The sequence below is a fragment of the Paraburkholderia diazotrophica genome (genome assembly GCF_038900755.1).
GTDB classification, from domain to species: Bacteria; Pseudomonadota; Gammaproteobacteria; order Burkholderiales; family Burkholderiaceae; genus Paraburkholderia; species Paraburkholderia diazotrophica_A.
Map to the genome: position 1 here is coordinate 1 of NZ_JBBPEN010000004.1, position 114,654 is coordinate 114,654.

The 114,654-nt window shown below is 62.1% G+C and carries 106 protein-coding genes and 2 pseudogenes (1 of these 108 only partly in view); 72 read left to right on the forward strand and 36 right to left on the reverse strand.

Annotation, left to right across the window (positions count from 1 at the left end):
- On the reverse strand, positions 1-238 hold a 238-nt coding region (locus tag AABE10_RS14005), incomplete at its 3' end, for an aminopeptidase P family N-terminal domain-containing protein (RefSeq protein WP_342933877.1).
- A gap of 406 nt (positions 239-644) precedes the next feature.
- Between AABE10_RS14005 and ehuA the strand changes: the two genes are divergently transcribed.
- The 5 genes from ehuA to eutA all read left to right on the forward strand — a co-directional run bounded on the left by ehuA (position 645) and on the right by eutA (position 4,654).
- Entirely contained in the window at positions 645-1,547 is a 903-nt protein-coding gene (gene ehuA / locus AABE10_RS14010; protein WP_342933878.1) for an ectoine/hydroxyectoine ABC transporter ATP-binding protein EhuA, read from the forward strand.
- A gap of 72 nt (positions 1,548-1,619) precedes the next feature.
- The gene (gene ehuB / locus AABE10_RS14015) at positions 1,620-2,462 is read left to right on the forward strand and encodes an ectoine/hydroxyectoine ABC transporter substrate-binding protein EhuB (protein ID WP_342933879.1); all 843 of its coding nucleotides are present in this window, start codon (positions 1,620-1,622) and stop codon (positions 2,460-2,462) included.
- A gap of 73 nt (positions 2,463-2,535) precedes the next feature.
- A complete protein-coding gene (gene ehuC / locus AABE10_RS14020; protein ID WP_342933880.1) occupies positions 2,536-3,195 on the forward strand; it encodes an ectoine/hydroxyectoine ABC transporter permease subunit EhuC in 660 nt (219 codons plus the stop codon).
- Positions 3,196-3,199: 4 nt separating this feature from the next.
- Positions 3,200-3,859 (forward strand): ectoine/hydroxyectoine ABC transporter permease subunit EhuD, encoded by a 660-nt coding sequence (ehuD, locus tag AABE10_RS14025; protein WP_342933881.1) that lies wholly within the window; start codon positions 3,200-3,202, stop codon positions 3,857-3,859.
- 3 nt (positions 3,860-3,862) lie between these two features.
- Complete coding sequence (gene eutA, locus AABE10_RS14030) at positions 3,863-4,654, forward strand: ectoine utilization protein EutA (RefSeq protein WP_342933882.1); 792 nt, start codon at positions 3,863-3,865, stop codon at positions 4,652-4,654.
- Positions 4,655-4,870: 216 nt separating this feature from the next.
- On the opposite strand, the gene AABE10_RS14035 is transcribed toward eutA, so the two are convergent.
- A complete protein-coding gene (locus tag AABE10_RS14035) occupies positions 4,871-5,437 on the reverse strand; it encodes a VOC family protein (protein WP_342933883.1) in 567 nt (188 codons plus the stop codon).
- An 824-nt stretch (positions 5,438-6,261) separates the two neighbouring features.
- On the opposite strand from AABE10_RS14035, the gene AABE10_RS14040 reads away from it, so the two are divergent.
- From AABE10_RS14040 to AABE10_RS14060, 5 genes are all read left to right on the forward strand, one after another.
- The gene (locus tag AABE10_RS14040) at positions 6,262-7,395 is read left to right on the forward strand and encodes a porin (protein WP_342933884.1); all 1,134 of its coding nucleotides are present in this window, start codon (positions 6,262-6,264) and stop codon (positions 7,393-7,395) included.
- A 14-nt stretch (positions 7,396-7,409) separates the two neighbouring features.
- Positions 7,410-8,687 (forward strand): MFS transporter, encoded by a 1,278-nt coding sequence (locus AABE10_RS14045; protein WP_342933885.1) that lies wholly within the window; start codon positions 7,410-7,412, stop codon positions 8,685-8,687.
- A gap of 239 nt (positions 8,688-8,926) precedes the next feature.
- Positions 8,927-10,240 carry an MFS transporter gene (locus tag AABE10_RS14050; protein WP_342933886.1) on the forward strand — a complete coding sequence of 438 codons (1,314 nt, stop codon included), beginning with the start codon at positions 8,927-8,929 and terminating at the stop codon, positions 10,238-10,240.
- Between the two features lie 99 nt (positions 10,241-10,339).
- Positions 10,340-11,572, forward strand: a complete 1,233-nt coding sequence (locus AABE10_RS14055; RefSeq protein WP_342933887.1) for a CoA transferase — start codon at positions 10,340-10,342, stop codon at positions 11,570-11,572.
- A gap of 11 nt (positions 11,573-11,583) precedes the next feature.
- On the forward strand, positions 11,584-12,246 hold the full coding sequence (locus tag AABE10_RS14060) for a TetR/AcrR family transcriptional regulator (RefSeq protein ID WP_342933888.1): 663 nt from the start codon (positions 11,584-11,586) through the stop codon (positions 12,244-12,246).
- A 101-nt stretch (positions 12,247-12,347) separates the two neighbouring features.
- Here AABE10_RS14060 and AABE10_RS14065 read toward each other — a convergent pair whose 3' ends face one another.
- The gene (locus tag AABE10_RS14065) at positions 12,348-13,511 is read right to left on the reverse strand and encodes an acyl-CoA dehydrogenase family protein (protein WP_342933889.1); all 1,164 of its coding nucleotides are present in this window, start codon (positions 13,509-13,511) and stop codon (positions 12,348-12,350) included.
- Between the two features lie 206 nt (positions 13,512-13,717).
- Here AABE10_RS14065 and AABE10_RS14070 point away from each other — a divergent pair, with 206 nt between their 5' ends.
- The 6 genes from AABE10_RS14070 (at position 13,718) to AABE10_RS14095 (ending at position 19,754) form a co-directional block, all read left to right on the forward strand.
- On the forward strand, positions 13,718-15,193 hold the full coding sequence (locus AABE10_RS14070; RefSeq protein WP_428983318.1) for a benzaldehyde dehydrogenase: 1,476 nt from the start codon (positions 13,718-13,720) through the stop codon (positions 15,191-15,193).
- Between the two features lie 144 nt (positions 15,194-15,337).
- Positions 15,338-16,510 carry a mandelate racemase/muconate lactonizing enzyme family protein gene (locus AABE10_RS14075; RefSeq protein WP_342933891.1) on the forward strand — a complete coding sequence of 391 codons (1,173 nt, stop codon included), beginning with the start codon at positions 15,338-15,340 and terminating at the stop codon, positions 16,508-16,510.
- Positions 16,510-17,682 (forward strand): CaiB/BaiF CoA-transferase family protein, encoded by a 1,173-nt coding sequence (locus tag AABE10_RS14080; RefSeq protein ID WP_342933892.1) that lies wholly within the window; start codon positions 16,510-16,512, stop codon positions 17,680-17,682. Before AABE10_RS14075 ends, AABE10_RS14080 begins: the two co-directional genes overlap by 1 nt.
- A 12-nt stretch (positions 17,683-17,694) precedes the next feature.
- On the forward strand, positions 17,695-18,444 hold the full coding sequence (locus AABE10_RS14085) for an electron transfer flavoprotein subunit beta/FixA family protein (protein WP_342933893.1): 750 nt from the start codon (positions 17,695-17,697) through the stop codon (positions 18,442-18,444).
- A gap of 26 nt (positions 18,445-18,470) precedes the next feature.
- Positions 18,471-19,406, forward strand: a complete 936-nt coding sequence (locus AABE10_RS14090; protein WP_342933894.1) for an electron transfer flavoprotein subunit alpha/FixB family protein — start codon at positions 18,471-18,473, stop codon at positions 19,404-19,406.
- A gap of 24 nt (positions 19,407-19,430) precedes the next feature.
- Positions 19,431-19,754: a transposase gene (locus AABE10_RS14095; RefSeq protein WP_342933895.1), complete on the forward strand. Its 324-nt coding sequence runs from the start codon at positions 19,431-19,433 to the stop codon at positions 19,752-19,754.
- Positions 19,755-19,794: 40 nt separating this feature from the next.
- On the opposite strand, the gene AABE10_RS14100 is transcribed toward AABE10_RS14095, so the two are convergent.
- The gene (locus AABE10_RS14100) at positions 19,795-20,217 is read right to left on the reverse strand and encodes a universal stress protein (RefSeq protein ID WP_342934416.1); all 423 of its coding nucleotides are present in this window, start codon (positions 20,215-20,217) and stop codon (positions 19,795-19,797) included.
- A gap of 302 nt (positions 20,218-20,519) precedes the next feature.
- Positions 20,520-21,710 carry a selenoneine synthase SenA gene (gene senA, locus AABE10_RS14105; protein ID WP_342933896.1) on the reverse strand — a complete coding sequence of 397 codons (1,191 nt, stop codon included), beginning with the start codon at positions 21,708-21,710 and terminating at the stop codon, positions 20,520-20,522.
- Between the two features lie 19 nt (positions 21,711-21,729).
- On the opposite strand from senA, the gene senB reads away from it, so the two are divergent.
- Positions 21,730-22,755: a selenoneine biosynthesis selenosugar synthase SenB gene (gene senB, locus AABE10_RS14110; RefSeq protein ID WP_342933897.1), complete on the forward strand. Its 1,026-nt coding sequence runs from the start codon at positions 21,730-21,732 to the stop codon at positions 22,753-22,755.
- Between the two features lie 47 nt (positions 22,756-22,802).
- Here senB and AABE10_RS14115 read toward each other — a convergent pair whose 3' ends face one another.
- Positions 22,803-24,551 (reverse strand): FAD-dependent oxidoreductase, encoded by a 1,749-nt coding sequence (locus tag AABE10_RS14115; RefSeq protein ID WP_342933898.1) that lies wholly within the window; start codon positions 24,549-24,551, stop codon positions 22,803-22,805.
- Positions 24,552-25,010: 459 nt separating this feature from the next.
- Between AABE10_RS14115 and AABE10_RS14120 the strand changes: the two genes are divergently transcribed.
- From AABE10_RS14120 to AABE10_RS14140, 5 genes are all read left to right on the forward strand, one after another.
- Positions 25,011-25,478, forward strand: a complete 468-nt coding sequence (locus tag AABE10_RS14120) for a hypothetical protein (RefSeq protein WP_342933899.1) — start codon at positions 25,011-25,013, stop codon at positions 25,476-25,478.
- Positions 25,479-25,603: 125 nt separating this feature from the next.
- A complete protein-coding gene (locus tag AABE10_RS14125; protein WP_342933900.1) occupies positions 25,604-26,314 on the forward strand; it encodes a hypothetical protein in 711 nt (236 codons plus the stop codon).
- Between the two features lie 238 nt (positions 26,315-26,552).
- The gene (locus AABE10_RS14130) at positions 26,553-27,206 is read left to right on the forward strand and encodes a peroxiredoxin (protein WP_342933901.1); all 654 of its coding nucleotides are present in this window, start codon (positions 26,553-26,555) and stop codon (positions 27,204-27,206) included.
- A gap of 145 nt (positions 27,207-27,351) precedes the next feature.
- On the forward strand, positions 27,352-28,422 hold the full coding sequence (locus tag AABE10_RS14135; RefSeq protein WP_342934417.1) for an MBL fold metallo-hydrolase: 1,071 nt from the start codon (positions 27,352-27,354) through the stop codon (positions 28,420-28,422).
- Between the two features lie 260 nt (positions 28,423-28,682).
- Positions 28,683-29,873, forward strand: a complete 1,191-nt coding sequence (locus AABE10_RS14140) for a glycosyltransferase family 4 protein (RefSeq protein ID WP_342933902.1) — start codon at positions 28,683-28,685, stop codon at positions 29,871-29,873.
- 22 nt (positions 29,874-29,895) lie between these two features.
- Here the strand turns inward: AABE10_RS14140 and AABE10_RS14145 are convergent, their stop codons facing one another.
- Positions 29,896-31,341 carry a PLP-dependent aminotransferase family protein gene (locus AABE10_RS14145; protein WP_342933903.1) on the reverse strand — a complete coding sequence of 482 codons (1,446 nt, stop codon included), beginning with the start codon at positions 31,339-31,341 and terminating at the stop codon, positions 29,896-29,898.
- Positions 31,342-31,599: 258 nt separating this feature from the next.
- Between AABE10_RS14145 and AABE10_RS14150 the strand changes: the two genes are divergently transcribed.
- The 3 genes from AABE10_RS14150 to AABE10_RS14160 all read left to right on the forward strand — a co-directional run bounded on the left by AABE10_RS14150 (position 31,600) and on the right by AABE10_RS14160 (position 35,530).
- Complete coding sequence (locus AABE10_RS14150; protein WP_342933904.1) at positions 31,600-33,048, forward strand: amino acid permease; 1,449 nt, start codon at positions 31,600-31,602, stop codon at positions 33,046-33,048.
- Positions 33,048-34,280 carry an FAD-binding oxidoreductase gene (locus AABE10_RS14155; RefSeq protein WP_342933905.1) on the forward strand — a complete coding sequence of 411 codons (1,233 nt, stop codon included), beginning with the start codon at positions 33,048-33,050 and terminating at the stop codon, positions 34,278-34,280. The genes AABE10_RS14150 and AABE10_RS14155 overlap by 1 nt, the downstream gene beginning before the upstream one ends.
- 89 nt (positions 34,281-34,369) lie before the next feature.
- Positions 34,370-35,530: a branched-chain amino acid ABC transporter substrate-binding protein gene (locus tag AABE10_RS14160; protein ID WP_342933906.1), complete on the forward strand. Its 1,161-nt coding sequence runs from the start codon at positions 34,370-34,372 to the stop codon at positions 35,528-35,530.
- Positions 35,531-35,628: 98 nt separating this feature from the next.
- On the opposite strand, the gene AABE10_RS14165 is transcribed toward AABE10_RS14160, so the two are convergent.
- From AABE10_RS14165 to AABE10_RS14175, 3 genes are all read right to left on the reverse strand, one after another.
- Positions 35,629-36,093 carry a GNAT family N-acetyltransferase gene (locus AABE10_RS14165; RefSeq protein ID WP_342933907.1) on the reverse strand — a complete coding sequence of 155 codons (465 nt, stop codon included), beginning with the start codon at positions 36,091-36,093 and terminating at the stop codon, positions 35,629-35,631.
- 176 nt (positions 36,094-36,269) lie between these two features.
- Positions 36,270-37,025, reverse strand: coding sequence for an alpha/beta hydrolase (locus AABE10_RS14170; protein ID WP_342933908.1), 756 nt, complete (start codon positions 37,023-37,025; stop codon positions 36,270-36,272).
- Positions 37,022-37,834, reverse strand: a complete 813-nt coding sequence (locus AABE10_RS14175; RefSeq protein ID WP_342934418.1) for a DinB family protein — start codon at positions 37,832-37,834, stop codon at positions 37,022-37,024. The genes AABE10_RS14170 and AABE10_RS14175 overlap by 4 nt, the downstream gene beginning before the upstream one ends.
- 530 nt (positions 37,835-38,364) lie before the next feature.
- On the opposite strand from AABE10_RS14175, the gene AABE10_RS14180 reads away from it, so the two are divergent.
- On the forward strand, positions 38,365-39,054 hold the full coding sequence (locus AABE10_RS14180; RefSeq protein WP_342933909.1) for an HAD family hydrolase: 690 nt from the start codon (positions 38,365-38,367) through the stop codon (positions 39,052-39,054).
- A gap of 59 nt (positions 39,055-39,113) precedes the next feature.
- On the opposite strand, the gene AABE10_RS14185 is transcribed toward AABE10_RS14180, so the two are convergent.
- A complete protein-coding gene (locus AABE10_RS14185; RefSeq protein ID WP_152763439.1) occupies positions 39,114-39,974 on the reverse strand; it encodes a LysR family transcriptional regulator in 861 nt (286 codons plus the stop codon).
- A 233-nt stretch (positions 39,975-40,207) separates the two neighbouring features.
- Between AABE10_RS14185 and mdtD the strand changes: the two genes are divergently transcribed.
- Positions 40,208-41,602 (forward strand): multidrug transporter subunit MdtD, encoded by a 1,395-nt coding sequence (gene mdtD, locus AABE10_RS14190; RefSeq protein ID WP_342933910.1) that lies wholly within the window; start codon positions 40,208-40,210, stop codon positions 41,600-41,602.
- A gap of 16 nt (positions 41,603-41,618) precedes the next feature.
- Here mdtD and AABE10_RS14195 read toward each other — a convergent pair whose 3' ends face one another.
- Positions 41,619-42,536 carry a LysR family transcriptional regulator gene (locus AABE10_RS14195; protein ID WP_342933911.1) on the reverse strand — a complete coding sequence of 306 codons (918 nt, stop codon included), beginning with the start codon at positions 42,534-42,536 and terminating at the stop codon, positions 41,619-41,621.
- Positions 42,537-42,672: 136 nt separating this feature from the next.
- On the opposite strand from AABE10_RS14195, the gene AABE10_RS14200 reads away from it, so the two are divergent.
- The 3 genes from AABE10_RS14200 (at position 42,673) to AABE10_RS14210 (ending at position 46,379) form a co-directional block, all read left to right on the forward strand.
- Positions 42,673-43,632: a hydroxymethylglutaryl-CoA lyase gene (locus tag AABE10_RS14200; protein ID WP_342933912.1), complete on the forward strand. Its 960-nt coding sequence runs from the start codon at positions 42,673-42,675 to the stop codon at positions 43,630-43,632.
- An 8-nt stretch (positions 43,633-43,640) separates the two neighbouring features.
- Positions 43,641-44,792 carry a CaiB/BaiF CoA-transferase family protein gene (locus AABE10_RS14205; RefSeq protein ID WP_342933913.1) on the forward strand — a complete coding sequence of 384 codons (1,152 nt, stop codon included), beginning with the start codon at positions 43,641-43,643 and terminating at the stop codon, positions 44,790-44,792.
- A 141-nt stretch (positions 44,793-44,933) separates the two neighbouring features.
- Positions 44,934-46,379 (forward strand): MFS transporter, encoded by a 1,446-nt coding sequence (locus tag AABE10_RS14210; protein ID WP_342933914.1) that lies wholly within the window; start codon positions 44,934-44,936, stop codon positions 46,377-46,379.
- A gap of 95 nt (positions 46,380-46,474) precedes the next feature.
- On the opposite strand, the gene AABE10_RS14215 is transcribed toward AABE10_RS14210, so the two are convergent.
- Together AABE10_RS14215 and AABE10_RS14220 are read right to left on the reverse strand one after the other, a co-directional pair.
- Complete coding sequence (locus tag AABE10_RS14215; RefSeq protein WP_342933915.1) at positions 46,475-48,652, reverse strand: malate synthase G; 2,178 nt, start codon at positions 48,650-48,652, stop codon at positions 46,475-46,477.
- Positions 48,653-48,699: 47 nt separating this feature from the next.
- Positions 48,700-49,116 carry a heme-binding protein gene (locus AABE10_RS14220; RefSeq protein WP_342933916.1) on the reverse strand — a complete coding sequence of 139 codons (417 nt, stop codon included), beginning with the start codon at positions 49,114-49,116 and terminating at the stop codon, positions 48,700-48,702.
- A 346-nt stretch (positions 49,117-49,462) separates the two neighbouring features.
- Between AABE10_RS14220 and AABE10_RS14225 the strand changes: the two genes are divergently transcribed.
- The 8 genes from AABE10_RS14225 to AABE10_RS14260 all read left to right on the forward strand — a co-directional run bounded on the left by AABE10_RS14225 (position 49,463) and on the right by AABE10_RS14260 (position 56,163).
- Complete coding sequence (locus AABE10_RS14225) at positions 49,463-50,227, forward strand: fumarylacetoacetate hydrolase family protein (protein WP_342933917.1); 765 nt, start codon at positions 49,463-49,465, stop codon at positions 50,225-50,227.
- Positions 50,224-50,982 (forward strand): fumarylacetoacetate hydrolase family protein, encoded by a 759-nt coding sequence (locus tag AABE10_RS14230; protein ID WP_342933918.1) that lies wholly within the window; start codon positions 50,224-50,226, stop codon positions 50,980-50,982. Before AABE10_RS14225 ends, AABE10_RS14230 begins: the two co-directional genes overlap by 4 nt.
- A gap of 17 nt (positions 50,983-50,999) precedes the next feature.
- Positions 51,000-52,457: a 5-carboxymethyl-2-hydroxymuconate semialdehyde dehydrogenase gene (gene hpaE / locus AABE10_RS14235; protein ID WP_342933919.1), complete on the forward strand. Its 1,458-nt coding sequence runs from the start codon at positions 51,000-51,002 to the stop codon at positions 52,455-52,457.
- Positions 52,458-52,528: 71 nt separating this feature from the next.
- Complete coding sequence (gene hpaD, locus AABE10_RS14240) at positions 52,529-53,392, forward strand: 3,4-dihydroxyphenylacetate 2,3-dioxygenase (RefSeq protein WP_342933920.1); 864 nt, start codon at positions 52,529-52,531, stop codon at positions 53,390-53,392.
- Positions 53,393-53,412: 20 nt separating this feature from the next.
- Entirely contained in the window at positions 53,413-53,811 is a 399-nt protein-coding gene (locus AABE10_RS14245; protein ID WP_342933921.1) for a 5-carboxymethyl-2-hydroxymuconate Delta-isomerase, read from the forward strand.
- Positions 53,812-53,893: 82 nt separating this feature from the next.
- The gene (hpaH, locus tag AABE10_RS14250; RefSeq protein WP_342933922.1) at positions 53,894-54,697 is read left to right on the forward strand and encodes a 2-oxo-hept-4-ene-1,7-dioate hydratase; all 804 of its coding nucleotides are present in this window, start codon (positions 53,894-53,896) and stop codon (positions 54,695-54,697) included.
- 9 nt (positions 54,698-54,706) lie between these two features.
- Positions 54,707-55,513, forward strand: coding sequence for a 4-hydroxy-2-oxoheptanedioate aldolase (gene hpaI / locus AABE10_RS14255; RefSeq protein ID WP_342933923.1), 807 nt, complete (start codon positions 54,707-54,709; stop codon positions 55,511-55,513).
- A 35-nt stretch (positions 55,514-55,548) separates the two neighbouring features.
- The gene (locus tag AABE10_RS14260) at positions 55,549-56,163 is read left to right on the forward strand and encodes an HAD family phosphatase (RefSeq protein ID WP_342933924.1); all 615 of its coding nucleotides are present in this window, start codon (positions 55,549-55,551) and stop codon (positions 56,161-56,163) included.
- Positions 56,164-56,170: 7 nt separating this feature from the next.
- Here the strand turns inward: AABE10_RS14260 and AABE10_RS14265 are convergent, their stop codons facing one another.
- The gene (locus tag AABE10_RS14265; protein ID WP_342933925.1) at positions 56,171-57,151 is read right to left on the reverse strand and encodes a helix-turn-helix domain-containing GNAT family N-acetyltransferase; all 981 of its coding nucleotides are present in this window, start codon (positions 57,149-57,151) and stop codon (positions 56,171-56,173) included.
- 243 nt (positions 57,152-57,394) lie between these two features.
- Here AABE10_RS14265 and AABE10_RS14270 point away from each other — a divergent pair, with 243 nt between their 5' ends.
- Positions 57,395-57,811, forward strand: coding sequence for a cupin domain-containing protein (locus AABE10_RS14270; RefSeq protein ID WP_342933926.1), 417 nt, complete (start codon positions 57,395-57,397; stop codon positions 57,809-57,811).
- A 118-nt stretch (positions 57,812-57,929) separates the two neighbouring features.
- Positions 57,930-58,781 carry an alpha/beta hydrolase gene (locus AABE10_RS14275; RefSeq protein WP_342933927.1) on the forward strand — a complete coding sequence of 284 codons (852 nt, stop codon included), beginning with the start codon at positions 57,930-57,932 and terminating at the stop codon, positions 58,779-58,781.
- 18 nt (positions 58,782-58,799) lie between these two features.
- Here the strand turns inward: AABE10_RS14275 and AABE10_RS14280 are convergent, their stop codons facing one another.
- Positions 58,800-59,315 (reverse strand): GNAT family N-acetyltransferase, encoded by a 516-nt coding sequence (locus AABE10_RS14280; protein ID WP_342933928.1) that lies wholly within the window; start codon positions 59,313-59,315, stop codon positions 58,800-58,802.
- Between the two features lie 310 nt (positions 59,316-59,625).
- Between AABE10_RS14280 and AABE10_RS14285 the strand changes: the two genes are divergently transcribed.
- Entirely contained in the window at positions 59,626-61,005 is a 1,380-nt protein-coding gene (locus AABE10_RS14285; protein ID WP_342933929.1) for an MFS transporter, read from the forward strand.
- Between the two features lie 97 nt (positions 61,006-61,102).
- Here the strand turns inward: AABE10_RS14285 and AABE10_RS14290 are convergent, their stop codons facing one another.
- Together AABE10_RS14290 and AABE10_RS14295 are read right to left on the reverse strand one after the other, a co-directional pair.
- Positions 61,103-62,071, reverse strand: coding sequence for a LysR family transcriptional regulator (locus AABE10_RS14290; protein WP_342933930.1), 969 nt, complete (start codon positions 62,069-62,071; stop codon positions 61,103-61,105).
- Between the two features lie 165 nt (positions 62,072-62,236).
- Positions 62,237-63,316 carry a tartrate dehydrogenase gene (locus AABE10_RS14295; protein ID WP_342933931.1) on the reverse strand — a complete coding sequence of 360 codons (1,080 nt, stop codon included), beginning with the start codon at positions 63,314-63,316 and terminating at the stop codon, positions 62,237-62,239.
- Positions 63,317-63,491: 175 nt separating this feature from the next.
- On the opposite strand from AABE10_RS14295, the gene AABE10_RS14300 reads away from it, so the two are divergent.
- The 3 genes from AABE10_RS14300 to AABE10_RS14310 all read left to right on the forward strand — a co-directional run bounded on the left by AABE10_RS14300 (position 63,492) and on the right by AABE10_RS14310 (position 64,889).
- On the forward strand, positions 63,492-63,677 hold the full coding sequence (locus AABE10_RS14300; RefSeq protein ID WP_342933932.1) for a hypothetical protein: 186 nt from the start codon (positions 63,492-63,494) through the stop codon (positions 63,675-63,677).
- Positions 63,678-63,815: 138 nt separating this feature from the next.
- Positions 63,816-64,301, forward strand: coding sequence for a universal stress protein (locus AABE10_RS14305; RefSeq protein ID WP_342933933.1), 486 nt, complete (start codon positions 63,816-63,818; stop codon positions 64,299-64,301).
- A 279-nt stretch (positions 64,302-64,580) separates the two neighbouring features.
- On the forward strand, positions 64,581-64,889 hold the full coding sequence (locus AABE10_RS14310) for a DUF1840 domain-containing protein (RefSeq protein ID WP_342934419.1): 309 nt from the start codon (positions 64,581-64,583) through the stop codon (positions 64,887-64,889).
- Between the two features lie 25 nt (positions 64,890-64,914).
- Here the strand turns inward: AABE10_RS14310 and AABE10_RS14315 are convergent, their stop codons facing one another.
- Positions 64,915-65,361: a universal stress protein gene (locus AABE10_RS14315; RefSeq protein WP_342933934.1), complete on the reverse strand. Its 447-nt coding sequence runs from the start codon at positions 65,359-65,361 to the stop codon at positions 64,915-64,917.
- Positions 65,362-65,757: 396 nt separating this feature from the next.
- Here AABE10_RS14315 and AABE10_RS14320 point away from each other — a divergent pair, with 396 nt between their 5' ends.
- The 4 genes from AABE10_RS14320 (at position 65,758) to AABE10_RS14335 (ending at position 69,736) form a co-directional block, all read left to right on the forward strand.
- Positions 65,758-66,276: a Phasin protein gene (locus tag AABE10_RS14320; RefSeq protein ID WP_342933935.1), complete on the forward strand. Its 519-nt coding sequence runs from the start codon at positions 65,758-65,760 to the stop codon at positions 66,274-66,276.
- Between the two features lie 359 nt (positions 66,277-66,635).
- Entirely contained in the window at positions 66,636-67,379 is a 744-nt protein-coding gene (gene phbB, locus AABE10_RS14325) for an acetoacetyl-CoA reductase (RefSeq protein WP_342933936.1), read from the forward strand.
- A 302-nt stretch (positions 67,380-67,681) separates the two neighbouring features.
- On the forward strand, positions 67,682-67,840 hold the full coding sequence (locus AABE10_RS14330; protein ID WP_342933937.1) for a hypothetical protein: 159 nt from the start codon (positions 67,682-67,684) through the stop codon (positions 67,838-67,840).
- Positions 67,841-68,077: 237 nt separating this feature from the next.
- Positions 68,078-69,736, forward strand: a complete 1,659-nt coding sequence (locus tag AABE10_RS14335; RefSeq protein WP_342933938.1) for an alkaline phosphatase family protein — start codon at positions 68,078-68,080, stop codon at positions 69,734-69,736.
- Between the two features lie 125 nt (positions 69,737-69,861).
- Here the strand turns inward: AABE10_RS14335 and AABE10_RS14340 are convergent, their stop codons facing one another.
- Together AABE10_RS14340 and AABE10_RS14345 are read right to left on the reverse strand one after the other, a co-directional pair.
- A complete protein-coding gene (locus AABE10_RS14340) occupies positions 69,862-71,001 on the reverse strand; it encodes a hypothetical protein (RefSeq protein ID WP_342933939.1) in 1,140 nt (379 codons plus the stop codon).
- Between the two features lie 962 nt (positions 71,002-71,963).
- Positions 71,964-72,182: pseudogene (locus tag AABE10_RS14345) on the reverse strand (LuxR family transcriptional regulator); the annotation flags it as partial.
- Between the two features lie 203 nt (positions 72,183-72,385).
- Between AABE10_RS14345 and AABE10_RS14350 the strand changes: the two are divergent.
- A pseudogene (locus tag AABE10_RS14350) lies at positions 72,386-72,640 on the forward strand (type III secretion system export apparatus subunit SctV); the annotation flags it as partial.
- Between the two features lie 39 nt (positions 72,641-72,679).
- On the opposite strand, the gene AABE10_RS14355 reads toward AABE10_RS14350, so the two are convergent.
- Complete coding sequence (locus tag AABE10_RS14355) at positions 72,680-74,383, reverse strand: metallophosphoesterase family protein (RefSeq protein ID WP_342933940.1); 1,704 nt, start codon at positions 74,381-74,383, stop codon at positions 72,680-72,682.
- Positions 74,384-74,862: 479 nt separating this feature from the next.
- Here AABE10_RS14355 and AABE10_RS14360 point away from each other — a divergent pair, with 479 nt between their 5' ends.
- Positions 74,863-75,168 carry a hypothetical protein gene (locus AABE10_RS14360; RefSeq protein ID WP_342933941.1) on the forward strand — a complete coding sequence of 102 codons (306 nt, stop codon included), beginning with the start codon at positions 74,863-74,865 and terminating at the stop codon, positions 75,166-75,168.
- Between the two features lie 20 nt (positions 75,169-75,188).
- On the opposite strand, the gene glnA is transcribed toward AABE10_RS14360, so the two are convergent.
- Both glnA and AABE10_RS14370 read right to left on the reverse strand, forming a co-directional pair.
- On the reverse strand, positions 75,189-76,694 hold the full coding sequence (gene glnA, locus AABE10_RS14365; protein WP_342933942.1) for a type I glutamate--ammonia ligase: 1,506 nt from the start codon (positions 76,692-76,694) through the stop codon (positions 75,189-75,191).
- Between the two features lie 62 nt (positions 76,695-76,756).
- A complete protein-coding gene (locus AABE10_RS14370) occupies positions 76,757-76,972 on the reverse strand; it encodes a hypothetical protein (RefSeq protein ID WP_342933943.1) in 216 nt (71 codons plus the stop codon).
- Between the two features lie 256 nt (positions 76,973-77,228).
- Here AABE10_RS14370 and AABE10_RS14375 point away from each other — a divergent pair, with 256 nt between their 5' ends.
- Positions 77,229-77,960: a ParA family protein gene (locus AABE10_RS14375; RefSeq protein ID WP_342933944.1), complete on the forward strand. Its 732-nt coding sequence runs from the start codon at positions 77,229-77,231 to the stop codon at positions 77,958-77,960.
- Between the two features lie 60 nt (positions 77,961-78,020).
- On the opposite strand, the gene AABE10_RS14380 is transcribed toward AABE10_RS14375, so the two are convergent.
- The 3 genes from AABE10_RS14380 to AABE10_RS14390 all read right to left on the reverse strand — a co-directional run bounded on the left by AABE10_RS14380 (position 78,021) and on the right by AABE10_RS14390 (position 81,617).
- Entirely contained in the window at positions 78,021-78,452 is a 432-nt protein-coding gene (locus tag AABE10_RS14380; protein ID WP_342933945.1) for a hypothetical protein, read from the reverse strand.
- 433 nt (positions 78,453-78,885) lie between these two features.
- On the reverse strand, positions 78,886-79,782 hold the full coding sequence (locus AABE10_RS14385) for an adenylate/guanylate cyclase domain-containing protein (protein ID WP_342933946.1): 897 nt from the start codon (positions 79,780-79,782) through the stop codon (positions 78,886-78,888).
- A 287-nt stretch (positions 79,783-80,069) separates the two neighbouring features.
- Positions 80,070-81,617, reverse strand: coding sequence for a rhomboid family intramembrane serine protease (locus AABE10_RS14390; protein ID WP_342933947.1), 1,548 nt, complete (start codon positions 81,615-81,617; stop codon positions 80,070-80,072).
- 426 nt (positions 81,618-82,043) lie between these two features.
- On the opposite strand from AABE10_RS14390, the gene AABE10_RS14395 reads away from it, so the two are divergent.
- Positions 82,044-83,039: a ferritin-like domain-containing protein gene (locus tag AABE10_RS14395; protein ID WP_342933948.1), complete on the forward strand. Its 996-nt coding sequence runs from the start codon at positions 82,044-82,046 to the stop codon at positions 83,037-83,039.
- Entirely contained in the window at positions 83,036-84,868 is a 1,833-nt protein-coding gene (locus AABE10_RS14400) for a beta-galactosidase (RefSeq protein ID WP_342933949.1), read from the forward strand. Before AABE10_RS14395 ends, AABE10_RS14400 begins: the two co-directional genes overlap by 4 nt.
- Here AABE10_RS14400 and AABE10_RS14405 read toward each other — a convergent pair.
- The 4 genes from AABE10_RS14405 to AABE10_RS14420 all read right to left on the reverse strand — a co-directional run bounded on the left by AABE10_RS14405 (position 84,855) and on the right by AABE10_RS14420 (position 88,479).
- Positions 84,855-86,819, reverse strand: coding sequence for an enterotoxin (locus AABE10_RS14405; RefSeq protein WP_342933950.1), 1,965 nt, complete (start codon positions 86,817-86,819; stop codon positions 84,855-84,857). The two genes, AABE10_RS14400 and AABE10_RS14405, sit on opposite strands and share 14 nt — an antisense overlap.
- Before the next feature lie 12 nt (positions 86,820-86,831).
- The gene (locus AABE10_RS14410; RefSeq protein WP_342933951.1) at positions 86,832-87,146 is read right to left on the reverse strand and encodes an antibiotic biosynthesis monooxygenase; all 315 of its coding nucleotides are present in this window, start codon (positions 87,144-87,146) and stop codon (positions 86,832-86,834) included.
- A gap of 227 nt (positions 87,147-87,373) precedes the next feature.
- The gene (gene petA / locus AABE10_RS14415) at positions 87,374-87,994 is read right to left on the reverse strand and encodes a ubiquinol-cytochrome c reductase iron-sulfur subunit (protein WP_342933952.1); all 621 of its coding nucleotides are present in this window, start codon (positions 87,992-87,994) and stop codon (positions 87,374-87,376) included.
- Entirely contained in the window at positions 87,991-88,479 is a 489-nt protein-coding gene (locus AABE10_RS14420; protein ID WP_342933953.1) for a carboxypeptidase regulatory-like domain-containing protein, read from the reverse strand. Before AABE10_RS14420 ends, petA begins: the two co-directional genes overlap by 4 nt.
- Before the next feature lie 371 nt (positions 88,480-88,850).
- On the opposite strand from AABE10_RS14420, the gene AABE10_RS14425 reads away from it, so the two are divergent.
- From AABE10_RS14425 to AABE10_RS14490, 14 genes are all read left to right on the forward strand, one after another.
- Complete coding sequence (locus AABE10_RS14425; RefSeq protein ID WP_342933954.1) at positions 88,851-89,090, forward strand: hypothetical protein; 240 nt, start codon at positions 88,851-88,853, stop codon at positions 89,088-89,090.
- A gap of 53 nt (positions 89,091-89,143) precedes the next feature.
- Entirely contained in the window at positions 89,144-90,349 is a 1,206-nt protein-coding gene (locus tag AABE10_RS14430; RefSeq protein WP_342933955.1) for an MFS transporter, read from the forward strand.
- Between the two features lie 107 nt (positions 90,350-90,456).
- The gene (locus AABE10_RS14435) at positions 90,457-91,143 is read left to right on the forward strand and encodes a GntR family transcriptional regulator (RefSeq protein WP_342933956.1); all 687 of its coding nucleotides are present in this window, start codon (positions 90,457-90,459) and stop codon (positions 91,141-91,143) included.
- Positions 91,144-91,422: 279 nt separating this feature from the next.
- Positions 91,423-92,010 carry an amino acid synthesis family protein gene (locus AABE10_RS14440; protein ID WP_342933957.1) on the forward strand — a complete coding sequence of 196 codons (588 nt, stop codon included), beginning with the start codon at positions 91,423-91,425 and terminating at the stop codon, positions 92,008-92,010.
- On the forward strand, positions 92,000-92,908 hold the full coding sequence (locus tag AABE10_RS14445; protein ID WP_342933958.1) for an alpha/beta fold hydrolase: 909 nt from the start codon (positions 92,000-92,002) through the stop codon (positions 92,906-92,908). The genes AABE10_RS14440 and AABE10_RS14445 overlap by 11 nt, the downstream gene beginning before the upstream one ends.
- Positions 92,901-93,905 (forward strand): flavin reductase family protein, encoded by a 1,005-nt coding sequence (locus AABE10_RS14450; RefSeq protein ID WP_342933959.1) that lies wholly within the window; start codon positions 92,901-92,903, stop codon positions 93,903-93,905. The genes AABE10_RS14445 and AABE10_RS14450 overlap by 8 nt, the downstream gene beginning before the upstream one ends.
- Positions 93,906-93,924: 19 nt before the next feature.
- Positions 93,925-94,968: an LLM class flavin-dependent oxidoreductase gene (locus AABE10_RS14455; protein ID WP_342933960.1), complete on the forward strand. Its 1,044-nt coding sequence runs from the start codon at positions 93,925-93,927 to the stop codon at positions 94,966-94,968.
- Between the two features lie 27 nt (positions 94,969-94,995).
- Positions 94,996-96,468, forward strand: coding sequence for an aldehyde dehydrogenase (locus AABE10_RS14460; RefSeq protein WP_342933961.1), 1,473 nt, complete (start codon positions 94,996-94,998; stop codon positions 96,466-96,468).
- Positions 96,469-96,510: 42 nt separating this feature from the next.
- Positions 96,511-96,825, forward strand: coding sequence for an NIPSNAP family protein (locus AABE10_RS14465; protein ID WP_342933962.1), 315 nt, complete (start codon positions 96,511-96,513; stop codon positions 96,823-96,825).
- Positions 96,826-96,898: 73 nt separating this feature from the next.
- Entirely contained in the window at positions 96,899-97,930 is a 1,032-nt protein-coding gene (locus AABE10_RS14470) for an ABC transporter substrate-binding protein (protein WP_342933963.1), read from the forward strand.
- Positions 97,931-97,965: 35 nt separating this feature from the next.
- The gene (locus tag AABE10_RS14475) at positions 97,966-98,850 is read left to right on the forward strand and encodes an ABC transporter permease (protein WP_342933964.1); all 885 of its coding nucleotides are present in this window, start codon (positions 97,966-97,968) and stop codon (positions 98,848-98,850) included.
- Positions 98,851-99,006: 156 nt separating this feature from the next.
- Entirely contained in the window at positions 99,007-99,801 is a 795-nt protein-coding gene (locus AABE10_RS14480) for an ABC transporter permease (protein ID WP_342933965.1), read from the forward strand.
- Positions 99,802-99,829: 28 nt separating this feature from the next.
- The gene (locus AABE10_RS14485) at positions 99,830-100,927 is read left to right on the forward strand and encodes an ABC transporter ATP-binding protein (RefSeq protein WP_342933966.1); all 1,098 of its coding nucleotides are present in this window, start codon (positions 99,830-99,832) and stop codon (positions 100,925-100,927) included.
- A gap of 8 nt (positions 100,928-100,935) precedes the next feature.
- A complete protein-coding gene (locus AABE10_RS14490) occupies positions 100,936-101,643 on the forward strand; it encodes a GntR family transcriptional regulator (RefSeq protein ID WP_342933967.1) in 708 nt (235 codons plus the stop codon).
- A 37-nt stretch (positions 101,644-101,680) separates the two neighbouring features.
- Here the strand turns inward: AABE10_RS14490 and AABE10_RS14495 are convergent, their stop codons facing one another.
- A complete protein-coding gene (locus AABE10_RS14495; RefSeq protein ID WP_342933968.1) occupies positions 101,681-103,246 on the reverse strand; it encodes a methyl-accepting chemotaxis protein in 1,566 nt (521 codons plus the stop codon).
- A 243-nt stretch (positions 103,247-103,489) separates the two neighbouring features.
- Here AABE10_RS14495 and AABE10_RS14500 point away from each other — a divergent pair, with 243 nt between their 5' ends.
- Positions 103,490-103,966, forward strand: coding sequence for a RidA family protein (locus AABE10_RS14500; protein ID WP_342934420.1), 477 nt, complete (start codon positions 103,490-103,492; stop codon positions 103,964-103,966).
- 629 nt (positions 103,967-104,595) lie between these two features.
- On the opposite strand, the gene AABE10_RS14505 is transcribed toward AABE10_RS14500, so the two are convergent.
- Together AABE10_RS14505 and AABE10_RS14510 are read right to left on the reverse strand one after the other, a co-directional pair.
- Positions 104,596-105,411 carry a 4'-phosphopantetheinyl transferase family protein gene (locus AABE10_RS14505; protein WP_342933969.1) on the reverse strand — a complete coding sequence of 272 codons (816 nt, stop codon included), beginning with the start codon at positions 105,409-105,411 and terminating at the stop codon, positions 104,596-104,598.
- Between the two features lie 17 nt (positions 105,412-105,428).
- Positions 105,429-108,527: an acetoacetate--CoA ligase gene (locus tag AABE10_RS14510; protein WP_342933970.1), complete on the reverse strand. Its 3,099-nt coding sequence runs from the start codon at positions 108,525-108,527 to the stop codon at positions 105,429-105,431.
- 330 nt (positions 108,528-108,857) lie between these two features.
- Here AABE10_RS14510 and AABE10_RS36435 point away from each other — a divergent pair, with 330 nt between their 5' ends.
- The gene (locus AABE10_RS36435; protein WP_428983338.1) at positions 108,858-109,190 is read left to right on the forward strand and encodes a hypothetical protein; all 333 of its coding nucleotides are present in this window, start codon (positions 108,858-108,860) and stop codon (positions 109,188-109,190) included.
- Here the strand turns inward: AABE10_RS36435 and AABE10_RS14520 are convergent.
- Complete coding sequence (locus AABE10_RS14520) at positions 109,131-110,030, reverse strand: LysR family transcriptional regulator (protein WP_342933971.1); 900 nt, start codon at positions 110,028-110,030, stop codon at positions 109,131-109,133. The genes AABE10_RS36435 and AABE10_RS14520 overlap by 60 nt on opposite strands.
- Before the next feature lie 181 nt (positions 110,031-110,211).
- On the opposite strand from AABE10_RS14520, the gene AABE10_RS14525 reads away from it, so the two are divergent.
- Positions 110,212-111,378, forward strand: coding sequence for a mandelate racemase/muconate lactonizing enzyme family protein (locus tag AABE10_RS14525; RefSeq protein ID WP_342933972.1), 1,167 nt, complete (start codon positions 110,212-110,214; stop codon positions 111,376-111,378).
- Between the two features lie 64 nt (positions 111,379-111,442).
- Here the strand turns inward: AABE10_RS14525 and AABE10_RS14530 are convergent, their stop codons facing one another.
- Positions 111,443-112,336 carry an aldo/keto reductase family oxidoreductase gene (locus AABE10_RS14530; protein WP_342933973.1) on the reverse strand — a complete coding sequence of 298 codons (894 nt, stop codon included), beginning with the start codon at positions 112,334-112,336 and terminating at the stop codon, positions 111,443-111,445.
- A gap of 99 nt (positions 112,337-112,435) precedes the next feature.
- On the opposite strand from AABE10_RS14530, the gene AABE10_RS14535 reads away from it, so the two are divergent.
- Both AABE10_RS14535 and AABE10_RS14540 read left to right on the forward strand, forming a co-directional pair.
- On the forward strand, positions 112,436-113,353 hold the full coding sequence (locus AABE10_RS14535) for a LysR family transcriptional regulator (protein ID WP_342933974.1): 918 nt from the start codon (positions 112,436-112,438) through the stop codon (positions 113,351-113,353).
- Between the two features lie 110 nt (positions 113,354-113,463).
- Positions 113,464-114,654, forward strand: partial view of a dihydroxyacetone kinase family protein gene (locus AABE10_RS14540; protein ID WP_342933975.1) — the 5' portion only. Its footprint extends 528 nt past the window's final position; 1,191 of the gene's 1,719 nt are visible here — the first part of the coding sequence; its start codon is at positions 113,464-113,466; its stop codon lies off the right edge, out of view.

Below are 114,654 nucleotides of genomic sequence, written 5' to 3' on the forward strand. Positions count from 1 at the left end.
ACCAGACGGGCTCGCCGTCGAGCGCGAGCAGCACGCATTGATGCACGTAGAACGACCAGCCGTCGTAGCCCGTGAGCCACGCCATGTTGGTCGGGTCGGTGACGATCAGCAGATCGATCTGCGCCTTTTCCATCGCCTTGCGTGTCTTCGCGATGCGTGCGTCGTATTCGGCGCGATCGAAAGGCAGGCGTACCGATGGTCCCTTGGCAGGCGGGTCCTGTTTCGTTGTATCTGACATCGTTCTTGTCTCCATGCACGAACTCGTCGCAGAAGTGGCGCCCCATGCACCTAAATGAGGCACCAGCAGGTATTGCTCGCCGCAGTCTAATGCTGCGAAAAATAGGCTCCGAATGTGCTAGTTCAATCTTCGTCGATACATCAAACCCGGGCGCGAAGGCTCGTTGTATCGAGTGTGAATTGTCTTGCGATGCGCTCATAGGTATTGTCCCTGATGCGAGTACGCGCTATTCCTCGCAGCCCTTTACGTCACGGCGTGTCGGGCTTTTTATGGCGTGGAAAGAATTGTTCTAGAGCAATCGGATCGCGAATATGGCTTTGTATGCTGGTTCGCATAGCCGCTCTTCCTGCACTGCCGCAACACGCACTCACCCCACGCAGGCGTGATGAACGGAACACGGACCAACATGAAAACCGCGCGAGTGACCCCAATGCCAAGCGCTTCAGGAATTGCCCAGGAGACTCTTTCGCCGGATGCGCAGGCCGCCGCTGGTGACGCCTCTTCCATTCGCGAGAAGACGCCGACCACCAGGCCGCTGATCAAGATCGATCGGATCACGAAACGCTATGGCGCGCTTACCGTGCTCGACGAGCTTTCGCTCAATGTGATGCCGGGCGAAAAGCTAGCGTTGATCGGCCCATCGGGATCAGGGAAGACCACTATTCTTCGTATCCTGATGACACTCGAAACGATCGATGGCGGCCATATCGAAGTGGATGGCGAACAGCTTTTCCATATGCAACGCGGCGACCAGATGGTTCCTGCGAACGAGCGTCATTTGCAGAAGATGCGCGAGAAGATCGGAATGGTCTTTCAGCACTTCAATCTGTTTCCGCATAAGAGCGTGCTCGACAACGTGACGCTCGCGCCTATCCTGACGAAAGGCGAGAGCCGCGAATCGGCTGAAAAGCGCGCGCTCGAATTGCTCGACATGGTCGGCATGGCCGACAAGGCGAAGAGCAGGCCCGCGCAACTTTCCGGCGGACAGAAGCAACGTGTCGCGATTGCGCGGGCGCTTGCGCTCGCGCCGAAGATCATGCTTTTCGATGAAGTCACGTCGGCGCTCGACCCGGAACTCGTCGAAGAAGTACTCAATGTGATGCAGAGGCTCGCCAAAGAAACCGATATGACGATGCTGCTCGTCACGCACGAAATGGGCTTCGCACACGATTTCGCTGACCGCGTGCTGTTTTTCGATCGCGGCAGGATCGTCGAGGAAGGCAAGCCCGAGGACATCTTCAGGCATCCGGAACACGAGCGGACTCAGGCGTTCCTGCGCAAGATCATCGCCGCCGGTCACAGGATCTGATCGGCACGCATCGCTTATCGCAAGACCACGACGCACATCACGCACACCACCAGGCCTTAGGAGCCAAAAACCATGAAACTGAAGGCGATTCTGATCACGGGGACGTTGTCGGTACTCACTCTGGCCTGTTCCGCAGCCAATGCAGAGGACAAGCTGACGCAGCTCAAGGAGCAAGGCTTTGCGCGCATCGCGATTGCCAACGAACCGCCGTTCACGGCAGTCGGCGCCGACGGCAAGGTGACGGGCGCTGCGCCCGACGTCGCGCGCGCGGTCTTCAAGAAGCTCGGTGTCAACGATATCGTCGCGTCGGTTTCCGAGTATGGCGCGATGATTCCGGGCCTCGCCGTGGGACGGCATGACGCGATTGCGGCCGGCCTCTTCATGACGCCGCAGCGATGCGCGGCCGTCGCGTACTCGGAGCCGGTGCTCTGCGCGGTGGAGGCGTTCGCCGTCAAGAAGGGCAACACCAAGAGCATCAAGACCTACGAAGAAATCGCCAAAGACCCGAAGGCGGTGATCGGCGTCGAGGGGGGCACGACCGAACAGAAACTGGCGACGGCCGCTCATATTCCGACCGACCGCATCGTCATCGTGCCCGACGGACAGAGCGGTCTGAAGATGCTCCAGGACGGCCGCATCGACGCGTTCGCGCTGCCGTTGCTTTCGATCAGCGATCTGCTCTCGAAGGCGAAGGACGCCGGTCTTGAGTCGATCGCGCCCGTGCAAGGCACCCCCGTGCAATGCGACGGCGTGGCGTTCCGCAAGCAGGACACGGCGCTGCGCGATGCGTTCGACGTCGAGCTGAAGAAGATGAAGGCATCCGGCGAGTTCGCGAAGATCGTCGAGCCTTACGGCTTTTCGGCAAAGGCGGCAATGTCGACGAGCCGCGACAAACTGTGTTCGGCATCGAACTGAAACTGCTCGAACTGGCTAGTGCGCGATTCGTTCGCGCGCTAGTCAGCTGCTTAGCTGCCTTCGAGGTGCGCTTATGAACCACTGGTCCGGCTATCTGACGCTGATCATGAAGGGCGCCGTTGCGACCGTCGAACTCACGGTGATGGGCGCGGTGCTTGCGCTCGTGATGGCGTTCGTCGCAGGCCTCGGCCGCCTGTCGCCATTCTCTGCGGTGCGCGCGCTCGCTACTACGTATATCGAGTTCTTTCGCGGCACGTCGGTATTTGTCCAGCTGTTCTGGGCGTATTTCGTCTTGCCGATGATCGGGCTCACGCTCACGCCGCTACAGGCGGGCGTGCTCGCGCTCGGCCTCAACGTTGGCGCGTACGGCGCGGAAGTGGTGCGCGGCGCGATCGTCGCGGTCGGGCAGGAACAGCGCAGCGCGTGCATTGCGTTGAATCTGTCCGTCTACCAGCGCATGCGTCATGTGATCCTGCCGCAAGCATTGCCGTTGATGCTGCCCACTTTTGGCAACAACGCAATCGAATTGCTCAAGGGCACGGCAGTCGTATCGTTGATCTCGCTCGGCGACATGACATTCCAGGCGCAGGTGGTGCGCTCGCAAACGGGCAATACGCTGATACCCTTCGCGACGATTCTCGCGCTCTATTTCGCAATGGCGTGCCTGATTTCGTTCGCCATGCGCAAGCTCGAACGCCGGATGACATTCGGTCTCGACGGCATGAGGAGATAACGGCATGGAATGGGACTGGAGTTTCGCATTCGGGATTCTGCCGACCCTTTTGCGCGGGCTGGAGATCACCGTGCTCGCGACCTTGCTCGGCGCGATCGCGGCAGCCGTGATCGGCATGGTGTTCGCGATCCTGCGGCTCGCGCCGAACCGGGCGGTGTCGCGCACGACGACGGCCGTGGTGAGCTTCATTCGCGGCACGCCGTTGCTCGTGCAACTGTATTTCGTGTTCTACGTGCTGCCGGATATCGGCATCCGCATGCCCGCGCTGGCGGCGGGCGTGCTCGTGCTCGGTGTGCACTACGCGACTTACGCGGCGGAGGTGTATCGGACGGGCATCGAAAACGTGCCGCGTGGGCAGTGGGAAGCCGCGAAGGCATGCAACCTGAACGCGCAGCAGATGTGGCAACACGTGATCCTGCCCGAAGCGGTTCCGCCGATGTTGCCCGCGCTCGCGAACTATCTGATCTCGATGTTCAAGGAGACGCCGTTGCTGTCGGCGATCACCGTGCTCGAATTGATGAACGAAGCGAAGATCATCGCGAACACGGACTACCGCTACCTTGAGCCGATGACGCTGGTCGGCGTGCTTTTTCTGTGCATCAGTCTTGTGGCCGTGGTCGGCGTGAGACTGCTCGAAAAACGCTTTCCCGCTCTGGGGCACTGACCGATGGCCATCGTCATTCATCCGCTGGATGCGGTCGTTCAACTGGACGCCCGCGCTATCGACAAGCGCATCGGCCTTGTAATCCTCGCAACCGATCACACCACGGAGCCCGATTTTGCACGGCTCGTCGCGAACGAGCGGATCGGCATCTACACGAATCGCGTGCCATACGCGAACCCGGTGACGCCCGACAACCTGCGCGCGATGCAGCCTTCGCTGACGGCGGGCGCAGCGCTGATCCTGCCTGACGAAGCGCTCGACGTGGTGATGTACTCGTGCACGTCGGCGTCCGTGATGATCGGCGACGAAGAGATCGAGCAGGCGATTCGCGCGGCGAAACCCGACGCACATATCGTCACGCCGACGATGGCCGCCGTGACCGCGCTACGAACGATCGGCGCGCGACACATCAGCGTGCTGACGCCTTATACCGTCGAGACCAGCCAGCCGATGGCCGCGTATTTCGCCGCCAAGGGCTTCGTGATCGATCGCTTCACTTGCATCGGGCTCACCGACGACCGTGAGATGGCGCGGATTTCGCACGACGATATCGTTGCGTTCGCGCGCAATGCGATGGCGCCGGAGTCGGATGCGCTCTTCATTTCGTGCACGGCGGTGCGTGCGGCGGCTGTGATCGGGCGAATCGAGGCGTTGCTCGACAAGCCTGTCGTGAGCAGCAATCTCGCGACTGCATGGATGTGTCTGCGTCTTTGCGGCGACAACGAACCCAAACCACGCCTGGGGCAACTGATGATGTGGCCGCTACCTTCTCCGGACGCGCTACTGGAGGCATGACATCACGACGAAGCGTCGGTCTGCGATAAAGTTCGCGCCGGTATAACAGGCCAACCAATCCAGGACCGACCGTCGATGTCGAGCATCGCCAGACTCCTGTCCATCTTCGAGTCGTTTTCCGTTCGTCGAAACCGTGAAGGAAGCGGCGCGCGTACGTCTTCGCGCGCGCAGTTCGTTTTCGAAGAGTGACGGCAGGTCTGTTCTGCGTGCCGCGTTTCAACTGATCCCCATCCGCTTTGCCATTTCCGCTTCCCACTCGTCGCGCGGCCTGAATCCGGGCAACGTGCGCGCGTGCCGTTCGACGGCTGCGAGAAGCTTGTCGTCCGGCAGCGACAAATCGACGGGCACGCGCATCGGCTGGTCCACATACCACGGCGTGTCGATAAAGATCTCCAAACGATTTCCTTCAGGATCTCGCGCGTAGCACGAGATCGCATTGCCGTGCGTGACGGGGGCGATCTCCTCCAGTTCTTCGTCGATGAAGCGCTGGTGAAAACGCCTGAGCGTGTCGAGACTGTCCGCTTCGAAAGAGATCTGATGGATCGGATTGAATGCGAGTGTCTCGGGTCGTCCGCCCGCCAGTACGATCTGATGATGCACAGCGGGGTCACGGCTCAGGAATACGAGCTGGACCTTGCCGTTCGGCGTCGGAAGGCTGCCGCGATCCGTCACCGTGAATTCCAGAACGCGCGAATAGAAGTCCTCGCATCGCGCGAGATCGTGAACGTAGAAGCCCATATGGCTGAGCGAGAGCCCGCGTCGCCTCGCTGTCGACGATGTCATGATGTCTCCGGTGGTGGTGATAAAACCCAGGATAAACGAACGAAATGACTCGCGTGCGTGACCGCATGCAACGCCGAAGATGGCGACAGCCTGCTCGACACATACGAATCCGAACGCTCGCCGCATGCGCGCGAGCTCATCGAAACGGCCGTGAAGCCCGGCGCCGTTGAAGTAGCGAGCACGACGAATGATGCCTTGCGGCCCGTGTTTCGCAACTTCGTCACGCGTCAACCAAAACTTGGGCCGGAATGCCGCCGATCTGCACACATTGCTTGCAGATGCCTTTCCACGGATGCAGGCCATGAGTGCTTGAACGCTACCAGCTTCCAGAGCACGCGCAAACGTCGGAATCCTCGGCGCCGGTTTTCACACTTCAACCGTATAGTTGAAATACGCCGGCTGCGCAAGTCGCCTGAATCGACGTTAAACGCCCAGAGAATGTCCGCTGTGCCCTTATTTGGCGCGGGTCGAGGTGCGTATCAAGGTAAACACGTAGACCGCAGTCGTTGACTCCTCATGGCGTCGTGTCAATAATTCAACTCATGAGTTGAGATTTTGCACCGGAACGCGCGGACGGAGAATCCGCCGTTTCGGCCATGAAGCGATTTTCGTGCGGACGTGGCCTGGTTACGGAACGTACGGATGCGGTTCGATCCCTCGACGCCCGGCTTCCCCGCGCGTGCCGCCTCGATGTAGCGCGCCGCATGGGGACGCATACGTTCTAACGACGCATGGCAGATGTAAGCTTCGGTACCGATCGCGAGCCTCACGACTAGTAGTACTAATTAGAAGAGAACCGGCGGAGCTGGTTTCAGGAGACAGACATGAAGCATCGGGTGGTGGCTGCCACTTTTGCTGCGTTGTTCGCAGGCGCGGCGCATGCGCAAAGCAGTGTCACGCTGTACGGCATCATCGACGACGGCATCAGTTACATCAGCAACCAGGGCGGTCACAGCACGGTGAAGATGGACAGCGGAATCGCGCAGTCGAGCCGCTGGGGATTGAAGGGCACGGAAGACCTGGGAGGCGGCCTGCGTGCTGTTTTCACGCTGGAAAACGGCTTCGATCTGAACACGGGCATCGCGGGACAGGGCGGGTCGCTGTTCGGCCGGCGCGCATTCGTCGGCTTGTCGAGCGACACGTTCGGTACGCTGATCGCCGGTAACGACTATGACTTCATCTACGACTACGTGACGTACTACACGAACGTCACGCAGTTCGCGCCGTCGTACTCGTTCCACCTCGGCAACGACATCGACCGTCTAGCCGGCGAACAGGTGCACAACATGGTGCGCTACGAGACGCCGACCGTACATGGCTTCGGCGCCGGCGTGATGTATGGCTTCAGCAATGCAGCGGGAGCGTTCGGCGGCTCGCCGTCATCGGCGCGTGTGTTGAGCGTCGGGCTCAAATACAGCCCGACGGGGAGCTTCAACGCACCCTATTCGTTCGGCGCGGCGTTCACGAAGACCGATGGCGGCAACGGCGCGCCGGGCACGGGCGGCACGATCGCGCAGGTCGCGCTGGGCGCAAAATCGATCTATACCGCGGCCTTCGGCGGGCTGGTGAAACTCGGCGACTTCGGCATCAACGGCGTGTACACCTATACGAACGCATCCGACAGCCCGCTTGGCACCATAACCGCGAACGCATATGAAGCCGGCCTCACCTGGCAGGCGACGCCTTATTTCCAGCTGGGAGCGGGCTTCGCGTATATCGATGAGCGCAAGCTCGGCAAATTCGACATTGCGAGCGCGGGTCTCGACTATCGCCTGTCGAAACGCACCGACGTGTTCACGTTCGCGACGTATCAGCACGCGTTCGCTGGTGCGAGCGTCGCGGGCAACTTCCTCGCGGTGACGCCGTATTCGATGTCTCCCAAGCTGCCGAACGGCGTGGGCGCGTCGTCGTCGCGTAACCAGACGGCCGTGCAACTCGGCATCCGTCATCTGTTCTGAAAGGAGAGCGCGTCATGAGCCGTCCTGTGAGCACGAAAGCGTTGCCCGCGCTCGATGCATCGTCGAAAGAGAATACGGCCGCAAGCGTGTGGGTCGTATGTGGTGCTGCGATCGGGTTGATGTTCGGATTCGGTCCATTGTTTTTTAGTGTCATCGGCATTTTCCTGAAGCCGATGACGGCGACGTTCGGCTGGGGACGCTCCGACGTCGCGATGCTGCCGATGCTCGCGATGGCCGGCACAGCGCTGGGCGCGCCTGTCGCCGGCTATCTTGCGGACCGGATCGGCTGGAGCAAGGTCATCGCGGGCGCGATTGCGCTGTTTTCGATGTCGCTCGGCGCGCTCGCCCTGGCGCCCGCCAATCATGCGTATGTCGCCGTCGTCGGTTTCCTGATCGGCTTTCTCGGCGCGGCGACGACGGCGGCGGGCTATCTGGCCGTATTGCCACGTGTCTTCGACAGGCGGCTCGGCATGGCCCTCGGATTCGCGATGATCGGCACGGGGCTCGGCGGATTCTTCGCGCCCATCGCCGCCAACCGGCTCGGCGTAATGATGGACTGGCGTCATTCGTTCGCTGTGTGCGCGCTGGCTGCGTTGGTGTTCGGCTTCGTCGCTCATCGGCTGTTGTTTCGAAACATGCGCATCGAGAAAAGCGCCGGCGCGAGCGTGCAGACCACGTCGCTCGAAGCGGGACTCACGCTCGGAGAAGCCGTGCGCGGCTATCGTTTCTGGCTCCTCGCCGTCGTGATGTTCGTGATATCGAGCGCGATTCTCGGTGGCTTCGTACACCTTGCCGCGTTCGTCAGCGATCGCGGTCTTGGCCGCGATGTCGGCGCGCAGGCGGCGGGCGTTGTCGGGGTGGGTCTTGCGATTGCGCGCGTCGGGCTCGGCGCGCTGCTCGATCGCGTATTCGCTCCGTTCGTGGCGCTCGTCAGCTTCGGCATCGGCGCGGTGGGCTTTGCGATCTTCCTCACCGACGCGGCGCAGACGCCCGCGATGATCGTTCTGGCGGCGTTGCTGCTCGGTATCTCGACGGGCTCGGAAGGCGATCTGATTCCGTTCCTCGCGCGCAAGTATTTCGGCAAGCGCTCGTTCGGCTCGATTTACGGCTGCCTGTTCGGCGCGGCGACGCTCGGCGGCGCGATCGGTCCGTTCGTGTATGGCATGGCGTTCGACCGCTTCGGGTCATATACCGTCGTGCATGAAGTGTCGTGTGCCGCGTGCATCGTCGGCGCGGTGGCGATCCTGCTGCTCGGGCGCTATCCGGCGGCGCCAGCAGGAGACGAGCAGTGAAACCCCCGATGCCGCCGCCGCGCGATCGCGCACTTCGATGATCGCGGTTGGCGGCGGTCTGACAGGGTTGAAGTTTTTTTCGGCTTGCAAGCGCTGTCGGTGCGCGATCCAAAGCGACGTCTGCTGATTTTCGGCGTGCCGCTCGCATTCAATGCGCGCACCGTCGACGCGATGCCCGCGCCTTCGGCATGGGGTCTTCCGGTGCGCCCCTATTCAGACAGAGACGTGGGAGACAAAGGATGGCCAAGTCCATTACGACGGCAGCATCGCCGCAAGGGGGCGACGAGCCGCAAGCCGTGAGCACGCGTAACAAGGGGTGGATCGTGTTCGGCGCTGCGCTGGGCCTGGCCTGCGGCTTCGGGCCGTTTTTCTTCAGCGTTGCCGGCGTCTTCCTCAAGCCCCTTGCAGCGTCGTTTCACTGGGGACGTGCCGACGTCGCGCTGTTGCCGATGCTCGCGATGTTCGGCAACGCGGTCGGTGCGCCGATCGTCGGCTACATGGCGGACCGCCGCGGCTGGGCGAAGGTGATCGGTTGGGCCATTGTGCTGTTTTCGCTGGGGCTTCTGCTGCTCGCGCTCATGCCGCCGAATCGTCTGCTGTTCGGCATGGTCGGCGTATTCATCGGCGTGTGCGGAGCGGCGACGAGTGCCGTAGGCTACGTCGCCATCCTGCCGGGCGCGTTCAACAAGCGGCTTGGCATGGCGCTCGGCATCGCGATGCTCGGCACGGGCATCGGCGGCTTTGCGATGCCGATGATCGCCGTGACGCTTCTGCACCATGTCGACTGGCGGCAGGCGTATAGGGTCCTCGCCGCGGGTTCGCTCGTGCTTGGCCTTGTCGCTCACCGGATCATCTTCCGCAATTACCAGGTGGTCAACGCGCGTTCAGAGGCACGCGCCGAACGACTGCTCGGAGCGGAAACGGACGACGGCATCGAGCTGACGCTAAGGCAGGCACTCCGCAGCTTTCGCTTCTGGCTGATCGCGTTCGTGTTCTTTCTCGTGTCGTGCTCGGTGCTGGGCGGATTCGTGCATCTTGCGCCGTTCGTGTCCGACCGCGGACTAGGACGCGACGTCGCGGCGCAGGCGGCGGCCGTAGTCGGCATCGGACTTGCTGTTGCACGCGTCGGCATCGGCGCCGTGCTCGATCGAGCGTTCGCGCCGCTGGTTGCGTCGGTCGCCTGTCTTGCAGGCGCTGCCGTTTTCCTGATGCTCACGACCGACTTCATCCGTCTGCCGGGCATGGTCATGCTCAGCGCGTTGGTGCTCGGTCTCGCGACGGGCAGCGAAGGCGACCTGATTCCGTACCTCGCGCGCCGTTATTTCGGCAAGCGTCATCTGGGCGCGATCTACGGCGCGCTGTTCGGCGTCTCGACGCTAGGCGGCGCAATCGGCCCATTCGTCTACGGGACGGTGTTCGATCACTTCAAGTCGTATGCGCCGATTCATGAAGTATCGAGTGTGCTGTGCCTGTTTTGCGCAGGCGCGATCCTGATGCTCGGCCGTTACCCCGAGCGGTCCGTATCGATGCTGGCGCCCGGCGCGGCGCAGTGACCACGTAGCCTTCGACTGCAAAAAGCTATACATCGGCCCGTCTGCTGGGCGATAATCACTCAACGATTCAACCAACCAGTTGATTGACTGGAGGAGCACATGACGAATTCCCTGAGCGGCGCCTTGCGAGGCGTACGCGTTCTCGACTTGACACATGCTTTGGCGGGTCCTTTCTGCTCGCAGGTTCTCGGCGATCACGGCGCCGATGTGATCAAGGTCGAACCGCTGGAAGGCGACTTCTTCCGCCGCATCGGCCCCTTTCGCGACGACGACCAGGAGCGCCACTACGGCGGGCTGTTCCAGTCATGCAACCGGAACAAGCGGTCTATCGCGCTGAACCTGAAGAGCGCCGACGGTCTGGAGACATTCCGCACGCTGGTGCGCACCGCTGACGTGCTGGTCGAAAACTACCGCGCTGGCGTGCTGACGAAGCTCGGCATCGGCTACGAGCAACTGAAGGAAATCAATCCGCGTCTCGTCTACACGTCGGTGCGTGGTTTCGGCGACAGGCCAGGCGGCGCGAGCCCTTACATGGACTGGCCGGCCTTCGACATCGTTGCACAGGCAATGGGCGGCTGGATGGGCATCACGGGCGAAGACGAACAGCATCCCGTGAAGGTCGGCGGCGGCCCCGGCGATACGGTGCCGGGCCTGCACGCAGCCTTCGGCACGATGGCCGCGCTGTGGCACGCAAAGGCGACGGGGCAGGGCCAGTACGTCGATGTTGCGATGACCGATTCGATTCTCTCGATGTCGGAGCTGCTCGTCAGCCAGTATTCGTATCGCGGCGTTTCGCAGAAGCCGGTGGGCAACAATCTGCCGGGCCTCGCGCCGCAAGGCACGGTGCGCGCGAAGGACGGCATGATCGCGATCGCGGCGCCGCATGATCCGCAATGGCTTCAGCTGTGCAGGCTGATGGGCCGCGACGATCTGGCGAAGGACGCGCGATTCGGCTCCGAAACGCTGCGCTGGGAAAACAATGACGCACTGACCAGCGAGATCGAGGCGTTCACCACGCGCTACACCAAGACGGAACTGCGCGAAATGTTCGGCGGGAAGGTGCCGTTCAGCCCGATCTATACTGCGGAAGAGATTTTCGACGATCCGCATTTTGCCGCTCGCAACATGCTGCCGAAGGTCGAGCATCCGGGACTGAAAGACGAGGTTTCGGTGCCGGGCGTGCCCGCGAAGCTGTCCGTTACGCCCGGCGCCGTGCGTCATCGCGCGCCGAAACTCGGCGAGCACACGCGCGAAATCCTGCGCGAAGCAAACTTTGCTGACGCTCAAGTTGAGCGCTTGATCGCGGAAGGCGCGATCGGCGCGCCAGTGTAAAATCGAGCCCTATGTCCACACGCCCCGACGAAGCCGCGCTGCCGGCTACCATCGAACGTCCGGCCGGGCGCCGCCGCAAGGCGCCGCCCGTCGTCCGTCACGAAGACAAGCGCCTTGCGATCCTGCGTATCGCTGCGCAGCTTTTCGCGCAGAACGGGTACGAAGCCACGTCGCTCGACATGATCGCCGACCAGATCGGCATGCATAAGGCGACGCTGTACCACTACATCAAGAACAAGGAAGAGGTGCTGTACTTCTGCCTCGTAAAGTCGTTCGAGAATCTCGACGAAGTGGTGGAAAAAGTGCGGGATCGCAGCGAGCCGCCGTTGCAGCGGCTGCGCTACTTCGCGCAGAGCCTCGCGCATGCGCAGAACAGCGACTTCGGCCGCTGTCTCGTGGTCGTGGGTCTGCGTCCGCTGACGACGGAAGCGAGCCTCGATATCCGCCGATTCCAGCGCCGGCTCGATACGACCGTGCGCGACCTGATCACGGAAGGCATCGCTGCGGGAGACATCAAGCCGTGCGTGCCGGCGCTGCTGTCCGCGATGCTGTTCGGCATGCTGAACTGGGTGCCGCAGTGGTATCAGGAGGACGGGAAGTACAGCATCGATGAAGTCGTCGAGACGTTCATGAACATGCTGATACAAGGCATCGCGGCCAGGCCGCAGCGCTAGGCGCAGCATCAGGAAGCAAGAAAGGCGGGCACGTTCCCGCCTATTTTTTTTGAAGTACCCCGGAACGCTCGCGGCCGCCACTTCAGGCGGCCGCGCTTTGTTTACAGCTTGCGGGCGATCAGTTCTTTCAGGATTTCGTTGGAGCCGCCATAGAGCCGCTGAATGCGCGCATCCATCATGAACTGACAGATCGGGTATTCGGCCATGTAGCCATAACCGCCGAACAGCTGCACGCATTCGTCGATCACCTTCCACTGCACTTCCGAGCACCACACCTTCGCCATCGCGGCTTCTTCCGCCGACGGCGGGTTCACGCCTTCCACCAGACGCTGGATCAGGCTGTCGATGAACACGCGGCCGATGCGCACCTGGCTCACGCACTCGGCGAGCTTGAACTTCGTATTCTGGAAGTCCCACAGCGTCTGATTGAACATCTTGCGCTGCTTGACGTGATCAAGCGTCAGTTCGATCGCGCGCTCGGTGCTGGCGATGGCGGTCACGGCGATCGTCAGGCGCTCCTTCACGAAGCTGTCCATCATCTTGCCGAAGCCGTTGCCTTCCACGCCACCGAGCAGGTTCTCTGCCGGCACGCGCACGTCGTCGAGAAAGATTTCGCAGGTGTCGAGGCCGTGCTGGCCCATCTTCTCGAGAATCTTGTTGACCTTGAAGCCGCTCACCTTGTCCTTCTCGACCATGAAGAGCGAAATGCCCTTCGCGCCGGGGCCGTTCGTGCGCGCCGCGACGATGGCGAGGTCGGAGCGCGAGCCGTGCGTGATGAACATCTTCGAGCCGTTGAGCACGTACTCGTCGCCCTCGCGACGCGCCGTCGTGCGAAGCGTCTTGATGTCGGTGCCGCAATCCGGCTCGGTGGCCGCGAACGCCAGCAGCTTTTCGCCGCGGATGATGGGCGGCAGCCACCTGTCGATCTGCTTGGGCGTGCCTGTCAGGATCAGCGTGGTCGGCGCGCCGATCACGCCTGGCACGTAGCCCCAGGCGGTGTCGCAGGCGCGCGCCTGCTCTTCCATGATCACGACGTCGTGCGCGTAATTGCCGCCGTGACCGCCGTATTCCTCCGGATAGCTGACGCCGATCAAGCCCAGCTCGCCCGCCTTCAGCCACACCGATTTGTCGATGTAGTGCTGCTTGCGCCACTTCTCCTGGTGCGGCGTGACTTCCTTTTCGAAGAAGCGGCGCGCCGTCGTGCGCAGCATGTCCAGTTCTTCCGTCATCCACGGCGAACGATAGTTACCGAACAGAGATTCCACGGTGTCTCCTTGATTCTCGTCTGAATATATCAACCCATTGGTTGGTTAATTTGCAAAAGGCAAATGGGCTGCGTGCGCAATGGCCTTTCAGACAGTATTACCGATCGACGTACAAAAAGTCAACCTACTAGTTGGTTGACTTTTGTGGCGACGACTTCTATAGTCGATTCCACGCCAGCGAAATACCTCAGAAGACAGGGCGAATCATGGAGACAGATATGGCGGACAACCTACTGAATGCCGTTGACTGGTCGGGCTGCGGACTGCTCGGCCACTGGACATCACTTGCCGGCGGGCGCATCGACGTCGTGGAGCCCGCCACCGGCCTGCAACTGGCGACGACGGGCAAGGCCAGCGCAGAGGACGTGCGCGCAGCGTGCGCGCTGGCAGCCCGATCGCAAGCCGCATGGGCGGCGATGCCCTATCCGTCGCGCGCGGCGATCTTTCGCAAGGCCGCCGCGCTGCTGGAAGCGAACCGCGCTCAATACGCCGAGTGGATCGTGCGGGAAACGGGCGCGATCGGACCCAAGGCCGGTTTTGAAATCGAGTCCGTCCTGCATCTGCTGCATGAGGCCGCCGCGATGCTGTCGCAGCCGCCGGGCCTCGTGCTGCCGAGCCAGCCGGGCGTCGTCAGCATGGCACGGCGCGTGCCGCATGGCGTCGTCGGCGTGATTTCGCCGTTCAATTTTCCTTTCCTGCTGACGTCCCGCGCGACGCTGCCTGCGCTCGCAACCGGCAACGCGGTCGTTCTGAAACCCGATCCGCGCACGCCCGTGTCGGGCGGCGTGCTGATCGCGCTCCTGCTTCAGCAGGCCGGCTTGCCCGAAGGCGTGTTTAGCATGCTGCCTGGCGAAGCCGATGCAGGCGAGGCGCTCGTCACCGACCCGGATGTCGCGATGATTTCGTTCACGGGATCGACGGCCGTCGGCCGCCGTATCGGAGAACTTGCGGGCAAGCATCTGAAGAAGGTCGCGCTCGAACTGGGTGGCAAGAACTCGCTCATCATTTGCGACGACGCGGACTTCGATCTCGCCGTATCGGGCGGCAGCTGGGCTTCATGGTTGCATCAAGGGCAGATCTGCATGAGCGCGGGCCGTCATCTCGTCCACGAATCGATCGTCGACGCGTACGCCCAGCGCATGGCCGACAAGGCGAAGCAACTGCCCGTCGGCAACCCGCATACGGAGAACGTCGCGCTCGGCCCGATCATCACGCGCAAGCAGGTCGAGCGCGTGCAGCAGATCGTCGACGAATCGGTTCGGATGGGCGCGAAGCTGCTCGCGGGCGGCAGCGGCGAAGGTCGGTTCTATCAGCCGACCGTGCTTGCGGGCGTCACGCCCGAGATGCCCGCATTCCGCGACGAGATTTTCGGGCCGGTCGTGTGCATCACATCATTTGCTTCGGATGACGAAGCGATTGCGCACGCGAACGACAGCGAATACGGCTTGTCTGCGGGCATCTACACGCGCGACGTGGGCCGTGGAATGGCCATCGCCGACCGGCTCAGGACGGGCCTCGTGCACGTCAACGATCAGACCGTAAACGACGACGGCACGATGCCGATGGGCGGACGCGGCGCGTCCGGCAACGGCTCGCGTCACGGCGGCCCTGCCAACTGGGACGAGTTCACCCAATGGCGATGGATCACGGTGCGTCAGACGCCGCCGCAATATCCGCTCTGACGCAGCGACGGCGGCCGTACAACGCCACTTCTTCCTTGCATCAGGACACATAGCCAACGCTGCCCGACCGCGCTTCTCGCACGCCAGCCACCGAGCGCGGCAGGGCTTCACTACCTCTGCCTACTGGAATCAACTGGAACCATCATGAAGATCGTCAAAGTCGAAGTCATTCCCGTCTCCACCCCGATGAAAAAGCCGATGATCATGCCGAACACGCGCATCGAGGCGATCGACAGCGTCGTCCTGAAGCTCACGTGCGATGACGGCACCGTGGGCTTCTCGGATTCGGGCGACACGTCGTCGTGGTACATGGGCGAGATGCAGGGCTCGATCATGTCGATGATCTGCGACGTCATCGCGCCGCGCGTTTTGCTCGGCGAAGATCCGCGCAACATCGAGAAGCTCGTCGGCAAGATGGACCTGCTGGTGCGCGACAACAACCAGGCGAAGGCAACCGTCGACTTCGCGCTGCACGATCTCAAAGGCAAGCTCTTCAACGTGCCCGTGTACGAGTTGCTCGGCGGGCGCACGATCGCGGGTGCGGCGATGGGCTGGGTGCTGTCGGCGGGCACGCCTGAGCAGGTCGCGGCCGAGGCGATCGTCGCGCACAAGCAGGGCTTCCAGTTGCTGAAGATGAAGACGGGCTTCGGCAGCGTCGAAGACGATATCCGGATGGTGTACGCGGTGCGCGAGACAGTGGGCAACGACATTCGCCTCACGGTCGATGCGAACGGCTTCTGGAATTACGAAACGGCGCTGCGCACGGTCCGCCGCCTGGACGACGCGAATCTGGAGCTGATCGAGCAGCCGTTGCCGCATTGGGATATCGAAGGGATGGCGCGCCTGCGCGCCCAGGTGCGCACGCCGATCTACGCCGACGAGGCGGCCAAGGAACTGCATCACATCAAGGACATCATCGACCGGCGCGCGGCCGATGGCCTCTTCATCAAGTTGCAGAAGGCAGGCGGGCTGCTGAAGTCGCAGCGCTGGCTGACGCTCGCGCGACTGTCCGGGCTGCCTGTGATGTGCGGCTGCATGATCGGCTCGGGTCTGGAGCACAGCCCGTCCGCGCATCTGTGGACGAGCAACCAGTGGGCATCGCAATTCCTGAACGAGTCGACGGGGCCGCTGACGATTCACGGCGTGTGGGACAGCAAGGACATCGCGCCGGGCACCGACATCGCGCTGAACGTGCCGCGCTTCGAAAACGGCTATACGTATCCGAACGAAGGGCCGGGTCTGGGCATCGAGCTGAACGAAGCGTTCCTGGTGCGCAACCTCACGAAGGGTAAGGAAGCGCGTGTGGTGGCGCTGTGATGATGGAGCGCAAGGGACCCTTGACGGGGATTACCGTCATCGAGTTCGCGGGGCTCGGTCCCGCGCCGTTCGCGGGCATGATGCTGTCGGATCATGGCGCGCGCGTGATCCGCATCGATCGCGCGACGAAGCGTACCCCCGTTCGCGACCGCGGCGCGGGCGCGCTGACCGCGCGTAGCAGCGACGTGCTCGCGCGCGGACGCGAATCGATTGCGCTCGATCTGAAGCGTCCGGAGGCAACGGAAATCGCGCTGTCTCTGATCGAGCGCGCGGACATCGTGCTCGAAGGCTTTCGTCCGGGCGTGATGGAATCGCTCGGGCTCGGTCCGGACGTGTGCCTCGCGCGTAAACCGTCGCTCGTGTATGGGCGCGTGACGGGATGGGGGCAAACGGGTCCGCTTGCGCAGGCCGCGGGGCACGACATCAACTACATCGCGCTGGCGGGTGCGCTTCATTCGACGGCGCGTCGAGGCGGGCCGCCCGTTCCCGCGCCCGGCATGATCGGCGATTTCGGCGGCGGCGGCATGCTGCTGGCGTTCGGCGTGCTGTCGGCGCTACATCAGGCGAAGCTGAGCGGGCAAGGCCAGGTGGTCGACGCGTCGATCTGCGAAGGCGCGGCGCTGCTTGCGTCGCTGATGTACGGCTGGCGCTCGGCGGGCATCTGGCACGCCGAGGCGGGCACGAACAACGGCGATGGCGGCGCGCATTTCTACGATGCGTATGCGTGCGCCGATGGCAAGTACATCTCCATCGGCTCGATCGAGCCGCAGTTCTACAAGCTGTTGCGCGAGCGCGTCGGACTGGATGATGCGGCGTTCGATCAGCAGTGGGACGAATCGCAATGGCCGGCGCTCAAGGAGCGCGTCGCCGAGGCGTTCAGGCAGAAGACGCGAGCCGAATGGTGCGAACTGCTCGAAGGCACGGATGTCTGCTTTGCTCCCGTGTTGTCGCTCGACGAGGCGCCGCGCCATCCGCATTACGAGGCGCGAGGCACGTTCGCGACCGTCGACGGTATCACGCAGCCGGGCCCCGCACCGCGCTTCAGCGCGACGCCGGCAGCGCCATGCCATCCCGTCGGGGCCGTGGGCGACTCCACGCGCGTGCTGCTCGCGGAACTCGGCTACTCATCGGATGACGTCGCGCGCCTGCTCGATGGCGTCGCGCAAGGATAGGTGGAGACAAAGATGAAAATCCTGGTGCCAGTCAAGAGAGTGGTTGACTACAACGTGAAGGTCCGCGTGAAGTCGGACAACACGGGCGTCGACATTGCCAATGTGAAGATGTCGATGAATCCGTTCGATGAGATCGCCGTCGAGGAAGGGGTGCGTTTGAAGGAAGCGGGCATGGCTAGTGAAGTCATTGCCGTTTCATGCGGCGTCGCGCAGTGCCAGGAAACGCTGCGCACGGCGCTGGCGATCGGTGCGGATCGCGCGATCCTGATCGAATCGAATGAAGACCTGCAGCCGCTGGCTGTGGCGAAGCTGCTGAAGGCGCTGGTCGACAAGGAACAGCCTCAACTGGTGATCCTCGGCAAGCAGGCCATCGACGACGATTCCAATCAGACGGGCCAGATGTTGGCCGCGCTGGCGGGTCTGCCGCAGGCGACGTTTGCATCGAAGGTCGTCGTGGCGGATGGCAAGGCAACGGTGTCGCGTGAAGTGGATGGCGGCGCGGAAACGCTATCTCTCACGCTCCCCGCTGTCGTCACTACTGATCTGCGCCTCAACGAGCCGCGTTACGTGACGCTGCCCAACATCATGAAGGCGAAGAAGAAGCCGCTCGAAACCGTGAAGCCCGAAGACCTGGGCGTCGATGTGACGCCGCGTCTGAAGACGCTGAAGGTCAGCGAGCCGCCGAAGCGTTCCGCTGGCGTCAAGGTGCCGGACGTGAAGACGCTGGTCGAGAAGCTCAAGACCGAAGCCAAAGTGCTTTGATCTCAGGACACGCGGAGACGAATGAAATGACGATTCTGGTAATTGCTGAACACGACAACGCGTCGATCAAGGCTGCAACGCTGAACACGGTGGCCGCCGCGCAGAAGATCGGTGGCGATATTCATGTGCTGATCGCGGGTCACAGCGCACAGGCGGCTGCGGACGCGGCTGCGAAGATCGCAGGCGTCGCGAAGGTGCTGCTCGCGGATGCGCCGCAACTCGAAGCGGGCCTCGCGGAAAACGTCGAGGCGACGGTGCTCAACATCGCGAAGGACTATTCGCACATCCTCGCGCCCGCGACCGCTTACGGCAAGAACATCGCGCCGCGCATCGCCGCGAAGCTCGACGTCGCGCAGATCAGCGACATCACGGCAGTCGATTCAGCCGATACGTTCGAGCGCCCCATTTACGCAGGCAACGCGATTGCAATCGTGCAATCGGCTGATGCCGTCAAGGTCATCACGGTTCGCGCAACGGGCTTCGACCCGGTGGCGGCGGAAGGCGGCAGCGCGTCTGTCGAGAAGATCGAAGCCGCAGCCGATGCAGGCATCTCGCAGTTCGTGAGCCGCGAAGTGACGAAGCTGGACCGTCCGGAACTGACGAGCGCGAACATCATCGTGTCGGGCGGCCGTGGATTGGGCAGTGGCGCGAACTACACGAAGGTTCTGGAACCGCTCGCCGACAAACTGGGCGCTGCAATGGGCGCCTCGCGCGCAGCCGTGGATGCGGGCTACGTGCCGAACGACTATCAGGTCGGCCAGACGGGCAAGATCGTCGCGCCGCAGCTCTACATCGCCGTGGGCATCTCGGGCGCGATCCAGCACCTTGCAGGCATGAAGGACTCGAAGGTGATCGTCGCGATCAACAAGGACAAAGAGGCGCCGATTTTCAGCATCGCGGACTACGGTCTGGTCGGCGACCTGTTCATGGCCGTGCCGGAACTCTGTACGAGTCTCGCGTAGGCCGATCGACGGGCGGGGCAGGCGATGAACTTCGAACCGTTGTCCGATCAGGATTGGGACAAGGTCGCGCACCTGTTCCCCGGCGACAGGACGCGCCGATACGGTCGCCTGCCACGCGACCCGCGCGAACTCCTGAACGCGATCCTATGGGTGCTGACGCAAAACGAGCGTTGGCATCATCTGCCGCGTGACGGACCGCCTGCGCAGACGTGCTACATGAAATATCGTCAGTGGTGCAGAGACGGCATACTCGCCGAAGTCGCAGACGCGCTCGGCATTGCGCTTCCGTTATCCCCGGCTACGGCAAAGAACAAAGAACAAGAACAAGAACAAAGAGCAAGGCGATAGCGAATAGGAGGAGGCCCCGTGGAATCGGAGTACAACGACTTCAGCGAAAGACGAGGACAGGAATCGTACTGTGGCTGAGGACTTTCTGCGTTTCGCTGCCCAGCAGAAGGCTGCTGACCCGGTTCCGGCCATCCGACGCCATGAAGATCACGTCACATTCCAGCTCCATTGCCTTGGCGATGATCCCAAGATAGGGCGATGATGCGGCCGACGTCGCGCCGATGCAGTGCACGCCATTTTGGGCGGCGGCTTCCTCGATCTTCGCGTGTTCTGCGCGGGCCTCGTCCTGCACGCGTGATGCGTATTCCGGCCACAGTTCGTTGTCGGTCGGAATCCACTGGTCTTGTACGCAGGTATAGGGTGTAAGGCGCGCGCCGCTGATCCGGGCAAACTCGATAGCACTTGAAACGGCCCTGCGCGATACGTCGGAACCGTCGATGGGAAGAAGAATGTGTTTGAACATGGATAGTGAGTCGCGCATCGCGCGGCAGTGACAGAGACAACCAGACCGACACGTGACCAGTATCCCGCTTCCCGTCGCACGGGTATTGACGATGATCATCCGGCCATTTTCCGTCCCGGGCGGCAGAACGCCACAGCACGTTGACAGCCTTGTCTGAAGGCGCGAAAGTCCACGGCGATGCTCACAGCGGTATGCGTCGTGAGCGCCCGGCACAGCCGACTATCGCGACCGTATGCGCCGATGCCGCGCGCCTGGCACAGGATGCGCGCGAAGCGATGAAGCGATGAAGCGAGGAAGCGCGCTCAACGGCAGGTACGAAACCCCACGAAGATGTCGCTACGGTGCGGCAGATAAAAGTTTCGATAGCGAGGATTGCGCATCCGGTCGCGAGTGACGAACGACGCGCCGCGCACGCTCCGATGCGTATGAAACCAAGGCGCCGAATAGTCCTCGTAAGGGTCGGCGGAAAAGCCCGCATACGGCTCGAACGGATCGGCTATCCATTCCCACACGGACTCGCCCCATTCGATCAGTTCGTTGCACGCGGCGTATTCCCATTCGGCTTCAGTCGGCAGGCGCCGGCCATGCCAGCGGCAAAACGCTTCCGCTTCATACGCATTGACGTGGCAGACCGGCTGCGACAGCGGAAGCGGTTGCCATTGCCCGAACCAGCGATGCTCCCAGCGCGCGGAGCCATTGCCTGCCCCCGCGGTTTCGCGCCACCGCTTCGGCGCTTTGAGGCCGGTGCGTTTCAGCCACGCGATTCCATCGTCCGACCACCAGCGTTCGTTCTCATAGCCGTTCGCCGCGACGAATTCCATGAACTGCGCGTTGCTTACGCATTGGCGGTCGATCTGCGCCGGCCCGACAGACGCCGCGTGTCGCCATTTTTCGTTGTCGAACACGAAGCCTTCGTCCCGTGATCCGCCCATCTCGAACGTCTCGCTGCCGATCGCGACCTCGCTCGTCTCCGCGAGGTGCTCGACGGGCCGCATCGCAAGCGGCGCATGCGGTGGATAATCCAGCGTCTGCCGCATGTAGGTCAGCGCCTCGGCATGCATGTCTTCGTGGTACAACGCGAGACGGAAATAATAGAGGTCGTCGTCCGATTCCGTCGATGCAGCGAGCTTCGCGCGAACCTGTTCCAGCACGGCGTCCGCGTAGTCGATAATCTCTGCACGCGGGGGCAGGTCCAGATGCCAGCGATCGTCGTGCGCAATGCGTCCCGAGTCGAACCATCGGTCAGCGCTTGCGAGCAGCGAAGGGCGCGTGGGAGCGAATCGGCCTTGCGGATTTCGTTGCGGATCGCGCAGTGTCCAGTGCTCGGTGAACCACGCGACATGCGCGTATTCCCACAGCGGCGGATTGATGCCGGGGTCGCAGGGAACCTGCATCTGTGCGGGCGTCAGATCTTCGAGGATCGCCCATGTCTGCCGGTGAGCATCGACGAATGCCGCATCCAGCTGAGCCTTGTCCAGTTTGCGTGTTGTCACTCTGCCAATCCGTACCACCATGTGTCCTCCCATGGCCAGAATATTCATCGCGAGCCCCGCACTGCGCAGCGCCAACAACGGAAACTGGCAGACCGCCAACCGCTGGTTCAGGTTCCTGCGGACAGACTACGAGGTTTCGCTCGACGCCGAATGGCCTCCCGCCGATCAGCGCCACGAGCCACCCGCCTGTCTGATTGCATTGCACGCGCGGCGTTCGGCACCGAGTATCGCCAGGTTTGCCGGGGCTTGCCCGGGTCGTCCCCTCGTCGTCGTGCTGACGGGCACCGATCTGTATCGGGACATCCGCGTCGACGAATCCGCGCGCCGTTCGCTCGATCTTGCTACACATCTGGTCGTGTTGCAGGAAGAGGGGCTGGCGGAAATGACGGCTGCGCATCGCGCGAAATGCCGTGTCATTTACCAGTCCGCCCCGACGCGCAAAACCGATGCTTCTTCGACGCGCCGACGTCGCACGTTCGACGTCGTGTTCGTCGGTCACATGCGCGCGGAGAAAGACCCCCGCACGCCGATGCGCGCGCTCGAGCGTTTGCCCGACGATTCGCGTGTCCGGCTGATCCATATCGGCCGCGCACTGGAGAACGAGTATCGGCTGGCGGCGCAGGCATTGCAAGCGAGGGCGTGGCCCACGGTGCGGCGCTACGTCTGGTACGAGGGACTGGCGCACGGCGCCACGCTGCGACGCATCGCAAACGCCGACGCGATGGTCATTTCGAGCGTGATGGAAGGCGGCGCGAACGTGATCATCGAAGCGGTGAACGCGGGCGTTCCCGTGTTGGCGAGCCGGATTGCGGGCAACATCGGCATGCTGGGCCGCGATTACGACGGCTATTTCCCGCCCGGCGACGATGTTGCACTGGCCGCGCTGCTCGATCGCGCGAGCCGCGACCGCGCGTTTCTCACAGCGCTCCAGCAGCAATGCGCGCGGCGCGCGCCATTGTTTGCGCCCGCCGGAGAGCACGCGGCAGTAGTCAGCCTGGTCAGGGATGCACTGGCTCGCGCACGAACGACGAGTTCAGGCTCGTGATTTGGCCTGTCAGCATGCGTTTCGTCGGTCTGCTGGGCATAACGCGGCTAGTGCGTTTGCCGTGTATCGGCGAGAAAGCGGTGAATCTGCGCGACGACGGCCGCGCCTTCGCCCACGGCCGACGCGACGCGCTTCGTCGACCCCGAGCGAACATCGCCGATCGCGAAGACGCCGTCGACGCTCGTCTGCAACGATTGCGGTTGCAGGCCCGAATCAGGAATGTCGGGGCCCGTCAGCACAAAACCTTTGCTGTCGAGCGACACGCCGCAGCTCTTGAGCCAGCCCGTATTCGGCTCCGCGCCGATGAAGACGAACAGATGATGCGCGGTCATGCTGCCTTCGATACCGCCCGCGCCGCGATAGTGGATGCGTTCGAGCCGCGCATCGCCTTCGAGCGCAGTCAGTTCGATCCGCGTATGCAACGTGACGTTCGGCAGCGACGTGATCCGCTCGACGAGGTAGTGCGACATGCTGTGCGCGAGACTCGCGCCGCGAATGAACATATGCACGTGCTCGGCGTGCGATGCGAGGAAAACGGCCGCCTGTCCCGCGGAATTGCCGCCGCCGACCAGCAGCACGGGCTCCTTGCGGCATAGCCTCGCCTCGATGGGCGTCGCCCAGTAATAGACGCCGCAACCTTCGAAGCGCGCCAGGCCCTCGACATCGGGACGCCGATACTCGGCGCCGCTCGCGATCACGACCGCGCGCGCGGTGATGCGGCGCTTGTCGGCAAGCTCGATAGAAGGCGGCTGCCGGTCGCAAAACAGTGCTTTGACTTCGCACGGAATGCCGATGTGCGCGCCGAACTTCTGTGCCTGAACAAACGCGCGTCCCGCGAGCGCCTGGCCTGTGATGCCCGTCGGAAAGCCCAGATAGTTCTCGATGCGCGAGCTCGTGCCCGCCTGGCCGCCTGGGGCGCGGCAATCGAGCGCTGCAACCGACAGCCCTTCGGATGCGGCATAAACGGCCGTCGCAAGACCCGCCGGCCCCGCGCCGACGATGGCCACATCGTAGACATGCGTCGGATCGAACTCGGGTATCAGCCCGAGACACGACGCGAGTTGCCCCTCGTCAGGATTGCGCAGCACCGTGCCGTTCGGACACACGACGAGAGGAAAGTCGTCGGGCTGCGGCGTCAGCCGTTCGAGCAGCGCGATGGCTTCGGCGTCCTGTTGCGCATCGAGCGTCAGACTCGGAAACACGTTGCGCCGCAAGAAGTTTTGCAACGCGAGCAGCCGCGCATTGCCGGAAGGGCCGACCAGCACGACGCCGTGTCCGCGTTCGATCACGAGCACGCGCCGCAGAATCAGCGCGCGCATGATCTTCTCGCCGAGATCGGCTTCGCTGATCATCATCGCGCTGAGTTCGTCGGGTCTGAGCAGGACCGCTTCGACTTCTTCGATCACATGCGCATCGACGACGGCGGGCTTGTTGGAGAGCTGCGTCACGTCCGACGTGAACTCGCCGCGCTTCGTATATGTGTGGATGATCCGCTCGTGGCCGAGGCCGTCGCGGCCGACGATGCGGACCTTGCCCGACAGAACGACGAACACGCCCGGACAAAGATGCCCCGCGCGATAGAGCAACTCGCCTTTCGCGTAACGGCACAGATTGCCGAAGCGGCGCACTCGGTCGATCTCCGCATCCGGGAGCACGGGAAACATCTGCTGGTAACGCGGATGATCGCGCACGCTCGGGTCTTCGGCGAGCGTGCCGTCGTTTTCGATGGCGCGATTCTCGTCCGCTGCATGTCGATGCCCGGGCGTTCCGTTTTCGGGCGTTGGCTCGTTGCTCATCGCGGGTTCTCTCCTCAAGCGGCTGACGGGCGCCGCCAGGCAGCCGGAGGCTCCGCAACGTCGAACAGATATGGAATGGCTGCGAAAGCTTTTCGCTTGCCTGTCTCGGGCAGCAGGCCGTGCGCGCTGAATGGATTGCGTGCGGGACTGCCCATGCGATTGCATTGCACAGAGTAATCGAGTTGTCGTGGGCAGCCAAGGGGCGCTGAAAACCTTCACGCTCGATGCCCGATTGTCGGCGAGCCTATTCGTGTGAACGGGTATACCCCATTGCGCTTTATTCCCGTTGCATTCGCTCGCGCGCGGATCGTCTAGCAGTCGATGGCGCCGGACACTGCACGTGAACCACACGTATCGCGTATTCGTCGCGCGGCGTCGACGTTCGCAGTCGAACGCGCGGGTGCTCGCGATGCATGTCCGCGCTGGCTTTTTTGTCGGATCACTCAGCGGGAGGACAGCATGAAACGTTCCGATATCTATGCTGCCGCGTTCGTACTCCGTGGATTGCTGGCCGCGACGCTTGGCGCGATGAGCTCAATGGCTTTGGCGGCCGCAAGCGAAGGGGCCGTGTCGAACGTTGCGACGGAGCCTGTCGCCTCCAATCTTGCCGCGCCTTGTGTCAATGCAGCATCGGCGGGCAATGGACAACTGACCTTGCTGGTCCAGGCGCCGACAGGCAGCGCCGTGCAGCTCACGTACGCCGCGAATGACGGATGGAGCGCAAACCCGGCTACGACGGTCGCGGGACAGGGCTCCGGGCGCGTCGGGCCCGTCGACGTATCGCACTCCACCGAAGACCCCGGCTTCGATCAACCGCCCGGCAAGCCGATGACGGTGCTCATCGACGGGCCAACCGGCTTCACCTATTTGTGGAGCAGGGAGCGCGGCTGGAAGTTCGTCGGTCGGCTGACGGAGCGGATTCAGTAGTGCCGGCGACGTCGATGGTTGCGAACGGCCTCGCGGATCGGGCCTAGAATCACGAGCAGTGCTCGCTGTTCCATTCGTTTCCTTGCGGGATTCTCGTGATCGCTTCCATCGACGGCAGACGGCTCATGACCATTCGCGATGCGCGTTTCGTTCGCCCGACGTTGGCTGCACTTTGCGCGGCTTCGTTCGCGGCGCTCGGCGCGTGCGGCGGCGGCAGTTTTTGCATCGGGCTCGATAGCTGTACGGCGTCGAACACGCAAAGCGTCACGTTGTCCGGTACGGCCGCGACGGGCAGCGCGCCGGCCAGCGCGAACGTGAGCGCCAGTTGCGCGCAGGGTTCGGGCTCGACGCTATCGGACGGCGGCGGACACTACAGCGTCACGTTCAATGCGACGCCTCCGTGCATCGTCACCGTGACATCCGGCAGCGCGACGCTGCATGCGCCGGCGTTCGCCAGCGGCACCTTCAACGCGACACCCGAGACCGAGCTGATGCTCGTGTACCTCGCTGCGCAACTGGGTACGAGCGAGGCCAATCTGATTGCGGGCTTCCCGAGCAACGCGCAGTTCCAGAAGGTGCTGTCGAACCCGGACGATGTGCTGGCCGCGCAATCGGCGGTCGTGACGAATCTGCAGCAGCACTATGCCGTCACGTTGACGGTGCCCGCGTTCCTCACCACGCCGTTTGTCGTCGGGCAAGCGGGCGTCGACAGCGATCTCGAGGCGCTCGCGAAAGCGGGCGCCATCGACGCGAACGGCACGCCCGATCCTGCCGCCGTCTTATTGATGTCGACGGCGGGCCAGGCGCGTCCGTTCACGGCGGCATCGTCGCCTTGATCCGGCACGAACGGCGCGATGCGATGTGGCGAATCGCCGCGTGCCTTTCTTGACTGCGGCCCTATTGTCGATGCAGCAAGAAAGCGGTCGCTCACATCCGGTTCGCGAAAGCTGTAAATTGTTCTACGCTATATAAGCTATGAGCTGGACGTTTCAATCCGTACTCGACGCCGCCGCTCGGGACGACGGCGGCGGTTCATTGACGCATCTGCTCGCACCTTTCTTATGGAGGATGAAGATGGCGATTCGACTAGGAGAAGAAGCTCCCGATTTCACCGCGGAAACCACCGAAGGCACGATCCGTTTTCATGAATGGATCGGCGACAGCTGGGCGATCCTGTTCTCGCATCCGAAGGACTTCACGCCTGTCTGCACGACGGAACTCGGCTACATGGCGAGGCTCAAGCCCGAATTCGAAAAGCGCAACACGAAGATCATCGGGCTCAGCATCGATCCCGTCAGCGATCACACGAAGTGGGTCAAGGACATCGAAGAGACGCAGGGCCATGCGGTCAACTATCCGATGATCGGCGATGCGGATCTGCACGTCGCGAAGCTGTACGACATGATCCACCCGAATGCGAGCGGCGGTCCGCGCACGGCCGTCGACAACGCAACGGTACGCGCGGTGTTTCTGATCGGACCGGACAAGAAGGTCAAGGCGATGTTCGTCTATCCAATGAGCTCGGGCCGCAATTTCGACGAAGTGCTGCGCCTGCTCGATTCGCTGCAGCTCTCGGCGAAACATAGCGTCGCAACGCCCGTGAACTGGAAGCCCGGCGACGATGTGATCATTCCGACTTCCGTTTCCGACGATGCCGCGAAAGAGAAGTATCCGCAGGGCTTCAAGACGCTGAAGCCGTATCTGCGCTACGTGCAGCAGCCGAAGTGAGCGGTTGATCGATACGCCGACGCGCGCGCGTTCGAAGCGCGCGTGCGTATCGGCGCGATACTCCCGACCACGACGATGACGGCGATGTCCGTATGAACGGGGCAAGCCAACGCTTCCTGATACAAGTTGAGAGTACATCAGCGTGCTGATCTTTAGACAGCTGTTCGACCAGCAATCGTCGACCTACACCTATCTGCTCGCCGATGGCGGCACGCGCGAGGCCGTGCTCGTCGATCCCGTCTTCGAACAGGCGCGGCGCGATGCGGCGTTGCTCGACGAACTCGGACTGCGTCTGCTTTATACGATCGACACGCACGTTCACGCCGATCACGTGACGGGCGCATGGATGCTGAAGCAGCGCACGGGCAGCGAGATCGCGATCTCGGCGGCAAGCGATGCGCGCGGCGCGGACCGCTATCTGAAGCACGGCGACACGATCGCATTCGGCGCGCGTCATCTCGAAGTGCGCGCCACGCCCGGCCACACGAATGGCTGCATCAGCCTCGTGCTCGACGATCAGTCGATGGCCTTCACGGGCGACTGCCTGCTGATTCGCGGCACAGGGCGCACCGACTTCCAGCAGGGCGATCCGCATGCGCTTTTTCGCGCGGTACACGAGCAGATTTTCTCGTTGCCCGAGACGTGCCTGCTCTATCCGGCGCACGACTATCGCGGCCTCACGGTGACGAGCGTCGCCGAAGAGCGGCGCTTCAATCCGCGTTTGGGCGGCGAGCTGTGCGAAGACGATTTCGCGGGCTATATGACGAATCTTGGGCTCGCGCATCCGCGGCAAATCGATGTCGCCGTGCCCGCGAACATGAAGTGCGGCGTCGCGGCAAGCGATCCGTCCAAAAAGCCCGAACCCGAGTGGGCGCCTTTGACCTACACGTTCGCCGGCATCTGGGAAATCCATCCGCAATGGCTCGAAGAACATCTGCAGTCGGTGCAGATCGTCGACGTGCGCGAGCGCGATGAATACGACGGCCCGCTCGGCCGCATTCCCGATGCGAAGCTGATCTCGCTCGGCGAACTCGCCGCGCGCGTGAAGGAAATCGGCAACGAGCGCCCCATCGTCACCGTCTGCCGCGCGGGCGGACGTTCGGCCCAGGCGACCGTGATTCTGCGTCAGGCCGGATTCGAAGACGTCGCCAATCTCGCGGGCGGGATGCTGCGCTGGCGCGCGGAAGGGCGCGTCGTCGAGAACGGCGGCGTGTAGCACACGCCTATTTGTCATGTAGCGGCTCTGTCGAATCCTGTCCGTCCGGCAGTGGTCTGACGACCGTATCCGGTCCGTCCGTAAGGCGCCGTAAGGTGCCGTTCGTCATACCTATGTTCCTTTTGCCAATCCTTCGCTGTTTTCGGACGCGGCGCCAGATGGACACATGCATATCCCGCCTGTTGAGTTAAGGTCAGCCGAAAGCATCCGTTCGAGCAATCGTCTGGCGTTGGTCGCCAACATCGGTCTGGAGGGTGTGCATGCGTATGATGTTTGTAATTGGGCATCTGGGCGACTACCATGTGCCGCGATACGAAGCGCTGAAGAAACTCGTCGAGCGGCGAGGCGACGAGATTTTCCTCGTCGAGATCTTTGGACGCTCGGGCGTCTACGCTTTCCCTCAATTGACCCGCGACGCGTTCTTCGGCAAAGAGCCCGCGCGTGCCATCACGCTCGAACCCGACATCACCGATGCGGGCGGACACTGGCCCAGCGTCGCGTACAAGCTCGCCGGCATCGCGCGGACGCTGCGGCCCGATGTCGTCGTCACGCTCGGCTATCACACGCCGTACTCGCTTTGGCTGTATCTGATCCGACGGACAGCGGGCACGTTCCGCATCATCTACATGTCCGATTCGAAGCTCGATGACGGCGTGAGGCATCCCTTCAAGGAACGCCTCAAGCGGGCGCTCGTGTGCCGCTTCGACGGCGCGCTCGTCGCGGGCGAACGGCATCGCGCCTATGCGCAGACACTCGGCATTCCGCTCGAACGCTCGCGCGTGGGTTTCGACGTGATCGACGTCGAGCGCTTCGCGCGGCTCGCGGACAATGCGCGCGCTTCCGAATCCGAAACGCGCCGGCGTTACGCGCTGCCCAGGCGCTACGTGCTGTGCGTGAGCCGCTTCGTGCCGCGCAAGAACGTCGATGTCGTCGTCGATGCGTACGCGCGCACGGGACTCGCGGATAAAGGCATCTCGCTGGTGCTGGTCGGGCACGGGCCCGACATGCGCGCGATCGAAGGACGCGTGTCGAGCATGCGGCTCGATGGGAACGTGCGCTTTCTCGATCCCGTTCCGAACGTGCAGATGCCCGCCGTGTATGCATTGTGCGACTTCATGGTGCTCGGCAGCGAGTTCGATCAGTGGGGGCTGTGCGTCAACGAGGCGTTCGCCGCGTCGAAGACGGCGATCGTCACGCAGACCTGCGGCGCAGCGGACGAACTGGTGAAAGACAGTGTGAACGGATTCGTCGTCGAGCCAGGCAACGCCGCTGCGCTCGCAGAAAAAATGCAGACGCTGGCACTGAACGACGCGCTACGGGACGCATTGTCGAAGCGGGCGAGACAGTCCGTCGACAAATGGAGTCCTTCGATGTTCGCTGCCAATCTGATGGAACTGGCCGACCGGCTGCTGTGTTCGGAGCGGCGCGTCCTCGTTTCCGCGAAGCGTTAGCCGCGCGGCTTGCGGCGCAAAGTCAAATCGTGCCGAACAGCGCGCGAGGACGGTCGCGCAGCGCTTGCGCGAGCGTTTGCAGCGCGCTCACCAGCTGTTCGCGCGACGACGCGCACGCGAGGTTGATCCGCACGCCGTGCTCGACTTCGGCGCGGTCGACTGCAAACGCCGACGAAGGCATCACGACGACGCCGCGCGCTTTCGCGTTGGCGGCGAAGTCGTCCGCGCGCCACGGCGGCGGCAGCCTGAGCCACACGAACATGCACGCGGGATCGGAGTCGAGCCATTCCTGCGGCAGAATCTGGCGCGCCAGATCGTGCCTCACGCGAATCTCGGCGAGCTGCGCGTCCATGATGCGTCGCGCGGTGCCGTCTTCGATCCATATCGTCGCGATCAGCATCGACATCGGCGCGGGCATCCACGCTGTCGTGCGCACGGCTTCGGCGGCGAGCGCGGAACGCTCGGGCGGGCTCAGCAGATAACCGAGCCGCAGTCCGGGCGCAAGAATTTTCGAGGTAGCGGCGATATGGAACGTCAGTTCCGGGCACAGGCTCGCGAGCGTCGGCAGACGCTGCGAAACGAGCGGACCGTAGACATCGTCCTCGATGATCGCGACGCCATACCGGCGCGCGATATCGGCAAGCGCCACGCGCCGTTCGAGGCTCATCGTCGTCACGGTCGGGTTCTGCAGATTCGGCACCGTGAAGATCGCCTTCACGGGCACACGGCCGCAGATGCGCTCCACTTCGTCAGTGATGAGCCCATCGCGGTCGCTCGGCACACTGACGATTTCAAACTGGAACACGGGCGCCAGCGCTTTGAGGCCGTAGTACGTGAGACGGTCGGCGATGATGACGCCGTCCGTGCCGATCAGGCTGTTGAGCACGGCGTACAGGCCGTGCTGCGCGCCGCTCGTCACGACCAGGTGCTCCGGCGACGGCGTGAATCCGGGCGCGGCCGTCCACTTCGCGCCTGCGGCGCGCGCCCATGCGGGCCCCTGCGGTGGCTGATATTCCTGTAGCGACGCATAGCGTGGATCGCGCGGCAACAACTCGGCGAGCGTGGCGGCGAGGCACGTCAGGAATTCACCCGTCGCCGGCCGGTTGACGGTCAGGTCGATTGCGCCGCCCGGCGTGGCGTTGGGCGCGGCGGCCGTTTCGACGCGCGGCATCGCGCCGCCCGTCACGAGCGAGCCGCGCCGCTTGCTGCCGATCACAAGCCCACGCAACTGCAATTCCTTGTACGCGCGCGAAACCGTCGACACATTGATGCCGAGTTCCGTCGCGAGCTGGCGTTGCGGCGGCAGGCGGCTGCCCGGCGGATAGACGCCGCCGCGAATTTCATCTTCGATCGACGCCGACACCTCGATGTAGGTCGCGCGTTTTGTCTGGACCGCGTCGCCGTTTGTCTGGTCGACTTCGGCCGCCGCACCGTTGCCGTTCGCTGCCTTGGGTTTGCTGGAAGCCATTGCCTTGCCCTGTCTCCATACAAAACGGGTTTTGTCTGCCTGTTTGTGCCAGTTCGCCGGATTTTATACCAGATATGCATCCTTGCCTTGATTTTCAGGCTTGGCAAGGAACGCGCCCATCCCGGCCAGGGAAAGTCCTGGACCACACAATGAGGCTTTTAATTGCACACAAAAAAATATTGTGTGATTCTTTGAATCAGGTTGTGCAGGTTTTGTATGGTTTTTGAATCGCTGGATCGGGCTGCAAGGAGATTACGCATGGCGGAGAGCAGGACAAACGGGCGCGCATCGCGCGGCACACAGGACAACGCGGCGCCGCGGCTCGGCGTCGCTTTGCGTCAGCGGCATGTCACGATGATTTCGCTGGGCGGCATCATCGGCGCGGGGCTTTTCGTGGGTAGCAGCGCGACGCTCAGCACGGTCGGGCCGGCAGCGTGCCTGTCGTATCTGGTGGCGGGCATCGTCGTGCTGTTTGTGATGCGCATGCTCGGCGAAATGGCGCTGGCCGTGCCGGCCGTGGGCTCGTTCACCGAATACGCGCGCATCGGGCTCGGCGACTGGGCGGGCTTCACGAGCGGCTGGCTCTACTGGTACTTCTGGGTGATCGTCGTCGCGGTGGAAGCGGTCGCGGGCGCGGCGATCCTGCAACGCTGGATTCCCGCGCCCGTGTGGATGATCGGGCTCGTGCTGCTGTCGGTGATGACGTTCGTCAACCTGATGTCGGTGAAGTCGTATGGCGAGTTCGAGTTCTGGTTCGCGTCGATCAAGGTCGCGGCCATCATCGTCTTTATCGCGATCGGCGCCGCGTGGGTATTCGGTCTCGGCCATACGCACAGCGCGGTGCGCAATCTGACGGCCGCGCATGGCTTTTTGCCGTTCGGCGCGATGTCGGTGTTCGCGGCCGTGCCGACTGTGATCTTCGCCGTCGGCGGCGCGGAAATCGCGACCATTGCCGCCGCCGAATCCGACAATCCCGCGAAGAGCGTCGCCGCAATGACGCGCTCGGTGATCCTGCGCGTGATTACGTTCTATGTCGGCTCGATGTTCCTGATCGCGTGCATCGTGCCGTGGACCAACATCGTCACGGGTCATTCGCCGTTCGTCTCCGCACTCGAAACGATGCGCGTGCCGGGCTCGGCGGACATCATGAACGCAATCGTGCTGGTCGCCGTGCTGTCGGCGCTGAACTCGGGGCTGTACGTGTCGTCGCGGATACTGTTCCGTCTCGCGGGCCGAGGCGACGCGCCGCGCGCGCTGTTGCGCCTCACGCCGTCGCGCGTGCCGCGTCTTGCGGTGTTGCTGAGCAGCGTGGTCGGCTATGTGGCGATCGTCGCCGCCATCGTGTCGCCGCAGGGCGTGTTCCTGTTTCTCGTGAACGCATCGGGTGCCGTGATGCTGTTCGTCTATCTCGCGACGGCGCTCGCGCAGATTCGCATCCGCCGGCGTCTCGAGCAAAAGGGCGAGAAGCCCGAGTTGCCTGTGTGGCTCTTTCCGTGGCTCTCGTATGCCGTCGTGGCGGCGATCGTCGGCGTGCTGATCGCGATGGGCACGGATGCGTCACTGCGTCCGCAATTGATGGCGAGCATTGCGAGTCTCGCGGTTGCATCGGCGGCATGGCTGCTCGGCGCGAAACGGCGCGCCGCGGATGAAGGCACGCGAACGGGTTATCTCGCTGCCGACGCGCGCGCGATGCAAGGAGAGCGTTGATGTCGGACGTAGGAATTGTCGGCGCGGGTTTCATCGGGCTTGCGAGCGCCGGCTGGCTGATGCGCGACGGACACCGCGTCACGCTGTTCGATCCGTCCGGCGTCGCGCAGGGCGCGTCTTACGGCAACGCGGGCACGTTCGCGCCGTATGGCTGCATTCCCGTGAACAACCCGTCGGTATTCCGCGATCTGCCGCGCTTTCTGCTGTCGAGCGAGAGTCCGTTCCGCTTGCGCTGGAGCTATCTGCCGCACGTGCTGCCGTGGCTCGTGCGCTTCATGATCAGCTCGACGCGGCGTCGCCATGAAGCAAGCGCAAGCGCGCTCGCCGCGCTGCTTGAGCAGGCGCAGGCGGGCTACGCGCCGCTGCTCGAAGCGGGCGATCTGGCGAAGTTCGTGCGGCCGCGCGAGTGCCTGTATCTGTATTCGAGCGGCGCGTCGTTCGATGCGTCGCGCGCTTCGCTGAATCTGCGCGAGCGGCTAGGCGTGTCGTTCGACGTGTTGTCGGCCGAAGAGGTGCGCGATCTGGAGCCGTCACTCGCGCCGATCTTCGAGCGCGGCGTGCTCTTTCACGACAGCTGGCATTTCTCCGATCCGCAGGGCTTTCTGCTGTCGCTCTACGACGTGCTCGCGGCGCGCGGCCTCGAACTGGAACGCAAGAGCGTGAGCGCGCTGACGCCCGCATCGGATGGCGTCACGCTGACAACCGACGACGGCACGCCGCGCCGCTTCGATCATGTCGTCGTCGCGACGGGCGCGCGCTCGGCAAAATTCGCGGCGCAATGCGGCGACCGCGTGCCGCTCGATACCGAGCGCGGCTATCACGTGCGGTATCGCGGCGCGTCGCAACTGATTTCGCGGCCGGTCGGCTGGGCCGAACGCGGTTTCTACATGACGCCGATGGACGAGGGCATTCGCGTCGCCGGCACGGTCGAACTGGGCGGCTTCAGCGAGGTGCGCAACCGTTCGCTGCTCGATCTGCTGACGTTCTCATCGAAGCGCGCGTTGCCCGCATTGCAGCAGCCCGACAGCGCGTGGCTCGGCTTCAGGCCCACGCTGCCCGACGGCGTGCCCGTGCTCGGCCGCGCGAGCGGGAGCGAGCGCGTGATCTACGCATTCGGTCATCAGCATCTCGGGCTGACGCTGGCGGGCGTGAGCGGGCGCATCGTCGCGGATCTCGTCGCTCGGCGCGCGCCGCCGCTCGACCTCGCCCGCTACGCGGCAACCCGGTTCTGAACGGACACACACGGACGACTTCGACGCGTCGCGCATCGGGTCAGTCGGCAGGCAAAACGCGCGGCATTTTCTATCGACAGGAGCGCATCATGAATCGACGTACATGGATCATCAGGCTGGCGGTGTGCGCTCTTGCGGCGCACGCTTCGTTTGCCGCTTCGGTTGCCTGGGCCGCCGATCCGGAAGCGGTCAAGATCGGCTTTGTCGGCCCGCTGACGGGGCCCGTCGCGCGTGTCGGCAAGGACCTGCAATATGGCGCGCAACTCGCCATCGACGAAGAGAACGCGAAGCATCCGACCGTCGCCGGCAAGCCCGTCAAGTTCGTGCTCGACGTGCAGGACGACCAGGCCGATCCGCGCGTCGCGATTCAGGTCGCGCAAAAGCTCGTCGACGATGGCGTGGTCGGCGTGATCGGCCATTACAACTCGGGGTGCAGCATTCCCGCGTCTGCGGTGTATCACAACGCGAACGTCGCGATGATTACGCCGGGCTCGACCAATCCGCAACTGACGAAGCAGGGCTTCAAGAACGTGTTCCGCACGATGGGGCATGACGGCGTGGGCGGCGTGGTCGCGGGGCACTTCGTCGTCGAGCAGATGAAGGCGAAGCGCATCGGCATCATCGACGACCGCACGGCGTTCGGCCAGGGCCTTGCCGATGCGTTCGAGAAAGGCGCGAAGGAAGCGAACGGCAATATCGTCGATCGCGAATTCACGAACGACAAGGCCGTTGACTTCCGCGCGATCCTGACTTCGCTGAAGAGCAAGAACGTCGATCTGATCTTCTTCGGCGGACTCGACGAACAGGGCGCGATGCTGGTCAAGCAGATGCGCTCGCTCGGCATGACGGCGCAACTGTTCGGCGCGGGCGCGCTGAAGAGCAACGCGTTCCTGCAGATCGCCGGGCCATCAGGCGAACGCACGCAGGATCTCGAGCCCGGTCCCGCGCTCGACAAGCTGCCCGCCGCGCAGGACTTCGGCAAGCGCTACAAGGCGCGCTTCAACCAGGACGTCGAGTTGTACGCGCCGTTTGCGTATGACGCGGCGCTCGCGATGCTGAAGGCGATCCACGACGCGAATTCACTCGACAGACAGAAGATCGTCGAGAGCCTCTCCAAGGTTTCACTGACGGGCGTGACGGGCAAGATCACGTTCGATCCTTACGGCGATCTGATCAAGCCGCCCTATACGCTGTTCCAGGTCGAGCAGGGGCAGTGGAAGAGCATCAGGACCGTTGGAGGAGGAGTCTGATTGCGGGCCGAGCGATGGCGGCGCGGCGTGCGCGGTGTGTATGGCGCGCGTCGCCGCCGCTTAAAGTGCGGCTGACACATGAAGCGCAATGGACCGCTTCACAAATCCAGTTGGAGAAAACGCGTGCCCTCGACGGGATTGAACACATACGCCGAGATAGGCCTGAATCCAAGCGATGCGTAAAGCCGCTGGGCCGCCTGCATGGTCGGCAGCGTATCGAGCCGCATCTTCCTGTAGCCCGCTTCTCTGGCCGCGTGCACGACGGCTTGCGCAAGATGCCTGCCGAGCTGCTGGCCACGGCCTTCCTCGCGCACATAGAGGCGCTTCATTTCGCAGATGTCGTATTCGAACGGTCGTAGCGCGACGCAGCCGATCACGCGGCCATCGCGCCATGCAAGCAGAATCGCGCCGGCTGGAGGCGCATATTTGCCGGGCAGCGAGGCCAGCTCAGCATCGAATGCCTGAAACGACAGATCGACGCCGAGGCTGTCCGCGTACTCGCGGAAGATGACGCGCACGGCGTCGAGATCGTCGGGGAAGCGGGCGGGGTGGATGTCTGTCATTGAGGCGTTGGGAGGCAGGCGGGCGAGTCGATGGTCCCTTGTCAAGACGATAGCACGCTGGATGCGCAGTGGCATGGGCAATGAAGCTGCGTTCGCGTCATATGCGCGAGCGCGGTGCGCCGCATGCAAACACGGCTTGCGTCGTTGATGATATTGGCGCGTCGGTGTGGCGCATATCAGTCGAGACAGTGCCGTAGTGCGGCTGCGAAGGCGTGCGGCCGCTCCAGCATCATCATGTGCCCGGCCCCTTCGATGGTCTGGAAGCTCGCGCATTCGTTCCACGCCCAGTCCGGCGTATGCCAGCCGTCGCGCGAATGCTCGCCGGCGATCAGGTGAACGGGATGCGACCCGAAGACCGCGCGCACGGTCGAAAGATACAGCTTGTCGCCCGTCGTCGCGACGACGGATTGCCCCATCGCCCTCAGCGTCGACGCGGGTTGACGCGCGAGGCTGTGCGCGGCCGCATCGCGCATATCGGGTGCTGCATCGACTCCGGCGCCGCGCAGCCATTCGAGCGGATCGCTGCGCAAGCGTTCGAGCAGAGCGTTTGCATCGGCGTCGCTCATGCGGCCGACCGACGCCGACCAGAACGCATCATCCAGCGTGAAATTGCCTTCGATATTGACGATCCTTCTCACACGCTCAGGATGCGCGTGGGCAAGCAGCATCGAGATTGCGCCGCCGACGGAATGCCCAACGACGTCGACTGTTTCGTCGCCAAACTGTTGCTCTATTGAACGGCTGATGTGCTCTGCCTGCGCGTGAAGAGTAATCGCATCGAATGGGAGATGCTGGTATTCGCCATAACCCAGCAGGTCGGGTGCGAGCACGCGGCGTGACGAACGCTGAACGGCGTGATCCTCAGCGAATTCCGTCGCGCTTAGCGGACCGAAAAAGCCGTGAATGAAAACGACGGGAGGGCGAGTGCTCATGCTCTTTTCTGGCCTTTGCGTCGATCCTGCGTCTGCTTCAGTTCCGCCTCGAGTTCGTCCATTTCCAGACGGTGCGTGCGGTCGTGATCGAGAAGTTCGCGCACAAGTTCTTCCAGTGTCATGCGCCGCGTGCCGTCGCGCAGCCCGCAGCGCGCGAGTTGCTCGGGTTTCAGCTTCTTCAGCATCGTGCACAGATGCTTGCGCGATTGCGCGAACGCCTTGACTGCTGCCGTCATGTCCTGATGCAAATAGTCGCGTTCTTCCGCGAGTACCGTTCCGTCGACGGAATCGATTACGGGCAGACGCCGGTTCCGCACTGCTGCGATCCGGTCTGCAAAGATCGCGTCGAGGTCGCGCAAATGACAGGCGTGCTCGACAGCCGCAAAACCCGTACCCTTCGGCCGCTGTGACCACTGGGCATTGGGTATGCGCGACGCGAAACCGGAGAGGGCGGCGGGCATCTGCGAGAGCGCTTCGATAACGCCTGCGAATGGCAGCAAGATCGGCTGTGGGCTGAATACCGCGCCATAGCTGAACAGCGCGCCGCCAACGCGTCCGCGCGCCTGTGCGACTTCGTGGCCATGTTGCCGCATGACTTCCGCGATCATCGCGCCGCAGAACTGACGCGCTGTCGTGTCCTGCTCGACCTCGGGGAATTTCGCCTTGATCTCGTCCGTGACGGCGGCGATGGCCGCAACGCCCGCACGCGAGAGGGCGGCGAACTCGATGTAGCGCTCCCGCCCGATGAGCAGTCTTTCAAGCTGCTGTCCGAGTGGAGTCGTTCTGAAGCGGTCGAAACGGGAATGCATGAGGAGCCGATCTGCCATGAGCAAGTAACGTTGCAAGACGATACGTTAATAGATGATGCCAGGTCAAGTCATGCCACTTCGCGATTGGCGTTCGTAGACTGTTTTCTGGGCGCTTGCACAAGCGCAACTAACGGTCTGACCCGCAACGCTCACCCGCCAGCTGCTACGCAGCTAAATCTGCCTATACGCCGTGAAGCGGATACACCCGACGCACGTGCCGCACAAGAGCCAATCCGCTTGTGCCGTCAGCGCATCAAAGGAAAACGCGCGATCCTCCCACGTCACCCTCGCCTACACATATTCGACGACAGTGCTAGTCTTTCCGCTGATCGCGCGTTGCCCGGGTCAGCGAACTTCGTCACCTCTTCGAAGGTCCCAGCGCGACACGATGCGCGGCAGGCGGCGGCATTCGCATTCGCGCGCTGTGCTTGCATCGAGCTTTCGCGCGCCGGCGCACAAGAGCATCAGCGTACAAGGAGCGCCCGCCGATCTGCCCAATCACTACAGACGACCGATGCGAGGTAACGTGCATGAACACACCATCAAGCAACGACGTTGTCTTTCTGTTCGATGTCGACAACACACTGCTCGACAACGATCACGTCCTGCAGGATCTGCGGATGCACATGATGCGCCAGTTCGGCGAGGCAAACAGCTCGCGCTACTGGCGGATCTTCGAAGACCTGCGCGGCGAACTCGGATACGCGGACTATCTCGGCGCATTGCAGCGCTATCGCCATGAGCGTCAGGACGACACGCAGCTATTGCTGATGTCCTGCTATCTGATCGACTACCCGTTTGCCAACCGTATTTTTCCGGGCGCGCTCGATGCACTTCGCTACGCGAGCCGGTTCGGCCAGACGGCGATTCTCTCGGACGGCGACGTCGTGTTCCAGCCGCGCAAGGTGTCGCGCGCGGGGCTGTGGGACGAAGTCGAAGGGCGCGTGCTGATCTACATCCACAAGGAACAGATGCTCGACGACGTGATCGCGCACTTTCCCGCGCGACACTATGTGATGGTCGACGACAAGCTGCGCATCCTCACGGCGATGAAGGAGCAATGGGGCGACCGGCTGACCACGATCTTTCCGAGGCAGGGCCACTATGCGCTCGACGAAGCGGAGATCGCGAAGTATCCCGATCCCGACATCACGATCGAACGGATCGGCGAACTGACGTCGATCGACTTTGACGGCCTGGCGGCGAAGGGACGCAAGTAGCGCAGACGAAGCGGGACGACGACGATACGCGCGTGAAGCGCATCAACCGCGCCGAACGTTCATTCGCTCATCCACCCGCCGCTCAGATCGCTGCCCTGCAACAGTTCGAGCAATGTTCCCGCCGGATGACTGAGCCGCTTCGCGGCAAGCGCGATAAATTCCACATCCGGCAGCGCGGGCAGGCTGGCGCTGTTGATGGGCGGCGCGAGCCCGCGCGCGGACACGTACTGCGATTTCGCCGTCAGCCCAAGGCCGCCGCGCGCAGCGGCGATGCAGCCGGCGTGGCTGCTGCTCGTGCACACCACTTCCCAGCCGATGCCTTTTTCCGCGAGCGCATTCAGCACGACGGCGCGCGTGACGCTCGGCTCCGCGACCAGCACCAGCGGCAACGGCTGCCCGACATCGACCACCGTGCCGGGCCGCGCGATCCATTCGAGGCGCGAGCGCAGCAACGGCGTGCCGCGCCGCTCGCCGAGCCGCCGCTTGCCGACGAGCAGATCGATCGACCCCGCATCGAGCAGTTCATACAGGCGGCTCGTCATGCCGATCGTCAGTTCCAGTTCCACATCGGGATGCGCATGCCGAAATGCGGCAAGCACATTAGGCAGCGCGCCGAGTGCGATATCGTCGGATGTGCCGAGACGCACGCGCCCCTTCAGCCGCGGCTTGCGAAACTGCGACTCCGCGCGGTTGATGGCCTGCAGAATCACGTTCGCATGCACGAGCAGCGCTTCGCCATCGGCTGTCATCGCGAGCGAATGGGTATCGCGGATGAAAAGCCGCCTGCCGACGCTCTCTTCGAGGCGCCGGATATGTTCGCTTACGCTCGACTGATTCAGGCCGAGCCGCTTGCCCGCTTCCGTGAAGCTGCGGCAGTTCGTGACGGTCGCGAACGTCTTGAGCCAGAGAGGATTGAGCATCATGCATTGTCATCGGCTTTTGCGATGACAGTCAATGTCATCAGGCGACTTCTCGATTGCCATTGAAATCGATACCATGTCAGCTGATGTGGACGAATCGGCCACGAAGAAACATACAGCGGGCCCGATTCGGCGAGACGCCCGTTTCCGAGGGGCAACCACCGCGACGCCGAAAAACGTACGTGCTGAACGCAGGTGCCTGAGCGGCGGGTCGCGCCTCTCCGAACTTCATCATGACCCGGGATTCCTCACACTTCGCGCTACTCTGGATCGTCGCCGCCGCATTCTTCATGCAGACGCTGGATACGACGATCGTCAACACCGCGCTGCCTTCCATCGCGCAAAGCCTGCACGCATCGCCGCTTGCGATGCAGCCCGTCGTCGTCGCGTACACGCTGACGATGGCGCTGCTGACGCCCGCATCCGGCTGGTTCGCGGATCGCTTCGGCACGCGCCGCGTCTATTTCGCCGCGATTCTCGTCTTTGTGCTGGGCTCGCTGTGCTGCGCCGGCGCGCATACCCTCGATCAGCTCATCATCGCGCGCGTGCTGCAAGGCATCGGCGGCTCGATGCTGCTGCCCATCGGACGGCTCGCCGTGTTGCGCCGCGTGCCCGGCGAGCAGTACGTGTCGGCGCTGGCGTTCGTGTCGGTCGCGGGACAGGTCGGGCCGATCGTCGGGCCGACGCTGGGCGGCTGGCTCACGCAGTCCATTTCGTGGCACTGGATTTTTCTCGTCAACGTTCCCGTCGGCGTGATCGGGCTCTTCACCGTGCAACGCTATCTGCCGCACGATCACGCGACGCATCCGCCGCCATTCGATTTCATCGGTTGCGGACTGCTCTCGCTCGCGATGATTCTGCTTTCGCTCGCGATCGATCCGCCGATGAGCGCGCATCGCATCGAATGGTCGGCGGGTCTCGCGGCGGCCGGCATCGTTGCGGCGCTCGCATACATTCCACACGCCCGCTCGTACACGCGGCCGCTCTTCAGGCTCGGGCTGTTCGGCGAGCCGAATTTCAGCGTCGGGCTCGTCGGCAATCTGCTGTGCCGGATCGGATCGAGCGCAGTGCCGTTCATGCTGCCGCTGTTGATGCAGGTGCAGCTCGGCTACTCGCCGTTGCGCTCGGGTCTGATGATGCTGCCCGCCGCGATTGCGGGCACCGTCTCGAAGCAATGGATCGCGCCGCTGGTCAAGCGCTTCGGCTACTCGGCGTTTCTCGCCGTCAACACGGTGATTGTCGGCTCCACGATCGTCGCGTTCGCGCTCGTGTCGAAGCATTCGGCGCCGTTGCTGGAAATCGTGCTGCTCGCCGTGTTCGGCGCGGCGAACTCGATGCAGTTCGCCGCGATGAACAGCGTGACGCTCAAAGGCTTGTCGCATGCGGATGCGGGCAGCGGCAACAGCCTCTTCTCGATGGTGCAGATGCTGGCGATCGGCCTCGGCGTGTCGATTGGCGGCGGGCTCGTCAACCTGTTTTCCGCGCGATGGGGCTCGGCGTCGACGGGCTTCATGCTCAGCTTCGTGTGCGTCGGCATGATCACGCTGCTGTCGGCGCTCGTGTTCCGTCGACTCGACGTGCCGCCCGCGCAGCGTGCCGTCGCGGCGCGGGCGCGCACGGCGCGCTGACGTGCGCCGCTTAACATCAATGGGCATCGTGCGTATGCCGCGCCCGCTCGACGAGATGATCGACCATCCGCTGCGCCGCGGGCTGTAGCGATTCGAAATCGCGAAAGCACACGACGAACTTCCGCTTCGCCCATTCGTCCGTCAACGGAATCACGCGCACATCGAGAATGCGCGTATACGTGTCGCCCACTACTTGCGGAATCACGCTGATGCCGAGCTTCGCGGCGACCACGCGAAACGCCGCGTCGAAGTTCGACACGACCGCCCGGTACGACACCGTGCCGCCTGCTCGCGCGGCGGCGCGTTGCATCATCATGTGCACGGCCGTCGATGGCGGCAGGCCCACGTGCTCATAGCCGAGCGTTTCCGCGAAGCGCAGCGTCGAGCGCTTCGCGAGCGGATGGTCCGGATGCACGGCGAGCGCAAGCCGGTCCTCGCGATACGGCCGATGCGCGAGCCCTTCGAGATCCACGTTGTCCCAGCACACGCCGACGGACGCCGCGCCTTCGCGCAACCGCCGCACGAGATCGTGCGACAGCCACTCCTCGACATGCACGCGGATGTTCTCGTGCGCGGGCATGCTCATGAACGACGCGACATCGTCGAGCAGGCTCTCCGCAATCGCCGACGCCGACGCGCACACGCTCACACTGCCGCGCAGGCCGCTGCCGAATGCGGCGATATCGCTCGCGATCCGGTCCATCGTGAACAGCATGTTGCGCGCGTGTTCGAGCAGCGCGACGCCGGCGGGCGTCGGCAGCACGCCGCGTCGCGAGCGCGTGAAGAGCGGCACGCCCAGATCGCTTTCGAGTTGCGCAATCCGCTTGCTGACGGCGGACGGCTCGATGTGCTCGTCGTGCGCGGCGCGCGCCATATTCTTGTGCTCGCAGACGGCTACGACGAGCCGCAATGTCTTCAGGTCGATGTCGCGCAACGGTGTCTCCTTTAGCGTTTCCGTTTCGGAAATCTGGCGCTTCCAAAATAGCGCTTTATGTATCGGATGGAATGTCTAAAGTTAGCACAACGCCGGCATTCGCAAAGACCGGCATGCAACACTGGAGACACCCTCGATGCCCTCATTCCCCTCCCGCGTCGTGATCCGCGAAGTCGGCTTGCGCGACGGGCTGCAAAGCATTCAGACCGTTCTTCCCACACCGAAAAAGATCGAATGGATCGCCGGCGCGTATGCGGCTGGTCAGCGTGAAATCGAAGTCGGTTCGTTCGTGCCCGCGCGCCTGTTGCCGCAGCTCGCGGACACGGCGGAACTCGTCGCGTATGCGAAGACGCTGCCCGGTCTGTTCGTCTCGGTGCTCGTGCCGAACCTGAGAGGCGCCGAGCGCGCGATCGACACGCAAGTGGACCTGATGCTCGTGCCGTTGTCCGCGAGTCGCGAGCATAGCCTTGCTAACCTGCGCAAGACGCCCGACGAAGTGATCGCCGAAGTCGCGCGCATCCGTGCCGCGCGCGACGCAGCGGGCTCGAAGACGCTGATCGAAGGCGGCATCGGCACCGCGTTTGGCTGCACGATTCGAGGCGCCGTCGATCAAGCCGAGGTACTGCGCTGCATGCAGGCGCTGCTCGATGCGGGTGCGGACCGCGTGAGCATCGCGGATACCGTCGGCTACGCGAATCCCGCCGCCGTGCGCGATCTGTTCGAGAAAGCGCGGCGCGTGGCGGGCGAGCGTTTCTGGTGCGGGCACTTTCACGACACACGCGGCCTCGCGCTCGCGAACGTGTATGCCGCGCTCGAAACGGGTGTCGCGCGCTTCGATGCGACGCTTGCCGGAATCGGCGGCTGTCCGCACGCGCCAGGCGCGAGCGGCAATGCGTCGAGCGAGGACCTCGCGTTCATGCTCGCGGACATGGGCATCGAAACGGGCATCGATATCGAACGGATTCTGACGCTGCGCGCGAACGTCGCGCAGTGGCTGTCGAACGAAACGCTGCACGGCACGCTATGGCTCGCCGGCTTGCCCAAAACATTCAACAGCGGTGCAAGGCGCGCCGCGAATCCCATCGTTACCGCCTGAGGTTCAACATGAGCACATCCAGCCGGCTGCCTCTCGAAGGCGTGCGCGTCATCGAATTCACTCACATGGTCATGGGGCCGACGTGCGGGATGATCCTCGCGGATCTCGGCGCCGAAGTCATCAAGATCGAGCCGCCCGGCGGCGACAAGACGCGCAGGCTGCCGGGACTCGGCATCGGCTTCTTTCGCACGTTCAACCGCAACAAGAAGAGCGTCGTGCTCGACATCAACACGCCCGACGGTCACGCAGCCGCTGAAGAGCTGATCGGCCAGTGCGACGTGATGCTCGAAAACTTCCGGCCGGGGTTGATGCGGAAGCTGGGGCTCGACTACGACACGTTGTCAAAGAGGTTTCCGCGTTTGATCTACGTATCGCACAAGGGCTTTTTGCCGGGCCCGTATGAGAAGCGTCTCGCGCTCGACGAAGTCGTGCAGATGATGGGCGGCTTGGCGTATATGACGGGACCGGCGGGGCGTCCGCTGCGCGCGGGCACATCGGTCAACGACATCATGGGCGGCATGTTCGGCGCGATCGGCGTGCTGGCCGCGCTGCGCGAACGCGATTTCACGGGGCACGGACAGGAAGTGCAAAGCGCGCTGTTCGAGAACTGCGTGTTCCTCGCCGGCCAGCACATGCAGCAGTACGCGATGACGCATGAAGCGCCGCCGCCGATGCCGTCGCGCGTGTCCGCATGGAGCGTGTACGACGTGTTCACGCTCGCGGACGGCGAGCAACTGTTCATCGGTGCAGTCAGCGACAGGCAGTTCCTTACGCTGTGCGATGTGATCGGCCGGCCGGATCTCGCGAGCGAGCCGCAATTCGCGGACAACGCGATGCGCGTGGCCGTGCGCCCCGAACTGCTCGCGCGTCTCGGCGACATCCTGCAACACCATCGCGCCGATGAACTCGCCGCGAAGCTCGAAGCAGCGGGCATTCCGTACGCGCCCATCGTGCGCCCCGATCAACTGTTCGACGATCCGCATCTGAAGCAAAGCGGCGGACTCGTGCCGATGCAAACCGACGACGGCGGCACCACAGAAGTGGTCCTGTTGCCGATCACGATGGGCGGCCGGCGGCCGGGCGTACGTCAGGCGCTGGCGAAAGTCGGCGAGCACACGCAGGAGATTCTTGCGCGGCTGACGGGACGCGCCGCTGCGTGAGCGCGTCGATGGTCACGGGACTCGCAGAGCAACCGATACCCACCGATACCCACCGATAACGACCGACATCAACGAAGCATCGACCATCAGGCATCTAAACCAATCCGACAACTGGTGGCGCATTTCAGGAGACAGACAACCATGCAGCGCACGATACCCGCTACAGCGGACAATCCCCCGTTTGCGCCTTCCGAAACTCAGACCAATCTGCGCACGGCAGCAGCGTTGTCCGCGCGAATGGACCGCTTGCCCGTCACGCGTTATCTGTGGATGCTCGTCCTGCTGATTTCGCTCGGCGGATTCTTCGAGGTCTACGATCTGATCTTCACCGGCTACATCGCGCCGGGGATGGCGAAGAGCGGTCTGCTCAAGACGACGACGGATTCGTTCTTCGGGCTTCAGGGCATCGCGGGTTTCATTGCATCGACGTTCGCGGGGTTGTTCGTCGGCACGTTCTGCTTCGGCTGGCTTCCGGACCGGTTCGGGCGCCGCAAGGTGTTCACCGTGTCGCTGCTGTGGTATTCGGTCGGCTCGACCATACTGGCCTTTCAGCACACGCCTGAAGGGTTGATCTTGTGGCGCTTCATCACGGGCATCGGCGTCGGCATCGAAATCGTGACGATCGACAGCTACGTCACCGAGCTTGTGCCGCAGCACATGCGGGGCCGCGCGATGGCGTTCAACCAGGCCGTGATGTTCGCGGCCGCGCCTGCCGCGGCGATTCTGTCGTACTGGCTCGTGCCGACCACGTTCGCCGGCATCGACGGCTGGCGCTGGGTCGTGCTGATCGGCTCGGCGGGCGCGGTGATCGTGTGGTTCATTCGTCTCGTCGTGCCGGAGAGTCCGCGCTGGCTCGCGAGTCATGGGCATGTCGAAAAGGGCGACCGCGTGGTCAGAAAGATGGAAGCGATGGCCGCGCGTCAGTCGGGGCGTGCTTTGCCGGCGCCGCTGCCTGCCGTCGAAGTGCCCGCGCATCGACGCGCGTCGCTTGCGGAATTGTGGCAGCCGCCGTATCGCTCGCGGCTCATCATGTTGATCGTCTTCAACTTCTGCCAGGCGATCGGCTATTACGGATTCGCCAACTGGGTGCCGACGTTGCTGATCGGTCAGGGCATCACGGTGACGAAGAGCCTGCTCTACTCGTTCATCATTGCTATTGCATTGCCTTCGGGACCATTGCTCGCGATGCTGTTCGCCGACAGACTCCAGCGCAAATGGCTGATCGTCGGCTCCGCGTTTGCAGTGGTCGTGTTCGGGCTTCTGTTCGGGCAGATGAAAGCCGTCGTGCCGCTGATCGTGCTCGGCGTGCTCATCAGTCTCGCGGGGCAGACCATTTCCGTGTGTTATCACGCGTACCAGGCCGAACTTTTTCCGACGCGCATCCGTTGCCGCGCGAACGGCATCGTCTATTCGGCGAGCCGCATCGGCGCGATGATGTCGGGGTTCGTCATCGCGCATCTGTTGCGCGAGTTCGGCGTCGCGGGTGTGTTCGTCGGCATTACCGCGTGCATGATCGTCGTGATGATTTCGATCGGCGGATTCGGGCCGAAAACGAATGGCGTCCGGCTCGAAGAGCTTTGCCATTGAGGTCGCCGCGCGCGGGTCGCTAGAAAAAGAAACGCCGGCCGGGTCGCCAAAGACCCGGCCGGCGTTTTACTTTCGTGCAACGGCTAAGCGTGGATTTACGCGTGGCCTGCCTTCAGTTGCAAACGGAACTTGTGCAGCAACGGTTCGGTGTAGCCGCTCGGCTGCGCGCAGCCTTCGAATACCAGCGCGCATGCTGCCTTGAACGCAATCGAAGCATCGAAGTTCGGTGCCATCGGCTTGTAGTTCGGGTCGCCTGCGTTTTGCTGATCGACGACCTTCGCCATGCGCTGCAAGGTTTCCTTTACGAACTCCGGCTTGACGACGCCGTGACGCAGCCAGTTCGCGATGTGCTGGCTCGAAATGCGCAGCGTCGCGCGGTCTTCCATCAGGCCGACGTTGTGAATGTCGGGCACCTTCGAGCAGCCGACGCCCTGATCGATCCAGCGCACCACATAGCCGAGGATGCCCTGTGCGTTGTTCTCGACTTCCTGGCGGACCTCGTCGTCGTTCCATTGCGCGCTTTCGACGACGGGAATGGTCAGCAGCCCGTCGAGCAGTTCGTCACGCGCGCTCGCGAAGTCCGTGCGTTCCAGTTCCTTCTGGACGGCCTGCACGTCGACCTGATGATAGTGCAGCGCATGCAGCGTCGCGGCCGTGGGCGAGGGCACCCATGCCGTGTTGGCGCCTGCCTTCGGATGACCGATCTTCTGCTCGAGCATCGCCTTCATCAGGTCGGGCATCGCCCACATGCCCTTGCCGATCTGCGCGCGGCCGCGCAGGCCCGCAGCGAGACCGACGAGCACGTTGCTGCGCTCGTACGCGGCGATCCACTTGCTCGACTTCATATCGCCCTTGCGCATCATCGGGCCGGCTTCCATGGAGCTGTGCATCTCGTCGCCCGTGCGATCGAGGAAGCCCGTGTTGATGAACGCGACGCGCGCCGATGCCTCGCCGATACACGCGGAGAGGTTAACGCTCGTGCGGCGCTCTTCGTCCATGATGCCCATCTTGATCGTATTGCGCGCGAGCCCGAGCAGATCTTCGACGCGCGCGAACAGCTCGCTCGCGAACGCGACTTCAGCGGGGCCGTGCATCTTCGGCTTCACGATGTAGATGGACCCCGTGCGCGAATTCAGCTTGTGCGTGCGGTCGTGCAGCGCGCACAGCGTCGTGACGACGGCGTCGAGAATGCCTTCGGGAATCTCGCGGCCGTCGCGATCGATCACGGCCGGGTTCGTCATCAGATGGCCGACGTTGCGGATGAACAGCAGCGAGCGGCCGTGCAGCTTCACAGGCTGACCGTTCGCGCCGTGGTACTCGCGGTCGGCGTTCAGGCGGCGCGTGAACGTCTTGCCGTTCTTCGTGACTTCTTCCGTCAGCGTGCCGACCATCATGCCGAGCCAGTTGCGATAGAGCTGCACTTTGTCGTCGGCATCGACGGCGGCAACCGAGTCCTCGCAGTCGATGATCGTGCTGACGGCCGCTTCCATCAGCACGTCCTTGACGTGTGCAGGATCGGTCTTGCCGATCGAATCGTTTGCGTCGATCTGGATTTCGAAGTGCAGGCCGTTGTGCTTGAGCAGCACGGCCGACGGCGCATTCGCATCGCCCTGATAGCCGACGAACTGCGCCGGGTCTTGCAGCGCGGTCGCGCCGCTCGTCAATGCGACGCTGAGCTTACCGTTCTCGACGCGGTAGCCGGTCGCGTCCTTGTGCGAACCATTTGCGAGCGGCGCGGCATCGTCGAGAAACTTGCGTGCATAGGCGATCACGCGCGCGCCGCGCACCGGGTTGTACTTCGCGCCGCGCTCGGCGCCGTCGGTTTCGTCGATCGCATCGGTGCCGTAGAGCGCGTCGTACAGGCTGCCCCAGCGCGCATTCGCCGCGTTCAGCGCGTAACGCTGGTTCGACAGCGGCACGACGAGCTGCGGGCCAGCCTGCTCGGCGATTTCGCGGTCGATGTTCTCCGTCGTGGCCTTCACGCTCGCGGGCGCGGGCACGATATAGCCGATGCTTTCGAGGAAGCTGCGATACGCACGCAGGTCGCGCACCGGGCCCGGATTCGCCCGATGCCATGTGTCGAGTTCGACCTGCAGGCGGTCGCGTTCGGCGAGCAGCGCGCGGTTCTTCGGCGCGAGGTCGTGCACGATGGCATCGAAACCGGCCCAGAATGCGGCGCTATCGACACCGGTTCCAGGCAGGGCTTCCTTTTCGATGAACTGTTCGAGGTTCGCGGCGACCTGCAATCCGCCGCGTTGAGTCATTTGAGTCATGGGCTGTTCCAAGAGGGGCGAGATTTCGACTAGCTTCGGGGCGGCGTTCAACCATTCGCACCGATGACAACGGCCGCGGCACCGGCCTTTGCCACTTGCGCATCCTGATCGGCCTTCACGCCGGAAACACCGACGGCGCCGACCACCTGACCATTTACCACAACGGGCACGCCGCCTTCCAGCGTACCCGAGAGCGGCGCGCTCAGGAACGCGGTGCGGCCGCCGTTGATCATGTCTTCATACTGCTTCGATTCGCGGCGGCCCAGAGCGGCCGTGCGGGCCTTCTCTGTCGCGATGTAGGCGCCGATGGGCGCGCAGTTGTCGAGGCGCAGCAGCGAGAGTTGATGGCCGCCGTCGTCGACGACGGCGATGGCCACGGCCCACTGGTTGCGTTCGGCTTCGGCGCGCGCCGCTTCGATGATTTTCGTCGACTCGGCGACCGTGAGAACGGACTTTGTCTGCATGTTGCTTTTCCTGAAACGATTGAGGTGACTTCCATCTACAGACCGGTCGCGAGTCGCGGATCGACATGACAGGCGGCCCACACACGCATGATTTACGTGCGTGCGAGGTCCAGTCTTATATATGACTTAGGGTCCATTGTTCCGCGTTCTTCGCCGCTTGTCGACCCGGTGGAATACTGGTCTTACCAGTTTTTTCTGTCCCCATGTAAGGTCCTATGATGGCTCGACAAGGGCATGCAAGCGCCGCGCCAGGGAAAACCCGCACCGGCCACCGATGCGCTTGACCATCGGTTGAGCTGCGCGAATACTACTAAGATATTAGTGAATCGACGGATGCAGCCAGGCCATGTTCGTAATCCACGATCACCGGATCCATCTCGAAGGCGAGCCGTTCGCGCGCGATGTCGATGCGCTCACCGTGAACGTGCTGCTCGCGGATGGAAAGACCTGTCGTCCGCCCGTGGGCGGCGCGGTCTATGGCACGTTGCTGAACGATCGTGCCGCGCTCGATGCGTTGGGCGACGCCGTCCATGCTCCGCCGTACAAGGCGCCGCCGAAAGCGCCCGTTCTATATGTGAAGCCGCGCAACACGCTGGCGGGGCACGGCGCGCAAATCGTCGTGCCTGACGATGAGCACGGCGTGCAGGTCGGCGGATCGCTCGGCGTCGTGATCGGGCGCACGGCGTGTCGCGTGACTGTCGACCAGGCGCTGGAATTCGTCGCCGGTTACACCGTCGTCGCGGACCTTTGCGTGCCGCACGCAGGCGTTTATCGGCCATCGGTGCGGTTTCGCGCGCGCGATGGTTTCTGTGTGATCGGCCCCGCCGTGATCGCGCGACGGCACGTCACTGATCCGGATTCGCTGCGTATCGCGATCAGCATCGAAGGCAAGCGCGCTTTCGAAGCGAGCACTTCTATGTCGATTCGCAACGTCGCGCGATTGATCGCCGACGTAACCGACTTCATGACGCTTTCCCCCGGCGATGTGCTGACGCTGGGTGTCCCGCATGGTGCGCCCATCGCGCACGCCGGCGACAACGTGAGCATCGCGATCGGCGGGTGGACGCCGTTGCGCTTTTCGACGACGTCGAACATAGGAGGCGAACGATGATGCGCGGCCGTGTTGCGTATGCCGGCGCGATTCACGAGGCGTATCCGCACGAGCGCGGGGTGCGGCTCGCCGATGGCCGCGTCTGTCGAGAAGAAGAAGTCGTATGGCTTGCGCCCGTCGAACCCGGCACGATCTTCGCGCTCGGTCTGAATTACGCGGAGCACGCGAAGGAGTTGCAATTCTCGAAGCAGGACGAGCCGCTGGTGTTTCTGAAGGGACCAGGCAGCGTGATCGGTCATCGAGGTGTGACGCGCCGTCCCAACGACGTGACGTTCATGCACTACGAGTGCGAACTCGCCGTGGTGATCGGCCGGCCCGCAAAAGAAGTGAAGCGCGACGAAGCGATGCAGTACGTTGCGGGCTACACGATCGCGAACGACTACGCGATCCGCGACTATCTGGAGAACTATTACCGGCCCAATCTGCGCGTGAAGAATCGCGATGGCGGAACAGTACTCGGCCCGTGGTTCGTCGATGCCGCCGACGTTGCCGATGTCACGCACCTCGAATTGCGCACCTACGTAAACGGCGCGCTGCAACAAAAGGGCAATACGCGCGACCTCGTCACCGATATTCCCGCGCTGATCGAATATCTGAGCAGTTTCATGACACTCGCGCCCGGCGACGTCATTCTGACGGGCACGCCCGAGGGCGTCGTCAATGTGAGCGCGGGCGATGAGGTTGTCTGCGAGATCGATGGCCTCGGCCGTCTCGTCAACGTGATCGCTTCCGACGCGGACTTCAACCGCGACTGACTGTTTGGGATCTTCCAATGCGAATCGAACATCTGATCAACGGCCAATCGGCGAAAGCGCGTGACTACTTCGAGACCGTGAATCCGGCGACGCAAGAAGTGCTGGCCGAAGTCGCGCGTGGCACGGCCGAAGAGATCGACGCGGCTGTGCGCGCAGCGAAAGACGCGTTTCCCGCATGGGCCGCGAAGCCCGCAGCCGAGCGCGCAAAACTCGTGCGCAAGCTCGGCGAACTGATCTCGAAGCACGTGCCCGAGATCTCCGACGCGGAAACGCGCGACACGGGTCAAACGATTTCGCAAACGCGCAAGCAACTGGTGCCGCGTGCCGCCGATAACTTCACGTATTTCGCGGAGATGTGCACGCGCGTCGACGGCCATACCTACCCGACCGATTCGCATCTGAACTACACGCTGTTTCATCCCGTCGGCGTGTGCGCGCTGATTTCTCCGTGGAATGTGCCGTTCATGACGGCCACGTGGAAGGTCGCGCCGTGTCTCGCGTTCGGCAACACGGCTGTGCTGAAGATGAGCGAGTTGTCGCCGCTCACGGCGTCGATGCTCGGCAATCTCGCGCTCGATGCAGGTATTCCTGCGGGCGTGCTGAACGTCGTGCACGGCTATGGCAAGGAAGCGGGCGAACCGCTCGTCGCGCATCCCGATGTGCATGCCGTTTCGTTCACGGGTTCGACGGCGACGGGCAATCGCATCGTGCAGACGGCGGGCCTCAAGAAGTTCTCGATGGAACTGGGCGGCAAGTCGCCGTTCGTGATCTTCGACGATGCCGATTTCGAGCGCGCGCTCGATGCCGCCGTGTTCATGATCTTCTCGAATAATGGCGAGCGCTGCACGGCGGGCTCGCGGATTCTCGTGCAGAAATCGATCTACGCGAAATTCGCGGAGCGCTTTATCGAGCGCGCAAAACGTCTTACGGTTGGCGATCCGCTCGGTGAGAGCACGATCATCGGTCCGATGATCAGCCAGGGGCATCTCGCGAAAGTGCGCGGCTATATCGAGCTGGGGCCGAAGGAAGGTGCGACGCTCGCGTGCGGCGGACTCGACGCGCCATCGTTGCCCGACGCGCTGAAGCAAGGCAATTTCGTCGCGCCGACTGTATTCGTCGATGTCGACAACCGCATGCGTATCGCGCAGGAAGAGATCTTCGGGCCGGTCGCGTGCCTGATTCCGTTCGACGACGAAGCGCACGCCATTCGCCTCGCCAACGATATCTCATACGGCCTGTCGAGCTATATATGGACCGAGAACACAGGCCGCGCGCTTCGCGTGGCGGCGGCGATCGAAGCGGGCATGTGCTTCGTGAACAGCCAGAACGTGCGCGATCTGCGACAGCCGTTTGGCGGAACGAAGGCGTCGGGTGTCGGGCGCGAAGGCGGCACGTGGAGCTATGAAGTGTTCCTCGAACCGAAGAACGTGTGCGTGTCGCTTGGATCGCATCCTATTCCGCGCTGGGGCGTTTGAATTTTTTGCACGCCGATTTTCCGCAGGTAGCGATTCAGCTTCGCATGGGATTGAAGTAAAAGGAGACCGCGATGGGCAAGCTCGCACTGGCCGCCAAAGTCACGCATGTGCCGTCGTTGTATCTGTCCGAACTCGATGGACCGCACAAGGGCTGTCGCCGGGCCGCAATCGACGGGCATCATGAGATCGGCCGGCGTTGCCGCGAACTGGGTGTCGATACGATCGTCGTGTTCGACGTGCACTGGCTCGTCAATAGCGAGTACCACATCAATTGCGCGCCGAAATTCGAAGGCATCTATACGAGCAACGAACTGCCGCATTTCATCAACAACATGACGTATGCGTATCCGGGCAATGTGAGGCTCGGTCAGCTGATTGCCGAAGCCGCGAATGAAATGGGCGTGAAAACGCGCGCGCATAGCGAGACCTCGCTCGACCTCGAATACGGCACGCTGGTGCCGATGCGTTACATGAATTCGGATCAGCGCTTCAAGACGGTATCGATTGCGGGATGGTGCATGTGGCACGACCTGCCGACGAGCGCGCGCTTCGGACTCGCGGTGCGCAAGGCCATCGAGGAGCGCTACGACGGTACTGTTGCGATTCTCGCGAGCGGTTCGCTCAGCCATCACTTCGCGAACAACGGCACGGCCGAGCAGTTCATGCACAAGGTGTGGGACCCGTTTCTCGAACAGACCGACCGGCACGTCGTGTCGCTATGGGAGAAGGGCGACTGGAAGACCTTTTGCGGCATGCTGCCGCTCTACAACGAGAAGTGTTGGGGCGAGGGCGGCATGCACGACACGGCGATGCTGCTCGGCGCACTCGGTTGGGACCGCTACGAAGGCAAGGCCGAAGTGGTGACGCCTTATTTCGGCAGTTCGGGCACCGGGCAGATCAACGCGATTTTTCCCGTGACGCCGTTGCCGGTCTGATTGCTCGAAGGAGTCTGAACGTGCCGCATCTCACGCTTGAATACAGCGCCAATCTGGCCAGTAACGAAAACATCCGCGCGCTGTGCACAAAGCTCGCGCAAAGCCTCGACGCGCAGCGCGAGGACGATCAGCGTGTTTATCCGATCGGTGGCATACGTGTGCGCGCGTTGCGTTGCGAACAGTATTGCATCGCGGATGGCAGAGAAGATGCCGCCTTTTTGCATGCGAACCTGAAGATCGGCGCGGGCCGCTCGGAAGCCGTAAAGAAAGCGACAGGCGACGCGCTATTCGATGTCATCAAGCGGCACTTCGCCGAAGCCTTCGAACAGCAGGGCCTCGCGCTATCGCTCGAAATCAGCGAATTCAGCGAAGCGGGCACCTGGAAGCACAACAATCTGCATGCGCGCCTGAAGGGATGAGCGCGACAGCTTTGCATGGGACTGGAGTAAGCGCTAAAGCGTTAACTTCAGTCGACAGCTTTGCATGGAACGGGAATCGATCATGCTAGACCAGACGACTATTCGCGAACTCGCCGCGAAACTGGATCACGCCGAGAAAACGCGCACGCAATTGCGGCATTTCTCGGCTGCTTATCCCGAGATGACGATCGAAGACGGCTATGCGATCCAGCGCGAATGGGTGAAGATGAAACTGGCCGAAGGTCACGTAATCAAGGGTCGCAAGATCGGTCTGACGTCCCGCGCGATGCAGCGCTCGTCGCAGATCGACGAGCCGGACTATGCGCCTCTTCTCGACAGCATGTTTATCGAAAGCGGACAGGACATTCGTGCGGACCGCTTCATCGCGCCGCGCGTCGAAGTGGAACTCGCGTTCATTCTCGCGAAGCCGCTTGAAGGCCCCGGCGTGACGCTGTTCGATGTGCTCGACGCGACGGCATACGTGACGCCCGCTGTCGAGATCATCGATGCGCGCATCGAGCAGTTCGATCGCGACACACGTGCGCCGCGCAAGGTGTTCGATACGATCTCCGACTTCGCCGCGAATGCCGGCATCGTGATGGGCGGTCGTCCCGTGCGCCCGATGGATGTCGATCTGCGCTGGGTCGGCGCGTTGCTGTACAAGAACGGCGCCGTCGAAGAGAGCGGCCTTGCTGCGGCTGTGCTCAATCATCCCGCGACGGGCGTTGCGTGGCTTGCGAACAAGATCGCGCCATATGACGAGAGCCTCAATGCAAACGACGTGATACTCAGCGGCTCGTTCACGAGTCCCATTCCCGCGCGCGCCGGCGATACGTTCCATGTCGATTACGGCCCGTTAGGCGGTATTGCGCTCAACTTTGTCTGAGGACTCGCTATGGAATGTGTCCAGAATCGCTTCAAGCGCGCATTGGCGCAAGGCAAGCCGCAATTCGGATTGTGGGCGGCGCTCGCCGACGCGTACGTCGTCGAAGTGCTTGCGACGGCGGGCTTCGACTGGCTGCTCATCGACAACGAGCACGCGCCCAATGACGTGCGCAGCACGCTCGCGCAATTGCAGGCGGTGTCGGCGTATCAGTCGCATCCTGTCGTGCGGCCGGTCAAGAGCGATGCAGCGCTGATCAAGCAGCTGCTCGATATCGGTGCGCAGACGTTACTGCTGCCGATGATCGATACCGAACAACAGGCGCAAGCGGCCGTCGCGGCGACGCGTTATCCGCCGCTAGGCGTACGCGGTGTCGGCAGCGCACTCGCGCGGGCGTCGCGCTGGAATCGTGTGCCCGATTATCTGGCCACTGCTTCGGATGAATTGTGCTTGCTGGTGCAGGTCGAGACGCTGCAAGGGCTGTCGAATCTGGATGCGATTGCGAACGTCGATGGCGTGGACGGCGTATTCTTTGGGCCTGCGGATCTGAGCGCATCGATGGGTTTTCTCGGCAAGCCTGGTGAACCCATTGTGCGTGAGGCGATTCGCGAGGGCATTCGAACGGTGCGCGCAGCGGGCAAGGCGGCGGGCGTGCTCGCGCCGGATCGCGCGTTCGCCGCCGAATATCTGGAAGCGGGCGCGACCTTCGTCGCCATCGGTACCGATACGGGTCTGCTCAGCCGCGCGGCCGCCGATCTTGCGTCCTCATACATCGGCGACGAGAGGCGCGCGGATACGGCGGTGAAGGGCGGTTACTAGCGTCGCGTGGATCCGTTCGATGCGGAGGCGGCACCATGACGTCATCGATCAGGCTCGTGCTCTTCGATATGGAGGGCGTGCTGTCGCATTACGACCGTGCCGCGCGGACCAATTGCATGTCGTCAATCACGGGCAAGCCGCCCGAGGCCGTGCGCCACGCGATCTGGGGCTCAGGGCTCGAAGCGCGTGCCGATGCCGGAGAGATCACCGACGACGAGTATCTGCTCGAGCTCGGCAATCTGCTGGGTTGTCCCGTCAGTCGTGACGACTGGCTCGTTGCGCGCCACGCGTCGATCACGCCTGACACCGAATCGATCGCAATCGCCGCACGGATTGCAACGCGTCGCAAGATTGCCGTGCTGACCAACAACTGCCGTCTCGTAACCGATCACATCGACTATCTCAACCCGCCTGTCGCGCAACTTTTCGGCGCGCATGTCTATCCGTCGGCTGCATTCGGCGCGGCGAAGCCCGCAGCTGAAGCGTATCTCGGCTGCGTCAGCAATCTCGGTGTCGAGCCGCGCGAGACGCTTTTCATTGACGACTCGGAAGCCAACGTCACCGGCGCAATCGGCGCCGGTTTGCACGCGTATCGGTTCGTCGACGCCGATGCGCTGTCGCGAGAGCTTGCGCGATTCGACCTGCTCTAGCGCTTTTCTATCGAGGCGGCTTCACGCGCCGGATGAAACGCTGTTCGATGACGGTCTTTCCCCACTGCGTGCCCTCAGCCTCCTCGGCCAGCGTAAAGCCGAACGCTTCATACAGATGACGCGCAGCGTCGAGGCCCTTGAACGTCCACAGGTACGTCTCGTCGAAGCGTTCGTCGACGAAGGCCATCGCACGTGTCATCAACTGTCGGCCGAGGCCCGAGCCGCGCAGCGAATCGTCGACGATGAACCAGCGCAAGTGCGCGATACGCGTTGAAGGGTCCGAGTCGATGGCGACCGACGCAAGCGTGCGCGCGTTGTCGACGACGAGCCATAGTCCCTTATCGGGATCAGGCAATGATTCTGCAAATGCCGCAAGCTCTGTCGCGACGCGCTTTTCGAAGAACACGCCGAAGCCGTTGTGCTGCGAGTAATAACGCCCGTGAAGACTCGCGACGTCGCCGATGCAGCCAGGGTAGTAGCCCTCGACGATTTGCATATTTGGTGTCAATGGCGTCTGAGTTTCCTTGGCATCGTTGTCCTGCGCGAGCGCGCTCGCATACAGCGACAGCGCGCGCACCAGCGTCTCTTGATCGGACGGCGCGAGCTTGCGCAATGCACTCGATACCTGATCGGTTGCGAACTTGTCGATCTTCTTGCGCAACTGCTGGCCTGCTCTCGTCAGATAAAGCTCCGACGAACGCGCGTCCTCGCTCGATGCCGTGCGCTCGACGAACCCCGCGGATTCCAGCTTTGCGATCTGTCTGCTGGCGTTCGACTTGTCGAGGCGCAGAAGATGCGCGAGATCGCGCGCCTGCATGCCGGGCGTCGCGCCGATTTCAAGGATCGCGTGCACCGCCGACGGCGCAAGATCGCTTTCCGCGAGCGTGGAGCGCATGAAGCCGAGCTCGCGAACGAGCTTGCGCGAGAACTCCCGCAGTTCGAGGATCGTTTTGTCGCGCGATTGAGACGGTTTGTCGATGATATCCACCATAGCTCCTTGAGTTGCGCTTCGCAACTACTATAGTTGCGAAGCGCAACTTATGCAAGGACTGTGATTTCTCTCAGCCGCGCAGACCTGTAGATGATAAAGCCCCTACTGATACAGCGAAAACTGGTCTTTCAGCGGCTTCGTCGATGTTGGTGTGGCAACGCATCGGCGTAGAATCGAATCGCATTGAATGCGGCTTTTCATTCAATCCACGCCCATTCCATAGAACCGGGAGGATCGCGCATGAAAGACGGATCGCAAGGTGAACTGGCGCCGCTCGTCGTGGTGCATCCCGACAGGGAGATCGCAACGAGTCAGCGCCTGCCGTATTTCGTGGGTATTTCGGCCACGACGGCGGGCGCGCAGGCGTTGTCGATGCACCTCGTCGTCGTCCCGCCGGGCGGACACGCCGAACCGCACATTCACAGCGGCTACGAAACGGGAATCTATGTTCTGGAGGGACGCGTGGAAACGCGTTATGGGCCGGGCTTGCGTCAGTCGGTCGTGACGGAAGCCGGGGATTTTCTCTTCATTCCACCCGGCGTGCCGCATCAGCCTTTCAATCTGAGTACGACGACGCCGGCTCGCGCGATCGTGGCGCGCAATTGTCCTGAAGAGCGCGAGCAGGTGGTGCCCTATGATCCGTCTATTGCGCCATAGCAGCGTGTTCAGCAGGTATCAGAAAAGCTGAACGGTTCGATGCGGATTACGCGTTTTTCTTACGCCCGCGATTGCGGCATAGTAGTCACACGACGACTTACCCGAGATTGTGACTGCCATGAACATGCGAACCGACCACGCGTTGCTGGCCAATCCTCAACTGAGCTTCGCGAATGTCGCATCGGGCATCTGCATTCCGTACATCGAACGCGGCGCGGGTGAGCCGGTGCTATTCGTCCACGGATCGCTGTGCGACTACCGTTACTGGGACGCGCAGATCGCGCCGCTTTCCGCGCGTTTTCGCTGCATCGCTCCGAGCCTCAGCCACTACTGGCCCGCTGCCGACGCGTGCATTCAGAACGATTTCAGTTGGCACGCTCACGTCGCCGAACTGGCGGAGTTCATCGACGCGCTCGATCTCGCTCCCGTTCATGTGGTGGGTCACTCGCGAGGCGGGTGCATTGCGTTTCATCTCGCGCGCGAATATCCGCGTCTCGTCAAAACGCTGACGCTCGCCGATCCAGGCGGTCCGCTGCAAAAGGATGGCATGCGCGAAGCGTCGCTGCCCGCCGCGACGAACGCCTTGCGCACAAAAGTTGCGAGCATGATCGAAGAGGGCATCGTCGAGCCGGGACTCGAGCTGTTCGTCGATTCCGTCAGCGTGCCCGGTGCGTGGAGAAAGAGTACAACCGCTTTTCGCACGATGGCGCTCGACAATGCGAGCACGCTTCCCAAGCAGTTTTGCGATCCGCTGCCTGCCTATTCGCGCGACGCGGCGGCGGAAGTGAAGTGCCGGACGCTGCTCGTCGATGGGCAAAAGAGTCCGCGCATGTTCCGCAATAACGTCGACTCTCTTCAAGAGTGGATCTATCTCGCGGACCGAGGAACGATTGTGGGCGCATCGCATGGCATGAACGTCGCCAGCCCGGCTGCTTTCAACCGGATGCTCAGTTCATTCATCGACTATTGATGGCCGCGCGCGGCTCGCTCATTTAAGGCGCAGCATCATCTCGACTTCGCGATCCGTGTCGTCGTCGATTCCGTCGATGCACGGTTCGTTTTCGATGGCCTCGAATCCCGTCGATCTATAGAGCGCGATTGCGCCGGCGTTTTCGGCGTCCGTATTCAGTGCGATGTGCGTCAAACCCATTGCGCGCGCGTGATCGATGGCAGCGGCAATCAATTGCCGCGCGACGCCGTTCCTGCGATGCGACTGCGCGACGAACAAACCCCACAGAAAGCCCTTTTGCTGCACAGGACGCAACGGATAACGTCTGAGCCCTGCCACGGCGATGAGCGTCGTGCCGTCGAAGGCGCCGAACACGATCTGGTTCGCCGTCGAACAGATACGCGCCTCGATTTCATCGAGCGGGCGTTTTCCCTCTTCTTCGCGCGTGGACGCAAACGCGTGAGGCGCTTCGTCGATAGCGCACAGACGCAGCGACGCGTAAGCGATTGCATCGCTTGCACACAGCGGGCGAATGTGAGGGCGAGCTCGGTTCATCGCGCGATTTTAAGGCACCGATACGCGGATTAGCCGCGAATATGCTCGATGTGCAGTGTTATATGTCGTCGTATAACGTGCGCCTGCAAGCACTTCTCAAATCTCTTGATCGTGCGCTGCCTGGCATGTTAAGCAGACATGGGACACGCACTGAAGAAGCTCCAACGCAAAGTCCTCAGGGTAAACGCGTTATTGCAAAAATCCGTGTGCCGTCTCATTCTGTCGTCAGACAACCTATAAGCATGCATTTCCCCGCTGCGGTTGCGAACCTTGGCCGGCAGAACGCCGGAATGTCAGGAGGAGACGATTCATGGCCAACGTTGTGCAAGGCGTGTCCGTGGCACGGAAGACGCGAATCCGTTACGGAATCGTCGCGATGCTGTTCCTTGTCACGGCCGTCAACTATGCGGACCGTGCGACGCTTTCGATGGCGGGCACCGCGATGTCGAAAGATCTCGGTCTCGACGCAGTGGCCATGGGCTTCATCTTTTCCGCATTCGGTTGGTCGTATGTGATCGGTCAATTGCCGGGCGGCTGGCTGCTCGATCGCTTCGGATCGAAACGCGTATACGCGGCGAGCATTTTCATCTGGTCGCTTTTCACCGTATTGCAGGGCACGGTTAGTTACCTGAGCATTTCGCTTGCGATCAGCACGCTATTTGCGCTCCGCTTTCTCGTCGGCTTGAGCGAAGCGCCATCGTTTCCGGCCAATGGCCGCATCGTGGCAGCGTGGTTTCCCGCCGCCGAGCGCGGCACGGCTTCGGCGATCTTCAATTCCGCGCAGTACTTCGCGACGGTGATGTTCGCGCCGATCATGGGCTGGGTCACGCATCGCTTCGGCTGGCCGTATGTCTTCTATTTCATGGGCGCGGTGGGCATTGCCGTGAGCATCGCGTGGATGAGGACGGTCTACAGTCCCAAAGATCACCCGCGTATCAGCCGCGCGGAACTCGACCACATCACGGAAGGCGGCGCGCTCGTCGACATGGACCGGCCTAAGAAGCGCAACGTCGCGGATGAGGTGGCGACACGCGAATCGAACGTCGCTGCTCAATCTATCGGCGAAGCGCCGAAGTGGTCGTACGTCAAGCAGTTGCTGTGCAACCGGATGCTGCTCGGCGTTTATATCGGCCAGTACTGCATTACGACGCTCACGTATTTCTTCCTGACCTGGTTCCCTGTGTATCTCGTCAAGGAACGCGGCATGTCGATTCTCAACGCGGGTTTCGTCGCCGCTTTGCCCGCTGTGTGCGGATTCATCGGCGGCGTGCTCGGCGGAATCTTCTCCGATTTCCTGATTCGCAAGGGATGCTCGCTGACCGTCGCGCGCAAGGTGCCGATCGTGGTGGGCATGTTGCTGTCGACCAGCATGATTGCGTGCAACTACGTCGACTCGTCGGCTGTCGTCGTGGCGATCATGGCGTTCGCCTTCTTCGGCAAGGGACTGGGCGCGCTCGGCTGGGCCGTCGTCGCGGATACGTCGCCGAAGCAGATCGCCGGTCTGAGCGGCGGCATGTTCAATACGTTCGGCAACATTGCCGCGATCACCACACCGATCATCATCGGCTACATCGTCAAGCTGACGGGATCGTTTAGTGGCGCGCTTGTATTCGTCGCTTGCAATGCGCTGGTTGCGATCGTGAGTTATCTGCTAGTCGTGGGCGAAATCAAGCGGGTGCAGTTGAAGTGATCTTCTGAATGCCCGCATTTCGGTTCGACCGATTGCGGGCATTTTGCGCTTGGCCAAAAACGCGCTCGCTCACGTTCGTCCCGATAGCCACGACCCTTTAGCCGAACTTCAACCCCGTCTGCTTCATCGCCTCGCGCAAACCGAGTTGCGGGTACTTCTTCGCGACGACGCGCATATCGGTGCGTGTCTCTTCAATCATCCAGTCGCGCAGGTTGGCAACGATCTGCCGCAACGGTTTGTTGGCCGGCGTGAGAAGACAGCAACGCCAATCCGTCACGATCACTTCGTGCGCGGCGGGCAGCAAAACGCCTTGCGCAAGCCAATGCGACACGACGTCGAGCCTGCCGAGCGCGATGCCCTGGCCAAGCAGCGCGGCTTGCACGGCGCTTGAATAATCGGTGAAGCTGAGCGTACCGGCAATGCGTCCATTTCCGAAGAATGCACTAAAGCGTTCGTGCCAGTCGTGCTGTTCGTCGTCCGTTACGATCAGCGTGTCGCCTTGCACGCGGCTGGCGTCCGTGCGAACTGTTTCCAGATAGCGCTGATTGCAGACGGGCAGCAACGTTTCCGGCATCACGAACACGGCGTTCTCGTCGATCTCGCCGTCGTGCAAAAAGCGCATGCCCAAGTCCACGTCATCGAGCGGCACGTCGCTATGTCCGCGTATCAGTTGAAACCGCAAATCGACGTGAGGGAAAGTCTGCTTCACGCGGCTCATGCGCGGCATCAGCCAGTGCGTTGCGAAGCCCGTCGACACGGACAGCATGATCGGCTCGACATCCGTCACGCGGTCCTCGATTTCGCGTATCGCGTTTTCGATGCCGTCGAAGCCTTCCGAAATCGCGCGGTACAGAATCTTGCCGCTTTCGGTCAACTCGATGCCGCCGCGCACGCGTTCGAACAGGCGCACGCCGATATGGTCCTCCATGCGCGCGAGCATGCGGCTCACGGCCGGCTGACTCACATCGAGTTCCTGCGCGGCGCGCGTGAAGTTGCGGCAGCGGGCGGCCGCTTCGAACACGAACAGCGCATTGGCGCTTGGCAGCTTTTTGCGAAGGCCTGGCATATGATGCCTGATCCATCGAGTTGGAAATCGCTGTCGCGATGCGCCCGCCGCCTGCTGTAGCCGGCGATCGCGCGTCGATGAATTCGCCGCCGCGAATAGACTTTCCCGGCGCGCGTCCTCTGTCATAAGAGCACTCGCGCGCTGATGGAGTTCAATCGGGTGCAATCATGAAAGCCGGTGCGCAATCGCGGCGCCCACTTCCGCCGTGTTGGCTTTGCCGCCGAGATCGCCCGTATGCGGGCCGTCCTTCAGCACGCCTTCGATGGCGCCGAGAATCGCGTCGTGCGCTTCGCGTTCCTTCCCTTGGCCGTTGCCGAGAAAATCGAGCATCATCGCCGCCGACCAGATCATCGCGATCGGATTGGCGATGCCTTTCCCTGCGATATCCGGCGCGGAGCCGTGCACGGGTTCGAACAGCGACGGGAACAGGCGATCGGGATTCATGTTCGCCGATGGCGCAATGCCGATAGTACCGGTGCAGGCCGGGCCAAGATCCGAGAGGATATCGCCGAACAGGTTGGTCGCGACCACCACGTCGAAGCGGTCGGGGTTCAGCACGAAGCGCGCGCACAGAATGTCGATGTGCTGCTTGTCCCAGGTAACGTCGGGATAACGCGCGGCCATTTCGGCGGCGCGCGCGTCCCACCACGGCATGCTGATCGAAATGCCGTTGCTCTTCGTCGCCACCGTGATCTTCTTCGCGCGGCTTTGCGCGAGATCGAAAGCGAATTTCAGCACGCGCTCGGAGCCCTTGCGCGTGAAGATCGACTGCTGCATCACGAATTCGCGCTCGGTGCCTTCGAACATCGTGCCGCCCACCGACGAGTACTCGCCCTCGGTGTTCTCGCGCACGATCATGAAGTCGATATCGCCTGCCTTGCGGCCAGCGAGCGGCGACGGCACGCCATCGAACAGACGCGCGGGACGCAGGTTGATGTACTGGTCGAACTCGCGGCGGAACTTGAGCAGCGAGCCCCACAGCGAGATGTGATCGGGCACTGTGGCGGGCCAGCCGACCGCGCCGAACAGAATCGCATCGACGCCGTCGAGCTGCGCCTTCCAGTCGTCCGGCATCATCTGGCCGTGCCGCGCGTAGTAGTCGCAACTGGCCCATTCGATGTGCTCGTACGCGAGGCCGAGGCCATAGCGCTTGCTGACGACATCGAGCGCGCGCAGCGCTTCGGGCATCACTTCCTTGCCGATGCCGTCGCCGGGAATCACTGCGATGCGGTAGTTACGGGTCATAGATGTGTCCTCGTTGGGAATGGTTGGGAATGGATCGGTTCGATCGGGCCGTATCAGCGAGAGCGATTAGTCTATTCGATTCGCCAATTGCGCACTGCCGCAAAACGCGCGTAACCGGCGGCTGCAATGCGTCCTATCATGGTAATGACAGTATTCATCAGCGCAGGAGCACACCATGCCCTCCAAGCCGTCCGGTGAGCCGACTGACAAGCCTCTCGACCCCGCGCAATCCCCAACCGGCACGAAGCGCAAAGCGGCCGCGCACGCCCCGGCGAAACCCAAAGACAACGACAGGCTCGATGCCGACGCGGCCGAGCCGGAGCCGCACGAACATCTTCCGAGCCGAAGCGACGACAACTGATCCGGCGCGAGCGTCGGCGCTTTTCGCAACGGGTCATGCGGCGAGCCGTGGAGACAATCGAATGCGCTTGCCGGGGGTCGGCGAACGGTTGCGGATGGATCGAAGGCTCTTCCGGCTCGAACCCGATGGGAGCAGATCATGCAGAACATACTCGTAGGCTACGACGGGTCGCCGTCCGCGCGACATGCCGTCACTTTCGCGGTCGATCTCGCGAAGCGCTTCGACGCGCGGTTGCACGTTCTAGTCGTGGCGCGCGCGCCCGATTGGGGTGCGATAGAGCTGGAAAGAAAGGAGATGATCGACTTCGAGTTGCGCCACGCGAACGAAGTGCTCGATGAAATCAAGGCGAAGCTCGTGTCCTCCGGCGAACAGGCCGAATTCGATCTCGTGGTCGGGCAGCCTGCGAAGGAGATCGTGCTCTATACCGAGCAGCACGGTATCGATCATCTCGTCGTCGGCCATCGCGGGCACACGCCGTTCGACCGCTGGCTGATCGGCTCTGTCGCGCGCCAGGTGCTCGCCTACGCGCCGTGTGCCGTGACGATCGTGCGCGATCCGGCGTCGGTGAAGAAGCGTCGCGCAAAGAGCGAACAACGTTCGACGGAAGACGCTTCGTTCTTCTGAGCGCAACGCACACTTCGGAATATCCGGCTTTTCGCCGCGTGCTTACGTCTGATCCATGGACGGCCTTGAAGCGTCATATCCGTATCAGCTTGAATAGATCACAACATGATATAACATGAAAGGAAGCCTTCGAGCGGCTGCCGAAATGAGCGGGGACTTTGCTGTCGGTACGGACGGGAATAGTCCGCACGGCAAGATCCAAACACCTCCATGGAGAAGAGAGCGGTCTCCGCATCGGGCAACCGCTACGAAGGCCTGTTTTTACAGGGAGAAGTAGCCTTGCTCGTTACCTTCCAGTCACCGGCAACGCCGGATGTCGTCATGCTTCGCGATCTCGCGCAGTATTTGCTCGGGTTGATCGGCAAGCGTCTCGATCGTCAAGGTGTGATCGTGCATGACGATTTGCCGGAAGCGATCCGGCGTCTCGAAGCAGCAATCGAAGACGATGCGCAGTCCGGTGCGGTCTACGAAACGCCAGCATCGCACGCCGATCATCACAAGTCGGGCCTTTCACAACGCGCATGGCCGTTTCTCGACATGCTGCGCGAAGCAAAGCGGCAGCACGCCGATATTCTGTGGGGCTTGTAGCGCCTGCTGTGCGCTTCGTGACGAATTACGGTGCGCTATCCGGCGACACCTCGAAGAGAATGCCGCAACCGACGCGATCCAGCAGTTGCGCATGGCGCTCGCCCGTCCACCAGCGCGCGAAAGGTCCGAGGTGATGATGCCCGATGACGATGAGGTCGGCGCGCAGCTTGTCGGCCATCGTCGCAATGCGATCGACGGGATCGCCTACGCAGAAATGTCCTGTCGCGTTCACGCCGCACGCCGATAACCGCTCAATGCCGTCGCTCAATACACTGCGTGCCGCCTGCTCGTCGATCTCAAAGGCCATCGAAGAAAGAACGTCGTAACCGCTGGACCACCACGACGAATCCACGACCGAAAGCAGATGCGTTTCGGCTCCGAGCTGATGCGCGAGCGCGGCTCCACTGCGAAGCGCACGACGCCCTTCGGGCGTTCCGTCGTAGCACAGCAGAATGCGTTTGAACGGGATCACTTTGAAACTCCCTCACTCGCGGGCCATTCGAAAGTCACTTCTTCCGATATTCCCTGACATTGCCCCTCTCTCGGCGCGAGGCGAACCGCCACTGTTTCGAGTATATGTCACGTTGTGATGTAAGTGGTTGCTGAGCACCGCCATGCAAGTGATGCGCTTTAGGGGTTCGATCGCAGAAACGTATAGAAATGGCAATCCACGACCCAGGGTAACTACCGACAAGACTGTTTAAAAATTGTCAAATGATGTGTTTAGAATGTGGGTTCTAATGGTGCTTTGCACAAGCAAACACTTAATTACGTTAATTGCGAACACTCATGCGAATCGCATGGCGCAGTGCGGCCCCACTGTGCATGCGGCATCGATTGACTTAGTAATACTAATGGAGTCCTGTCAATGAGCATTCGGAATTCCGAAGGTGTCATTTCGGCGTGGGAGTCGGGCATCGCCGCTCTCAACACGTGGGCCAATCCCGTCGTTCAGGAATTGCGGTCGGTCGCGGAACTCAATCTGCGCACGATCAACGCCGTGAACGACGAGGTAGTGAAAAGCCTGAGCACGATCGGCAGTACTCGCACCGCATTTCAATGGAATACGCCGGGCGAGTTGATAAGACTATTTGCGGACTACGGCACTGAACTGGGCCGCATCGTTTCGCGCCTGAATGACAAGCTGCAGGATGTTGCGCACGCGCAGGCCGAGAAGAATGAAGTACTGACGCGGTCCATGATGGAAACGTTTCAGTGCCGTGCCAATGCGGCTTCGGCGCCGCTGACGTCGGTATTCCAGACGATGTTGTCCGCCGCGCCGGACCCCGAAGCGACGGCCCGTCAGGAAACCGAACAGGCGATCGCAGCCGCGCGCGTCGATCGTCCCGTATCTACCGCCCGTCCCCGCAAGGCGGTTGTCGACTAATACTACGAATCGCGGCGTTGCCTTGCGCAACGCAAAGTGTGTCGCCTGCATGACACACGAATCACGTATTGCATATCCATGCGGTGCAGTTTGATTGCGAATTACAGAAGCAGGTATCAGAAGCAGATCCGCGAGCCGGAAACGACTCGACGGGTCCTTTCGAATCAACCGATGCGCGCGGCTCACGCCGCACCAACCACCGACACGCGACGTCGCAGTGAATAGCGAACGCGCAGGCCAACGCAAAGCGAACGGCCCGAATAAAAGGACCAGTCGGGGAGACCAGTCAACGGCTGCAACTGCGAACCAGTCATTGACGATCGGGAAGTTTCGCAATGAAAGTCTGATAGGTGCAAAGGATGACTAATCGAATTGCTTTGGTAACGGGTGGTATGGGCGGTCTGGGCGAAGCCATCAGTATTCGTCTGCATGACGCCGGCTATCGCGTGATCGTTACGTATTCGCCGAGCAACAAAGGTGCGGACGACTGGCTTGCTGCAATGGAAAAGGCTGGCCGCGCATTCTATGCCGTTCCCGTCGATGTCGCCGACTACGACTCATGTCATGAGTGCGTCGCGAAGATCACGGCAGAGATCGGTCCCGTCGACATCCTTGTGAACAATGCTGGCATTACGCGCGACATGACGCTGCGCAAGCTCGACAAGGTGAACTGGGACGCCGTCATGCGCACGAATCTCGATTCCGTGTTCAACATGACGAAGCCGCTGTGCGAAATGATGGTGGAGCGTGGCTGGGGACGCGTGATCAACATTTCTTCGGTGAATGGCTCGAAGGGCTCGGTTGGGCAGACCAACTACGCGGCGGCGAAAGCGGGCATGCACGGCTTCTCCAAGTCGCTCGCGCTCGAAGTGGCACGCAAGGGCGTGACCGTCAACACGATTTCACCTGGCTACCTCGCAACGAAGATGGTCACGGCCATTCCACAGGAAGTACTCGACACGAAGATCCTTCCGCAGATTCCCGCTGGCCGTCTCGGCAAGCCGGAAGAGGTGGCTGCGCTCGTCGCGTTCCTCTGCTCGGACGACGCCGCATTCATCACGGGTGCAAATCTGGCCGTGAATGGCGGCCAGCATATGAACTGATCGAAAGAAAGCGACTAGAGAAAAGGGCCCCGTTCGAATCGAATAAAGCGGACTGAGTGCCTGTCAAGAAGGAAGAAGTGGTGGAGACAAAACAACAGCTTTATCAGTGCCGGTGCACGAATCGCGTCGTCGTCGTGAACCGGACTTTCGGGCCGCGGACACCCGCAGATCGCGATGCGGGCCGATACCGCGAACTCGTATTCGAGCAGTGCATGAACGCCGCTAACTGTCCGAAGTCGGGTCAATGCCCGCTTTGATCATGCAGCGAAGTACTGCGAGCGTGTTTGCTACAGGGGATGGCAATGAACGAAACATGGATTGCAATCGCGCTAGGCGCGACGGTGCTGCTGTTTGCGTTGCTGTCGATGGTGCAGCACTACCGTCGCGAGCGATTGCGCGCGGAATTACTGAAGAATCTCGATCATCATAGCTGGTGTCGTTTTTCACGCGCGCGGAGGTAAATCGGGTCTCTGGTTTGCCAGGTACTTCAATCGTATTCATGCCATGGCGAAAACCTCTTAGATGGCTGCGAATGCGGACGCCAATCAGAACGAACTTCCGGACAGGATAATCTGATTTCGATTCTCAAGCTTAGGGCAAAACGAAAGCCGCGCTTCATCGTGGGGTCGCATTGAACGTGCACATTACCGCTGCCGTAACAATTGGTAATCTGGACTGGACACCACGTGAGGTGAACAATGAATCGTCTCTTCAGATGGGTTGAAGCGGGTGCCTTATTGGGTTCGCTGATTTTGCCGGCAGCGTCCGCGCAGGCGGACAACGCGCAAGGTCATGATCAAGGCAACCAGAGCAATGCGATCAAGCATGTGCTGCTGATCAGTGTCGATGGCTTGCATGAACAGGATGTGGCGCGATGCATCGGTGCGAATACTTGCCCGAACCTCGCGCTGCTGGCGAAGTCGGGTGTGACTTATACGAATGCCTATACGCCGGGCTTGTCGGATTCATTCCCGGGGCTTGCTGCGCTGGTCACGGGTGGATCGCCCAAGACGGCAGGGCTCTTCTATGACGTGTCCTACGACCGCACCTTGTACGCGCCTGCCGATACGGGCTGTACGGGCAAGCAAGGCTGGAACGTCGTATTCGATGAAACCACAGGCATCGATGCGCAAGGCGGCGGGGCGCTGATTCATCTCGACGGTGGCGGCGCATTCAATCCCGATGCGATTCCGCGCGCGAAGGTTGGCAACAAGTGCGTGCCCGTCTATCCGCATAACTACATCAAGACGAACACGATCTTCGAGGTCGTGAAGCAGTACATGCGCGACTCGCGCACTGCATGGGCCGACAAGCACGCGTGGGGCTATGACTGGCTGAATGGACCTTCTGGCCGCGGCGTCGATGATCTTTCCCGCACTGAAATCAATTCGATCAATCCGGCGACGGGCAATGACTATACCGATGCCTATCAGAACACGGAGATCTTCGATAACTTTCACGTCAATTCGATCATCAACGAAATAGACGGCAAAGATTCGACTGGAACGCGCAATGCACCCGTGCCGACCCTGTTCGGCACGAACTTCCAGACGTTGAGCGTTGCGCAAAAGGCGACGGTCGCAACGGGTGGCGGCTATCTCGATGCGAGCTTCACGCCGGGTCCGCAGGTGACTGCGGCAATCGCTTATGTCGATGACGCGCTCGGCAAGATGGTCGCGGAGTTGAAAGCGCGCAATCTCGCGAGTTCGACGATGATGATCGTGACGGCGAAGCACGGGCAATCGCCGACCGATCATACGAAGCTCGTCAAGAACGGCGACACGGTGACGGCACTTCTCGAAGCGAATAACTACCTCGATCCGAACGGCAACTTTGGCCAGAACAACAACGCCAAGGCGCTGAACGACGGAACGGGTCTGGTCGGAACGGGCATGGTGCAGACCGATGACGTCGGACTCATCTGGTTGCGCGATCAAAGTCAGTTGCAGGCTGCCGTCGCGACGCTGAAGGCGAATCTGAGCTGCAACGCGCCGGGTATCTGCGCGGACGGTCCGCTGGCGTACATCCTGTCAGGACCGCGCCTCGCATCGATGTTCGGCGATCCGTCGAATGGCCGGACGCCCGACATCATCGTGCAGCCGAATCCGGGCGTGATTTACACGACGAGCAAAAAGAAAGATGAAGAGCACGGCGGCAACGCACCGGATGACAGTCACCTCGGCCTGGTCGTGTCGTTCCCGGATGGTCACTTTCATGGCGAGCGCATCGGACGCCGTGTGACGACGACGCAAGTTGCGCCGACCATTCTTCGCGCACTGGGACTGAACCCGAACGAACTGCACTCGGTCAAGGTTGAAGGCACGCCGGTTTTGCCCGGACTCGATGCCGATAACTGATCACAATCGGTAGCCCGGTTGACGTGCGGCGTCTGTTTGATTTGTCTGCCGCACGTCCTTTTCTTTTCAGCGGGTTATTGCGCCCACTGCATATCGAGGCGACCCATGCAGGGTCGCCTCGATGATTACTTCGTCGAGAACACCGAAATACCGCCATTCGGGAATGCTGCGGCACCGGGCTGATAAGGCACATAGACCTGGCCGAGGTTGCTATCGATCGCGACCGAATGCGCGCCCGTTCCCACTGCGACCGTGAAAAGCAACTTGCGCGTCGCGCCGTCGATCACGCCCATTTGCGGATTGAAGCCCGACGACGCAGCCGTGCCGCTCGTCACATAGTGGCGCGCAGGCAGGAAATAGCGATTCGATGCCGGATCGTATGCCACCTGATCGACGCCGCCAAATGGAATCGATGCAAGTTGAGCGCCTGTGTTGCGATCGAGTATCAGCGTGATCAACGGATCGCCCGCAGACGGATCGCAACCGACCAGCACGTCGCTGTTAGGGCCGAGGGCAATACCCGAAGGCCCGCATTTGCCGAGCGGAAACGCCTTGCTGACGATTGGCGCGCCCGATGTGACGGAACTCGCGGTAATGACATCGAGCTCGCCGTCGGGATTAGCCGCTGTTCCATCGTTATTGATCAGGAAGTTCTTCGAAGCCGGATCGTACGTGCACGCCTCGAGTCCCGAAGAACCGTTGAAGACCAGTTTCGACACGACGGCTTGCGTCGTCGTCGAGATGAAGGTCACGTACGGCGGCGACTCGCCGGGACTTGCGAACATCACCAGATGATCGTCGGGATCGTAGCAGCCCTCGTCGACGCGCGAACCGGTGTTGCTGATGGTGATCGTCTTGAGCGTTTTCATCGCGGACGTATCGACGATCTTCACCGAATCCACGTCGCCGACATACAGCGTATTCGCTCCCGTAATGCCGACGATACCGTCAGGTCCCGATGCATCGGTCGACGGGCCCACGCCAGTGAAGCCGCCTTGAATCTGCGCAATCAACGCATTCGATTTCGTATCGACGACATCGACGGATTTGTTGTTGCGGTCGGCCAGATAGTATTTGCCCGCTTCCTCATAGCCGATGTCGAAGCTGAACGCGGGGCTCGACGCATTGGGTACCGCAATGTTGGTCAGCAGCTTGGGCGGAGTGGGTGTCGCTGCCGTCGGCGTCGAAGTGGAGTTGTCTCCTCCGCCGCATCCGGCGATCACGGCCGTCGCCGCGAGTAGAAAGGCCAATAACGGTTTTTTCATCAGTGAGCTCCTTTGAGTAGCAGAAAACGCAGGTCAACGCCTGAGTACTTCAGAAAATCTGCCGGAGCGCCTCGATGGTTCATTGCACACGCGGGCTCACGTCATCCATGTCTTTGATGCGGCTGAATAGCCGTGCTTCGATCTGGACGTAAGGATGCGGAACGCGCGTCGATAATGCACCGAAAATAAATTGATGGTTTCCATATGAAAGTGCGAATGAATGTATGGATGACGAAACATATAAAACCGTAAAAAACGATCGATTTAGTAAGTTTCAAGTGGGGAATGAAAAATTTGAAAATGATTTTCAGAAGCAATGCGCGATGAGCAACAACGCAATTCTGCTGCGTTGCCGCATTTATTTTATCGAGGCACGGACGGAGCATTAACGATTCGAGATCGATTCGTTTTCGGTCGAATTGATGCGATGGCACATGGAATCGTCGGCGCCCGGATGGTCCGATCCGCCGCACTAGCCAGTCATCCAGCGTTGTAAGCCGTGGTTGTGCAACCGAAAGCGGCGCGAACGGCAGACAGAGAGTCAAGCTGTGAGAGCAGCGTTCGGCGCCAGGGAAAACGCCTGGCGTCGCATTTATTCATCGAACGGATAAGCGTGCGTTAATCAGAAAGAACTGCTTTGTTTAATGAAGTGAATGAATGAACCGCGCAAAACTTGCTGTGAAATTAGTCGAAAGCTTTAAAGCCTGGAGGAAGGAATCCCTTAAGCTTAATCTAAGATTAAGAGAATACAATTACAGATTAAAGACTCCGGGACATTCCCTCGTAAATTCCGGAGCCTTCTTGCCGGCGCTATCAACGCCGGCTTTTTTGTCGATGTTCTTTGTGGTGGCGGCACATCGAGTGCCAATGGCGTCAACAAAACGGGCGCTCCTCCCACTGCTCATTTCCCGCTTTGCCGAATCCGTTTTCACCGGACATCAAGGCCATCGCGCATCCATGAATCGCGTAGGACTCAGGGTTGTTGCGCTTGATGTCCGCGATGCCCTTTCTTTGGCCGACAGCGCCTGTTCGACCGTCGCTGACGTGATCCAGTCGCGATTGCGGCGAGGCGCGGTAAAGCTTATGAACGCGTGCAAACGCGTGCCCGGCATCGCCATCGAATACATGATGCCGCTGCACATCGCATCGCCGCGCATTGTTTGCAGGAAATCGTCGAAGGCGCACACGCACCGCTACACTCGATCGCATCCGGATACCCGTCGGGTGTCGGGTCGCGTGCGCGCCGCCGAAACCGTCTCGCGCATATCTACCGATCGCGCCGCACGGCAAGCCGATCAGGACCGCTTGCGCACAACGGGTGCAACCACGATTCGCGTCAGCAGATATCACAGCCGTGTTTCAAACAGGGAGTGGGCATTCGACGATGGCAGATCTCAAGGCGCTTCCGCGCGGCTGGCTGCGGATGATTCCCGCTGGCGCGAGCGTTTCCGGCGCCCGCCGCGCCGGGGCGTCGCGCGCCGATCTGTTCCTCGCGGCGTTCATCGTCGCCGTCATTGCGCTGCTTATTCTGCCGCTGCCGCAAGCGGCGCTCGACGGGATGATCTCGCTGAATCTCGCCGTCGGCGTTGTGCTGTTGACGGTGTCCACATATGTGCCGTCCGCGGTGAGCTTCTCGTCGCCCGCGCCGAGCATTGCGCCGCGCAACCGCGTTGGATCGTCAGCCGTGCCGATGCTTCGACAGCGTGACGGTCTCGAAGAGTTCATACGTCTGCGTCGGCGTCTTGTCGGCGCCCGGCGCATGGTAATAGTTCATCGTGATCGACGTCTTGCCGCCGTGCTGGCCCGGATCGTAGTCGAACACGGCGATGCCGTAGCCCGTGCCTGTGTCGCGCTGCGCGGACCAGATCGCATCTTCGAGCGCGTCGGCGTTCGCGCGCGTGAAGGTGCCTGCCGTGGTGCCCGGTATCGGCCGGTTCGGCTTCGTGAACACCTTCGCCTGCGGATTGCCGTTACCGGTATCGAGACCGTACACGTCGAGCGGCGCGCTCGTGCCGCCGCCGCCCAGAATCAGATGGATCGTGCCGTGGCTCGTGTCGAACGTGTTGCCGCTGCTCGCATGCGGATGGGCGGCCGGCTTAGGTTGCAGCGTGTCGACTTTCTCGCCCGTCGTCGCGTCGATGCCCGCATGGTGGTTGCAGCCGCGCACGGGGTAGCTGCGCTCGTAGTCATGATCGTGGCCGCACAGCACGAGGTCGACGCCATAGCGGTCGAAGAGCGGCAGCCACGCTTCGCGGATGCCTTTGTCCGAGCCGTTGCCCGTGCTCGACGAGCTCAGCGCGTCCTGATGCATCTGCACGATGATCCAGTCGATATCGTCATCGTCGGCGGCGTGGCGCAGTGTCTTTTCGAGCCAGCGCGTCTGCTCGCCGTTGCTGTAGCCGCGGATATAGAACGACGTGCCCGGCTGGATGGCGGGGTTGCCCGTGCTCGCGGCGGGCACGAGCGGGCTCGGTCCGGCGACGAAGGCGGCGCCATCCTGATAGATCACATCGTCTGCATCCAGCGAGATGAACAGCACCGAGCTGACGCGGAAGCTGTACCAGCGGCCCGGAAAGCGCGTGCCGTTGGCCGGCAGCGTGTAGCGCGTCAGATACGAATCGAAGCCTTGCGCGCCGTTGTGGAATTCGACTTCGTGATTGCCGGGGCACGGCATCCACGGACGATTCGCCGCCGATGTCTGCGCGTTGTTGCCGAAGTCGCGCCACACTTCCGGCTGCTGCGTCGGGTTGAGGTTCGCGTAGCACAGGTCGCCATTCAGCAGATGAAAGAGCGGCTGAAAGCGCTCGACGGCCTGCACGGCGAAGCGGCTTTGTGGCGACGACAGGACCCAGCCGGTGTTAGGCGTCGCGAGATCGCCGTAGCTCGTGAAGCGGAACGGCGCGCGACCACGCGGCGCCGTCGTGAACGCCGCGGAAAAGGGCGTGCCCGAGTTGCTGTCGTTGTCCGCCGTTACTTCGTATTGATACGTCGTCGCGGCATGAAGGCCGTGCAGACGCGCGTGATACGTGAACACTACTTCGCCGTTCAGGCCGTCGGTGTACGTGCGCTGAACGGCATGTACCGTCTCCTTCTTTTCGCCCGCTGCGCCGAAGCGCACGCGCGGATTCGCAGCGGCTGCCGCCGATCCCCACGAGACCACGACTTCATTCGTGGGATCTTCGCCCCAGGTCAGATGGATCTGTTCCGGTGTGCCGTCGGGTGCCGACGGCGCGGCTTTGGCCTGGCCTGCGAACGTGCTCGCTGCTGTCGCGAATCCGGATGCTCCCGCAAGCTTCAGAAAGCCCCGGCGCGAAAACGTGGTGGGCGTGTTGGCGGCCTGCTCTGCGGGCGATGCATCATCGGGGGTGTTCTTGTTCGACATGTCGTTTGTTCTCGCGGTGGAAGGCTGACGACGCAGAAAACGCAGTGAGGATGCGTCGGCGCGGGTAGGGAACGGGGAACGCAGTGTGATTCCGGGCAACACGATATTCCGAACTGTGTTACCCCGCTGTGACAGCGTTTGCGTCGCGCATGCCGTCGTTTGTCAGCGGAATTCGCACGCGTATGCGTAGCCGCGATGATGTGATAGACGATCAGGCGCGCGATGTTTTCATGCTGTCGTGCAGCGCAACCGGATCGACGAAGTGTTGTATCGACGCACGCCCGTTACAGTTCGCCCCGTCTGCACGGCGCAGCGCGAGCGGAATTCACGTTTGCTTACACACGTACACAGATTCCCGATTGCGGTTTGCATATAGTCGCTCCCGAGATCAGAAGCCAGGAGTGAACGATGAAAGCAACACTCGCATGGACGATGTTCGGGCGCTTGTGTCGAGGCGCATTTGACGGGCGCAATTGATCATGGCCACTTCATACGAACATCTGCGCGACGGGGACGTGGTCGTCAGCGTGGAGGAGCAACCGACGTCGAAGGGCACGTGCGTGACCGTGCATCTGAACGGCAAGTCGATGTCCGCTGAGTTCAGCGAACTGACGGGGCAATTGTGCCTGCGCGAAAACGGCGCAATGGTGCAGGAGTGGTTTCCGCCGCATTCGTGGTTTGCGATTGCGTCGGTGGCGGGCGCGAGTCGATGGGGCACGCAGCCTAGCGCGGAAGATCTGCATGCGCTTATTCGCAATGAGATGGTGGCTAGGCGGGGAGGTTAAACGCATTCGCGCATCGACCACTACACGTCGAAGTACAAATAGAACTCCCACGGATGCGGCCGCAACCGGATGCTGTCGATCTCTCTCGCGCGCTTGTACGTTAGCCACGTGTCTATCACATCATCGGTGAAGACATCGCCTTTGCGCAGGAACGCGTGATCCATTTCGAGCGCGGCGAGCGATGCATCGAGTGACCCCGGCACCTGCCGGACCTTGCGCGCCTCTTCAGGCGGCAGATCGTAGATGTTGCGGTCGAGCGGCTCGCCCGGGTCCATCTTGTTCTCGATGCCGTCGAGTCCTGCCATCAGCATCGCGGCAAACGCGAGATAGGCATTCGCCGACGGATCGGGACAGCGGAACTCGACGCGTCGTGCATTCGGCGAATCTGAGTACATCGGAATGCGCGCCGCGGCCGAGCGGTTGCGTTGCGACATCGCGAGATTCACAGGCGCTTCGTAGCCCGGCACGAGCCGCTTGTACGAGTTCGTCGTCGGTGCGCAGAAGGCCATCAGCGCGGGCGCGTGCTGAAGCAGACCGCCGATGTACCAGCGGCACAGCTCGGACGTAAGTGCCCAGCCTTGCGCGTCGTAGAAGAGATTTTCGTTGTCGCGCCACAGGCTCTGGTGACAATGCATGCCGCTCGCGTTGTCGGCGAAGAGCGGCTTGGGCATGAACGTCGCGACTTTGCCGTAGCGCCGCGCCATGTTCTTGCAGATGTACTTGTAGATCATCACGTTGTCGGCCATGCGGGTGAGCGTTGCAAACCGCATGTCGATTTCGTTCTGTCCTGCCGTCGCGACTTCATGATGATGCACCTCTATCTGCACGCCGATCTGTTGCAGCGTCAGCGCGATGTCGCTGCGGATATCCTGCAGCGTGTCGTGCGGCGGCGTCGGGAAGTAGCCTTCCTTGTAGCGCTGCTTGTACCCCAGATTGCCGCCGCTGTAAGCGCTCTCGTCGCGGCCCGTGGTCCAGTCGCCTTCCGCCGATTCGACGTAATAGTACCCGCTATGCTGATCCTGGCCGAAGCGGATCGAATCGAAAATGAAGAACTCCAGTTCAGGACCGAAATAGCAGGTCGTCGCGATGCCCGTTTGCCGCAGATAGTTCTCGGCCTTCTTCGCGATGTAACGCGGGTCGCGTGAATACGGCTGTCTGAGCACGGGGTCCACGACGTCGCAGATCATCGAAAGCGTGGGCGTGTCGCACATGGGATCGACGAAGGCCGTCGACGGATCGGGCCGCAACAGCATGTCCGATTCGTGGATCTCCTGAAAGCCGCGAATAGAAGAACCGTCGAAGCCGATGCCGGCTTCGAACAGACCGTCGTGAACTTCGGGGAGCGTGATCGAGAAGTGCTGCCACAGTCCGGGTAGATCGGTGAACTTCAGGTCGACGATCTGGACCTCGTGCCGCCTGATCAGATCGATCACGGCGTCGGCGCTGTCGGGTCGCGTGATCCGATAGCTGCCCGCGTCGACCGACACGCCAACGGACGATCCTGACTTGTCTTTCTTGCTGGCCATGGGATGCTCCTTGCGCGGCGCCTGGCCGGTGATGCCGGCCCCTGCTGAAGGGTCGAAGACCGCTACGCGTGCGCCTGACGGTCCTGCTCGAGCGCTTTCAGGCGCGCGTCGCCGGCGTCTTTCGCGGCGGCGCGGGTTGTGTATTTCTCGTCGGAGACGAGCGTGCGCTTCAGCTCGCGCGCAGCGAAGTCGACGAGCGCGATGACCCAGACGTAGTCGCCGGCCTGTTCAGCCGTTTGTACGAAGGCGTGCATGTCGCCTCTTTCGTCCGCTTTCATTGTGACCTCCACAAAGGGTTCGAATGCGATGGACGGCGCAATCGGACGAGCGGTCCGCCACGCGCCTTAATCGATTCTAGGCGATGAATCCGCGCTGCACGAATGCACGTAACCGCGTATGAAAAAGCGCGTCAGAAGCCCCAAAACCATGCCCTTGGGCGCAAGCGGCAGGCGTTACTTCGTGCGGTCCCAGTCCGGTAATCTGGCTGATGTATGCTGCTGGTTTTTCGGGCAGATTGACAGCGAGAGGGGACACATGCGGCGCGTCGTATTCAATCAGAAAGGCGGTGTCGGCAAATCGACCATCGTGTGCAACCTGGCGGCAATCAGCGCCAGCGAAGGCTTGCGTACGCTCGTCATCGATCTGGATGCGCAGGGCAATTCGAGCCAGTACCTGCTCGGCGCGCGAGCGAACGAGGTGAGCCCCACGGTTGCCGGCTTCTTCGAAACCGCGTTGACGTTCAGCTTCAAGCCGGTGGACGTGACGTCGTTCATTCATCCGACGCCGTTCGAGAATCTCGACATCATGCCCGCGCACGCCGATCTCGACACGCTGCACGGCAAGCTCGAATCGCGCTACAAGATCTACAAGCTGCGCGATGCATTAAATGAGTTGGATATGTACGACGCGATCTACATCGATACGCCGCCCGCGTTGAATTTCTACACGCGCTCGGCGTTGATCGCCGTCGAGCGCTGCCTGATTCCGTTCGACTGCGACGATTTTTCGCGCCGTGCGCTCTATACGCTGCTCGACAACGTGAAGGAAATCCAGCAGGACCACAACGATGCGCTGCACGTAGAAGGGATCGTGATCAACCAGTTCCAGCCGCGCGCGAGCCTGCCGCAGCAACTCGTCGATGAACTCGTCAGCGAAGGGCTGCCCGTGCTGGGTTCGAGATTGTCTTCGTCGGTGAAGATCCGAGAATCGCATCAGCATGCAACGCCCGTGATCCATCTCGCGCTGCATCGCGAACTGGCGGGCTAAGCGCTTGCCTTCGCGCCGTGAACGTGCGTACGGACGGTCGGCAGGCCGCCGCACATGCGTTCATGTTGAACCAGGATACGTTTCGATGATCGCCTGATTCAAACCGAAGGCTTTCAACCGTTTTAATGCCCGCTCTGAAACGACGAGGCGCGAATCATCGGCGATGCCTAAATCGTCCTTGCCGGCTACACCCGGCACACATAGCCAGAGAAATTCGGGCAATTCCCGGTCGGGATAAATTTCCTGAAACGAGTCGCTAACCGTTATTTCAACGGTGCGATACGCCGTTCCAGTGGCTCCCATTGCCTGCAACGCATCAGCGGCCTCGCGGGTGATGATCAGTGCCGGGAAGCTTTCCAGTAGCGCGTCGCCGAGCCAATTGATAATCCGGTAATGCAATTGCGTGACGTTCGGCGGATACACGCTTGAATCGAGAACGGTATGTTTTCCGAGGCCGCCAGCCACTTCGGGTTCGACATAGTAAAACGCCATATGACATTCGAGATCGCACTGATCGTTTGGCTCAATGTCCCGTTTATAGCATAACGGCGATCAGAATTATTCTCTCGATGCTAAAAGGCTGCCAAAAGCGGCTGTAATGCGTTTCAATGCAATTTACGCGTCAGGCATAAATGTCAATCACCGTTAAAGATGTGAGCCCGTGTCTGTGCGTCGCCGTCTTGCCACGTGTGCGGAGAAGCGCGATTGTTCCGGCGCAATGACGGCGCGCAGTGTGAGAGTGCGAGACCTGTCATGCAAGGAAATCGTCGGCGCAGGATGCTATGAAATGACGATGCACCAACATTCAAACGATCGATATCGAATCGATATAAATATATAGAAATAGAATAATTCTCACGGCGGCCCTTCATCGCTACGCTGCAGCGAAGCATGGCTTGCGCTGCGCCGTTGGCGCCGAATAACGTCAACCGGACCGTCCGGAAAGGAGCCTGCAGGAATAGTCCACGCGCTCCGCCTCATCGCCGCCGGACGGTCCGAACGAGATCCAGCCGTGTCCCCACAGCGTGACCTCGTCGCGGCGAAGGATGAGCTCATGGCCACCGTCGATGGTGATACGTGTGCCGTTCGAACTGCAATCGCGCAACACATACTTTCCGCTGCGGCACTCGATCGATGCGTGCACCCTCGATGCACGGCGATCGTGTACGACAATACTCATATTCGCGCCGCGGCCGATGGTCACCAGCGCGGACGCTTCACTCATTTCCACGCAGACATCCCCGTACCGCAGGGTCAACAACGATGAAGAAGGCAGATGCTGCAGATCGCTACCCGTGACTGTCAGATCAGCGCCTTGTTGCCAGATCGCCTCGAACAGCTCCGTCGGATGTCTTTTTCCTCGCACCTGTATCGGGTAAAGGTGGCGCGCCATCTGACGCAGTCTCGCCGGGAGGCACTCAACCGTGTCTTTGCTCGTGACGACCTGTCCCGGCAAAGCGAAGTCGGTCAGTCTGGCGGCCAGGTTCACAGTGTCGCCGAACACGTCCCCCCTTTCGTCAGGCAATACGGGGCCGTGATGAAAGCCGATTCGCAGCGACATCGGCTGTCCTGCCACCGCGGGCAACCCGGAGACGGCCAACTGCATGTCGATCGCGGCCTGCATCGCGTGCTCGGGGGACGGGAACACTGCCATGACTTCGTCGCCGATGGTCTTGACGATTCGCCCTCCCAGCGCTTCCGAGCACGATTTCATCAGCGCGATGCACCGCGCAATCGCCTCGAAGGCAAGCATGTCACCGACGGTCTCGTAAAGCTCCGTGCTGCGACTTACGTCCGCGAACATCACGGATTCGTGAGACATCGGACAATTCGGTTTGTCATCCATGAGCAACCCGTCGTCAGGTCGTCCAGCCGGCGTCGAAGCGCTGTTCGTCAGCCAGCTTGCGCAACGCTCCTGCTCGTCAGTGTAGTACTGCGCTGTGCCGAGGGCAGCACCGGGGTCGCCCGGCTCGTGGTGCAGTTCGGACGCGCGGGTCTGTTACGTCCGCCGAGTGTTCCTGCCACAGCGCAGTCATCGATAGAAAAGACCGCCGATCGGCGCGGACGCGGACAGGTTTCAGTCAATCATTCGCCACCATCGCGAACACATCAAAGAGGCGCCGCTCCCTTCTTTAGCGCCGCCAGTTGGCGTTTCGCATCGTCGAGGAGTGCCTTGATCTGAGCCTTTGCGCGAAAATCGTGCAACTGGTCGTTGTCGGCTACGTCAGCGGTTATTTCCAATGCCCGCGACATGTCGGCGAAATAGTGAAGCAACTCGCCCTTTGTTGCCGCTTCCGGTGTACCCGACGGTACCTGTGCTTTATCGATCGTGTCGTATAGCTGATTCCATTCTGGCAGCATCGAAGTCCTGATGCGGCGGGCGTATTCGGCGCGGCCTTCTGCCGTCGCGGGCACGTGCGCCAATGTCTTGAGATCCGCAGCCGCTTTGCTCGCTGTCGGACCCAGTTGATACAGTACTTCGGAAAAGTGCATCGCCTCCTGTACGTTCGGGCGCGCGGAAAGAGACGAAAGCACCGATGCGAGCCCGCCCAGCACCACACATGCGAGCGCGCCGGACACTCCAAAGGTCATGACCACACGCTCGCGAGACGAACCGGAATCGTCGATCGGTGGCGCCAGCACGCATGCGAGCATGAATCCTCCAATGAGGCCGCCGACGTGGGCACCGTTGTCAATCCCACGGTGCGTGAAGCCCCAAAAAAGGTTATAGGCAATGAATACTGCCGCCATCCGAAGATGCCTTAGATAGATCGAACGCGGGATCGAATCGCTATAACGGATTACGTACGCGAGCAGGCCGCCTAGCACGCCGAAAATCGCGCCCGACGCGCCCGCGCTGTTAATGGCAGGATGCCAGAGCAAGCTCATCAGGCTGCCTGTCAGACCTGCGAACAGATAGAGCGCCATGAAACGTGCGTTGCCGAACAGCCGTTCGGCGATGCGTCCGGTTTGGACCAGCACGATCATGTTGAACACGAAATGCGCCAGTCCAAAGTGAATAAACACGGAAGTAAGGAGCCGCCACCATTGGCCGCTTAACGTGTACGGACCGAAGTTGCTTCCATGCGCGATTGCATACGAGGACTTCACGGTCGCAACGCCGGCGCCGCCCGCAGCCATTGCGACGAACACCAGCGACGTAACGGCGACGATCATCCATGTGGACCACAAATGAGGCGTGCGCGTCGTGATCTGCTGGACAAAGCGCAGTCGCTCGTGATTTTCTGTGGCGTAGCGGGGCGTCATCTGGCTCGGCATCGCCGCGGCGATCAAAGCCGCCTCGACTTTGTCGCGGGCTCGCAGGATCAGGGGCTCCAGTTCGCCTGGCCCATTGACCAGATCGAACTGAATGAGCCTTCCGTCGACGCGCACGTTGTAGATGTCAGCGCAACGCAGCTCCAGATCGGTGTCGATGCTTGCGCCGAGCAGGCGCGACACCGATGTCCGGATCGTTATGTGTTCATTCGAAAGCCGGATGGTGCCTTTGCTCTCGAAGGATCTTGCCCGGACTTCGCCCCAGCCCTTCCGCAGACGCGAACCTAGAGCGACCTCGAAACCAGGGTCTGTCGGTGCGTGGCAGGCACTTCCGTTGACTTCTGTATCGACAACTCCCCAACCTGGCTCGCTTTGGCTCATGATCAGCTCGTTATGTCGGTGGTTCTGAATGGGCGGCCCTTTCACCCTTCACCGAATAACGGCACGTGCCGGCAACTCTTTAGGATTTCGCTCTCTTGTTCACTGAGCAGAGTCCCGTGCGCGCTTAGAACGCGGATGTCATGGATGCGGATAGAGCCGGCAGGTAGAGGCACATCAACGTCGCTCAGAATTCACTCGCGAACGGCCGTACGAGAAAAACTCCCCGCGCTATGGCATGTTAGCTGCGATCGCCGCCATGCCACCGACGGCTCCTTAGAAGCACTTCTCTTGACGCTGGCATAGACTGATGGCCGGCTGATCCGTCGACAAGCATCATGACGTACAGATGACACGCGTTCATTTCGATGCATGAAACGTGGATCTCGTCCGAATCGACAATGCAAATGTTCTCTGGTGGAGCTCCCCATGAGCGAGCAGACGCTTGATACATTCGACGTCAAACAGATGATTCCGGACTTCGCCTCGCCGGCACTGGCGCAGTGCACACCCGACCGGCAAATGGTCGATGCCGCCGAAATCAACACGCGACAATGGACGAGCCACGTCGCAGGCCCGTTCAAGCCTGGTTCCCAAATCCATTTGCGCGAAACGTGCCGGATGTTTCGCGAGACTTTCAATCCCTATCGACCGTCGGTGCTTGACTGGCCGAAGCTCGAGCCGGATGCGCTTGAACGGATCGCCTCGCTGCCGATCTGGGACATCGCCGTGCAGACGGAAGGCAAGGCGCGATTACGCATGGCAGCCTACGCCGCGACCATCGACGAACCCGAGATGCGCAGCGCGATCGCGTTGAACGCGTGGGAAGAAAACCGTCACAAGGAGGTCTTGTCGCGGATGGTCGCTGCGTATGGCATTCCGCTTGCGGGCGAGGCGCCCTATGTATTCCCGACAGATGCCGAATGGGCTTATCTCGTCACGGGCTATAGCGAATGCATCGACAGCTTTTTCGCATTCGGCCTGTTCAAGGTTGCGCATCGCTCCGGGCTCTTTCCACCTGAGCTGATCGACACGTTCGAGCCGGTGATGCAGGAAGAGTGTCGCCATATTCTTCTGTTCGCGAACTGGGTGGCCTGGCATCGCGCGAAGCTGTCATGGTGGCAGCGCATCCAGTTCGAGCTGAAAGTGGTGGCCGTATGGGCGTTTCTTTGCTCGGAGCGCATTGGCCTCGCGCGCACGTTCGACGCGGAAGGAAACGAACAGAAGCAGGACAACAACTTCACAGTGAACGGCGCACAGGCCGTATCCGGCGCGGAAATCGACGTGCGTGAATTGATGATGTTGTGCCTCGAAGAAAACGACCGGAGGTTTTCGGGTTATGACGATCGCCTGCTGCGTCCGGACACGATGCCAACCCTCGTGCGCTTCGCATTGCGCTTCTTGCGCGAGAAGAAAGAGAAATGAACAGCGCGCATGTCTTTTCCTTTGCGAAGAACGGCGACGGCTTTTTGCTCGACGGCAAGCCGTTTCAGATTCGCAGCGGGGAAATGCATCCGGCGCGAATTCCCGTCGAATACTGGCGGCATCGCATCCGGATGGCCAAGGCGATGGGGATGAATACCATTGCTCTTTACGTCATGTGGAATTACCACGAGTCGAGCGAGGGCACGTTCGACTTTCATACCGGCAATCGCGATATCGAGGCGTTCATGCGCCTCTGCCAGAGCGAAGAGATGTGGGTGCTGTTAAGGCCTGGTCCGTATGTCTGCGCCGAATGGGATCTCGGCGGGATTCCGTCGTATTTGCTGCGTTACCCCGATATCCAGTTGCGGACCGATTCGGCGAGCGATTCGCGCTATATGTCGGCTGTCGCGCGTTACATTGGCGAACTCATCCCACGCGTCAAGCCGCTAATGGCAATACGCGGCGGCCCGATTCTGATGATCCAGATCGAAAACGAATCTGGATCGTATGCGAGCAATGCCGCTTACCTCGAAGAAATCAGGCAGTTTTGGATCGGCGGCGGAATTGAAGGCCCGTTCTATACGGAAGACGGTCTGGTGCAATTGGAACAGAACCGTACATATGTCACCGATGGCGCAATCGCGTTGAGCAATGGCAACGCGGCGCAAATCGAAGCGGCGCGCAAGACGTTTCCTGAAGTGCCCGTCATGGCGGGCGAGGTCTACCCGGGTTGGCTCACGCATTGGGGCGACAACGCGCTGCAAGGAACGACCGTCGATCTTTCAACGACGCTCGACGAATTGATGCGAAAGAACCTGTCGTTCAACCTGTATGTGATTCACGGTGGCACGAGCTTTGGCTTCGATGCCGGTGCAAATGTGGATGCTCAAACGGGAGAATATCAGCCGGATATTACGAGCTACGACTATTCGGCGCCGATCAGCGAGCAGGGCGTGGCGACTGCGAAGTACATGAAGTATCGCGAGATCATTTCCGCTTATCTGGCTGCGCCACTGCCTGAGGTGCCAGACGCTGTCGCCACGCTCGCTACCGACAGTCGCGTTTTGGTTCCGCGGCGGTTCGCGTCCATCTGGGACAACCTTCCGTCCTCGTTGCCCGCCGCGCAGACCGTCAATCCACAGCCGTTCGAAATGTACGGTCAGGTGTCCGGCTTCGTCGTCTACCGGAAGCGGCTTGAACATTATCGAGGCGGCGTGCTGGATATCGGCGATGTTCACGACTATGCGAGTGTTTTCATCGGTGGCGAACATGTGGGCGGCGCGTCGCGTGCGCGTATGCCGCGAGATCGCGCGCGATCACTGAATATCGTGCATCGCGGGCCTCTTGCGCTCTCATCGTCTGGACCGAATGACGCAGCGATACTGGACATACTCGTCGAAGGCATGGGTCGTGTGAACTATGGACATGCGATGATCGACCGCAAAGGGCTTGTCGGTCCTGTTACGTTGCGCGGCGAGTCGGGAGTGACTCAGGTGTTGACGGGTTGGGAAGTTTTCCTTCTTCCGATGACCGCCTCGTTTATCGAAGATCTTCGCCCCATATGCACCGACCCGGATAGAGCGGGGCTGTTCTTTCGCGCGGTGCTGTCGCTGGATAAGGTGGGCGATGTGTATCTGGACATGAGCCAATGGACGAAAGGCGTGGTCTGGGTCAACGGACACAATCTCGGACGTTACTGGAATATCGGCCCGCAAATGCGGCTCTATTGTCCCGCGCCTTGGCTCAAGCCCGGCGAGAACACAATTACTCTCTTCGATCTTCACCAGACGGAAGCCAGGCCGATCGATCTGGCGTCTACGCTGACGTAGGCGTTATCGGTGATAACTCGACCGTCAGTACCTGGAACGGATCGAGTCGAATTGACTGAGGACGGCCGACGTCCCAGAGCAGCGGAAAATTCGTGGGAGATTCAATAAACGGAAAGCGTGCAGTGAATCCGCCCGCAATGCCATGCGGCAGTTCGAGATGCTCTCGCAGGTCGAGTGAAAAGCTTTGCACGCGATCACTCGGATTGCGCAGCGTGACGATCGCTTTCGAAGGCGTCCACGCGGCCCAACCATAAATTTCGAGTTGATCCGGCGCGCCGCCGATCCAATGCGAATCGTGAAGTACATCTGCGGTGGCGCGCGCCCATCTTGAGGTCTCCGCGAGAACATCCCAATCGCTTCCCTTTAGCAGCGACGGCGTGACATAAAGCTCTTGCAACTGCGTGCCACTGCCGAAGTACGAACGCACTTCGCTGGCGAACGCGTGTGTGGGATCGGCGTTGAGCCGAGTGTTTTCCTTCGCGTAGATGATGCCGTGAAGCATTAGCGAATTGAGTGGAAACAGCGGACTCTTGCATACGACATTGCGATAAGTCTGGGCGTCGCGATAGGTGATCCATTGTTCGCGATCGCTGCCCGTGCCGGCAAAACCGTAATCCGCGCCGTCACGCCAGATCGAATCGACGGAGCGCAGCCAGAATGGCGACGGCAACGTTCCCGTGGACAGATTGACAAAGACATCGTGCTTTGCGCGGCGCATGTCCTCGATGAGTTCTATTGCAGCATCCCAATCGCTGTTGAAGCGGCTGCCGGACACGACGACATTCGCATTGCCCATGCCGTCGAGCTTGAAGTAGTTGACGCCGTGTCGCCTCAATAGATCGATCGCTGCTTCGTGAAAGCGTTGATAGTACCTGGGACCGGAGAGTGCGAATCCATCGCCGGCAGTCTCGTATCCGGCAGCATGGCCGCGCGTCACGCGTTCCTTTCGAGGCGGACCATAGCCGCCCCATGGCGACAGCCACACGCCGGGCGCGGCGCCATAGCGCGCGGCGGCGTGCTTCAAGGGCACGAAACCATCGGGAAACGCGTGATTGAAACGCCAGGCGCCGCTGTAGTCATCCCATCCGTCGTCGAACAGGAATGAATCGAGTTGCACGCCGCGCTTTTCATGCAGTTCGCGGCCTACGGCGTGAATGCGCTCTATCGCCTGATCCTGCGTATAGGCAGTGAGAAAGCCGATGTCGTACCAGGAATTGTAGTGAAGAAACGGACGATAAGCATGCGCTCGCTCCTGTTCGAGATAGGCGGCGAAATCGCGGCGCAATTGACCTTCGCGGAACACACCTGCCACGGCGGAATAGGCAAGCGTCTTGCCTTTGTCGAGCGGCAACTCGCGTATGACCGTGAGGCGGGCCGCGCCGTCGCGCACTTCGCTTTCGGCCATCGGAAGCTCGAAGCCCAGATAGACATTGCCCTTGACGATGGGCACCGCTTTTAGTTCGCCGATCTTTCGCGCGGAAGGCGCGCGCGTCCGCAATAGCGAAACGCAGACAATGCGCTCGTCCTGCGCGAGTGCGGTAATCGACAGACGCTGCCGCAAATAAAGCGAGTTCTCGCGCTGCTCGATATCCCATTCGACCCGCAGACGTTGCTGCCGGTCGCAAAGTACGACGGTCACGCGTCGGCCGGCGATGCGCTCCGCTTTTCGTGGTGCGTCGGCATCGGCTAGTAGTGCTTCTTCGCGCAACGGCTCGATCATCTGCAATTCGCCGATGCCGACCGTGCGTCCGTCAGCCAGTGCGATTGCGAACGGCGCATCGACGCGAAGCGTTTGCGCATGCACGCGATCGACAATATGGAATTCGCCGAGGGATCGATCCGCAATCGTCCAATGCAATGCGATGGCCGAATTGCCGAACGTGCATTCGCTGCCGTTCGACTGAAAGACGGGCGTGCCTGGACTATCGAGTGCGGAGCGATTCGCAAGCATTTGAACTGCCCGTCACTTCACGGTCTGGATGACCTCGAATCCCTCGAATTCCGGGTGCCCCAGATAAAGCGCTCGCGCTTCGTTTCCCGCATTCCGATGCGCGGCGCGAAAGGCCTCGGACTGCGTCCATGCTTCGAACGCCGCGCGATTCGCCCATATCGTATGGCTCGAATACAGCACGTGATCGTCGCGTTGCGGGCCTTTCAGAAGATGAAACTCGATGAAGCCGGGGACGTCCTTGAGATGCGTGTCGCGCGTCGTCCACACTTCCTCGAACGTCTTTTCCGAGCCCGGCGCCACCTTGAACCGGTTCATGGCAATGAACATGACTTCGCTCCCGAGTAATGGCGATGTTGGGTGAATCGGTTGAATTGCACGAAGAACATCGAAAGTCCACGGACGAAGTATAGGCACAACACAGCACACGCGTTATTGTCCGCGCGTCCATTGAGCGAACGCGGCACACGCGACCAGCAGCGAGCCGATAGCGAAGAACACCGAATGCACCCCGAGATGCGTGAAAACGCGTGCGTCTGCATTCGCGCGTCGGCGCCTCATGCTTCACCCTGCTCATCCGCGCCGATCACGAGACTGCTCGCGCTCTCGTATCGATAGCGCGGCACGTCGAGATTCTGCGGCGCGGGCTTGTCCTTGAACACGCGGCCCGCGAGGTCATAAGTCGAGCCGTGACACGGACAGAGAAATCCACCCGGCCAGTCGTCGGGCAAATTGGGCTGCGGGCCCGGCTGAAAGCGCGGACTCGGCGTGCATCCCAGATGCGTGCAGACGCCCACCACGACGAGCAGGTTCTTGAGTTCGGCGCGCGAACGGTACTCGTTGTGACAGTACGCAGGCAATGGCATCGAGAACGGCCGCTCGCTATGAGGGTCGGCGACGAACGGATCGGCGGCCCGTACAGCGGCCATCATCGAATCAGTGCGATCGACGATGAAGACGGGCTTGCCGCGCCACGCGACTGTCAGCATGTCGCCGGGCTGAAGACGGCTGATGTCGACCGTCACGGGCGCCCCCGCGGCCAGCGCGGACGCGGGCGGCCGGAACGAATCGACGAAGGGCGTCACGACTGCGACTCCCGCAATGCCGCCGGCTACTGTCGTCGCGATCATCCATCGACGTCGTGCCTCGTCGGGTGGCGCGTCGACGACCGTGCTCACGTCGTGCTCCCATGCGCTTGCGCGGCTTGTGTGGATTGCGTCGATTGTGTGGTTTGCGTCGGCCACAGGAACAGCGTGCGAATATGCGCCGACGGTTTGACATCGATCACGCGCTGCTGCGTCTTGCCTTCATAGCTGACGGTGATTCTGTAGCGTCCGTCCGGTAGCGACGCGAGCATGAACGGGCCATGCGAAGTGGCGTTGAGCAACGTCGCGCCGTGCATGTCGGTGATATGAACGGGGATGTCCGCGAGATATTCGTTACCCTGATGCGTCTTGCCCGCGAATTCGAGCACAAGCGGGTACTTGTGCATTTCGTCCTTCAGCGCGGCCGACTGATCGCTGCCCACGCCGCCCGACAGATACGCGACATTGCCCTGATGCTGAAGCGGCGGCAGGCTCGGTGTCGCGGCGAACGCGACATTCGCGGACTGCGCAAGCACGAGCGTAATGGCAAGAAGAGCTGTTTTGGCGAATGAGTTCATGACGATCTCCATCGTGAAGATAAGTGCGTCGATGACGCGGCATTGCTTTTCGATGCGCTCGATTCGAGCGAGCGATTCGAACGAGCGGTTCGAACGAATTGCCGCCTGTCATCGCTGCTTCGTGGCGATTTCAATCTAGGCGGGGCGGATTAAACGAGACTTAAACCGTGTGGAGATGCGTTGAGTCATCAACCGCGAGTTTTGTACTGACAGAAAGCTTTCTTATCGGCTTGTTAGAATGGCCCGTCAGGAACAGCACTCGTTTTTTCGACTCATGGACAATCGCAATTGCCCGGAACGCTCGTGTCGTTGCGCTATTCAGGCAGCAGCCGAACCTGCAATAGCCGGCCTCGCGAACACGGCGCGCTGATATGGAAGGATCTCGTCTCCTGCTGGGCATTCTCGCGTGGGCGTTCTTCATTGGCGCGCTTTCGCTGATGTGGATCACCGTCAACGCGGGTTCGTTCTATTCCCGGTACGCGCGCTGGTGCCGCGCGTGCAACATCACGCCGCCGGCTCAGAGTGTCGCGTTCTGGCTGAATTTCGCGGCGAGCGCGATCGCGCTGATCGCCGCGTTGTTCTTCGCGGCGATGTATCTCGCGGCCAGCTAGGTTCATTGGTGCCGCGCCATCTGACCGAGCAGTAATCCGTTATTGGACGCCTGATGCAAACACCATCGCGACTCAGTACGCTTCGACAGATACCCAGCAGCGTCTGGGTGCTCGGCTGTGTCAGCCTGTTGATGGACGTGTCGTCCGAGATCATCCATAGCTTGCTGCCGATGTTCATGATGGCGAGCCTCGGCGCGAGCGCGGCGACGATCGGCATCATCGAGGGCGTCGCCGAGGCGACGGCGCCCGTCGTCAAGGTGTTCTCCGGCGTGCTCAGCGACTATCTCGGCAACCGTAAATGGCTCGCCGTCGCGGGCTACGGACTCGGCGCGCTGAGCAAGCCGATCTTCGCGATTGCGCCGACGCTAGGCGTCGTCGTGACCGCCCGCGTGATGGACCGGATCGGCAAGGGCATACGCGGCGCGCCGCGCGATGCGCTCGTCGCCGACGTCACGCCGCCGCATCTGCGCGGCGCCGCGTTCGGGCTGCGGCAGTCGCTCGATACGGTAGGCGCTTTTCTCGGGCCGCTGTTCGCCGTCGTCATCATGCTGGTGTGGGCGGACAACTTCAGGCTCGCGTTCTGGCTCGCCGTGATTCCGGGTGTGCTGGCCGTCGCGCTGCTGACGGTCGGCATCGACGAGCCGTTGCGGCATGCAGGCACAAAGCGCGTCAATCCGATTCGCCGCGACAACATCCGTCAACTCGGACGTGCCTATTGGTGGGTCGTCGCCGTCGGCGCCGTGTTCGCGCTCGCGCGTTTCAGCGAGGCCTTTCTCGTGTTGCGCGCGATGAACAGCGGCGTGCCCATTGCGCTCGTACCTCTCGTGATGGTCGCGATGAATGTCGTCTATTCGTTGTCCGCGTATCCGCTCGGCAAGCTCGCCGATTCGACGAGCCATATCCGCTTGCTGATCATCGGCCTCGCGATTCTTTGCGCAGCGGATGTCGTGCTCGCGCACGCCGTTCACTGGGGCATTCTGCTCGTGGGCGTCGCGTTGTGGGGCCTGCACATGGGCATGACGCAAGGGCTGCTCGCGGCGATGGTGTCGCATAGCGCGCCCGCGCACTTGCGCGGCACGGCATTCGGCATCTTCAATCTGTCGAGCGGAATCGTGACGCTGATATCCAGCGTGATTGCGGGCGCGTTGTGGGACCGGATCGGCGCGGCTGCGACGTTCTATGCGGGCGCGGCATTCTGCGTGATGACGATCGTGCTGCTCGTGGCAAGCCCCGCGCGACGCATCGCGCAATTGCGCTAGGCGGATCGGCATCACAGTGAGATGAACGATAATATGGCATGCCAGCCGGCGCGCTTCGATGCATCAAGCGCGCCGCAGGACCGCCGTCCATTTCCTCATTGCCGCCTATGTCAGACCTCAAAATCGACCGCAACGCCAAGACGCTGCGGGAACTCACGCTAGACAAGCTGCGCGGCGCCATCGTGCAAGGCTATTTCCGGCCGGGCGCACGGCTCGTCGAGCGCACGCTGTGCGACGAACTCGGCGTGAGCCGCACGGTCGTGCGTGAAGTGCTCCGGCATCTTGAAACCGAGGGACTCGTTGAGATCGTCGCGCAGAAAGGGCCGATCGTCGCGCGGCTCGATCCCGAACAGGTCGGCGAGATTTACGAACTGCGTGGCCTGCTGGAGGCAAACGCCGCGAGCGCATGCGCCGAGCAATCGACGCCTGAGCTGGTCCAGCAACTGCGCGAAATCCGCAAAACCATCGAGGATGCGTTCGAACAGCGCGACATGCCGCGCGTGCTCGAATACACCGAGCGCTTCTATGAGGCGATGTTCGAGGGCGCGCAAAAGCGCGTATCGCTCACCGTCGTCAAAACGCTGAACGCGCGCATCAACCGGCTGCGCGCGTTGACGATCGCGACGCCGGGCCGCGGCGACGAGTCGAACCGCGAGATGAACAAGCTGCTCGATGCGATCGAGCGGCGCGACGCCGACGCGGCCTCGGCGGCGTCCTTCGCGCACATCAGGCGCACGGCGGAGCTGGCTTTGAGCGCGCTCGCGCAGCAGCAGGAAACGGCCGACAACGGCTGATCCTTTCGCCACAAACGTTGTCAATCAAGGCCGCCGGCGTTCCCGGCGGCCTTTTTCGTTCGATCCGCCGTTCCCGCCCACCGACAGCCTGCCGACCGCCGTCCCGCGCAGAACTCCCGCATTGCGCAACGTCCCGCGCCGAAAAACGTGCCCGCACCCGGTCGATCCATATCATGGTATTCCATAATACTTTGGTGCTTGGTGTAGTCCATAAGATGGCATACCATAATCTCAACGGATCGCAGATCACGGCCTCGGGCCCACTCAGGAGAGAACGATATGAAGCTGGAAGTGCGCAAGCTGGTCACTTATGTGGAAGAGACCTTTATCGAAGGCGGCAAGGAAGCGGCCCGGCCGTTGAAGCTGTTCGGCGCGGCGGCCGTGCTGCGCAATCCGTGGGCAGGGCGCGGCTTCGTCGAAGACCTCAAGCCGGAGATTCACGGGCTCGCGCCGCAGCTCGGCGAAATGCTGACGGCGGAAATGCTGCGCGTCGCGGGCTCGGGCGACGCAATCGAAGGCTACGGCAAGGCGGCCGTCGTCGGCACGTCGGGCGAAATCGAGCATGCGTCCGCGCTGATTCACACGCTGCGTTTCGGCAACCACTATCGGAAGGCCGTCGGTGCGAAGAGCTATCTGAGCTTCACGAACTTGCGCGGCGGCCCGAACTGCCCGATCTCGATTCCGCTGATGCACAAGCACGACGAAGGCATGCGCTCGCACTATCTGACGGTGCAGTTTTCGATCGTCGATGCGCCAGCGCCCGACGAACTCGTGATCGCACTGGGCGCATCGATTGGAGGCCGTCCGCATCACCGTATCGGCGACCGTTATCAGGATCTGAAGGAACTCGAATCCAATGAAGCCTGATCTGGCGCCCGGGCGGGCGGTGTCGCATGGCGAGGCCGCGGGCACGAGCTACAGCGTCTACGCGCCGCGCGCCGACGAAAGCGGCGAGACGGTCGTGCTGATCCACGGCGTGGGCATGAATCAGAGCGTATGGGCGCCGCAGATCGACGCGTTGACGGCAACGTTCCGGGTCGTCGTGTACGACATGCTCGGTCATGGCGACAGCGCGCTGCCGACGCCCGCGCCGACGCTCGACGAATACGCGGCGCAACTCGAAGCGCTGCTCGACACGATGCGAATCGGGCGCGCGCATATCGTCGGGCATTCGATGGGCGCGCTCGTCGCGCTCGAATTCGCGCTGACGCATCCGCAGCGCACGCTGAGCGTCGCGGCGCTGAACGCGGTGTACGACCGCACGCCCGCGCAGCGCGAAGCCGTGATGACGCGCGCCGCGACGCTGGATGATGCGCCCGCCGGTGTGAGCCCGAATGCAGGTGTCGACGCGACGCTGTCGCGCTGGTTCGGCGATCCGATTCCCGTTCATCTGACGCAGGCGGCGCAGGCCGTGCGCGAGTTGCTGCTGTCCGTCGATCCCGTCGGCTATGCGCGCACTTATCGGCTCTTTGCCAGTTCGGACGATGCGCACGTCGGCCGCCTCTCGGGTCTTGCCGTGCCCGCGCTGTTTCTCACAGGCGAGCGCGATCCGAATTCGAGCCCGTCGATGTCGCTTGCGATGGCGGCCGCCGCGCCGTTCGGCCGCGCCGAGATCATCGCGAACGAGCGCCACATGATGAACGTCACCGATCCGGCGCGCGTAAACGAAAAGCTGCTCGCGTTCCTCGCCGAAGCATCGGCGGCGAACCCGGCGCGAGCTTTCAACCCGAAGCACCGAACGATTCCTGGAGAACGCCATGACTGAGCGGACCACTGAGCCCACCACTGCGCGGACCACTGAGCCGACAACCGGGCAAATCGCGGAACAGGCTTTCGACCTCGCCGATTTTCGTCGCGCGCTCGGCGCGTTCGTGACGGGCGTGACGGTCGTCACGACGATCCAGCCGGACGGTTCGCCGCGCGGCTTCACGGCGAATTCGTTCACGTCGGTGTCGCTCGATCCGCCGTTGATTCTGGTGTGCATCGCGAAGACGGCATCGAGTTACGCGGTGTTTTCGCAGACGCGCCGCTTCGCAGTGAGCGTGCTTGCCGAAGATCAGAAAGCGGTGTCGGGCGTGTTCGCATCCAAGGCCGCCGACAAGTTCTCGCAAGTCGCGTGGCACGCGCGCACGACGGGCGCGCCCGTGATGAACGGGGCGGCCGCGAGCTTCGACTGCACGACGCATGAAGTCGTCGATGCCGGCGATCACATCATATTGATCGGACGTGTCGTCGATTTTGTTCATACGAGCTCGTCGCCGCTCGGCTATTGCCGGGGCGCGTATGTGAACTTCAGCCTGTCGCAGGATGCATTGGCGGCAGCCGGTTCGCGCGCGCAAGTGGGCGCGATTCTCGAACATCGCGACGGACTCGTGCTGCTCGATACGCCGAAGGGATTGCAGTTGCCGACGGGCATCAAGCTCGAACCCGCGAGCGATGCGGCGAGCCTGCGCGGCGTGCTCGCGAAGCTCGGTCTCGACGCGCATCTCGACTTCATATTTGCCGTCTTCGAATCGGGCAGCGGACAGGCGCCGAGTGTACAAATCTATTATCGCGGCCGCGTGATCGACAGTGGCGCCGCGTGGATCGACAGCTCGATTCGCATCGTGCCGTTGTCGCAGATTCCGTGGGATGAATTGCGCGACGAAGCCGTGCGCTCGATGCTCGAACGCTATGTGCGCGAACGCAGCGAAGACGCATTCGGCATCTATGTCGGCGATACGGAAGCCGGCATGGTGCAGACGCTTGCGCTTGCTCACTGATCCATAGGGACCCGACATCATGAAATTTTCGCTGTTTCTGCATATGGAGCGGTACGACGACACGACGTCGCATCGCGAGCTGTTCGACCAGATGACCGAGCTCGTGCAGATCGCCGAGCGGGGCGGGTTCGAGACGGCATGGATCGGCGAGCATCACGCGATGGAGTTCACGATCGCGCCGAACCCGTTCGTCAATCTGTCGTATCTCGCCGCAAAGACGGAGCGCATTCGACTGGGTACGGGCACGGTGATCGCGCCGTTCTGGCATCCGATTGCGCTCGCGGGCGAAGCGGGCATGGTCGATGTCGCGAGCAACGGACGGCTCGATCTCGGCATCGCGCGCGGCGCTTATAACTTCGAATACGAGCGCCTGCTTCCCGGTCTCGATGCGATGAGCGCCGGCGCGCGGATGCGCGAACTGGTGCCGGCGCTGCGCAAGCTCTTCGAGGGCGACTACGCGCACGAAGGCGAGTTCTGGTCGTGGCCCAAATCGACGCCCGTGCCGCGCCCCATTCAGCAGCCTCATCCGCCGATGTGGCTCGCCGCGCGCGATCCGAACTCGCATGCGTTCGCGGTGGCGAACGGCTGCAACGTGCAGGTGACGTCGCTGGCTTCCGGCGATGCGGAAGTCGTGAACCTGATCGAGCGCTTCAACGCCGCGTGTGCCGCGCATCCTGATGTGCCGCGTCCGCAGGTGATGATGCTGATGCACACGTTCGTCGGCGCAAATGCCGCTGAAGTGGATGCGGCCGTCGAGGACCTCGCGCGCTTCTATCGCTACTTCAGCAAATGGTTCAAGAACGAGCGCCCCGTCACGCAAGGTTTCATCGAGCCGCTGACGGATGCCGACGTCGAGATGTTCCCGCAATACTCGCCCGAGTCGATCCGCAAGAACCTCGTGATCGGCGAGCCGAAGCAGGTCATCGCGCGCCTCAAGGGCTACGAAGAACTCGGCTACGACCAGTACAGCTTCTGGCTCGACAGCCATATGAGCTTCGAGCGCAAGCGCAAGTCACTGGAGCTGTTCATCTCCGACGTGATGCCCGCGTTCGACAAGCATTGAAGCAATCCTCTCATTGGAGTGGCTGACATGGTCCAGCGGTTCCAGCAATACATCGACGGTGCATTCGAAGATGCGCGCGAGCATTTCGACAGCGTCGATCCATCGACGGGCGACGCGTGGGCGCGCATGCCTGCCGCGAGCGCCGAAGATGTCGACCGCGCGGTGCGCGCCGCGCATCGCGCGCTGAACGATCCGGCTTGGGCGAATCTGACGGCGAGCGCGCGCGGCAAGCTGCTGTACAAACTCGCTGATCTCGTCGCGCAACATGCGCCGCGTCTTGCCGAACTCGAAACGCAGGACACGGGCAAGATCATCCGTGAGACGCGCGCGCAGATCGGCTATGTCGCCGAGTACTACCGCTACTACGCGGGCGTCGCCGACAAGATCCAGGGCGCGTGGCTGCCCGTCGACAAGCCCGATATGGAAGTGACGCTGCGTCGCGAGCCCGTCGGCGTCGTCGCGGGCATCGTGCCGTGGAATTCGCAGCTTTTTCTGTCGGCGGTCAAGGTCGGGCCTGCGCTCGCGGCGGGTTGCACGATCGTCCTCAAGGCATCCGAGGACGGCCCCGCGCCGCTGCTCGAATTCGCGCGGCTCGTGCATGAAGCGGGCTTTCCGAAGGGCGTCGTCAACATCGTGACGGGCTTCGGCAACGATTGCGGCCGCACGCTGACGAGTCATCCGCTCGTGTCGAAGATCGCTTTCACGGGTGGCCCCGAAACGGCGCGTCATGTCGTGCGCAATTCGGCGGAGAACCTTGCGGCGATGTCGCTGGAACTGGGCGGCAAGTCTCCCGTGCTGGTCTTCGACGATGCCGATCTCGACAGCACGTGCAACGCCGTCGTCGCGGGCATCTTCGCGGCGACGGGACAAAGCTGTGTCGCGGGCTCGCGTCTCGTCGTGCAGCGCGGCATACACGATGCGCTTGTCGAGCGTCTCGTCGCAAAGGCGCAGGCGATCCGCATCGGCAATCCGCAAGACATGGCGACTGAAATGGGACCGCTCGCGACGCGCCGTCAGCTCGAACACATCGAGCGCGTGCTGCGTGCGAGCGTCGAAGCGGGCGGACGCATCGTGACGGGCGGCAGGCAGCCCGATGGCGTGAACAAGGGCAACTACTTCATGCCGACCATCGTCGATTGTCCAGATGCGCAAGTGCCGAGCGTGATGGAAGAACTGTTCGGGCCGGTGCTCAGCGTCGTCACATTCGATACGGAAGCCGACGCGATCGCGCTCGCCAACGACACACGCTATGGCCTCGCGTCCGGCGTGTTCACGCGCGATCTGACGCGTGCGCATCGTCTGACGCGTGCATTGCGCGCGGGCATCGTGTGGGTCAACACGTATCGCGCGGTGTCGCCGATCGTGCCGTTCGGTGGCTACGGCTTGAGCGGGCTCGGACGAGAAGGCGGCCTCGATGCGGTGCTCGACTACACGCGCACGAAATCCGTCTGGATTCGCACATCGGATGAGCCGATCGCCGATCCGTTCGTGATGCGCTGATCCATCAATGCTCACAACGCTCGCACAGGAACAGGAGACCGCATGTTCTACGAAATCCGCACGTACCGCATCAAGACGGGCGCCGTGCCCGCCTATCTGAAGCTCGTCGAGGAGGAGGGCATCGAGTTGCAGAAGCGGTATCTGGGTCAACTGGTCGGCTACTTCTTTTCTGAGGTCGGTCCGCTGAATCAGATCGTGCATATCTGGGCCTGGCCGAGTCTCGACGAACGCGAACGCCGCCGCGCCGCGCTCGCCGAAGACGCTGCATGGCAGGCCTTTGCGCCGAAGATTCAGGCGCTGATGGAAGAGATGGAAAACAAGATCATGAAGCCGGCGCGTTTCTCGCCGCTGACCTGAAAACCCGAGAGAGAGCGTCCGGCTCGCCGCCGTACACGTTGCCCGATACAAAACGTATTTCATGGAGACAGACATGAGCAGCAGAAGCACTTCTTTTATTGCGCCGCTGGTCGCGCTTTGCGCAGCGACGCTGGTGTCCGCGCCCGTCCTCGCTGCGGACCCGATCGTCTTCACGAGTTGGGGCGGCACCACGCAATCTTCGCAACAGAAGAACTGGGCGCAGCCGTTCACGCAGGCGACGGGCATCAACGTGCTGATGGACGGCCCGACCGACTACGGCAAGCTGAAAGCGATGGTCGACAGCGGCAATGTGAATTGGGATGTCGTCGATGTCGAAGGCGACTTCGCGTACGCCGCGCAGCAGGCAGGACTGATCGAGCCGATCGACTATTCCGTCGTGAAGAGGGACGAGCTCGACCCGCGTTTCGCGACGCAGGCCGCAGTGGGCAGCTTCTACTACTCGTTCGTGCTCGGCTACAACAAGGCGAAATACGCGGGCGCGCAGCCGCAAACATGGGCCGATCTGTTCGATACGAAGAAATTCCCCGGCAAGCGCACGCTCTATAAGTGGTCGGCGCCCGGCGTGCTCGAAATCGCGCTGCTCGCCGATGGCGTGCCGCCGAACAAGCTCTATCCGCTCGATCTCGACCGCGCGTTCAAGAAGCTCGACACGATCAAGAGCCAGATCGTCTGGTGGAGTGGCGGCGCGCAATCGCAGCAACTGCTCGCATCGGGCGAAGCGCCCATCGGCATGTTCTGGAACGGGCGTCTGCATGCGCTCGAACAGACGGGCGTGCCTGTCGGCATTTCGTGGAACCAGAACCTGACGGCCGCCGACATGCTCGTGATCCCGAAGGGCGCGAAGCACAAGGCCGAGGCGATGAAGTACCTCGCCGCCGCGACCAGCCCGCAGGCACAGGCGAAGTTCGCAACGGACACTGGCTATGCGCCCGTCAACGTGAAATCAGCCGCGCTGATGTCGCCCGCAATCGCGAAGACGCTGCCCGATCAGTACAAGAACTCGCAGATCAATCTCGACATGAAGTACTGGGCCGAGAACCGCGACGCCATCGCGAAGCGCTGGTACGCGTGGCAGTCGAAATAAGCGCCGCATAGTCATCGGAGTGGATGGGAGACACCATGCCTAATGTTCTGAGTACCGTCGCACATCCGCCTGCGACGGCCACGCGCCGGCGGCGCGACTGGCGCAGCATCCGCCTGCTCGTGCCCGCGCTGCTGCTGCTCGTGATCTTCTTTCTGCTGCCGGTGCTGTCGCTGCTGTTGCGCAGCGTGATCGAGCCGACGCCGGGTCTGCACAACTACGAGCAACTGCTCGGCTCGACGACCTATCTGCGCGTATTCGGCAACACCTTTCTGGTGGCGACGGTCGTGACGGTCGTGACGCTCGCGATCGGCTTTCCGACTGCGTGGCTGCTCGCCATCGCGCCGCGCAAGCTGAGTTCGTTTTTATTCGCGATCCTGCTGCTGTCGATGTGGACCAATCTGCTTGCGCGCACGTTCGCATGGATGGTGCTGCTGCAACAGACGGGGCCGATCAACCGCATGCTGATGGCGCTCGGCATCATCAACGAGCCGCTGACGCTGGTGAACAACCTCGTCGGCGTGACGGTCGGCATGACGTACATCATGCTGCCGTTCCTCGTGATGCCGCTGCACGCGACGTTGCGCAGCATCGACGCATCGACGCTGCGCGCCGCCGCGATCTGCGGCGCGAGCCGCTGGCAGGCGTTCTGGCGCGTGCTGGTGCCGCTCGCGATGCCCGGTGTCGCGTCAGGCGCGCTGATGGTGTTCGTGATGGCGCTCGGTTACTTCGTCACGCCTGCGCTGCTCGGCGGCCCGTCGTACATGATGCTCGCCGAACTCGTCGCGCAGCTCGTGCAGGAATTGCTGAACTGGGGCCTCGCCGGCGCTGCCGCATTCGTGCTGCTCGCCGTGACGCTCGCGCTCTACGCGCTGCAACTGCGCTTCACGGGCGGTGCGCGCGCAAGTATTGGAGGCCGCTGATGAAACAACCCCCACGCTCACTACGTTCGCTGCTCCCCGAGGGGGCGTCAGCCGTCCACGTCCGGCTCTGCAGAGCCGGACGGCTTCACAGGCGCGGAGCGGTGCTCCGCGAATTCCCTGTTACGCCCCTTGGGGCGGCCCTGCGGGAGGACTGACATGCTGCTCGATTTCGATCGTCTGGGCTCGCTGCGCTGGGTGCTGATCGCCGTTGGCGCTGCCGTCGCGCTCTTTCTTCTGCTGCCGATACTGTTCATCGTCGCGCTGTCGTTCGGCGATTCTCAGTGGCTCATTTTTCCGCCGCCGGGCTGGACGCTGGAGTGGTATCGCCAGTTGTTCACCGATGCAGGCTGGCTCGACTCGCTGCTGACGAGCGCGAAGCTCGCGGTGATCGTCACGGTGCTGTCGGTGTTGATAGGCTTTCTCGCGTCGCTTGCGCTCGTGCGCGGCAAGTTTCGCGGACGCAACGCGGTGCAGGCGTTCTTTCTCACGCCGATGGTGCTGCCCGTCGTCGTGCTCGCCGTCGCGCTGTATGCGTTCTTCCTGCGCATCGGGCTGAACGGCACGATGACGGGCTTCGTGATCGGCCATCTGATCATCGCGTTGCCGTTCTCGATCATTTCGATCAGCAACTCGCTCGCGAGCTTCGACACCGCGCTCGAAGATGCCGCGATGGTGTGCGGTGCGTCGCCGCTCGAAGTGAAGCTGCGCGTTACGCTGCCCGCGATCCGCCTCGGGCTCTTCGCTGCGGCGATCTTCTCCTTTCTTGCGTCGTGGGACGAAGTGGTGGTGTCGATCTTCATGGCGAGCCCGACGCTGCAGACGCTGCCCGTGCGTATCTGGGCGACGCTGCGACAAGACTTGACGCCCGTCGTCGCGGCGGCGTCTTCGCTGCTCGTCGGACTGACGACTGTATTGATGCTGGCGGGCGCTGTGCTGCGCCGCGCGCGCTAATGGACGTAATCAGCGAGGTGAACCAGACATGACTGCATTCCTGCAAATCCAGCGCCTGCGCAAAACCTACGACGAGGTCGTTGCTATCGATCAGGTGTCGCTCGACGTGCGCAAGGGCGAGTTCATGACGTTTCTCGGGCCGTCGGGCTCGGGCAAGAGCACGACGCTCTATATCGTCGCAGGCTTTCAGGAGCCGAGCGAAGGGCGCGTGCTGCTCGACGGCAAGCCGCTGCTTTCCGTCGCGCCGAACAAGCGCAATATCGGCATGGTGTTTCAGCGCTATACGCTGTTTCCGCATTTGACCGTAGGCGAGAACGTCGCGTTTCCGCTGCGCGTGCGCCGCCGTCCCGATGCCGAGGTGAAGGCGAAAGTCGACAAGATGCTCGCACTCGTGCATCTGTCCGAGTGCCGCGACCGGATGCCCGCGCAACTGTCGGGCGGACAGCAGCAGCGCGTCGCGATTGCGCGTGCGCTTGCCTACGATCCGCCTGTGCTGTTGATGGACGAGCCGCTATCCGCGCTCGACAAGAAGTTGCGCGAGGAAATCCAGCTCGAACTGCGCCGCATTCATCACGAGACGGGCGTCACGATTCTCTATGTGACGCACGATCAGGAAGAAGCGCTGCGCCTGTCGGACCGCATCGCGGTGTTCAACAAGGGGCGCATCGAGCAGGTCGGCACGGGCGAAGAACTGTACGCGAACCCTGCGTCGCGCTTCGTTGCGAGCTTTATCGGCAATTCGAATTTCCTGCCGGTGCGCTTGAAGTCGAACACCGATGGCGTGATGAACGGCGTGTTTCCGAACGGCCATGAAGTAGCATCGGGTACATTCAATCCCGCGCTGACGCCGGGCGACGACGGCACGCTGATGATTCGCCCCGAGCAGATGCGCATCCGCTCGCTGCACGAAACACGCAGCGCAGGCAGCGCGACGGCTCTGCCCGTCACCGTGCGCGACATCACGTATCTCGGCGACGCGATGCACTACGCCGTTGCGACGCCGTGGCAGCAGGAGATTTCGATTCGCATGCCGGCGGGGCATCGCCATGACAGCGGCCTCGCGATCGGCACGCAGGCGCTCGTCGACTGGGATGCGCGCGATGTCCGTCTGTTTGCTCAGGCTTGACGGTTGCGATGAGTGATGCGCTGCCTTCGCTGAGAGTCGAACGCCGCACGACGACGTTGCGCGAACTCGCGCTGGAGAAGATGCGCACTGCGATTCTCGATGCGCATTTTCATCCGGGCGAGCGGCTTGTCGAGCGTGCGCTATGCGAGGAACTCGGCGTGAGCCGGACAGTAGTGCGCGAGGTATTGCGCCACCTGGAGACTGAAGGGCTGGTGGATTCCATACCGAACCAGGGGCCCATCGTCGCAATACTCGATCTCGATACCGCGGCGGAAATCTATGAAATACGTGCGTTGCTGGAGGGCGAGGCCGCGATGGCCTGCGCAAGGCACGCGGACGAAAACACGCTTGCAGAACTGGCGGCTTGCATCGACAAGATCCAGCACGCGTTTGATACGCAGGATCATCAAGCCGTGCGCGCATTCACGACGGCGTTCTACGAGCGCATGTTCACGGGAGGGAAGAAGGCGGTGGCGTGGGATATCGTGCAGTCGCTGACCGCGCGCATCAACAGGCTGAGAGCATTGACGATCGCATCCGATGATCGCGGGCGTCAGGCGGTTCAGGAAATGCGGCGAATGCTGGCCGCCATTCGCGCGCGCAAGCCGATGGAGGCACGCGAGGCCGCGATTGCGCACGTCGAAAGAGTGGCCGAGATCGCGCGTCATTTGCTGTGCGAAGGGCGGGAAAACGCATCATGGCGGCGCGCGGGATAAGTCATGGCGAGAGGCGCCTTGCACTGACGCGCAGGCGTCAGGCGAACGCCTCTTCGCGAAGCCGGAACTGCGCCACCGCATCGTTGAGCCGCGCGCTCTGCTCCTCCAGCGAGAGCGCCACGGCCGCCGCCTCCTCGACGAGCGCGGCGTTGCGCTGCATCGTCTGCTCCATTTGCGTGACCGTGGTGTTCACCTGTTCGATGCCCGAAGACTGCTCATCGGATGCGATGCTGATTTCGCTCATGATCGTATTGACGCGCTCGACCGCGACGACGAGCTCGCCCATCGTCGAGCCCGCCAGCGCGACCAGGCCGCTGCCGTCATCGACGCGCCGCGCCGAATCGCCGATCAGCTCCTTGATCTCCCTCGCCGCCGACGCGCAGCGCTGCGCGAGTCCGCGCACCTCGGTCGCGACGACCGCGAAGCCGCGTCCCTGCTCGCCTGCGCGCGCGGCTTCGACGGCCGCATTCAACGCGAGGATGTTCGTCTGAAACGCAATGCTCTCGATGACGCCGACGATGCCCGAAATCCGCGCGGAGCTAGCGGAGATCGCGGACATCGTCTCGACGACGCGCTTCATCGCCTCTTCGCTACGCGACGCGATGTCGGCGGCGCCCTCGACATAGGTGCGTGCATCGCGAGCGTTGTCCGCATTCTGGCGCACGGCTGCCGTCAGCTGCTCCACGCTCGCCGCGGCCTGCTGTAGCGACACGGCCTGCTGCTCGGTGCGCGCGGACAGATCGACATTCCCGCTCGCAATCGCGCGGACGTCGCCTACGATAGTTTGCGTGCTCGCGCGCACCTTCTTCACGGTATCGATGAGGCCGGCCTGCATCTGCCCAAGCGCGTTGAGCAGCCAGGCCATTTCGTTTTCGCGGGAAATGACGACCGTGCCCGTCAGATCGCCTTTCGCGATCTTTTCGAAGTGATCGACGGCCAGATTGATCGGTTCGACGATCGCCTTCGCAAGCGCGCGTTGCGCGAAGAAGCCGACGACGAGCGCGAACGCGGCCACTGCGCCCATCGCCCAGACGACCCGATGGAAACGCGTGGCGGCCGCATCGTAGCGGGCTTTTTCGCGCGCGACCTGGAACACTTCGAGCGCGCCGATCGCGTTCTGGTACGCGGCGAACAGTGCGGGCGGCGCGTCACGCTGCGTGCTGAGGAAATTGAACGCGTCGTCGTGGTCGAGTTGGGACAGCGCCTTCAGGAAGACCTGGTCGAGCAGCGCCTGGCGGTTGTGCTGGAGCGTGTCGAAAAGCGCTTGCTCGTCGGCGTCGCGCTGGTGCAAGCGAGAGTACGCCGCCAGTTCGTCGTTGCTCTGCGTGAGGAGCGTGTGGACTTGCGCGATCTCATCCTTGGCGGGCTGCCCGGCACTGATGATCTGCGCGACGTCGCTCAGGCGCTCGCGCAGGACGAGCATGCGCTCGGAGCTTGTCTTCAGGTGCAGCAGCGAAGCGGTGTCGTCGCGATACATCGCCTCGAGCGAAGCATTGCCCACATAGAGGCCAGCGATGCATGCACCGACTACGAGCACGAGCAACACGGTATAGCCGGCGATTGTCGCGACGAGTCCGCCGCGGATAGTCAGTTTTTTTCGCACGAGGGGGTCCCTTGGCCGGCAGCCGGACACGGCCAGCGGCGGATGTGATTTCCGGATCACGAAAGACGGGCGCGATCTTGCAACGCGTGGCGATCCTGGGTTGCGAACGGATTAACGACGGGGTGGACGAGAAGGTTTTGCGTGCAGGCGACGCGGATATGGCGGATTGCGACACGCGTCGGATGGGACAGACTCAAGGCACTCGATTATCCTTACGCTTTCGACAGCGTCGGTGAAAGCGCCATGACGAGAGACGACAAGTTGCGACAGGTCGCGGCCGAATTCGGATTCGATCCGGACGAGGAAATCAGGAAGGGTGGAAAGTACACGCCTGTTTTGATCGACGGAAGCACCGCCTACATTGCTGGCCAGATTCCGCGAGTGGGAGAAGTGGTGCGTTTTGTCGGCGTGGTGGGCGAATCGCTCTCGCTGGACGACGGGCGTCGTGCAGCAGGGACTTCGGCGCTGCGCGCGCTGTCGCTGATCAGGAAGCAATGCGGGACGCTCGACGCCATATTGGCGGTGCCGCGCATCACCGTTTTCGTGCGAAGCGCGCCGGACTTTACGATGCAAAGCGAAGTCGCCGATGGCGCATCCGACGTCCTGTATGCGGTGCTTGGCGACGCCGGCATGCACACTCGCTCGTCTGTTGGCGTGTTGCAATTGCCTAAGGGTGCGTCGGTGGAAGTGGATTTTATTTTCAGCGTGAGGCCTGCGTAGCCGTTCCACAGAGCCGCTCGCACGACATGAACTGCGCTACAGCTAAAGCGGCCCTCCGTTTACGGCTTCCTCCAGATCTGTTTCCAGCACATGAGGAACGTACCGCGAGCATCCCGCGAGACGGCTCCTTCGACCGGGCACGCAGAGCCCGTCAGCGCGGGGCCATAGTGGGCGACTTCTCGGTCGGCGTCGGCAAGTGCGTCTGCGGGCACTCGGCCCCAGATCGACAGGCTGGCAAGCACACTCGCGCAGCCAACGAGGATAACGACAGTACGCTTGAATCGGGGTGTGGGGTGAGCGATCAGATCAAATGCGAATGACATGGGGAGCCTCGTCTGCAGGGGACTTATGAGCGCTCTTATCGGCACCGGCTTCTGAAACCGTAGGCCTTCGCCAAATTATTTTTCTTGTGCCAGATCGTGGGGAGAAAATGGCAAGCCCCCTTGTAATTTTGCGTCTGGTTTATCGAGTTTTAGCTCTCGTTCGTGAAGCGTTGAATTAGCTCGACAAAGGCGAGCATGCCGTGAACGAACGGTCGATCGCAAAAAGTACTTTTCGGAAATTGACTTCAGAAAAAGATACTGAATCGCGAAAGCTGCGTTGGTTTGATTGCCCCTGGCAAGCGGCCATCAAGGCAGCATCGCCGCGAATGAGTAGTCGTTTGACCCGCTTGAGGACGAGCAACGGCAGAGCGTGACGCGTGCGTCGTCGAGCGATACGGCAAGAGCGCCTTGAACTTCTGGTCCGAAGCCCAAGTCCAGGCACGTCCAGCCCGAAATGCGTGTGCCCTTTTTCGAAGCGTGCCAGCGGCCTTCTCCGAGTGCGGGAGCATCTTCTATCGTATAGGAGCCAGGCTCGACGAGAAGACCGCAGCCGAGCGCCTTAAGCAAAGCTTCTTTTCGTGTCCAGACGCTAAGGAAGGCCGCGGCCGAATCGGTTCGTGCCGCTGCAAGCGCGCTTTCCTCTAGTGGAGAGAAGATCCCGCGAGCGATGTTCGCAGCGTCGATGCCGCGAATTCGCCGCTCGACGTCGATGCCGACGCGGCAATTCAACGCAAAAGCAAGCAGGGCGGTCCCGTCGGTATGAGAAACATTGAATGCGAGCCTCGTACCACGCGGCCACTGCAACGCGGGCTTTCCGAGCCGGGTCACGTTGAAGCGCAGCGATTCGGGTTTGGTGCGCAGATACACGCCGATCAGCGAGCGGAGCATGCTTCGTCGGGCGATAAAGTTGTTGCGATCGCTTTCATGCCTGTACGCTCGCGCGTGCTGTCGCTCGTCGTGCGACAGCGTGTGGCGGAGGGATGAACATGCCTGCCTGATCACATGCTCGTCCAGTATCCATACATGAACGGCCTTCTCATGCAAAAAAAGCTGGCTCGGATCAGGCAGTGAAAGAGCCCCCGCATTTCGCGCGATTCGCGCTGTAGCAACATCGTGCTGCATCCCAAAACCCCGCCGCGTCACGCGTTTGCCAACGCCCTGTCCAGCAGCGCCGCGACGTCCCGCAGATTCGGCTCGACCAGCATGTCGTCATGGCTGCCGGATACCTCTGCAATCTCCAGGCCGCCGCGCGCGACGCGCTGCCACAAAAGCATCGGATCGCCGTGCTCGTCCAGCCGCGTCGTTGCGCGCACATACAAAATCGGTCCAGCGCTATAAGGGGGCGGCCGGTAGCGGGTCATCGCCAATACCAACGTTTCGCGAACCTGTCTGAGCGCCGGCGGAAACACAGCATTCGTGGCGTCCGGCCGAAGTCTCATGCGGCCGAGGTACATTTGCACGTGATCTGCTCCGACGATGAGCCGCCCGGCCAGATATCCGACCATTCGCGACGCAGGCACCGTACGCAGCTTGCGCCATTGGCCGTGTATTCGGCCATACCAATGGTGTATCCGCGCGCTCCACGGCAGCCAGCGCTCGTAGACATACGGATCGAGCAGGCACAGCATGCCGACCTGGTCGCCAGCGCGCTCTAGCTGTTGCGCGATCTCGAATGCGATCAGCCCGCCGAGTGAATAGCCAGTTACCGAATACGGGCCATTCGGCTGCACGGCGCGCATTTCGTCGATGTAGCAGGCAGCCAGTTCCTCGATGCGGCGCTGTGTCGGCTCTACGCCGTCAAGGCCCCGTGCCTGTAGTGCAAAGACCGGGCGTGGGCTGCGCAGTGCCTGGACCAGCGCCCAGCATTCCATCGCCGAGCCGCTCAAGCCATGCACGAGGAACAGCGGCGTTCCCGTTCCGGCGCGCATGGGCACCAGAACCGGCGACGACGGCAGCGGCGTGCGATCTTCGATGATCGCGGCAAGGTCTGCGATCGTCGGCGCGATCACCAGCGTCGCGAGTGGCATCGTGTAGCCTGTCGACTGACGTACTTCTGCGAGCAGCCTTGCGGCAAGAAGCGAATTGCCACCGAGTTCGAAGAAATTGTCATCGCGACCGATCGGCGCAAAGTCGAACAGCTTCTCCCACAGTGCCTGCAAATGTCGTTCGAGTTGTTCGCGCGAATTGCCAGCCCGCGGAAGTTTCAGAGCCGCCAGTTTGAGCGCCGGATGGTTCCGGATCGCGTCGAGGCATTCGGGATTGCGCAGCGCCGTGACGTTGATGAGCGGCAAGCCGTTGATCGCATCGCATGCGGATCGTTCGGATAGCTTGCCGTTGTGCGTGACGGGCAATGCATCGACTGCGATGATCCGGTCTGGAACGTGCGCGGGCGACGCGCGATGCGCGAGATCGCGGCGTATTCGCGCGACCAGTGTGCCCGTCAGCGTAATGCCATCCTGCAGCACCAGCAGCAGTACGATGCGCGAGTCAGGCGGTCGAGCGCATGCGTGATCGGTCGGCGCGTTGCCGTGCCGCTGCTCGACGACCATCGCTTCGCGAATCTCTCGCATATCGTTCAGCACGCGATAGATCTCCGCTGGCGCGATCTTGCTCCCGCGCACATTCAGTATTCCGTCGGAACGTCCATGCAAACGGGCCGTTCCTTCAGACGAAAACTCGATCAGATCGCCATGCGTCCACACACCCGGGTTATGTGAAAAATAGGCCGCGTGAAAGGCCGTGCCGTCCATGTCGCCATAAAATCCGAGTGGACGTGACGGAAACGGATTGATGCAGACCAGTTCTCCTATTCCATTGGCTCGCTCTCCTTGATCCCACGCCTGTACATCGAGCGCAAGACTCTTGCATTGGGCTTCTCCCGCATAGACCGGCAAGTCGGGATTTCCAAGCACGAAGCAGCCGAGGATATCGGTGCCGCCCGAGATCGACTGTAGCGGCAGCGGCTTCACATGATCGCGTACCCAGGCGAACTGCGTGTCGTACAGCACTGCGCCAGTCGACATCATCGCGCGAAGTGCGGGTAGATCGAACTGCTGGCCTGGCTCCAGGCCCGCATCCTCGCACATCTTCAGATAAGCGGGGCTCGTGCCGAACACAGTGACGCGCTCATCGGCGACGAGACGCCACAACGCATCGATCGTGGAAATCGGTCCATCGTAGGTCACGATTTCGACGCCAGATGCGAGCGCCGACAACTGCCAGTTCCACATCATCCACGCGCAAGTGGTATGGAAGTACATCCGATCGCCGGGCCGCAGATCGCAGTGCAGCCGATGCTCCTTGAGGTGCTCTAGCAGACTGCCGCCGGCGCCGTGCACGATGCACTTCGGCCTGCCCGTAGTGCCGGAGGAGAACATGATGAAAAGCGGATGATTGAACGGAAAGCGCTGCCACTCGAAGCGCGCAGCGTCGCCGCTGTCGATCAGTTCGGCAAGCGAATAGACACGCTGGCTGATCGTGCCTGGCAAGTCATTTCCGTCATCAAGACAGACGAGCCCATTTAGTGTGGGCAACGCAGCCGTCAGCATGCCGACTTTATCCGCCACTGGCATGCCCGTGTCGGAATCGCGCGCCGCGGTGTGCGCGAACAGCAGCCGAGGTGCGAGCGGAGTGAAGCGATCGCGGATCGCGTCGACGCTCATATCGGGTGCGGCGGACGAAAAGGTTGCGCCGAGCGCGGTAACTGCCAGGGCGGTAACGGCTGCGTCAGCGTCGTTGCGCATGACGGCGACCACGCGATCCCCATCGCGCAGTCCCAATGCGGAAAGCGCGTGAGCTAGACGCGCCACGCGCTCGCGCAGTGCGCCGCGAGTCAGGCGCACGCGTCTTCCTTCGGCGTGACAGGCGGTGATCGCAGGCGCAGTGGCGGGTGCCACGGACAGGTTCAGCAGATTGGCGGCGTAGTTGAGCTGAAGCTCGGGAAAGAAGCATGCATGCTCGCACGCGTCGCCGACGCAAACCGGTTCGATACTGCCGGTTACTTCGAGGCCTTGGGACCACTCGACGAAGCATCGCCAGAAAGCTCGAAAGTCCCGTACCGAGAATTCGTGTAACGATTGGTAGTTATCAAAGGCTTGGCCAGTGCGCGCCTGAAGCGCCGCGGTAAATGCAGTCAATTGGGATGTTGCCGGGCGCGTGGACGTTTGCTTGTAAATTGGAATTCGTCCCGCGGCGACGTTTGTGCACCGCGGCGCATCGGCCAGGTGGAAACAGTCCATTTAAAGCTCCCTCAACGTCTTTTTTTCAAATCGAGTTCGTCGAACGGGCACGAATGCACCGGTCGCTATTCCACGCAGAGGAAGCCGTCGTTACTGCATCGCCGACTGCATTGCCCGTTTCCTTGCGCTCGTGTCCCGGTACTCTGGTCGTCGCATTTGTTGTGCCCATACGCGTAGGGGTCTTCGGTACATGGCCGTGCTATTGGACAAGGTCAGATGAATTACTTTGAACAGACATACGGCTGATGTTCCGAGAACCGGCTATTGTTCACGCGTGCCGAATTGAACGAGGGTGTTCATGTATACGCGTCGGTTCGAGTGGAAACCGATGTGGAGGCGTTGATGTCTGTCGCGGCCTTTGGCGAGAAAGAAGGCCTGACGCTTGTCGTCGACGAAGAGATAGCCAAGCGAGCAGGACTGGATGTTCCGCTCTACGTGGATTACGCTCGCGGTGCATTCGGACTTACGGGCAGTGGACTCGACTGCGGCTTTCGCAAAAGCACTCGGCGAAGCACGCAATGGCGCAATTGCTTCTCTTGCAGAAGCGGGCGCGAGAGGGCGCATCACGGTAGGCGCGCTCACTTAAGAAGCACGTTACAGAGTTCAGCTTGCGGCCGCAAAGCATTGAACAAGAAAATCGATAAAGGCTCGTGCTCGTGCTGACTGGTTGCGACGGTTCGAGTAGTAAACGAACAGATCGGCGGAGGGCTGAGTGTATTCCGGCAATACGACACGCAGCCGTCCGCTTTCAATGTACTTCGCCAGATCCCATTCGGAACGTACGAGAATGCCGTGTCCATCCAGCGCCCAACCGAGAACGATGTCACCGTCATTGCTGGACAGCTTGCCGTGCACCTTCACCGTTTCGGTGCGGCCATTGCGCTCGAACCGCCAGATCCCGTAGGCGTCGTCGTTCTGACGATGAACGATGCAAGTGTGTCGTGTGACGTCGGCGAGGCGCTCAGGCACACCCTGCTGTTCCAGGTAGCGTGGCGACGCGCACATGAAGCGGCGATTAGGCATCACGCGCCGCGCGTTGAGCCGTTGATCGGGCAGCGTACCGAAGCGAATCGCGAGGTCCGCGCCGCTTTCGACGAGATCGATTGGCCGGTCCGTCAGATCGAGCTGTACCTCGACCTGGGGATACTGTTTGATGAAGTTGGAGACGATCGGTGCAATGGTTGTCCTTCCAAACCCTAGCGTCGCGTTGATGCGTAGCAGTCCCTTCGGCACCGCGTGACTCGACGAAACCGCGTTTTCCATTTCGCGGATTTCGTCAAGGATTCGGGTCGCGTAGTGCAGGTATGTTTCGCCCTCTGCGGTCAGGCTGACGTGCCGCGTGCTGCGGTTGACGAGGCGCACCCCCAACCGTGCCTCCAGTTGAGCGAGCCGCTTGGTCGCGGCAGGTGGCGTGAAGTTAAGCTCGCGAGCCGCGGAAGTCAGGTTGCCGTAGCGCGCCAGCAGTACAAAGAACCTCAGATGCGATGCGAGATCTGATTCCACTGTTAGTCAAATAGAAAGTGAGTCCGGGCGAAGCATAACCGCCATTGCGAAGCGCGGTGGTGGCGGCGCTTTTCACTTGAAGTTAATAAAGAAGTGATTTTCAGTGAATCATAGCGCGCCGATTCGCGCATAACCTAGCGGCTTCCAAAGTTCATCAACGTCAATTGCATCCGTCGCCACTATGAGAATCGTTGAAATCCGCGAGAAGACTTTCCCGATCAGTTCCCCCATTCGCAATGCGTACATCGACTTCAGCAAGATGACGCTGAGCCTCGTCGCCGTCATCACCGACGTGATTCGCGACGGCAAGCCCGTGATCGGTTACGGCTTCAACTCGAACGGCCGCTACGGGCAGGGCACGCTGATGCGCGAGCGGTTTATTCCGCGACTGATGGAAGCGGACCCCGCATCGCTCGTCAACGATGCCGGCGACAACCTCGACCCGCACAAGATCTGGGCGACGATGTTCAAGAACGAAAAGCCGGGCGGGCACGGCGAACGCTCGGTGGCGATCGGTACGATCGACATGGCCGTGTGGGACGCCGTTGCGAAGATCGAAGGCAAGCCGCTGTTCCAGTTGCTCGCGGATCGCTACGGCAACGGTCAGCCGAACCGCAAGGTGTTCGTGTACGCGGCGGGCGGCTACTATTACCCGGGCCAGGATCACGAGAAGCTGAAGGACGAGATGCGCAGCTATCTGGACCGTGGCTATACGGTGGTGAAGAAGAAGATCGGTGGCGCGTCGCTCGACGAGGACTTGCGCCGCATCGATTCGATTCTCAGTGTGCTCGGCGATGGCCAGAAGCTCGCCGTCGATGCGAATGGCCGCTTCGATCTCGACACGGCGATCCAGTATGCGAAGGCACTATCGCAATACGATCTGTTCTGGTACGAAGAAGCGGGCGATCCGCTCGACTTCGAATTGCAGGCCACGCTGCGCAACTACTACGACAAGCCGATGGCGACAGGCGAGAACCTGTTCTCGATGCACGATGCGCGCAACCTGATCCGCTACGGTGGCATGCGCGCCGACCGCGACTGGCTGCAATTCGACTGCGCGTTGAGCTATGGGCTCGTCGAATATCTGCGCACGCTCGACATGTTGCATCAGCATGGCTGGTCGGCGAGCCGCTGCATTCCGCACGGCGGGCATCAGATGTCGCTGAACATCGCGGCAGGGCTCGGGCTCGGCGGCAACGAGTCGTATCCTGACCTGTTCCAGCCATTCGGCGGCTTCCCAGATGGCGTGAAAGTCGAAAACGGCTATCTCACGATGCAGGATCTTCCCGGCATAGGCTTCGAAGGCAAGGCGGATCTCTGCGCGATCATGCAGCAGCTATCCGCATGAATTTCGCCTCGTGGTCCGCCTCTTCCGCCTCTTCCGCCTCGTAGACGCCCGGCGCGCATAACACTCATTCGTCTTGCTGATTCTCGCTGCGCTGTCGTCCGATCGCATCGAGTTCGGCGAGCGTCGCGTCCGTCAGCTTCAATTCGCCGGCCTGCAAGTTCTCGCGCAAATGCGCGACGGACGACGTGCCGGGAATGAGCAGTATGTTCGGCGCACGATGCAGCAACCACGCGAGCGCGACCTGCATCGGCGTGGCGCCGAGTTCGCCCGCGAGGGTCGACAGCGCCGACGATTGAATCGGCGTGAACCCGCCGAGCGGAAAGAACGGCACGTACGCAATGCCTTTGGCTGCGAGTTCGTCGATGAGCGCATCGTCCTCGCGATGAACGAGGTTATAGTGATTCTGCACGCAGACGATCTCCGCGATGCGCTGGGCTTCGGCAATCTGTGTCGCAGTGACGTTGCTGAGACCGATGTGCCGCACGAGCCCTTCGCGCTGAAGCTCGGACAGCGCCACGACCTGCTTTTCGATCGAGCCTTCGCTCGGACTATGCACGCTCCCCATGATGCGCATATTGACGACATCGAGGGCTTCGACTCCGAGGTTGCGCAGATTGTCGTGCACGCCGCGACGGATATCCTCCGGCTCGAACGCGGGAAGCCACGCGCCGTCGTTGCCTCGCACCGCGCCGACTTTCGTGACGATCAGCAGATCGTCGGGATACGGATGCAGCGCTTCGCGTATCAACTGATTCGTGATGTGCGGCCCGTAGAAATCGCTGGTATCGATGTGATTGACACCCGACGCGATCGCCTCACGCAGCACGGCGATACAGGCGTCGCGGTCCTTTGGCGGCCCGAATACGCCTGGCCCCGCGAGTTGCATGGCGCCATAGCCCATGCGGCGAATCTGACGGCCGGCAAGCGTGAAGCGATCGGCTGACTTGAACTTCGACATGACGCGCTCTCCTTGTTGAACGCCGCCAGTTTGATCCGGTTGCGCTGTTGAATAAAGCGACCTAAGGTGTACGGGTTGTTGAAAATTTCGAACAATCCCATGGAACTCAACGATCTCGCCGCCTTCGTCTCCGTCGCGCGCGCCGGCGGCTTTCGCGACGCCGCGCGCATCAGCGGCGTGTCGGCATCGAGCCTGAGCATCGCCGTTCGCCGGCTCGAAACGAAGCTCGACTTGCGGCTGCTGAACCGGACCACGCGCAGCGTCGCGCCGACGGAAGCGGGACAACGCCTGATCGACAAGCTGACGCCGCTCTTCAGCGAGATGGAAGCCGCGCTCGATGTGCTCAATGTTTTCAGGGACAAGCCGAGCGGCACTCTCAAGTTGAACGTGCCGGCGAGCGTGGCGCGCATCGTGTTGCCGCCGGTCATTGCGTCGTTCCTCGATGCATACCCTGACATCCGCGTGGAAGTCATGGTCGAAGATGGGTTCGTCGACGTGCTGTCGGTCGGCTGCGATGCGGGTATCCGCTACGACGAGCGTCTTGAACAGGACATGATCGCCGTTCCCATTGGACCGCGCGTGCAGCGTTTCGCGACGGCCGCGGCGCCCGGCTATCTCGACGCGCGCGGCAGGCCGGAGCATCCGCGCGATCTGCTCGATCACGCGTGCCTGCGCGGCCAGTTCGCGGGCGGCGCGATGCCGACGTGGGACTTCGAGCGCGACGGCGAAGTGGTGCGGCTCGATCCGTCGGGGCCGCTCGTCGTCCGGCCGGGCGCCGCGATCGATCTGGCCGTCAGCGCGGCAATCGCGGGCGTAGGCGTCATCCATCTGTTCGAGGGCATGCTGCGGCCTCATCTCGACAGCGGCGCGCTGGAGCCGATTCTCGAACCGTGGTGGCAGCCGTTTTCCGGGCCGTTTCTGTACTATCCGGGCCGCCGCCATTTGCCCGCGCCGTTGCGCGCGTTCGTCGATTTTCTGAAGGCGCAGGATGCGCCCGATGCGCCTTCGCTCCGCTGACGCTAGAGTTATCCCTTTCGACAGATGGACCGGCCCGCGCACGGCCTTCACGGCCGTCGCGGCTGCTCCATCCGTTCGCCCCGCAACTCAATCCGCCGAGGTTCACTGCCATGAAGAAGCTGTTGAACGATCCGTCGCGCGTCGTGCGAGAGATGCTCGAAGGCCTTGCGATGCTCTCGCCCGATACCGCGCTGCTGCATGACGAAAACGTCGTCGTGCAGCGCGGGCTGCCTGCGCCGCACGCGCGCCGCGTCGCGGTCATCTCGGGCGGCGGCAGCGGGCATGAACCGGCGCACGCGGGCTACGTCGGCGAAGGCATGCTCGCGGCGGCCGTGTGCGGCGAAGTGTTCACGTCGCCGTCGACGGATGCCGTGCTCTCCGCAATCCGCGCGTCGGCGGGACCGAACGGCGCGCTGCTGGTCGTCAAGAACTACACGGGCGACCGTCTCAACTTCGGCCTCGCGGCGGAACTGGCGCGCGCCGAAGGGATTCCCGTGGAAGTCGTCGTGGTCGCGGACGACGTGTCGTTGCGCAACACGGTCGAACGCGGCCGGCGGCGCGGCATCGCGGGCACCGTGTTCGTGCACAAGGTTGCGGGCGCGGCGGCCGCGGCGAACATGACGCTCGGCGAAGTCGCGGCGCTCGCGCGCGAAGCGGCGGACGCGATCGGCACAATGGGCGTCGCGCTCGACGGCTGCACGCTGCCCGCCACGCGACAGGCGAGCTTTTCCCTCGCGGACGACGAGATCGAACTCGGCCTCGGCATTCACGGCGAGAAGGGCGTGCAGCGCACGCAGCCGATGCCCGCCGACGAACTGACGGAGACGCTGCTCACCGCCATCGCCGACGACCTGCAACTGGCGGACGGCGAGCGCGTCGTGCTGCTCGTCAACGGGCTCGGCGCGACGCCGCCGATGGAACTGGCCGTCGTTGCGCGCGCGGCGATCAACGGACTTCGGCAGCGCGGGCTCGTGATCGAGCGCGCGTGGTGCGGCACGTTGCTGTCAGCGCTGAACATGCCGGGCTGCTCGATCTCGGTGATGCGTGTCGACGACGCGCGTCTCGCGTTGCTCGATGCGCCGACCAGCGTCGCCACGTGGCGAGACGCGGGACGAAAAACGGGGCGCGTGAACGTCGACGGCGCAGTGGGCGTGACGTTGCACGCGGACGGCGGCGCTGTAGCGGGCGAAGCCACGGCGGCGCGTGCCGCGCAGCGTTCGACGTTGCAGCATGCATTCGACGCGGCCGCGCATGCGTTGATCGACGCGGAAGCGCGCCTCACCGAACTCGATTCGAAAGCG

Coding starts and splice junctions, on each gene's coding strand:
- ehuA (WP_342933878.1), top strand. CDS start 645: ATGAAAACCGCGCGAGTGACCCCAATGCCAAGCGCTTCAGGAATTGCC.
- ehuB (WP_342933879.1), top strand. CDS start 1,620: ATGAAACTGAAGGCGATTCTGATCACGGGGACGTTGTCGGTACTCACT.
- ehuC (WP_342933880.1), top strand. CDS start 2,536: ATGAACCACTGGTCCGGCTATCTGACGCTGATCATGAAGGGCGCCGTT.
- ehuD (WP_342933881.1), top strand. CDS start 3,200: ATGGAATGGGACTGGAGTTTCGCATTCGGGATTCTGCCGACCCTTTTG.
- eutA (WP_342933882.1), top strand. CDS start 3,863: ATGGCCATCGTCATTCATCCGCTGGATGCGGTCGTTCAACTGGACGCC.
- AABE10_RS14035 (WP_342933883.1), bottom strand. CDS start 5,437: ATGACATCGTCGACAGCGAGGCGACGCGGGCTCTCGCTCAGCCATATG.
- AABE10_RS14040 (WP_342933884.1), top strand. CDS start 6,262: ATGAAGCATCGGGTGGTGGCTGCCACTTTTGCTGCGTTGTTCGCAGGC.
- AABE10_RS14045 (WP_342933885.1), top strand. CDS start 7,410: ATGAGCCGTCCTGTGAGCACGAAAGCGTTGCCCGCGCTCGATGCATCG.
- AABE10_RS14050 (WP_342933886.1), top strand. CDS start 8,927: ATGGCCAAGTCCATTACGACGGCAGCATCGCCGCAAGGGGGCGACGAG.
- AABE10_RS14055 (WP_342933887.1), top strand. CDS start 10,340: ATGACGAATTCCCTGAGCGGCGCCTTGCGAGGCGTACGCGTTCTCGAC.
- AABE10_RS14060 (WP_342933888.1), top strand. CDS start 11,584: ATGTCCACACGCCCCGACGAAGCCGCGCTGCCGGCTACCATCGAACGT.
- AABE10_RS14070 (WP_428983318.1), top strand. CDS start 13,718: ATGGAGACAGATATGGCGGACAACCTACTGAATGCCGTTGACTGGTCG.
- AABE10_RS14075 (WP_342933891.1), top strand. CDS start 15,338: ATGAAGATCGTCAAAGTCGAAGTCATTCCCGTCTCCACCCCGATGAAA.
- AABE10_RS14080 (WP_342933892.1), top strand. CDS start 16,510: ATGATGGAGCGCAAGGGACCCTTGACGGGGATTACCGTCATCGAGTTC.
- AABE10_RS14085 (WP_342933893.1), top strand. CDS start 17,695: ATGAAAATCCTGGTGCCAGTCAAGAGAGTGGTTGACTACAACGTGAAG.
- AABE10_RS14090 (WP_342933894.1), top strand. CDS start 18,471: ATGACGATTCTGGTAATTGCTGAACACGACAACGCGTCGATCAAGGCT.
- AABE10_RS14095 (WP_342933895.1), top strand. CDS start 19,431: ATGAACTTCGAACCGTTGTCCGATCAGGATTGGGACAAGGTCGCGCAC.
- AABE10_RS14100 (WP_342934416.1), bottom strand. CDS start 20,217: ATGTTCAAACACATTCTTCTTCCCATCGACGGTTCCGACGTATCGCGC.
- senB (WP_342933897.1), top strand. CDS start 21,730: ATGTGTCCTCCCATGGCCAGAATATTCATCGCGAGCCCCGCACTGCGC.
- AABE10_RS14115 (WP_342933898.1), bottom strand. CDS start 24,551: ATGAGCAACGAGCCAACGCCCGAAAACGGAACGCCCGGGCATCGACAT.
- AABE10_RS14120 (WP_342933899.1), top strand. CDS start 25,011: ATGAAACGTTCCGATATCTATGCTGCCGCGTTCGTACTCCGTGGATTG.
- AABE10_RS14125 (WP_342933900.1), top strand. CDS start 25,604: ATGACCATTCGCGATGCGCGTTTCGTTCGCCCGACGTTGGCTGCACTT.
- AABE10_RS14130 (WP_342933901.1), top strand. CDS start 26,553: ATGGCGATTCGACTAGGAGAAGAAGCTCCCGATTTCACCGCGGAAACC.
- AABE10_RS14140 (WP_342933902.1), top strand. CDS start 28,683: ATGCGTATGATGTTTGTAATTGGGCATCTGGGCGACTACCATGTGCCG.
- AABE10_RS14145 (WP_342933903.1), bottom strand. CDS start 31,341: ATGGCTTCCAGCAAACCCAAGGCAGCGAACGGCAACGGTGCGGCGGCC.
- AABE10_RS14150 (WP_342933904.1), top strand. CDS start 31,600: ATGGCGGAGAGCAGGACAAACGGGCGCGCATCGCGCGGCACACAGGAC.
- AABE10_RS14155 (WP_342933905.1), top strand. CDS start 33,048: ATGTCGGACGTAGGAATTGTCGGCGCGGGTTTCATCGGGCTTGCGAGC.
- AABE10_RS14160 (WP_342933906.1), top strand. CDS start 34,370: ATGAATCGACGTACATGGATCATCAGGCTGGCGGTGTGCGCTCTTGCG.
- AABE10_RS14165 (WP_342933907.1), bottom strand. CDS start 36,093: ATGACAGACATCCACCCCGCCCGCTTCCCCGACGATCTCGACGCCGTG.
- AABE10_RS14170 (WP_342933908.1), bottom strand. CDS start 37,025: ATGAGCACTCGCCCTCCCGTCGTTTTCATTCACGGCTTTTTCGGTCCG.
- AABE10_RS14175 (WP_342934418.1), bottom strand. CDS start 37,834: ATGCATTCCCGTTTCGACCGCTTCAGAACGACTCCACTCGGACAGCAG.
- AABE10_RS14180 (WP_342933909.1), top strand. CDS start 38,365: ATGAACACACCATCAAGCAACGACGTTGTCTTTCTGTTCGATGTCGAC.
- AABE10_RS14185 (WP_152763439.1), bottom strand. CDS start 39,974: ATGCTCAATCCTCTCTGGCTCAAGACGTTCGCGACCGTCACGAACTGC.
- mdtD (WP_342933910.1), top strand. CDS start 40,208: ATGACCCGGGATTCCTCACACTTCGCGCTACTCTGGATCGTCGCCGCC.
- AABE10_RS14200 (WP_342933912.1), top strand. CDS start 42,673: ATGCCCTCATTCCCCTCCCGCGTCGTGATCCGCGAAGTCGGCTTGCGC.
- AABE10_RS14205 (WP_342933913.1), top strand. CDS start 43,641: ATGAGCACATCCAGCCGGCTGCCTCTCGAAGGCGTGCGCGTCATCGAA.
- AABE10_RS14210 (WP_342933914.1), top strand. CDS start 44,934: ATGCAGCGCACGATACCCGCTACAGCGGACAATCCCCCGTTTGCGCCT.
- AABE10_RS14215 (WP_342933915.1), bottom strand. CDS start 48,652: ATGACTCAAATGACTCAACGCGGCGGATTGCAGGTCGCCGCGAACCTC.
- AABE10_RS14220 (WP_342933916.1), bottom strand. CDS start 49,116: ATGCAGACAAAGTCCGTTCTCACGGTCGCCGAGTCGACGAAAATCATC.
- AABE10_RS14225 (WP_342933917.1), top strand. CDS start 49,463: ATGTTCGTAATCCACGATCACCGGATCCATCTCGAAGGCGAGCCGTTC.
- AABE10_RS14230 (WP_342933918.1), top strand. CDS start 50,224: ATGATGCGCGGCCGTGTTGCGTATGCCGGCGCGATTCACGAGGCGTAT.
- hpaE (WP_342933919.1), top strand. CDS start 51,000: ATGCGAATCGAACATCTGATCAACGGCCAATCGGCGAAAGCGCGTGAC.
- hpaD (WP_342933920.1), top strand. CDS start 52,529: ATGGGCAAGCTCGCACTGGCCGCCAAAGTCACGCATGTGCCGTCGTTG.
- hpaH (WP_342933922.1), top strand. CDS start 53,894: ATGCTAGACCAGACGACTATTCGCGAACTCGCCGCGAAACTGGATCAC.
- hpaI (WP_342933923.1), top strand. CDS start 54,707: ATGGAATGTGTCCAGAATCGCTTCAAGCGCGCATTGGCGCAAGGCAAG.
- AABE10_RS14260 (WP_342933924.1), top strand. CDS start 55,549: ATGACGTCATCGATCAGGCTCGTGCTCTTCGATATGGAGGGCGTGCTG.
- AABE10_RS14270 (WP_342933926.1), top strand. CDS start 57,395: ATGAAAGACGGATCGCAAGGTGAACTGGCGCCGCTCGTCGTGGTGCAT.
- AABE10_RS14275 (WP_342933927.1), top strand. CDS start 57,930: ATGAACATGCGAACCGACCACGCGTTGCTGGCCAATCCTCAACTGAGC.
- AABE10_RS14280 (WP_342933928.1), bottom strand. CDS start 59,315: ATGAACCGAGCTCGCCCTCACATTCGCCCGCTGTGTGCAAGCGATGCA.
- AABE10_RS14285 (WP_342933929.1), top strand. CDS start 59,626: ATGGCCAACGTTGTGCAAGGCGTGTCCGTGGCACGGAAGACGCGAATC.
- AABE10_RS14290 (WP_342933930.1), bottom strand. CDS start 62,071: ATGCCAGGCCTTCGCAAAAAGCTGCCAAGCGCCAATGCGCTGTTCGTG.
- AABE10_RS14295 (WP_342933931.1), bottom strand. CDS start 63,316: ATGACCCGTAACTACCGCATCGCAGTGATTCCCGGCGACGGCATCGGC.
- AABE10_RS14300 (WP_342933932.1), top strand. CDS start 63,492: ATGCCCTCCAAGCCGTCCGGTGAGCCGACTGACAAGCCTCTCGACCCC.
- AABE10_RS14305 (WP_342933933.1), top strand. CDS start 63,816: ATGCAGAACATACTCGTAGGCTACGACGGGTCGCCGTCCGCGCGACAT.
- AABE10_RS14320 (WP_342933935.1), top strand. CDS start 65,758: ATGAGCATTCGGAATTCCGAAGGTGTCATTTCGGCGTGGGAGTCGGGC.
- phbB (WP_342933936.1), top strand. CDS start 66,636: ATGACTAATCGAATTGCTTTGGTAACGGGTGGTATGGGCGGTCTGGGC.
- AABE10_RS14330 (WP_342933937.1), top strand. CDS start 67,682: ATGAACGAAACATGGATTGCAATCGCGCTAGGCGCGACGGTGCTGCTG.
- AABE10_RS14335 (WP_342933938.1), top strand. CDS start 68,078: ATGAATCGTCTCTTCAGATGGGTTGAAGCGGGTGCCTTATTGGGTTCG.
- AABE10_RS14340 (WP_342933939.1), bottom strand. CDS start 71,001: ATGAAAAAACCGTTATTGGCCTTTCTACTCGCGGCGACGGCCGTGATC.
- AABE10_RS14355 (WP_342933940.1), bottom strand. CDS start 74,383: ATGTCGAACAAGAACACCCCCGATGATGCATCGCCCGCAGAGCAGGCC.
- AABE10_RS14360 (WP_342933941.1), top strand. CDS start 74,863: ATGGCCACTTCATACGAACATCTGCGCGACGGGGACGTGGTCGTCAGC.
- glnA (WP_342933942.1), bottom strand. CDS start 76,694: ATGGCCAGCAAGAAAGACAAGTCAGGATCGTCCGTTGGCGTGTCGGTC.
- AABE10_RS14370 (WP_342933943.1), bottom strand. CDS start 76,972: ATGAAAGCGGACGAAAGAGGCGACATGCACGCCTTCGTACAAACGGCT.
- AABE10_RS14375 (WP_342933944.1), top strand. CDS start 77,229: ATGCGGCGCGTCGTATTCAATCAGAAAGGCGGTGTCGGCAAATCGACC.
- AABE10_RS14380 (WP_342933945.1), bottom strand. CDS start 78,452: ATGGCGTTTTACTATGTCGAACCCGAAGTGGCTGGCGGCCTCGGAAAA.
- AABE10_RS14385 (WP_342933946.1), bottom strand. CDS start 79,782: ATGTCTCACGAATCCGTGATGTTCGCGGACGTAAGTCGCAGCACGGAG.
- AABE10_RS14390 (WP_342933947.1), bottom strand. CDS start 81,617: ATGAGCCAAAGCGAGCCAGGTTGGGGAGTTGTCGATACAGAAGTCAAC.
- AABE10_RS14395 (WP_342933948.1), top strand. CDS start 82,044: ATGAGCGAGCAGACGCTTGATACATTCGACGTCAAACAGATGATTCCG.
- AABE10_RS14400 (WP_342933949.1), top strand. CDS start 83,036: ATGAACAGCGCGCATGTCTTTTCCTTTGCGAAGAACGGCGACGGCTTT.
- AABE10_RS14405 (WP_342933950.1), bottom strand. CDS start 86,819: ATGCTTGCGAATCGCTCCGCACTCGATAGTCCAGGCACGCCCGTCTTT.
- AABE10_RS14410 (WP_342933951.1), bottom strand. CDS start 87,146: ATGTTCATTGCCATGAACCGGTTCAAGGTGGCGCCGGGCTCGGAAAAG.
- AABE10_RS14420 (WP_342933953.1), bottom strand. CDS start 88,479: ATGAACTCATTCGCCAAAACAGCTCTTCTTGCCATTACGCTCGTGCTT.
- AABE10_RS14425 (WP_342933954.1), top strand. CDS start 88,851: ATGGAAGGATCTCGTCTCCTGCTGGGCATTCTCGCGTGGGCGTTCTTC.
- AABE10_RS14430 (WP_342933955.1), top strand. CDS start 89,144: ATGCAAACACCATCGCGACTCAGTACGCTTCGACAGATACCCAGCAGC.
- AABE10_RS14435 (WP_342933956.1), top strand. CDS start 90,457: ATGTCAGACCTCAAAATCGACCGCAACGCCAAGACGCTGCGGGAACTC.
- AABE10_RS14440 (WP_342933957.1), top strand. CDS start 91,423: ATGAAGCTGGAAGTGCGCAAGCTGGTCACTTATGTGGAAGAGACCTTT.
- AABE10_RS14445 (WP_342933958.1), top strand. CDS start 92,000: ATGAAGCCTGATCTGGCGCCCGGGCGGGCGGTGTCGCATGGCGAGGCC.
- AABE10_RS14450 (WP_342933959.1), top strand. CDS start 92,901: ATGACTGAGCGGACCACTGAGCCCACCACTGCGCGGACCACTGAGCCG.
- AABE10_RS14455 (WP_342933960.1), top strand. CDS start 93,925: ATGAAATTTTCGCTGTTTCTGCATATGGAGCGGTACGACGACACGACG.
- AABE10_RS14460 (WP_342933961.1), top strand. CDS start 94,996: ATGGTCCAGCGGTTCCAGCAATACATCGACGGTGCATTCGAAGATGCG.
- AABE10_RS14465 (WP_342933962.1), top strand. CDS start 96,511: ATGTTCTACGAAATCCGCACGTACCGCATCAAGACGGGCGCCGTGCCC.
- AABE10_RS14470 (WP_342933963.1), top strand. CDS start 96,899: ATGAGCAGCAGAAGCACTTCTTTTATTGCGCCGCTGGTCGCGCTTTGC.
- AABE10_RS14475 (WP_342933964.1), top strand. CDS start 97,966: ATGCCTAATGTTCTGAGTACCGTCGCACATCCGCCTGCGACGGCCACG.
- AABE10_RS14480 (WP_342933965.1), top strand. CDS start 99,007: ATGCTGCTCGATTTCGATCGTCTGGGCTCGCTGCGCTGGGTGCTGATC.
- AABE10_RS14485 (WP_342933966.1), top strand. CDS start 99,830: ATGACTGCATTCCTGCAAATCCAGCGCCTGCGCAAAACCTACGACGAG.
- AABE10_RS14490 (WP_342933967.1), top strand. CDS start 100,936: ATGAGTGATGCGCTGCCTTCGCTGAGAGTCGAACGCCGCACGACGACG.
- AABE10_RS14500 (WP_342934420.1), top strand. CDS start 103,490: ATGACGAGAGACGACAAGTTGCGACAGGTCGCGGCCGAATTCGGATTC.
- AABE10_RS14505 (WP_342933969.1), bottom strand. CDS start 105,411: ATGCAGCACGATGTTGCTACAGCGCGAATCGCGCGAAATGCGGGGGCT.
- AABE10_RS14510 (WP_342933970.1), bottom strand. CDS start 108,527: ATGGACTGTTTCCACCTGGCCGATGCGCCGCGGTGCACAAACGTCGCC.
- AABE10_RS14525 (WP_342933972.1), top strand. CDS start 110,212: ATGAGAATCGTTGAAATCCGCGAGAAGACTTTCCCGATCAGTTCCCCC.
- AABE10_RS14530 (WP_342933973.1), bottom strand. CDS start 112,336: ATGTCGAAGTTCAAGTCAGCCGATCGCTTCACGCTTGCCGGCCGTCAG.
- AABE10_RS14535 (WP_342933974.1), top strand. CDS start 112,436: ATGGAACTCAACGATCTCGCCGCCTTCGTCTCCGTCGCGCGCGCCGGC.